General features: G+C 65.3%; 112 protein-coding genes, 3 tRNA genes and 1 pseudogene (1 of these 116 cut by a window edge). 57 read left to right on the forward strand and 59 right to left on the reverse strand.

Features of this window, described 5'->3' with window-relative positions; translation table 11 throughout:
- Positions 1–936: 936 nt before the first annotated feature.
- On the reverse strand, positions 937–1,122 hold the full coding sequence (locus AC57B5_RS28685; RefSeq protein WP_496400885.1) for a hypothetical protein: 186 nt from the start codon (positions 1,120–1,122) through the stop codon (positions 937–939).
- Positions 1,123–1,142: 20 nt separating this feature from the next.
- Positions 1,143–1,406, reverse strand: a pseudogene (locus AC57B5_RS28690) (DUF5131 family protein); the annotation flags it as partial.
- Between the two features lie 130 nt (positions 1,407–1,536).
- On the opposite strand from AC57B5_RS28690, the gene AC57B5_RS28695 reads away from it, so the two are divergent.
- The 3 genes from AC57B5_RS28695 (at position 1,537) to AC57B5_RS28705 (ending at position 4,053) form a co-directional block, all read left to right on the forward strand.
- Positions 1,537–2,013, forward strand: a complete 477-nt coding sequence (locus tag AC57B5_RS28695; protein WP_496400771.1) for a hypothetical protein — start codon at positions 1,537–1,539, stop codon at positions 2,011–2,013.
- A 608-nt stretch (positions 2,014–2,621) separates the two neighbouring features.
- Positions 2,622–3,605 carry an endonuclease/exonuclease/phosphatase family protein gene (locus AC57B5_RS28700; RefSeq protein ID WP_496400772.1) on the forward strand — a complete coding sequence of 328 codons (984 nt, stop codon included), beginning with the start codon at positions 2,622–2,624 and terminating at the stop codon, positions 3,603–3,605.
- Positions 3,606–3,618: 13 nt separating this feature from the next.
- Positions 3,619–4,053 carry a hypothetical protein gene (locus AC57B5_RS28705; RefSeq protein WP_496400773.1) on the forward strand — a complete coding sequence of 145 codons (435 nt, stop codon included), beginning with the start codon at positions 3,619–3,621 and terminating at the stop codon, positions 4,051–4,053.
- A 239-nt stretch (positions 4,054–4,292) separates the two neighbouring features.
- Here the strand turns inward: AC57B5_RS28705 and AC57B5_RS28710 are convergent, their stop codons facing one another.
- The 6 genes from AC57B5_RS28710 to AC57B5_RS28735 form a co-directional block, all read right to left on the reverse strand.
- Positions 4,293–4,622, reverse strand: coding sequence for a hypothetical protein (locus AC57B5_RS28710; RefSeq protein WP_496400774.1), 330 nt, complete (start codon positions 4,620–4,622; stop codon positions 4,293–4,295).
- 25 nt (positions 4,623–4,647) lie between these two features.
- The gene (locus AC57B5_RS28715; protein ID WP_496400775.1) at positions 4,648–4,863 is read right to left on the reverse strand and encodes a hypothetical protein; all 216 of its coding nucleotides are present in this window, start codon (positions 4,861–4,863) and stop codon (positions 4,648–4,650) included.
- Positions 4,841–4,969: a hypothetical protein gene (locus AC57B5_RS28720; RefSeq protein ID WP_255247323.1), complete on the reverse strand. Its 129-nt coding sequence runs from the start codon at positions 4,967–4,969 to the stop codon at positions 4,841–4,843. The genes AC57B5_RS28715 and AC57B5_RS28720 overlap by 23 nt, the downstream gene beginning before the upstream one ends.
- A gap of 13 nt (positions 4,970–4,982) precedes the next feature.
- Entirely contained in the window at positions 4,983–5,216 is a 234-nt protein-coding gene (locus AC57B5_RS28725) for a hypothetical protein (RefSeq protein WP_496400776.1), read from the reverse strand.
- 156 nt (positions 5,217–5,372) lie between these two features.
- Entirely contained in the window at positions 5,373–5,495 is a 123-nt protein-coding gene (locus AC57B5_RS28730; protein WP_496400777.1) for a hypothetical protein, read from the reverse strand.
- Complete coding sequence (locus AC57B5_RS28735) at positions 5,492–5,956, reverse strand: hypothetical protein (protein ID WP_496400778.1); 465 nt, start codon at positions 5,954–5,956, stop codon at positions 5,492–5,494. Before AC57B5_RS28735 ends, AC57B5_RS28730 begins: the two co-directional genes overlap by 4 nt.
- Positions 5,957–6,038: 82 nt before the next feature.
- On the opposite strand from AC57B5_RS28735, the gene AC57B5_RS28740 reads away from it, so the two are divergent.
- Both AC57B5_RS28740 and AC57B5_RS28745 read left to right on the forward strand, forming a co-directional pair.
- Positions 6,039–7,370, forward strand: coding sequence for a hypothetical protein (locus AC57B5_RS28740; RefSeq protein ID WP_496400779.1), 1,332 nt, complete (start codon positions 6,039–6,041; stop codon positions 7,368–7,370).
- A 122-nt stretch (positions 7,371–7,492) separates the two neighbouring features.
- Positions 7,493–8,455: an IS481 family transposase gene (locus AC57B5_RS28745; protein ID WP_496400780.1), complete on the forward strand. Its 963-nt coding sequence runs from the start codon at positions 7,493–7,495 to the stop codon at positions 8,453–8,455.
- A 620-nt stretch (positions 8,456–9,075) separates the two neighbouring features.
- Here AC57B5_RS28745 and AC57B5_RS28750 read toward each other — a convergent pair.
- The 4 genes from AC57B5_RS28750 to infA all read right to left on the reverse strand — a co-directional run bounded on the left by AC57B5_RS28750 (position 9,076) and on the right by infA (position 12,682).
- Complete coding sequence (locus AC57B5_RS28750) at positions 9,076–9,756, reverse strand: hypothetical protein (RefSeq protein ID WP_496400781.1); 681 nt, start codon at positions 9,754–9,756, stop codon at positions 9,076–9,078.
- 704 nt (positions 9,757–10,460) lie between these two features.
- Positions 10,461–11,679, reverse strand: a protein-coding gene (locus AC57B5_RS28755) for an IS3 family transposase (protein WP_496400782.1) whose coding sequence is annotated in 2 segments (ribosomal slippage) — positions 10,461–11,346 and positions 11,345–11,679 — 1,221 coding nt in all. Because the reading frame shifts where the segments join, the coding sequence is not laid out codon by codon here.
- 617 nt (positions 11,680–12,296) lie between these two features.
- Positions 12,297–12,373: transfer RNA gene (locus tag AC57B5_RS28760), tRNA-Pro, on the reverse strand.
- A gap of 60 nt (positions 12,374–12,433) precedes the next feature.
- A complete protein-coding gene (infA, locus tag AC57B5_RS28765) occupies positions 12,434–12,682 on the reverse strand; it encodes a translation initiation factor IF-1 (protein WP_012206460.1) in 249 nt (82 codons plus the stop codon).
- Between the two features lie 450 nt (positions 12,683–13,132).
- Here infA and asd point away from each other — a divergent pair, with 450 nt between their 5' ends.
- Positions 13,133–13,987, forward strand: coding sequence for an archaetidylserine decarboxylase (asd, locus tag AC57B5_RS28770; protein ID WP_065345055.1), 855 nt, complete (start codon positions 13,133–13,135; stop codon positions 13,985–13,987).
- 45 nt (positions 13,988–14,032) lie between these two features.
- Here asd and AC57B5_RS28775 read toward each other — a convergent pair whose 3' ends face one another.
- From AC57B5_RS28775 to AC57B5_RS28810, 8 genes are all read right to left on the reverse strand, one after another.
- Positions 14,033–14,305 carry a hypothetical protein gene (locus AC57B5_RS28775; protein ID WP_224986237.1) on the reverse strand — a complete coding sequence of 91 codons (273 nt, stop codon included), beginning with the start codon at positions 14,303–14,305 and terminating at the stop codon, positions 14,033–14,035.
- An 87-nt stretch (positions 14,306–14,392) separates the two neighbouring features.
- Positions 14,393–15,445, reverse strand: a complete 1,053-nt coding sequence (locus AC57B5_RS28780) for an NAD(P)/FAD-dependent oxidoreductase (protein WP_496400783.1) — start codon at positions 15,443–15,445, stop codon at positions 14,393–14,395.
- Between the two features lie 13 nt (positions 15,446–15,458).
- Positions 15,459–15,788, reverse strand: a complete 330-nt coding sequence (gene fdxA, locus AC57B5_RS28785; protein WP_013801644.1) for a ferredoxin FdxA — start codon at positions 15,786–15,788, stop codon at positions 15,459–15,461.
- Positions 15,789–15,952: 164 nt separating this feature from the next.
- Positions 15,953–17,344, reverse strand: coding sequence for a sulfate adenylyltransferase subunit 1 (locus tag AC57B5_RS28790; protein ID WP_012206455.1), 1,392 nt, complete (start codon positions 17,342–17,344; stop codon positions 15,953–15,955).
- The gene (cysD, locus tag AC57B5_RS28795) at positions 17,344–18,276 is read right to left on the reverse strand and encodes a sulfate adenylyltransferase subunit CysD (protein WP_013801646.1); all 933 of its coding nucleotides are present in this window, start codon (positions 18,274–18,276) and stop codon (positions 17,344–17,346) included. The genes AC57B5_RS28790 and cysD overlap by 1 nt, the downstream gene beginning before the upstream one ends.
- Before the next feature lie 41 nt (positions 18,277–18,317).
- The gene (locus tag AC57B5_RS28800) at positions 18,318–19,076 is read right to left on the reverse strand and encodes a phosphoadenylyl-sulfate reductase (RefSeq protein ID WP_013801647.1); all 759 of its coding nucleotides are present in this window, start codon (positions 19,074–19,076) and stop codon (positions 18,318–18,320) included.
- A 1-nt stretch (position 19,077) separates the two neighbouring features.
- Positions 19,078–19,461 (reverse strand): DUF934 domain-containing protein, encoded by a 384-nt coding sequence (locus AC57B5_RS28805; RefSeq protein WP_012206452.1) that lies wholly within the window; start codon positions 19,459–19,461, stop codon positions 19,078–19,080.
- A gap of 28 nt (positions 19,462–19,489) precedes the next feature.
- Positions 19,490–21,322, reverse strand: coding sequence for a nitrite/sulfite reductase (locus AC57B5_RS28810; RefSeq protein WP_013801649.1), 1,833 nt, complete (start codon positions 21,320–21,322; stop codon positions 19,490–19,492).
- Between the two features lie 264 nt (positions 21,323–21,586).
- On the opposite strand from AC57B5_RS28810, the gene AC57B5_RS28815 reads away from it, so the two are divergent.
- Positions 21,587–22,621: a hypothetical protein gene (locus tag AC57B5_RS28815; RefSeq protein WP_496400784.1), complete on the forward strand. Its 1,035-nt coding sequence runs from the start codon at positions 21,587–21,589 to the stop codon at positions 22,619–22,621.
- Here the strand turns inward: AC57B5_RS28815 and AC57B5_RS28820 are convergent.
- The 9 genes from AC57B5_RS28820 to AC57B5_RS28860 all read right to left on the reverse strand — a co-directional run bounded on the left by AC57B5_RS28820 (position 22,557) and on the right by AC57B5_RS28860 (position 32,277).
- Positions 22,557–23,390: an ABC transporter ATP-binding protein gene (locus tag AC57B5_RS28820; RefSeq protein WP_070080290.1), complete on the reverse strand. Its 834-nt coding sequence runs from the start codon at positions 23,388–23,390 to the stop codon at positions 22,557–22,559. The genes AC57B5_RS28815 and AC57B5_RS28820 overlap by 65 nt on opposite strands.
- The gene (locus AC57B5_RS28825) at positions 23,383–24,396 is read right to left on the reverse strand and encodes a FecCD family ABC transporter permease (RefSeq protein WP_496400785.1); all 1,014 of its coding nucleotides are present in this window, start codon (positions 24,394–24,396) and stop codon (positions 23,383–23,385) included. Before AC57B5_RS28825 ends, AC57B5_RS28820 begins: the two co-directional genes overlap by 8 nt.
- Positions 24,396–25,457, reverse strand: a complete 1,062-nt coding sequence (locus AC57B5_RS28830; protein ID WP_496400786.1) for an iron ABC transporter substrate-binding protein — start codon at positions 25,455–25,457, stop codon at positions 24,396–24,398. Before AC57B5_RS28830 ends, AC57B5_RS28825 begins: the two co-directional genes overlap by 1 nt.
- Positions 25,458–25,462: 5 nt before the next feature.
- Positions 25,463–26,011, reverse strand: coding sequence for a DUF2478 domain-containing protein (locus AC57B5_RS28835; protein WP_496400787.1), 549 nt, complete (start codon positions 26,009–26,011; stop codon positions 25,463–25,465).
- Positions 26,012–26,044: 33 nt separating this feature from the next.
- A complete protein-coding gene (locus AC57B5_RS28840) occupies positions 26,045–26,920 on the reverse strand; it encodes an ABC transporter substrate-binding protein (RefSeq protein ID WP_496400788.1) in 876 nt (291 codons plus the stop codon).
- Positions 26,921–26,943: 23 nt separating this feature from the next.
- Positions 26,944–29,025, reverse strand: coding sequence for a TonB-dependent receptor plug domain-containing protein (locus tag AC57B5_RS28845; protein ID WP_496400789.1), 2,082 nt, complete (start codon positions 29,023–29,025; stop codon positions 26,944–26,946).
- A 191-nt stretch (positions 29,026–29,216) separates the two neighbouring features.
- A complete protein-coding gene (mnmC, locus tag AC57B5_RS28850) occupies positions 29,217–31,148 on the reverse strand; it encodes a bifunctional tRNA (5-methylaminomethyl-2-thiouridine)(34)-methyltransferase MnmC2/FAD-dependent 5-carboxymethylaminomethyl-2-thiouridine(34) oxidoreductase MnmC1 (protein ID WP_496400790.1) in 1,932 nt (643 codons plus the stop codon).
- Positions 31,149–31,163: 15 nt separating this feature from the next.
- Complete coding sequence (locus AC57B5_RS28855; protein WP_496400791.1) at positions 31,164–31,832, reverse strand: trimeric intracellular cation channel family protein; 669 nt, start codon at positions 31,830–31,832, stop codon at positions 31,164–31,166.
- A gap of 172 nt (positions 31,833–32,004) precedes the next feature.
- On the reverse strand, positions 32,005–32,277 hold the full coding sequence (locus tag AC57B5_RS28860) for an oxidative damage protection protein (RefSeq protein WP_012206441.1): 273 nt from the start codon (positions 32,275–32,277) through the stop codon (positions 32,005–32,007).
- A 144-nt stretch (positions 32,278–32,421) separates the two neighbouring features.
- Here AC57B5_RS28860 and AC57B5_RS28865 point away from each other — a divergent pair, with 144 nt between their 5' ends.
- The 8 genes from AC57B5_RS28865 to AC57B5_RS28900 all read left to right on the forward strand — a co-directional run bounded on the left by AC57B5_RS28865 (position 32,422) and on the right by AC57B5_RS28900 (position 39,269).
- Positions 32,422–33,444 (forward strand): sulfate ABC transporter substrate-binding protein, encoded by a 1,023-nt coding sequence (locus AC57B5_RS28865; protein WP_496400792.1) that lies wholly within the window; start codon positions 32,422–32,424, stop codon positions 33,442–33,444.
- 80 nt (positions 33,445–33,524) lie between these two features.
- Positions 33,525–33,704 carry a hypothetical protein gene (locus AC57B5_RS28870; protein ID WP_496400793.1) on the forward strand — a complete coding sequence of 60 codons (180 nt, stop codon included), beginning with the start codon at positions 33,525–33,527 and terminating at the stop codon, positions 33,702–33,704.
- A 156-nt stretch (positions 33,705–33,860) separates the two neighbouring features.
- Positions 33,861–34,862, forward strand: a complete 1,002-nt coding sequence (locus tag AC57B5_RS28875; protein ID WP_016448337.1) for a sulfonate ABC transporter substrate-binding protein — start codon at positions 33,861–33,863, stop codon at positions 34,860–34,862.
- A 23-nt stretch (positions 34,863–34,885) separates the two neighbouring features.
- On the forward strand, positions 34,886–35,941 hold the full coding sequence (locus AC57B5_RS28880) for an aliphatic sulfonate ABC transporter substrate-binding protein (RefSeq protein ID WP_043820577.1): 1,056 nt from the start codon (positions 34,886–34,888) through the stop codon (positions 35,939–35,941).
- Between the two features lie 38 nt (positions 35,942–35,979).
- Positions 35,980–37,140 (forward strand): FMNH2-dependent alkanesulfonate monooxygenase, encoded by a 1,161-nt coding sequence (gene ssuD, locus AC57B5_RS28885; protein ID WP_349614537.1) that lies wholly within the window; start codon positions 35,980–35,982, stop codon positions 37,138–37,140.
- Between the two features lie 11 nt (positions 37,141–37,151).
- Positions 37,152–38,003 carry an aliphatic sulfonate ABC transporter permease SsuC gene (ssuC, locus tag AC57B5_RS28890; protein ID WP_374617451.1) on the forward strand — a complete coding sequence of 284 codons (852 nt, stop codon included), beginning with the start codon at positions 37,152–37,154 and terminating at the stop codon, positions 38,001–38,003.
- A 15-nt stretch (positions 38,004–38,018) separates the two neighbouring features.
- Positions 38,019–38,999: an ATP-binding cassette domain-containing protein gene (locus AC57B5_RS28895; protein WP_047218081.1), complete on the forward strand. Its 981-nt coding sequence runs from the start codon at positions 38,019–38,021 to the stop codon at positions 38,997–38,999.
- A 54-nt stretch (positions 39,000–39,053) separates the two neighbouring features.
- Positions 39,054–39,269, forward strand: a complete 216-nt coding sequence (locus AC57B5_RS28900) for a TOBE domain-containing protein (protein ID WP_012206434.1) — start codon at positions 39,054–39,056, stop codon at positions 39,267–39,269.
- Between the two features lie 41 nt (positions 39,270–39,310).
- Here the strand turns inward: AC57B5_RS28900 and AC57B5_RS28905 are convergent, their stop codons facing one another.
- The 4 genes from AC57B5_RS28905 to AC57B5_RS28920 are packed head-to-tail and all read right to left on the reverse strand — an operon-like array spanning position 39,311 to position 41,646.
- The gene (locus AC57B5_RS28905; RefSeq protein WP_496400794.1) at positions 39,311–39,790 is read right to left on the reverse strand and encodes a DUF2269 family protein; all 480 of its coding nucleotides are present in this window, start codon (positions 39,788–39,790) and stop codon (positions 39,311–39,313) included.
- Entirely contained in the window at positions 39,787–40,191 is a 405-nt protein-coding gene (locus tag AC57B5_RS28910; RefSeq protein WP_496400795.1) for a DoxX-like family protein, read from the reverse strand. Before AC57B5_RS28910 ends, AC57B5_RS28905 begins: the two co-directional genes overlap by 4 nt.
- On the reverse strand, positions 40,184–41,053 hold the full coding sequence (locus AC57B5_RS28915) for an NAD-dependent epimerase/dehydratase family protein (protein WP_496400796.1): 870 nt from the start codon (positions 41,051–41,053) through the stop codon (positions 40,184–40,186). The genes AC57B5_RS28910 and AC57B5_RS28915 overlap by 8 nt, the downstream gene beginning before the upstream one ends.
- Before the next feature lie 32 nt (positions 41,054–41,085).
- Positions 41,086–41,646, reverse strand: coding sequence for a GbsR/MarR family transcriptional regulator (locus tag AC57B5_RS28920; protein WP_496400797.1), 561 nt, complete (start codon positions 41,644–41,646; stop codon positions 41,086–41,088).
- A 187-nt stretch (positions 41,647–41,833) separates the two neighbouring features.
- Here AC57B5_RS28920 and AC57B5_RS28925 point away from each other — a divergent pair, with 187 nt between their 5' ends.
- Together AC57B5_RS28925 and rlmD are read left to right on the forward strand one after the other, a co-directional pair.
- Positions 41,834–42,151, forward strand: coding sequence for a hypothetical protein (locus tag AC57B5_RS28925; protein ID WP_013801667.1), 318 nt, complete (start codon positions 41,834–41,836; stop codon positions 42,149–42,151).
- A gap of 76 nt (positions 42,152–42,227) precedes the next feature.
- Positions 42,228–43,700: a 23S rRNA (uracil(1939)-C(5))-methyltransferase RlmD gene (gene rlmD, locus AC57B5_RS28930; protein ID WP_034395354.1), complete on the forward strand. Its 1,473-nt coding sequence runs from the start codon at positions 42,228–42,230 to the stop codon at positions 43,698–43,700.
- A 101-nt stretch (positions 43,701–43,801) separates the two neighbouring features.
- Here the strand turns inward: rlmD and AC57B5_RS28935 are convergent, their stop codons facing one another.
- Both AC57B5_RS28935 and AC57B5_RS28940 read right to left on the reverse strand, forming a co-directional pair.
- Positions 43,802–44,230: a hypothetical protein gene (locus AC57B5_RS28935; protein ID WP_012206427.1), complete on the reverse strand. Its 429-nt coding sequence runs from the start codon at positions 44,228–44,230 to the stop codon at positions 43,802–43,804.
- 66 nt (positions 44,231–44,296) lie between these two features.
- The gene (locus AC57B5_RS28940) at positions 44,297–44,989 is read right to left on the reverse strand and encodes a Bax inhibitor-1/YccA family protein (RefSeq protein ID WP_012206426.1); all 693 of its coding nucleotides are present in this window, start codon (positions 44,987–44,989) and stop codon (positions 44,297–44,299) included.
- Positions 44,990–45,179: 190 nt separating this feature from the next.
- On the opposite strand from AC57B5_RS28940, the gene AC57B5_RS28945 reads away from it, so the two are divergent.
- Positions 45,180–45,587: a GlcG/HbpS family heme-binding protein gene (locus tag AC57B5_RS28945; RefSeq protein ID WP_063325750.1), complete on the forward strand. Its 408-nt coding sequence runs from the start codon at positions 45,180–45,182 to the stop codon at positions 45,585–45,587.
- Between the two features lie 261 nt (positions 45,588–45,848).
- On the opposite strand, the gene hemP is transcribed toward AC57B5_RS28945, so the two are convergent.
- The 8 genes from hemP to AC57B5_RS28985 form a co-directional block, all read right to left on the reverse strand.
- The gene (hemP, locus tag AC57B5_RS28950; RefSeq protein WP_012206424.1) at positions 45,849–46,070 is read right to left on the reverse strand and encodes a hemin uptake protein HemP; all 222 of its coding nucleotides are present in this window, start codon (positions 46,068–46,070) and stop codon (positions 45,849–45,851) included.
- 200 nt (positions 46,071–46,270) lie between these two features.
- Complete coding sequence (locus AC57B5_RS28955) at positions 46,271–46,684, reverse strand: ExbD/TolR family protein (RefSeq protein WP_013801671.1); 414 nt, start codon at positions 46,682–46,684, stop codon at positions 46,271–46,273.
- 3 nt (positions 46,685–46,687) lie between these two features.
- The gene (locus AC57B5_RS28960) at positions 46,688–47,410 is read right to left on the reverse strand and encodes a MotA/TolQ/ExbB proton channel family protein (protein ID WP_012206422.1); all 723 of its coding nucleotides are present in this window, start codon (positions 47,408–47,410) and stop codon (positions 46,688–46,690) included.
- 15 nt (positions 47,411–47,425) lie between these two features.
- The gene (locus tag AC57B5_RS28965) at positions 47,426–48,127 is read right to left on the reverse strand and encodes an energy transducer TonB (protein WP_496400798.1); all 702 of its coding nucleotides are present in this window, start codon (positions 48,125–48,127) and stop codon (positions 47,426–47,428) included.
- 101 nt (positions 48,128–48,228) lie between these two features.
- Positions 48,229–48,501 (reverse strand): (2Fe-2S)-binding protein, encoded by a 273-nt coding sequence (locus AC57B5_RS28970; RefSeq protein WP_012206420.1) that lies wholly within the window; start codon positions 48,499–48,501, stop codon positions 48,229–48,231.
- Between the two features lie 106 nt (positions 48,502–48,607).
- A complete protein-coding gene (locus tag AC57B5_RS28975; RefSeq protein ID WP_063325749.1) occupies positions 48,608–49,735 on the reverse strand; it encodes an alpha-hydroxy acid oxidase in 1,128 nt (375 codons plus the stop codon).
- Between the two features lie 117 nt (positions 49,736–49,852).
- Positions 49,853–50,152 carry an SWIB/MDM2 domain-containing protein gene (locus AC57B5_RS28980; protein ID WP_012206418.1) on the reverse strand — a complete coding sequence of 100 codons (300 nt, stop codon included), beginning with the start codon at positions 50,150–50,152 and terminating at the stop codon, positions 49,853–49,855.
- A 216-nt stretch (positions 50,153–50,368) separates the two neighbouring features.
- On the reverse strand, positions 50,369–51,319 hold the full coding sequence (locus AC57B5_RS28985) for a DMT family transporter (protein ID WP_496400799.1): 951 nt from the start codon (positions 51,317–51,319) through the stop codon (positions 50,369–50,371).
- A gap of 362 nt (positions 51,320–51,681) precedes the next feature.
- Between AC57B5_RS28985 and aceA the strand changes: the two genes are divergently transcribed.
- The 10 genes from aceA (at position 51,682) to AC57B5_RS29035 (ending at position 61,502) form a co-directional block, all read left to right on the forward strand.
- On the forward strand, positions 51,682–53,013 hold the full coding sequence (gene aceA / locus AC57B5_RS28990) for an isocitrate lyase (RefSeq protein ID WP_013801675.1): 1,332 nt from the start codon (positions 51,682–51,684) through the stop codon (positions 53,011–53,013).
- A 308-nt stretch (positions 53,014–53,321) separates the two neighbouring features.
- A complete protein-coding gene (thrS, locus tag AC57B5_RS28995; protein WP_043820564.1) occupies positions 53,322–55,253 on the forward strand; it encodes a threonine--tRNA ligase in 1,932 nt (643 codons plus the stop codon).
- An 80-nt stretch (positions 55,254–55,333) separates the two neighbouring features.
- Positions 55,334–55,951 carry a translation initiation factor IF-3 gene (infC, locus tag AC57B5_RS29000; RefSeq protein WP_012206414.1) on the forward strand — a complete coding sequence of 206 codons (618 nt, stop codon included), beginning with the start codon at positions 55,334–55,336 and terminating at the stop codon, positions 55,949–55,951.
- A gap of 203 nt (positions 55,952–56,154) precedes the next feature.
- Positions 56,155–56,358 carry a 50S ribosomal protein L35 gene (gene rpmI / locus AC57B5_RS29005; protein ID WP_012206413.1) on the forward strand — a complete coding sequence of 68 codons (204 nt, stop codon included), beginning with the start codon at positions 56,155–56,157 and terminating at the stop codon, positions 56,356–56,358.
- Between the two features lie 26 nt (positions 56,359–56,384).
- Positions 56,385–56,744, forward strand: coding sequence for a 50S ribosomal protein L20 (gene rplT / locus AC57B5_RS29010; protein WP_012206412.1), 360 nt, complete (start codon positions 56,385–56,387; stop codon positions 56,742–56,744).
- Positions 56,745–56,854: 110 nt separating this feature from the next.
- Positions 56,855–57,907 (forward strand): phenylalanine--tRNA ligase subunit alpha, encoded by a 1,053-nt coding sequence (gene pheS / locus AC57B5_RS29015; protein WP_012206411.1) that lies wholly within the window; start codon positions 56,855–56,857, stop codon positions 57,905–57,907.
- A 75-nt stretch (positions 57,908–57,982) separates the two neighbouring features.
- Positions 57,983–60,430 (forward strand): phenylalanine--tRNA ligase subunit beta, encoded by a 2,448-nt coding sequence (gene pheT, locus AC57B5_RS29020; protein WP_496400800.1) that lies wholly within the window; start codon positions 57,983–57,985, stop codon positions 60,428–60,430.
- Positions 60,431–60,463: 33 nt separating this feature from the next.
- Positions 60,464–60,796: an integration host factor subunit alpha gene (locus AC57B5_RS29025; RefSeq protein WP_012206409.1), complete on the forward strand. Its 333-nt coding sequence runs from the start codon at positions 60,464–60,466 to the stop codon at positions 60,794–60,796.
- 188 nt (positions 60,797–60,984) lie between these two features.
- On the forward strand, positions 60,985–61,395 hold the full coding sequence (locus AC57B5_RS29030; RefSeq protein WP_013801679.1) for a MerR family transcriptional regulator: 411 nt from the start codon (positions 60,985–60,987) through the stop codon (positions 61,393–61,395).
- A gap of 30 nt (positions 61,396–61,425) precedes the next feature.
- Positions 61,426–61,502 (forward strand) — tRNA-Pro (locus tag AC57B5_RS29035).
- 100 nt (positions 61,503–61,602) lie between these two features.
- On the opposite strand, the gene AC57B5_RS29040 is transcribed toward AC57B5_RS29035, so the two are convergent.
- Positions 61,603–62,601: a LysR substrate-binding domain-containing protein gene (locus tag AC57B5_RS29040; protein WP_199959793.1), complete on the reverse strand. Its 999-nt coding sequence runs from the start codon at positions 62,599–62,601 to the stop codon at positions 61,603–61,605.
- Between the two features lie 53 nt (positions 62,602–62,654).
- On the opposite strand from AC57B5_RS29040, the gene ydiJ reads away from it, so the two are divergent.
- From ydiJ to AC57B5_RS29060, 4 genes are all read left to right on the forward strand, one after another.
- Complete coding sequence (gene ydiJ, locus AC57B5_RS29045; RefSeq protein WP_496400801.1) at positions 62,655–65,708, forward strand: D-2-hydroxyglutarate dehydrogenase YdiJ; 3,054 nt, start codon at positions 62,655–62,657, stop codon at positions 65,706–65,708.
- A 107-nt stretch (positions 65,709–65,815) separates the two neighbouring features.
- Positions 65,816–65,892 (forward strand) — tRNA-Pro (locus tag AC57B5_RS29050).
- Positions 65,893–66,122: 230 nt separating this feature from the next.
- Entirely contained in the window at positions 66,123–66,473 is a 351-nt protein-coding gene (locus tag AC57B5_RS29055) for a single-stranded DNA-binding protein (protein ID WP_012206405.1), read from the forward strand.
- 134 nt (positions 66,474–66,607) lie between these two features.
- On the forward strand, positions 66,608–67,426 hold the full coding sequence (locus AC57B5_RS29060; protein ID WP_012206404.1) for a MetQ/NlpA family ABC transporter substrate-binding protein: 819 nt from the start codon (positions 66,608–66,610) through the stop codon (positions 67,424–67,426).
- 187 nt (positions 67,427–67,613) lie between these two features.
- Here AC57B5_RS29060 and AC57B5_RS29065 read toward each other — a convergent pair whose 3' ends face one another.
- The 6 genes from AC57B5_RS29065 to AC57B5_RS29090 all read right to left on the reverse strand — a co-directional run bounded on the left by AC57B5_RS29065 (position 67,614) and on the right by AC57B5_RS29090 (position 73,044).
- Positions 67,614–68,339, reverse strand: a complete 726-nt coding sequence (locus AC57B5_RS29065; RefSeq protein ID WP_496400802.1) for a nitroreductase — start codon at positions 68,337–68,339, stop codon at positions 67,614–67,616.
- A gap of 4 nt (positions 68,340–68,343) precedes the next feature.
- Positions 68,344–69,543, reverse strand: a complete 1,200-nt coding sequence (locus AC57B5_RS29070; RefSeq protein ID WP_496400803.1) for a thiolase family protein — start codon at positions 69,541–69,543, stop codon at positions 68,344–68,346.
- On the reverse strand, positions 69,540–71,036 hold the full coding sequence (locus tag AC57B5_RS29075; protein WP_496400804.1) for an AMP-binding protein: 1,497 nt from the start codon (positions 71,034–71,036) through the stop codon (positions 69,540–69,542). The genes AC57B5_RS29070 and AC57B5_RS29075 overlap by 4 nt, the downstream gene beginning before the upstream one ends.
- Positions 71,029–71,622, reverse strand: a complete 594-nt coding sequence (locus AC57B5_RS29080) for a biotin transporter BioY (protein ID WP_013801685.1) — start codon at positions 71,620–71,622, stop codon at positions 71,029–71,031. Before AC57B5_RS29080 ends, AC57B5_RS29075 begins: the two co-directional genes overlap by 8 nt.
- A 70-nt stretch (positions 71,623–71,692) precedes the next feature.
- Positions 71,693–72,286 (reverse strand): energy-coupling factor transporter transmembrane component T family protein, encoded by a 594-nt coding sequence (locus AC57B5_RS29085; protein ID WP_496400805.1) that lies wholly within the window; start codon positions 72,284–72,286, stop codon positions 71,693–71,695.
- Between the two features lie 17 nt (positions 72,287–72,303).
- Positions 72,304–73,044: an energy-coupling factor ABC transporter ATP-binding protein gene (locus AC57B5_RS29090; protein ID WP_496400806.1), complete on the reverse strand. Its 741-nt coding sequence runs from the start codon at positions 73,042–73,044 to the stop codon at positions 72,304–72,306.
- Positions 73,045–73,430: 386 nt separating this feature from the next.
- Between AC57B5_RS29090 and AC57B5_RS29095 the strand changes: the two genes are divergently transcribed.
- The 4 genes from AC57B5_RS29095 (at position 73,431) to AC57B5_RS29110 (ending at position 76,555) form a co-directional block, all read left to right on the forward strand.
- On the forward strand, positions 73,431–74,312 hold the full coding sequence (locus AC57B5_RS29095) for a methionine ABC transporter ATP-binding protein (RefSeq protein ID WP_496400807.1): 882 nt from the start codon (positions 73,431–73,433) through the stop codon (positions 74,310–74,312).
- 51 nt (positions 74,313–74,363) lie between these two features.
- Positions 74,364–75,029: a methionine ABC transporter permease gene (locus AC57B5_RS29100; protein WP_012206396.1), complete on the forward strand. Its 666-nt coding sequence runs from the start codon at positions 74,364–74,366 to the stop codon at positions 75,027–75,029.
- 62 nt (positions 75,030–75,091) lie between these two features.
- Complete coding sequence (locus tag AC57B5_RS29105; protein ID WP_065345079.1) at positions 75,092–75,922, forward strand: MetQ/NlpA family ABC transporter substrate-binding protein; 831 nt, start codon at positions 75,092–75,094, stop codon at positions 75,920–75,922.
- An 84-nt stretch (positions 75,923–76,006) separates the two neighbouring features.
- Complete coding sequence (locus AC57B5_RS29110) at positions 76,007–76,555, forward strand: NADPH-dependent FMN reductase (protein ID WP_063325741.1); 549 nt, start codon at positions 76,007–76,009, stop codon at positions 76,553–76,555.
- Between the two features lie 91 nt (positions 76,556–76,646).
- On the opposite strand, the gene AC57B5_RS29115 is transcribed toward AC57B5_RS29110, so the two are convergent.
- Entirely contained in the window at positions 76,647–77,135 is a 489-nt protein-coding gene (locus AC57B5_RS29115; RefSeq protein WP_496400808.1) for a hypothetical protein, read from the reverse strand.
- 263 nt (positions 77,136–77,398) lie between these two features.
- Here AC57B5_RS29115 and AC57B5_RS29120 point away from each other — a divergent pair, with 263 nt between their 5' ends.
- Positions 77,399–78,514, forward strand: a complete 1,116-nt coding sequence (locus AC57B5_RS29120) for an NHL repeat-containing protein (protein ID WP_349614521.1) — start codon at positions 77,399–77,401, stop codon at positions 78,512–78,514.
- 90 nt (positions 78,515–78,604) lie between these two features.
- On the opposite strand, the gene AC57B5_RS29125 is transcribed toward AC57B5_RS29120, so the two are convergent.
- Positions 78,605–79,243, reverse strand: a complete 639-nt coding sequence (locus AC57B5_RS29125) for an FMN-dependent NADH-azoreductase (protein WP_012206392.1) — start codon at positions 79,241–79,243, stop codon at positions 78,605–78,607.
- Positions 79,244–79,419: 176 nt separating this feature from the next.
- On the opposite strand from AC57B5_RS29125, the gene AC57B5_RS29130 reads away from it, so the two are divergent.
- The 7 genes from AC57B5_RS29130 to AC57B5_RS29160 all read left to right on the forward strand — a co-directional run bounded on the left by AC57B5_RS29130 (position 79,420) and on the right by AC57B5_RS29160 (position 86,034).
- Entirely contained in the window at positions 79,420–80,349 is a 930-nt protein-coding gene (locus AC57B5_RS29130) for a LysR family transcriptional regulator (RefSeq protein ID WP_012206391.1), read from the forward strand.
- A gap of 115 nt (positions 80,350–80,464) precedes the next feature.
- The gene (locus tag AC57B5_RS29135; protein ID WP_013801694.1) at positions 80,465–81,124 is read left to right on the forward strand and encodes an RBBP9/YdeN family alpha/beta hydrolase; all 660 of its coding nucleotides are present in this window, start codon (positions 80,465–80,467) and stop codon (positions 81,122–81,124) included.
- 158 nt (positions 81,125–81,282) lie between these two features.
- Positions 81,283–82,284: a sulfate ABC transporter substrate-binding protein gene (locus AC57B5_RS29140; RefSeq protein ID WP_013801695.1), complete on the forward strand. Its 1,002-nt coding sequence runs from the start codon at positions 81,283–81,285 to the stop codon at positions 82,282–82,284.
- A gap of 74 nt (positions 82,285–82,358) precedes the next feature.
- The gene (gene cysT / locus AC57B5_RS29145; RefSeq protein ID WP_013801696.1) at positions 82,359–83,264 is read left to right on the forward strand and encodes a sulfate ABC transporter permease subunit CysT; all 906 of its coding nucleotides are present in this window, start codon (positions 82,359–82,361) and stop codon (positions 83,262–83,264) included.
- A gap of 1 nt (position 83,265) precedes the next feature.
- Positions 83,266–84,264, forward strand: a complete 999-nt coding sequence (gene cysW, locus AC57B5_RS29150) for a sulfate ABC transporter permease subunit CysW (protein ID WP_082848104.1) — start codon at positions 83,266–83,268, stop codon at positions 84,262–84,264.
- A 37-nt stretch (positions 84,265–84,301) separates the two neighbouring features.
- A complete protein-coding gene (locus tag AC57B5_RS29155; protein WP_013801698.1) occupies positions 84,302–85,429 on the forward strand; it encodes a sulfate/molybdate ABC transporter ATP-binding protein in 1,128 nt (375 codons plus the stop codon).
- Between the two features lie 98 nt (positions 85,430–85,527).
- On the forward strand, positions 85,528–86,034 hold the full coding sequence (locus AC57B5_RS29160) for a disulfide bond formation protein B (RefSeq protein WP_012206385.1): 507 nt from the start codon (positions 85,528–85,530) through the stop codon (positions 86,032–86,034).
- A 3-nt stretch (positions 86,035–86,037) separates the two neighbouring features.
- On the opposite strand, the gene dhaL is transcribed toward AC57B5_RS29160, so the two are convergent.
- Positions 86,038–87,834: a dihydroxyacetone kinase subunit DhaL gene (dhaL, locus tag AC57B5_RS29165; protein WP_496400809.1), complete on the reverse strand. Its 1,797-nt coding sequence runs from the start codon at positions 87,832–87,834 to the stop codon at positions 86,038–86,040.
- A gap of 293 nt (positions 87,835–88,127) precedes the next feature.
- Between dhaL and rpiB the strand changes: the two genes are divergently transcribed.
- From rpiB to AC57B5_RS29200, 7 genes are all read left to right on the forward strand, one after another.
- On the forward strand, positions 88,128–88,601 hold the full coding sequence (rpiB, locus tag AC57B5_RS29170; RefSeq protein WP_012206383.1) for a ribose 5-phosphate isomerase B: 474 nt from the start codon (positions 88,128–88,130) through the stop codon (positions 88,599–88,601).
- Positions 88,602–88,603: 2 nt separating this feature from the next.
- Positions 88,604–90,106, forward strand: coding sequence for a sugar ABC transporter ATP-binding protein (locus tag AC57B5_RS29175; RefSeq protein ID WP_496400810.1), 1,503 nt, complete (start codon positions 88,604–88,606; stop codon positions 90,104–90,106).
- A 63-nt stretch (positions 90,107–90,169) separates the two neighbouring features.
- Positions 90,170–91,225, forward strand: a complete 1,056-nt coding sequence (locus AC57B5_RS29180; RefSeq protein ID WP_126312055.1) for a substrate-binding domain-containing protein — start codon at positions 90,170–90,172, stop codon at positions 91,223–91,225.
- The gene (locus AC57B5_RS29185; protein ID WP_496400811.1) at positions 91,222–91,986 is read left to right on the forward strand and encodes a GolD/DthD family dehydrogenase; all 765 of its coding nucleotides are present in this window, start codon (positions 91,222–91,224) and stop codon (positions 91,984–91,986) included. The genes AC57B5_RS29180 and AC57B5_RS29185 overlap by 4 nt, the downstream gene beginning before the upstream one ends.
- A gap of 48 nt (positions 91,987–92,034) precedes the next feature.
- The gene (locus AC57B5_RS29190; protein WP_016448253.1) at positions 92,035–93,015 is read left to right on the forward strand and encodes an ABC transporter permease; all 981 of its coding nucleotides are present in this window, start codon (positions 92,035–92,037) and stop codon (positions 93,013–93,015) included.
- 48 nt (positions 93,016–93,063) lie between these two features.
- The gene (locus AC57B5_RS29195; protein ID WP_034395413.1) at positions 93,064–94,185 is read left to right on the forward strand and encodes an alcohol dehydrogenase catalytic domain-containing protein; all 1,122 of its coding nucleotides are present in this window, start codon (positions 93,064–93,066) and stop codon (positions 94,183–94,185) included.
- A gap of 45 nt (positions 94,186–94,230) precedes the next feature.
- On the forward strand, positions 94,231–95,187 hold the full coding sequence (locus tag AC57B5_RS29200) for a sugar-binding transcriptional regulator (RefSeq protein ID WP_012206377.1): 957 nt from the start codon (positions 94,231–94,233) through the stop codon (positions 95,185–95,187).
- Positions 95,188–95,222: 35 nt separating this feature from the next.
- On the opposite strand, the gene AC57B5_RS29205 is transcribed toward AC57B5_RS29200, so the two are convergent.
- The 3 genes from AC57B5_RS29205 to AC57B5_RS29215 form a co-directional block, all read right to left on the reverse strand.
- On the reverse strand, positions 95,223–95,870 hold the full coding sequence (locus AC57B5_RS29205) for a LysE family translocator (RefSeq protein WP_013801705.1): 648 nt from the start codon (positions 95,868–95,870) through the stop codon (positions 95,223–95,225).
- Between the two features lie 106 nt (positions 95,871–95,976).
- Entirely contained in the window at positions 95,977–96,648 is a 672-nt protein-coding gene (locus tag AC57B5_RS29210) for a glutathione S-transferase (protein WP_013801706.1), read from the reverse strand.
- A gap of 93 nt (positions 96,649–96,741) precedes the next feature.
- A complete protein-coding gene (locus tag AC57B5_RS29215; protein ID WP_012206374.1) occupies positions 96,742–97,599 on the reverse strand; it encodes a LysR family transcriptional regulator in 858 nt (285 codons plus the stop codon).
- 109 nt (positions 97,600–97,708) lie between these two features.
- Between AC57B5_RS29215 and bla the strand changes: the two genes are divergently transcribed.
- Positions 97,709–98,620 carry a class A beta-lactamase gene (gene bla, locus AC57B5_RS29220; RefSeq protein ID WP_202758692.1) on the forward strand — a complete coding sequence of 304 codons (912 nt, stop codon included), beginning with the start codon at positions 97,709–97,711 and terminating at the stop codon, positions 98,618–98,620.
- Positions 98,621–98,791: 171 nt separating this feature from the next.
- Here the strand turns inward: bla and argA are convergent, their stop codons facing one another.
- Positions 98,792–100,138, reverse strand: a complete 1,347-nt coding sequence (gene argA / locus AC57B5_RS29225; RefSeq protein WP_012206372.1) for an amino-acid N-acetyltransferase — start codon at positions 100,136–100,138, stop codon at positions 98,792–98,794.
- A 283-nt stretch (positions 100,139–100,421) separates the two neighbouring features.
- On the opposite strand from argA, the gene AC57B5_RS29230 reads away from it, so the two are divergent.
- The 4 genes from AC57B5_RS29230 to AC57B5_RS29245 are packed head-to-tail and all read left to right on the forward strand — an operon-like array spanning position 100,422 to position 105,282.
- Positions 100,422–101,873, forward strand: a complete 1,452-nt coding sequence (locus AC57B5_RS29230) for a TolC family protein (RefSeq protein ID WP_496400812.1) — start codon at positions 100,422–100,424, stop codon at positions 101,871–101,873.
- On the forward strand, positions 101,870–102,919 hold the full coding sequence (locus AC57B5_RS29235) for an HlyD family secretion protein (protein WP_496400813.1): 1,050 nt from the start codon (positions 101,870–101,872) through the stop codon (positions 102,917–102,919). The genes AC57B5_RS29230 and AC57B5_RS29235 overlap by 4 nt, the downstream gene beginning before the upstream one ends.
- A 13-nt stretch (positions 102,920–102,932) precedes the next feature.
- Positions 102,933–104,147: an ABC transporter permease gene (locus AC57B5_RS29240; protein ID WP_496400814.1), complete on the forward strand. Its 1,215-nt coding sequence runs from the start codon at positions 102,933–102,935 to the stop codon at positions 104,145–104,147.
- A gap of 1 nt (position 104,148) precedes the next feature.
- Positions 104,149–105,282, forward strand: coding sequence for an ABC transporter permease (locus AC57B5_RS29245; RefSeq protein ID WP_496400815.1), 1,134 nt, complete (start codon positions 104,149–104,151; stop codon positions 105,280–105,282).
- 12 nt (positions 105,283–105,294) lie between these two features.
- Here the strand turns inward: AC57B5_RS29245 and AC57B5_RS29250 are convergent, their stop codons facing one another.
- A complete protein-coding gene (locus tag AC57B5_RS29250) occupies positions 105,295–106,500 on the reverse strand; it encodes an MFS transporter (protein ID WP_012206367.1) in 1,206 nt (401 codons plus the stop codon).
- A 51-nt stretch (positions 106,501–106,551) separates the two neighbouring features.
- Positions 106,552–107,550 carry a LysR family transcriptional regulator gene (locus AC57B5_RS29255; protein ID WP_496400816.1) on the reverse strand — a complete coding sequence of 333 codons (999 nt, stop codon included), beginning with the start codon at positions 107,548–107,550 and terminating at the stop codon, positions 106,552–106,554.
- 76 nt (positions 107,551–107,626) lie between these two features.
- On the opposite strand from AC57B5_RS29255, the gene AC57B5_RS29260 reads away from it, so the two are divergent.
- On the forward strand, positions 107,627–107,816 hold the 5' end (the start) of the coding sequence (locus AC57B5_RS29260) for an amidohydrolase family protein (RefSeq protein WP_496400817.1). The gene runs 695 nt beyond the window's last position; the window shows 190 of its 885 coding nt (coding positions 1–190); it begins with the start codon at positions 107,627–107,629; its stop codon lies off the right edge, out of view.

Here is a 107,816-nt window from a genome sequence, read left to right on the forward strand (position 1 = left end):
GCACCGGTCGGGCTTTGAAAGAGATCCAGTTAGCCGGCGTTCAGTTGGCCGGCATCTCATTTCTTGTTGAATGTTTAATTTAAAAGAATAAGCAATTTGTCTTTGTAGACGTAAGAAGCTATAGCAGCAGCGCTAAGTATATATGGTGCGCGCAGATCGAGGCTTTCTCTATATTTAATAGTTGCCTGTATTTGGTAATATGCTTCATAAAGCAAAATCAAGATGTAGTGTCTTGATTTCCAGGCGCCTTTAAACTTGTACAAATGTATGTAGGTTGTATAGTCATTCCCGTCATACTCCTCACCATAAACATAAGAGACGGATCTCTTGAATAATCCGGTGATTTCGTAGGTCGCGTCGCGTATGCCTGGTTCTTCCCTGGGTCCAAAGGGTATTAATTTTGATAAAAGACCTACAGACTCTTCTGTCTCAGGGTCATATGAGAGTATTTTCCAATTTTGGATTAGTCTCTTTCTCCAGAAATAATTCAATCTAGAGTGATATTGCTGTGCGTAGGTATAGTATCTGAGTGTGAGGAATACTATGCTTGCTATAAATAGATGGACTAATCCAGAGCTATTTTGTATTTCTAGTTTGAAGAGAATGGTGTTTGCTTCTTTAACGCTTGCCCCCGTCAAGTTAACGGCTAGAAAAACTATGCAGACGATGGTAAGCGTTTTTCTAATGGATGCCAATCCCTCATCTTTATCGACGGATTCTCTGAATTCATTTAATTGTTTATAGAGCATAAAATTAACTGGGAAATTTAGCTTCGTCTAGAGCATGGATTTGAAATTTTATCGTAAGCGGTGCTCAATGCTATTGGCGCTTGGGTACTCTAAGCGATGGGCGTTAGCTTTCAATTGGAATTGTGAAAAATGTGTCTGGTGAAGGCGTCAGGGCTGCGCTACACGCGCTGTGCTCATGCCTCGGGAGTCAGTTGGCGGGCGTCTCGTCCCAGGTGCGGCTGTCCAGCTGGAGGCCTGCGCCCTTCTTGCCGATGCGTGCCAGTTGCTGGCCGTCAGGGAAGGCGTGCCACTCTGGGTGCCAGGTGAAGGGCGCAGCGCCCTCCAGTACCAGGGCTTGCCGGTGATGCTCCGGCCTTCCTTGGCGGGCAGCCACTCGCCCCACTGCTTGAACAGGAAGGGCGCACCGGCCGCATTGCACTCGTCGAGCAGGCTGCGTGCCCCGGCGGGATGCATGGGTCGCGCGCCTAGACCGCTGTCGCCGCCTACGATCACCCAGTCCAGGGCCGGAAGATCTGGCGCTGGCTCATGTTCTTCGTTGACGCATTGGTTGGGGGCGCACTGCGGGTAGATCTCACAGTCGCCGTTGATGTCGATGACCCTGAGGTCCACAGGCACCAGAAGTGGCTCAATGCTCAGGAAGCGCACGCGCGCCGGCACGGCCAGCAGCTTTGCGATGTCGCGTTAGGCTTCTGTCTCGGAAATTGTGGGTTCCATGCCAAAAGCCCGAAAGGTGGCTGCCAAACGGGCTCTAAGGGGTAGGATTCTCCATTCGTGGGAGGAGAGGGCGATGGATGCCGATCAATTGATTTCTGGTATCGGTTCTGCCGTGGCCTCGGCACAATCTCAAAATCATTGTTTTGTCTGGTGCATGACAAAATCAGAATGGTCTAGTTGGGTCCAAGCAATTGGTTCTGTTATTGCGCTATTTGTCGCTATATGGATAGCTCGGACTCCAATTAGGACTGAAAAGAAAGGCGCGGTGATAAATGCAAGGCATTTTGTTATCAGTCTGATAGAAGCGACTCAAGGACTCACTTGCGGTGTGCAAGGAAACAAGAAAGGGGTAATTGTTCTGACCAATGTTGCCTTAAATGAGAGTATTGCCGCCATTCGTCTGATAAGGCCAGAGGTTTTTCCGCCTGACGTAATGCATGCGTTTATTAATCTTAAGCTTATGGCAGTTCAGATATCAGTTACAGCCAAGGCTTATGAGGAACGGTCGAATGAAAAAATGCCCGTGATTTTATTCGTTTTCTTGGATTGATAGCAGTTGGTATAAATCAGCATTCGCAACTCATATTCAAAAGAGTTAACGGCGTTAGGGCAGTGACACTCGATTCAAAAGGTGTTGCTGATGGAGTTATTGCATCTTTCAAGCAAATGGATGAATTTGAAAGAGCGAACCATTTTAATGGGGGACAATCCGGTCTCCGTCATACAACAGAAGCGGAATCGTCCCCGACGGCGTCTAAGCAATGAGCATCGAGTTTCGAGTTTTGCCCACGATCCAGTTCAGCAACTTGCATGGCACAGTAAAGGTCGCGTTCGTGAAGGCTCTGTGCTTGGTATGGCCCAGGAGGTGACGTTGGCCTTCGTAGGTCAGCGACGATCAAGCTCTTGATCGGGTTATACAGTGTGCTTTGGTCTGCGCCTGTGCGGTGTGAGTTCGGCTCTGTTGGTGAAGCACAGCTATGACCAAGTTTTTTGTAAACTAGGGCAGAAAAACAACAGCATAGTGACAAGGTAGACTTGGCAAGAATTCAAACTCCTGGCACATGGTATCTGCATGAGCAAACGTAATGTGTTAAATTGTTGTTAATAGGTCGCGGTTGCAGATGTAATTTCATTTCTATATGAATAAAAATCTTGAGTATGAGTGCTGCTGAAGTAGATATTCTTTGGTGGAATATCAATAATTTCTATCATTTCGATTCTCAAAAAACGGGGGATCGTTGGCCTCAAGACAAAACTGAGTATGAGGAGAAGTGCAATCGGGTGGATGCTGCATTAAGAGCCTTCTTTGCTCTTAAAAGAAAACCGATGGTTTTGGCATTCTGTGAAATTACTAAAGTCGCTGCTCAAGATCTTCAAAATAGATTGTTGGGTGACTACGATTTAATATCTCTTGATGCAATTCCGGAAAAACCCAGCATGCAAATAGCTGTTTTTTTGTCAAAGACTTGCCGATGTAGTCTGACTGAGAAAAAGCCTATTGTGGTGGATGATATGCCAAGAAATACGCGTCCCATGGCTGTTATAGATGTTGAAAAGGATGATGCGACTGTAAGACTGATTTTTTGTCATTGGCAGGCGCGCTTCGAAGATGAGGCTCAATTGTTAAGAGGGGCGATGGCAGATTATCTCGGTAAATATTCTTACAACTATCTTAATGAGGATAAAACGAAGAATCGCAGTATTTTGATTGTTGGTGACTTAAATGAAGAGCCTTTTGAAAAGGCGATGGAATATATGAATGCTCATCGTCATAGAGCTCGTGCTGGAGAAAAGCACTGGTCAAATGACGATCGCCGAAGAGTCCATTTGTACAACTGCACATGGCGTTTATTGGGCGAGAAAAATGCATATCTACGAGGAATGCCCAATAGTTTGGGTAACTCTGCTGGCACGTTTTATTATAAACTGAAAAAGAGCTGGCACAGTTATGATCAATTGATTGTCAGTCAAGGTCTTATATCTAAAGGATTTCCTCATCTTGATGAAAATGATACGCACATAGTTAATTTGCCGGAATTTTTGCCAGATCATCTGCCTTTGAGCTTCCAAAAAAGAGGTGCGAGGTATATTGGACTGTCGGATCATCTTCCTGTTTATACAAATATTTTCTTTAAGGGCTGATATGTCTAAATACTTGGAAATTATCAATAAAATAGTTGTTGGAATCAATGAGGGATATGATACAGCGAAAGGTGATTTTATCGAAATACTTGCTGAAATTGAAGCGGGGTTGAAAACAATACTTCCGAATTTAAGCATAGACATTCACGAGATTAATGATTCGTCCGATGGAACATTTTATTCAGTGGAAGTTATTCCACTTCCTGATGATAATGTAGTTGGACGTGCTCGTCTTGGTGTGTATTTTATTAGTAGTCAAGGATACCCTATTACTACTGGTAGAATGTTAGCTAACATTAAGAATTTCGAGGCTAGTCAGGCTTTTTTAGATCGTAAAGAGTTGGATAATTATTTTCAAGACTTTCTAACTGATCCTGGTTCTAAATTGGTTCAGACGATTGCATTTGCAATAAGAAGGCGGGGGGATGGCGACGATGTGCCATTTTAAAGGGCGCACCTGCTAGCCTCTTGAGAGGAGGTGCTGTAGTTCAATCTGCAGGATATTGTTGTTTTTTTTCCTCGGTAGTCTAGAGCATTATCCTCGTCTATATCTGAAGCATCGTTTTAGGATCTGCCAAATGCCTGATCAAAGATTCGTATTGCCTATTGATTTATTACCCATGCTGTATTGAATAGCACAGTGCTCAAGTAAGGGGCTCCATCCAAGAAGATTTGACGTGTTCTCGCTCATTGCGAGAGCCCTACCTGCTGACCCTTGATCTGCAGCACACGGCGCGCGGCGTTGGAGACCTCGGGGGTGACTGAGTAGCCGAAGCCATCGGGGTCGATCAGCTCTCGGATCAGCGCGAAGGCCTCGGCCACATCCGGCGCCAGATGGTTGGCGTCGTAGGTGGTGGTTTCGAGGTTGGGCAGGTGCTGGGCCATGCGAAGCAGCTCCAGGGCGGCTGCGTCCTCGGTGTGCAGGCCGCGCCCAGGCACCGGGCGGGGCAGGTTGGTGGTCAGGGCAACACGGCCCTCGTCGTCGGCGGAAATGGCAATGATGATTTGGCGGGCCATGGTGGTCTCCTGTGAAGTGGCGGGGTCAGGACGGGGTTCCGTCAAGGTGCAGAAGGCGGTGGATCTGGCCGCGCGAGCGGTCGAACTGGACAGCCCACGCGGCGCGTTGGGTGATGAGCGGGCGACGTGCCTGCCGAGCGGCAAGGGCGTGGGCGTCGGCCAGTGCGAAGGCGTGGCGCAGCGCGTAGTGCCAGTCGCAGGCCCAGTGGTGTTCGCGGTCAGCGGTGGCAGATGACGACATAGGGCCGGTCTCCGAATTGCTCCAGCGCCCAGGCGCATGCGTCTTGCGTGCAGGCGCCGACGAATTGCTGCTGCGTGCAGCCGCATTTGATGGTGAAGGTGCGCATGTGACTCCAGTAATCAGAGGGATGGCAATTCCAGCGGGATCTGCTGGAGCTTGGTTGCGGCGGGCGCGTCAGCCGTGCTGGCCTTGCGGCTACGGCGCTTGGGTGGAGTGGCAGCAACTGCAGCGCTGGCCAGCTGCTCGCGCGCCCTGGCGAAGGTCTGGGCCACGTTGGTGTGCTCGCTGCGGCGGTAGACAAAGGCCTGATCGGTGATCGGCGTGGAGGGGCGGGTGATGCGGGCGAGTTGCATGTGGGTCTCCGGCAAGCAAACGGCCCGCTCAGTGGCGGGCCGTTGGTTGGTCAAAGAAGGTGGTGCCGCACCAGGCGTAGAGCAGCATTCCGCTGTGCCTGGCCTCGTCCAGTGCCGCATATCCTGCGTTGCTCAGCAGCGCGCATGCGCTCCAGATCAGGGGTGGCCGGCGCCTTCGCGCTCCATCACGGCGCCTTCGGCCAGGTCGCGGAAGTAGGTGGCCAGCCAGAACGGGCCAGGTGGCGTCGGCGGTGGTGTCTCTGGGTACGGCGGGCTCATTGGTGCTGCGTGGCCGCGTCGAAAAACGTGGTGCCGGGCCAGGCGTAGAGCAGCATGCCGTCTTCCCGGGTTCGTGCTGCAGACGCACTCGTTTCATCTGTCTGCTTGGTGCGCGCTCCATAGAGAGCAAGTTGGGTAACGTTGTCCGTGCCGGGGCCGCGCTTTGCGTGGCTGCGTTTGCAGAGCTGATCCAAGGCTGCGGTTTCCGCCAGATCCCGGAAATAGGCGGCGAGCCAGAAAGCTGGGTGATGTGAGCCAGGCAATTCCGGGTAGGCATGCTCAGATGCTTGGCCCTTGGCTTGCGAGGTGGGCGATGCGGTGGGATGGCATTTGCCATGGCAGATCTCCAGTGGTGGACGAAGAAAACGGCCGGTGCCGCGTGGCGGCTGCGTGGGCGAGATGGCTGGTGGTTGCGAAGCGAGAAACCCAGGCCCGGCGGAAAGGAAAGCCACATGTGCCATTCATAGCTGAGGTGCTCCAGCGAGGGCATGGCTGTATGGCGTGACAACCTGTAAACTCGGGTGTCAAAAGTTTGGAGCAGATATGAATTTGAGGACGGTTGGCAGCACCATTGCCCTGAGCATTCTTCTCACCGCTTGCGCTACTACTTATGAAGATAGGGCTATCAAGGATAAGAATTATTCTGGTGCTCTGTACTCGGTCAGTTACTACGAGGCCAAGGCCGGCAGAGACGACGTTGATAAGCTGGTGGCAAGAATCAAGGATGCCGCCGGTTCTCAGTATCAACTGCAGTTCTACGAAGACACCAAAAAATTCATTCAATATAAAGAAAAGAATCGCGCCTTCTTCAAGGACATGGTCTTGTATATGGCCAATGCTCAAAGAGGTGGATTGCTGGATGCGGCGCAAGCGGCAGATATCAACCAAATTCTTTATAAGGAATTGGCGCAGCAAGCTATCTTGAAACCCACGATTTTGAATGCTGAGCTGAAGGAGAGTTATCCAGATTTGCCGAAGTACATGGGCGCAGCGTACGAGTCTGAGTATCGGCGAGCTCTCAATGGAGAACTGCCGGATTTGGAGGCGTATGCGTCCGTTTACTCGGCCATGAAGAATAGTGACAATACAAAGGCTGCTGCGCTTTTGCCGGTTGTGCGCACAAAAATGGCTGACCTGGTCAAGTCACTGGGGCCAGGCGCGTGGCGCGACCTTGCTGGAGTTCTTGCCGTCTACTCAGCGACCCGCGACCCAGTGATAGAACAGCATGTTCTGCAGTTCGTCACGCGCGCAGACCTCTCGAAAAAGCAGCTCAAGGAAGAGGTGGCGACTGTCCTTCCCAACTTGGCCGCCAAGGCTAGGGCGGAGAAGGAGCTTCAAGTGAAGATCGTTTCCGACAGCAACGATCCGTTCATAGATGAGCTTCCCAAGGCGCTTGAAGATTTTGATGAGTGGATAACTGTTGAAGACGAGGCGAAGCGAAAGCTGACCATCGCGCGGTTGCGCATTACTGAGCGGCCTGGAAATCCTCTTGTCAGAACGCAAACGGTTAGCGATCTGGATTTTGCTACGAGACTGCTGATTCCGAAGAATGCCAGCGTTCTTTACGATACCACCACAACCAACTATGAGATCAGTTGGAGCATGAATGTCAGCGATTCTGCTGGCAAGGGATCAAAAGTCATATCTGGCAAGAAATCTGAGCAGAAAATTGAATGCTCCAACATCCGATATAAAAATGTGTTTGGCGGTGAAGGCGAAGTTGGGTTGATCCCAACCAGCATCCAAGGCGTCTGTAACAGGAAGAGCGGCATAAACTTTGATGCCATCCGCTCTGAGGCTGTCAAGGAAATTGCGGGAGAAATCGTGCAGCTGCTGCGTAATGACCAAAAGGTATCCGGTACTACGCGCAGTTAGTAGTCCTCAGTCCTATGTGATCTTTTCGTATTTCACTGCGTTATTGACAGGCCCAGCACCTTAAGATGTACGGTCCCAGGAAGTCATGGTGCATTCTTCAGCCTGGAACAGGAGAAAGCACTATGGCAATCCGCCTGCATGGCAGCGCCCGCACAACGCCGCGTATCCGCGCAGAGCTCCAGCTAGCGACCGGCTCCCATCGGTCCTTGGCCAAGCTCTACGGCATCAATCCCAAGACCGTGGCCAAGTGGCGTGCCCGCACCTCGGTGCTCGACGAGCCTATGGGTCCTCGGGACAGAGCAAGCCGGCATCTTTCTCAAGAGCAAGAACATCTGGCAATTGCGTTACGCAAGCAAGGGCATTTGTCGCTGGACGATCTCATGGGGCAACTCCTGGAGACAGCACCCAAGCTCAGCCGCAGCGCCTTGCATCGATGCCTGCAGCGTCACGGAATCAGCCGACAACCCGCAACGCACCTGCCACGAAGGCACGGAAAGTTTGAAGAAACGACGCTCGGCTTCGTGCACATCGACAGCGCCGAAATGAAGATCTCCAGTGGCAGACAGCACATGTTTGTCGCCATAGCCCGAGTCACAAAATTCACGCATGTCGCGTTCTTTGACAGGGCCACGAAAGCCAATGCAGCACAGTTCCTTCGGCAGGTGCTTGTGGTCTTCCCGTACCGCATACATACCGTTCTGACGGACAACGGCATGGCCTTTACGGGACAAGAACGCTTCAGAGGCGGCGTCACCGACACATGCATCGGTCACATCTTTGAACGCATCTGCAAGTTCAACGGTGTCGATAAAAGGCACACCAAGCCATATCACCCCTGGACGAACGGCATGGTCGAGCGCATGAACCGGACCATCAAGGAATCCACGATAAAGGCGTACGAGTACGAGGGACTGGAGCAGCTACGGGAGCATGTCCAGGCCTTCGTTCAAAGCTACAACTTCGGCAAACACTTGAAGGCGCTCAGGTGGAAGACACCATTGCGGGCGATTTGCGAGGCATGTGAAAAATATCCGAGCTGCTTTAGACTTCATCCGCACCATCTCACTGTGGGACTGAACATCTAAATGCGGGCTTGCTTAGCGCTGTGCTATGTTTTTGGTCCCCAGCCATGGCGCTCAGCTAGCAGCTGCCATTCCGGTTTCTGTGCAACTATAAGTCGCTCACAATATTGAATGACGCTCTTAACTCTATCGCTGGCTTCTTTGTACAGAGATCTGGGAGTTGATCTGCCGAATGTCTTGGGATTTGCATGCGCAGTTTGGAGTGAACTAATGACTCTTTCTAACAGAGTTTTTAGCTGTGGATCTTCCGTTTTGTTCATAAGTTTCCCAAGATTTGTGATGTGCGACGCAAGGGTGCGAGGATCCTTTAGTGCAGCGATTGTTTCTTCATAGATGGTCAATTTTTTATTCCTCTAAATTAAATTGTTGGGGAATTGTCTGTATCGAGCTATCACGCGACAGTTGAGAGTACTTCATTCGGCTGCGGTAGCACATCAACTGGGGCGCTGGCCGACGATGCCGGTCCCTTTGATCTGCTGACAGCCGTCTTGGCGGAAATCGACCGCCGCGATGCCTACGAGGTGCGGCTGCGGGCCGCGTTACTGATCTTCACGGCGCAGCTAACACCGCGCTGAAGTATGGTGGCTTGCCCGACTCGTTCACTCTGCATGGAAAAGAATACCTCACTCAAACCTTGGAGTATTGTGTGTCTGAACTGATTTTATATATTCTTCAAATTCTATTGGCCTGCAATCTATTAGGCAGTTGAGATATGTGCTCAATACCTTGATTTCATAGCTTTTATCTTCTGGACAAATAGTTTGTCTTATAACTTCTTCAACTTTATTTAAATTTTTCCTGCGCAATAAGTTGCAACCATCGTTAATTAGTTTTGCGACTTCTTTCCCGAAAGTAACTGCTTCACTGCGGCTTGGTATAATGCCCTTGTGAACAACTGAATTTCTTAGCTGGGTCAGTTTTGGTGACAAGATTTCTGGAGATGTGCGAAAGACATTGTTATATACAAATATATATCCGCCCAACTGACGCTCCGACTGCGATGTGACGTGTTTCCATGCTGAAGCAAATTGACCAGCAGGCCAATCTATAGCAATTACTTTGATGAAAAATTCATAGTATCTCTCTAAGCTTGCAGCGAATGATGAAATGGCTTCTCGATAATATCCGTCGACAATTGCGTGCGTGGCAACTTCAAATAATATTTCATGTTTTTGCTGGGCTAAAACAAGATGAAATTTATGCCCTTTATCACATAAAACTTGGTGAAGATTTTCATTGCCTATTTCTATCAATGCAGCCTCATCTTGTGGGTCGCACTGATTGCATCTGGTGATTATTTTCAATTCATATCTCCTATATGATTGCTCTGATTTATTACTGAATCCACATTTTGTTATAGCCTTATGACAGCATTGATGAACGCGGGATGCTGGTAGGCAGAATTTTTGCTGGCCCATCATGCCGGCCGGTTGCTCAACTTACGACCGTCGATTTGCTATCTTACGTTGGACTCTAGAGCTAGGCAATGAATCTAGTTGGGTTGTACCGTTGCGCACTAACATCTACCTATGGATGCAAAGTTGTTGCATTCGAAGTCAGTGGCGGTTACTATGTATTGCGTCCAATTCAAGGAGAGATCTCATGAACCTTAAGCCAGGTCCAAAACCTATCGCCAAGTCGACGGGAAAGCCAGACCAACGTCGTCGTGACAACAAGGAGACACCTGGAAACAATCCTGCGCTTAAGCCATCAGTCCCTAAGAAAAAATAGGATTTCCCCAAGTCGTAAATTGCGTTTGGAACTGCTGGCTGGCTAAATTGAAAGCTCTATGAAAGACTGAGTCCTGATGACCATATCAGACGCTTTCGCTGCCAGTGCGGAAGTGGCTATTCTTAGTTGCGTTGCTTCAGTCAAATGCGCGCATCGTCTCTTGAGAATTTTGGCCATTCCGCGCGCCACGTCAGCGTGGCCGCATGCAGTTGATGTTGCCCCCGTATTCCGCCCTACCCTATTCGCAATAAAGCGCCTGATCAGCCCCTGCAGCCTGTTACCGCCTTAACTCCCGAGGCGACCGCATTTTCAGCGGAGAATGCGGATGCATCTCGTTGAAGTGCTCGAAGGCCGCTGGCAGTTGCCCCAGTACCGTCTGCGCGTCACGCAGGTCCATGCGGGCCACGTAGTCGCGCTTGAAGGTGTTGACGAAGCTCTCGGCTATGCCGTTGCTTTGCGGGCTGCAGACGGGCGTGTTGATAGGCTTCAGGCCCAGCGCGCGTGCCAGTGCTCTCGTTTCGGCTGCGATGTAGGCGCCGCCGTTGTCACTGAGGAAGTCCAACTCCTGGCTCTGCGGGACCGCTTCGACCGAGCCGAAGCGGCGTTCGACGGCCTCGATGAGCATCTCGCGCACCGGCCCGCCTGGCAGCCCCTTGCCCTCCCACGCTCGCCAAGCCATCACCTCACGGTCGCAGCAATCTTTGGTGAAGGCGGTCGTCACGGTCTGACCTGAATCGCATTTGATTTCCAGACCATCGGAGCACCATCGAAGGTCGCTGCGCGAGACCGCAACACGGCCCTCATGCGTTCGTGCGGACTGGCGCCGGCGAGGCGCCTTGGGCAGCAGCAGAGCGGCTTGTGCCATGACGCGGTAGACGCGTTTGGCATTGACCCTCGGGGCGCCCCGTGCCGCACGCTGGCGGTTCACCAAGGCGCAGGTACATCGGTAGCCATAGCTGGGCAAGTCGGAAATTTCCTGGCGCAGTCCGGCGAGCAGCTCGGCATCGTCGCTGGGTGTGCGATGGCTGCGGCCATCGGTCCAGTCTTCACCGCGCCCAAGCAGGTCGCGCACATGCGAGCGCACCAGCCCCATCGTCCGGCAGACCGTTTTCACTGGACGTCCCCGGGCAACAAGGGCGAGCGCGCAATCGACTTTTTTCTGCGGCGTACTCCACGGCTTCCTTGAGGATTTCGTTCTCCAAGGTTTTCTTGCCGAGCACGTGCTGCAGCTTGGCGATTTCCGCGCGGGCAGCCGCCAGCTCGGATGCCGGCACGACCGCCTCGCCAGCGGAAACCGCTGTCAAAGCACCCTGGCGTTCGAGCTTGCGCCACTGGAGCAGCAGTCCAGCCGAAACGCCTTCCTGCCGAGCAACCAATGACACGCTCATGCCCGGTTCGTAGGTTCGGCGCACCAGCGCCGCCTTCTCTGCGAGAGACCAGCGCCTGCGGCGCTGGTCCTTCACGACCACCTCTACTGACTCCGTATGCCTAGTCATATGCACAGTCCTGTTCCTATCTTCAAAGATAAGCGATAGGACGGGGCCTGGGAATCAGGGGGCTATCTCAGGGACATCGTGGCCGTTCGTGCTAGCCCGGCGCGCGGGCCAGTGCTGCCTGATCCCGGTCTATGGTTGGGTGGTGCCGTATTGGGGTCCGGGCTCACGCAATGTGCGGTGGTCTTTCCGGCACGCGGACGCGAGTGGACGGGCCTCGAGACCGGCGACTGGTCCCGAACTACACGATGATCACGCAGCCTGCAGACGTCCACCCGGTGCGGTCGCTGATGCGCCAGCCTGGAAAGGAAAAGCCGGGAGTGGTGAGGATGGAGGCGGGCGACTGGGATGCCCGGCACGCCGGACCAAGCTGATATGCCGATCAAGCTGCCGCCGCTGAGCCCCCGCTACGCCGCGGGGCGGAGAAGCCGGAGGAGGAGCTGTTGCCGGATCAACTGGAGGTGTTGAAGTTCGAGGGCTGATCAGCGGCCACGGCGCCATGCCCTAAAATACAAAAAAGCCCCCTCGACACCCGTGAAGGTGCCGATGGGGCTTTGTCTTTTTGGGTCTTCTGGTTAGAAGAAAGGGGTTAGCTCTTTCGAGCTAACCCCTTGATTCATTGGTCGGAGCGGCGGGATTCGAACTCGCGACCCTCTGCTCCCAAAGCAGATGCGCTACCAGGCTGCGCTACGCTCCGACTAAAACGCTATTGTAGCGTCAAAAAAATGGGTATTTTCGCAATGGGCGAATTTTTTGCTCAACGCGAGCCAGGTCCCGGGCCGCGGTTGGCCAGGTGGCGGAAGGTGATGCGGCCCTTGGTCAGGTCGTAGGGCGACATCTCCAGCGACACCTTGTCGCCAGCCAGGATGCGGATGTGGTGCTTGCGCATCTTGCCGCCGGTGTAGGCGATCAGCTGGTGTCCGTTTTCCAGCGTCACACGAAAGCGAGAGTCAGGCAGGACTTCCGTGACGGAACCCTGCATTTCAATCAGTTCTTCTTTGGCCATGTGTTCAATCTCTCAGGTCTGGGTCGGTTGCGGCACTCACTTGTCGGAACCACGAAGGCCTTGCCTGGCCCACAGAACATGGGGTACGTGGGCCGAGGCTGAAAAAGCAGTGGATGTTCTGCGCAAGAGGCGCAGACCGAACGGAAGGCCAGGTCACAATGGTGTCGCAAAGGCAAAGCCCGGCAACAGCTAAACCTCCCAATTCTACAGCGTTGCATTCCCGCGCGTGCGCGGCCCAATGCGGCCGTCGCACGCAAAACACAGGTTGGATTTTTGCTGGAACGGTGCTGCCTTTGTCATCTGCGTTTCATCCGCGGCCTACGGAAATCGTGCGCGTGGCTTCAAGGCGGGTATGACAAGTGCTGAAAGCGGCGGGAGGAGTTGAGGGCGAGGGGTGTGGGTTGGCTAGAATCCGCCCACAACTTCTATTACTTTCATAGCAAAACCTCGATGTCTGATCGACTTGCCGTTCTCTCCCAGTATCTTTTGCCCAAGCAGGCGCTGACTGCCGTCATGGGGCGCCTGGCCCAGGCGCGTGCTGGCGACCTGACCACGGCAGTCATCCGGCGCTTCATTGCACGCTATGGCGTGGACATGTCGGAGGCGGCCGATTCCGATCCTGCGGCCTATGCCAGCTTCAACGAGTTCTTCACGCGGGCGCTCAAGCCCGGTGTGCGGCCGCTGGCTTCGGCTGACTGGGTCTGTCCGGTGGATGGCGCCATCAGCCAGATCGGCGCCATCGAGGGCGAGCAGATCTTCCAGGCCAAGGGGCACAGCTACAGCGCCACGGCGCTGGTCGGCGGCGATGCGCAGTTGGCACGGCAGTTCGACAACGGGCATTTCGCCACCATCTACCTGAGCCCGCGCGACTACCACCGCATCCACATGCCCTGTGCCGGCCGGCTGCGGCGCATGATCTATGTGCCGGGCGAACTGTTCTCGGTCAACCCGGTCACGGCGCGCGGCGTGCCGGGCCTGTTTGCGCGCAACGAGCGCGTGGTCTGCGTTTTCGATACCGACCACGGTCCCATGGTGCTGGTGCTGGTGGGCGCCACCATCGTGGGCAGCATGGGAACGGTGTGGCACGGCATCGTCAATCCGCCCCGTCCCGGACGCATCCAGGACTGGCGCTATGACGACCAGTCCATCGTCCTGGGCCAGGGCGAGGAAATGGGGCGCTTCCAGCTGGGCTCCACCGTCGTCATGCTGTTTCCCGCATCGGCAGGGCTTCGCTTCAACGAGCAGTGGACGCATGCTGCGCCCGTGCGCCTGGGCCAGAAGATGGCAGGGCGCAACGAGGCCTGAGCCTGGATGGATGATCGATGAAACCGGGCCCAGGCCCGGTTTCTTTCAAAGGATCCAGCTCAGGGCTTCAGGGCGCCGCTGTGTGGTGAACATCGAAGGCGTGATGCTCAGCCGTTCAGGCCTGACGGGGTCTTCATGGCCGACCAGGTAGACCATCAGTTCGCGGCGACGCAGTATCACGTGGCTGACCTTCTCGGCCTTGCCGTTTTGCGTGACATGCGTGCCGGGGCGAAACAGCGGCATCTGGAAGGTGAAGCTGCGCGGATCGGCCGGTGGCGCGATCGCGGTGCTGGGAGGGGCTTCGAGTGTGGCAACCATAGGCTTGATGTGCATGAGTGGACGCTGCCAACTCTATCGACACTGCCGCGCCAAACTGTAGGGCCGCCGGGGTGCGGCCGCGAGCAATCATGCCTGCGGGTGGGAAACGCCAAGGATGGCGTGCAGCCGTGCGCTGGTCGTCGTGTACTGCAGCAGCGGTTTTTCGCCCTGCAGATACTCGGCGGCGGCAAAGGCCGCCATGGTGGCTTCATGGAAGCCGCACAGGATCAGCTTGTGCTTGCCCGGGTAGCTGACGATGTCGCCAATCGCATAGATGCCTGGCGCATCGGTGGCCTGGGTTGCAGGGTTCACCAGCAGCTGCTTGCGTTCCATGGCCAGGCCCCATTCGGCGACTGGGCCCAGGCGAGGCGAGATGCCCAGGCAGACGACCAGTTGCTGCGCCGCCAGTTCGTGCTCCTGGCCTTCGCCATCCATCCACTGCACGGCGCGCAGTTGGCCTGTATCGGCATGCAGTTGCGTGATCTGGCCGATCACCACGCGGATGGCGCCGCTGTCGCGCAGCTCCTGCAAGCGCTCCAGCAGTGCGGCCGAAGCCTGGAAGGCGTCGCGGCGGTAGAGCAGGTAGGTGGCCTGGGCCCTGTCGGCGCAGGCAATGGCCGCGGCCACGGCCTCTTCGTCGCCACCATGGACGATGGCGGTCTGGCCGCGCACCATTTCCAGATCGGCAGGATGGTAGTGAAGCTGGCCTGCAGCCAGCAGCTCCACGCCGGGCACCTTCAGCGCCTTGGGCACAAAGGCGCCCACGCCAGCCGCAATGAAGACGCTGCGCGCGTGCAGTTCAAGGCCTTGCGACGTCTGCGCCAGCCAGCGGCCATCGTCCATGCGCTGCAGCTGGGAGACCTGCTGGGAAAGGTGCAGTTGCGCATCCATGGGCGCGACCTGCCGCTGCAGCAGCTGGACCAGTTCATGGCCCGTGCATACCGGAATGCCCGGAATGTCGTAGATGGGCTTGTCGCCGTACAGCTGCGCGCACTGCCCGCCCACATGGGGCAGGGCATCGACGACATGGCAGCGAATGCCTTGCAGGCCCAGCTGGAACACCTGGAACAGGCCCGCCGGGCCCGCGCCTATGACGAGGGCATCGGTCTGGATCGGTTGCGTGCCGGAGGTGTCTTGCATGGGCTGCGCGGCTTCAGCGCTCGAGTTGATCGATCTTGCCGGGCTTGCCGTTCCAGTCGTCGGCGTCGGGCAGCGAGGCCTTGCGCTTGGTGATGCTCTTCCAGCCCTTTTCCAGCGACAGCTCGGCATTGAGCTTGATGAAGGCCAGTTGGTCGGCGGGGACGTCTTCCTCGGCAAAGATGGCATTGGCCGGGCATTCGGGAATGCACACGGCGCAATCGATGCACTCGTCAGGATCGATCACGAGGAAGTTGGGGCCTTCGCGGAAGCAGTCCACGGGGCAGACATCCACACAATCTGTGTATTTGCACTTGATGCAGTTTTCGGTGACGACGTGAGTCATGGGAGTCTTTTATGGCAGTGTGAATGTCGGTATCAACCCGGGATTCTAAAATTTTTCAGGAGCCAGTCCCGCACATGGCAAGGATTCTGGCGCGGACTGCTGCGGTTTTCCGAAAGCCCACGAGCCGGCATGTGCCGGCTCGCGAAGCGGGACTGTCCAGTTGCTCAATCCAGCAGTGCAGCGCCTGCGGTGGCGTGGCTGGCCGTGTCCACAAGGATCAGCGCACCCAACTGGCGGGCCTGGGCGAAGGGCGCTGCGGGAATGCTTTCCTGCAGCAGCAGCTCCACGCGGCCGATGGCGTTGGGCTCCAACTGGGTGGCCTCTTCCTGGGCCAGCGTGTGGATGTTCAGGCGGTGCACCACGCGGCGGGCCTTGGCCTTGATCCAGCGGTGGCCGTGCAGCGCCAGGTAGGTGCGGCCGGGGACCAGCGGCTGCTCGTCCATCCAGGCCACGGTAGCGGTCAGCTCGCGCTTGCTTGGCCATGCGGGCTGCGCTTGCGGGGCGTCGAAGTCGTCATCGGCAGCGGCCGCTGCAGCCGCAGGGGCTGCGACGAGCCAGTCGCCGCGCGAGACATCGACCTCGCGGTCCAGCGTGATGCCTGCCGACAGGCCTGCGTCGATGGAGCCGGGAACGCGGGCATGGTCCAGCACCTGGGCAATCACGGCCTGCTGGCCGCTGGGCAGGATCTGCACGGCGTCGCCCACGCGTGCGCGGCCTGCGGCCACGCGGCCCCAGAACACGCGGCGGCCCTGGCTGGTATCGGCCGAGGACGAGAATTTCTCCACCCATTGCACGGGAAAGGCCAGCGCCAGGCCGGTGTCGGTCGGCGTGTTGGGCAACTGCTCCAGCAGTTGCAGCAGGCTGGGGCCGTCGTAGCCGGCCCAGCCGGGCTCGGCGTTGACCACGTTGAAGCCCTTGAGGGCCGAGACGGGCACGGTGGCTGCGGAGGCAATGCCGGCCTCGGCCGTGAAGCGCTCCAGCGCGCCGCGGATGTGGACGAAGGCCTGTTGCGGGTCTTCGACGGCGTCGAGCTTGTTGACGGCAAACACCAGCGAGTGCACGCGCAGCAGGTGGGCCAGCAGGCTGTGGCGGCGCGTCTGCGGCAGCAGGGTGAGCTGCGGGTTCTTCCAGTCGAGCTTGGTGGCATCGACCAGCACCACGGCGGCGTCGGCGCTGCTGGCGGCGGTGACCATGTTGCGCGTGTACTGCTCATGGCCCGGCGCGTCGCCGATGATGAACTTGCGGCTTTCGGTGGCGAAATAGCGGTAGGCCACGTCGATGGTGATGCCCTGCTCGCGCTCGGCCGACAGGCCGTCGGTCAGCAGCGCCAGGTCGGTCTCGCCGCTCTTGGTGACGCCGGCCAGCTGGTCCTGCAGCACGGCGCGCGTGTCCACCAGCAGGCGGCCGATCAGCGTGCTCTTGCCGTCATCGACGGAGCCGCAGGTGATGAAGCGCAAGGCCGAGGCGTTGGCGGCGGTCTGCTGTGTGGCCTGGCTGGCCTGGGTGGCCGTGGAATCCGCGACGGCTGCGTCGGCGGCAATGCTTGCGGTGGTCATCAGAAATATCCGTCCTTCTTGCGCTTTTCCATGGAGGCGTCGCTGGTCTTGTCGTCCATGCGCGTGGCGCCGCGTTCGCTGACTTCGGCGGCCAGGGTTTCGAGCACGATGTCGGCTGCCGTGGCGGCTTCGCTTTCCACGGGGCAGGTGCAGGTGATGTCGCCCACGGTGCGAAAGCGCACGTCCCGCACCACGACTTCCTCGCCGTCGCGCGGGGGTGTGAGTTCGGTCACGGGCACCAGCAGGCCGCGGCGCTCCACCACTTCGCGCTTGTGCGTGTAGTAGATGCTGGGCAGGGCGATCTGCTCGCGCTCGATGTATTGCCAGACATCGAGTTCAGTCCAGTTGCTGATGGGGAACACGCGGAAGTGCTCGCCGGGGGCCAGACGCGTGTTGAACAGCGTCCACAGCTCGGGGCGCTGGGCCTTGGGCTGCCATTGGCCGAAGCTGTCGCGGTGGCTGAAGATGCGTTCCTTGGCGCGGGCCTTTTCCTCGTCGCGCCGCGCGCCGCCGATCAGGGCGTCGAAGCGGAATTCATCGATGGCCTCCAGCAGCGTTACCGACTGGTGGACGTTGCGGCTTTCGCCCGGATGGGCCAGGCGCACGGTGCCGCGTGCCATGGAGTCCTCGACGCTGCGCACGATGAGTTCGGCGCCGAGCTCCTTGGCGCGCAAGTCGCGGAAATCGGTCACTTCCGGGAAGTTGTGGCCGGTGTCGATCATCAGCAGCGGGTAGGGGATGCGGCCCTTGCCGAAGGCCTTTTCGGCGCAGCGCAGCATGACCAGCGAGTCCTTGCCGCCCGAAAACAGCAGGGTGGGGCGCTCGAAGGCGGCGGCCACTTCGCGCAGCACGAAGATGGTTTCCTCTTCGAGGGCGTCGAGGTGGCGGTTGCTGAGATGGCTCAGCACGGAGGTGTCCACACGGGCATTCATTTCTTGGTTTCCAATCAGATCGGTGTCAAACCCTGCAGGCTTCACTTCTTGGCATGCAGGCCGCATTCCTTGGCCGCTTCATCCTCCCACCACCAGCGGCCGGCGCGGAAGTCCTCGCCAAGGCTGACGGCGCGCGTGCAGGGTGCGCAGCCGATGCTGGGATAGAACTGGTCGTGCAGCGGGTTGTAGTCCACACCATGGCTGGCGATGTAGTGCCAGACATCGCCCTGGGTCCAGTCGGTCAGCGGGTTGAACTTGGTCAGGCCCTTGGTCTCGACCTCGCTGCGGTCCACGGCGGGCACATCGGCGCGGGCATTGGACTGCTCGCGGCGCAGGCCCGTGATCCAGGCGCTCTTGCCGGCCAGCGCGCGCGCCAGCGGCTCCATCTTGCGCACGCCGCAGCAGGCCTTGCGCAGCTCGATGCTGCGGTACATGGCGTCCTGGCCGTTGTCGCGGATGAAGTGGATCACCGATTCGAGCTGCGGCCGGTAGACCTTGACGCTCAGGCCGGGCAGCGACTGGGTGCGCTCCAGCAGGGCCAGGGTCTCGGTGTGCAGCGCGCCGGTGTCCAGCACAAACACTGGGATGTCCAGGCCCAGGCGGTGGATGATGTCGGTGATCACCACATCCTCGGCGCCCAGGCTGGAGGCCTGCGTCACGGCCTCGGCGCCCAGCGCCGCAGCCTCGCGCAGCAGGGCCTCGGTGGCGGCCAGCTTGTCGGCAAAGCCGCTGCTGGCACGGCCGTTGACCTCGGTGGCCTTGGCCGATGCCTGTCGCGACAGAAAGCTTTGCGCACCCATGTCAGGCCGCCTTGACGAAGTGGGGCTCGGGATGCACGGCATCGCCCTGGTAGAAGCCGTGGAAGCGGTCGAGCTGGCGCTGGGCGTCGGCGATGTCCACGCCTTCGCGCAGCACGGCCACGTCGAAGCCGCAGCGCTGCATCTGCACCAGCTGGTCGATCAGCACGTCGCCGGTGGCGCGGATTTCGCCCTGGAAGCCCAGGCGCTTGCGCAGCAGGCGGGCCTGGCTGAAGGCGCGGCCATCGGTGAACTTGGGAAAGTTGAGGTCGATGCGCTGCACGCCGGTCAGATCCAGCGTGAAGGGATCGGCGTCATTGGCCGGCGCAATGATGGTCTGCTGGCCTTCGGCCGGGCTTTGGTGCTCTTGGGCGGCGATGATTTTCATGGGGATCTCCTGCGGCTCTCACCGGGGGTCAGGCGGCCGCTTCCTCGGTGTGCTTGGCGGGGTGGCGGGCGGCATTGCCGGCGGCCTTGAACGGGTCGATGCCCACGCGGCGCACGGTGGCGATGAAGGTCTCGAAACGGCCGCCTTCGCTTTGGCGCTGCTCGCGGTAGGTGGCCAGCAGGGCCTCGATCACGCCGGGCACTTCGGCGGCGCTGAACGAGGGGCCGATGATCTTGCCGGGCGTGGCCGGGCCGGACAGGTGGGAGCCGTCGGCGCCGCCCAGCGTGATCTGGTACCACTCCTTGCCGTCCTTGTCCACGCCCAGGATGCCGATGTGGCCGCTGTGGTGGTGGCCGCAGCTGTTGATGCAGCCGCTGATGTGCAGGTCGATCTCGCCCAGGTCCCACAGCTCGTCCAGGTCCTGGTAGCGCTCGGTGATGGCCTCGGCAATGGGCAGGGAGCGTGCATTGGCCAGCGAGCAGAAGTCGCCGCCGGGGCAGGCGATCATGTCGGTCAGCAGGCCGATGTTGGGCTTGGCCAGGCCCAGGGCCTTGGCCGCCTTGTACAGCTGGGGCAGCTGGTCGCGGCGCACCCAGGGCAGCAGCAGGTTCTGCTCGTGGGTGACGCGCATCTCGCCGGCCGAGAACTGGTCGGCCAGCGCGGCGGCGGCATCCATCTGGTCTGCCGTGGCGTCGCCGGGCGCGTAGCCCAGGCGCTTGAACGACAGCAGCACGGCGCGCAGTTGCGGGTGGCGGTGCGGGCGCACGTTGCTGATCAGCCAGCGGCCGAAGTCCTTGTCTTCCTCGGCGGCCGTACGCAGCAGGGCCAGGGTCTCGGCCTCGGCATTGGCGGGCGACAGGTCCAGCTCGGGCTCGCGGAAATTGGCGGCCACGCGGTCGTACTCGGCTTGCGTGATGGTGTGGGGACCACCCTCGACCTCGACGATCTGGCGGAATTCCTCATCGACCTGGTCGATGAAGTTCTGGCCCTCGGACTTCACGAGGATCTTGATGCGCGCCTTCCAGGCGTTGTCGCGGCGGCCGTAGCGGTTGTAGACGCGGATCACGGCTTCCAGGTAGTTCATCAGCTGGTTCCAGGGCAGGAACTCGCGCAGCACCGGGCTGATGGTGGGCGTGCGGCCCATGCCGCCGCCCACGCGCACCTTGAAGCCCAGCTCGCCAGCCTCGTTCTTGAGCAACTGCAGGCCCACGTCGTACCAGCCCAGCGCGGCGCGGTCTTCCTCGGCGCCGCTGATGGAGACCTTGAACTTGCGCGGCAGGAAGCTGAACTCGGGGTGCAGCGTGCTCCACTGGCGCAGGATTTCGGTGAAGGGGCGAGGGTCGGCGATCTCGTCGATGGCAATGCCCGCCAGCGCGTCGCTGTTGATGTTGCGGATGCAGTTGCCGCTGGTCTGGATGCCGTGCAGGTTGACGCTGGCCAGCAGGTCCATCACGTCGGCGGCCTTGGACAGCGGAATCCAGTTGTATTGGACGTTGGTGCGCGTGGTGAAGTGGCCGTAGCCGAACTTCAGGTCGGAGCCGATGCGGCGGCCGTCGTGCAGCGGGATGTCGCCCAGCCGGTCCTGGGTGGCGCGGGCCTCGGCCAGCAGGGCGGCGTCGGGCTGGTCGTACTCGCGGGCCACGCGGGCCAGCACGCGCAACTGGGCGCTGGACAGTTCGCCGTAGGGCACGGCCACGCGCAGCATGGGCGCGTAGCGCTGCACATACCAGCCGTTTTGCAGGCGCAGGGGCTTGAACTCATCCTCCGAGAGCTTGCCGGCCTGCCAGCGTTCGAGCTGGTCACGGAACTGCTCGGCGCGCAGGCGGATGAACTGTTTGTCGAATTCGGTGTATTGGTACATGGCGCTTCGGATGTGGGGTCTTCGACTGCCGCCAGTGGCGGCGGTGCAGGGGTTCATTGCGTGGCACCGAGGCACTTGCGGGAAACGCGCGCAGAACCCTGCATGGACGGAAATGTAAGCAATGGCCTTATAGAAGCAAACGATTGTTTTGTCCTGCAAGTATGTGGATATGGATATAAGTGAATGGCAGCAGGCTTTGTGGGGCTGGGCATGCCAAACGCATGAGCGGCCGATATGCTTTCCGGCCAGAGGGAGGATTTCAGAATGCGAAACCGTTGTGCCGCCATCGGGCTGGCCTTGGCATTGGCAACTGCTGCTCAGGCGCAGGCCCAGAAGCCGGCACAGCCGCCGTCTCCGTTGTCAGCAGCGCACACAGCTGACACGCCTGAACCCGACGAATCCGCACAGGAATCAGCCTGGGATGCGTATCTGCATCGCGTGGCGGCGCAGTTGGCCGGTTCCGGCAGCGGGCGCGATCTGGCCTTTGCGGCCATCCTGATCAATCTGTCGCCCCGCGACAAAAGCGCTGTCAGCCAGGCCGAGGGCTGGCGCCAGGACGCGCTGGAGCGGGCAGGGCAGGATGCGCTGGCCTATCAACTGCTGGCCTCCAAGGCCCCTGAGGACGAAGGCGAAGTGCGCTCCGAGGCTGCCCGCCGCTGGCTGGCGCTGGAGCCCAGCAATTTCTCTGCGCTGATGCAGCAGGCGCTGGGACCGCAGGAACTGCTGGTTGCAGCGCGCGAAAGCCGCTACGCGGACCTGCACATGTATGACGGCGTGCGCTGGATGCAGTCCGCTTTGCTGCGCCATCCGCCCACGGCACAGGAGCTGCAGGCGCTGGGTGGCAGTCCGAACTACCGGCTCGAGGAAGGCGCGGTGATCACTGCAATAGGTATCTGGACAGCCTTTCCCTTGACGGGCTACAAGACGCTGCTGGATACCTGCAAACCCGAAGCGATGGGCAAAACCCCGGCGCGCGAGGCCGACTGCCTGCATGTAGCCCACCTGCTGACAGAGCGCTCATCGACCGTGCTGGATGAGGGCTTTGGGCTGGCGATTCAACGCCGGCTGGCCAAAACCCCGACCGAGCGCGCCGCGGCCCAGGCCCGGCGCCGCCAGTTGGAGTGGCTGATGCAAGCGTCCGCCCCGCTCGGCATGCAGGACGGAGGAGCCCAGTTTGCCCGGCTGCTGGCCGATCCTTCCATCCACAGCGAGCAGCAATTGCTGCAGCGCTTGCTCAAGGATGCAGGCCGGCCCTTGACGCCGCCGCCGTGTTGGAAGTGGCGCCCGCCCAGACCTTAGGGATTGCCGGCAGCCGCGCCGCCACGGCCGCCTCGCTCACCCCATAGAGCGCAGCCAGCGCGGCCGGTGTCGCCACCTGCGCCGCCGCACCGCAGGCCTGCAGGCCGCCGCGGCCCAGCAGGGCGATGCGGTCGGCCACCTGCAGCGCATGCTCGGGCTGGTGGGTGGACAGCAGCACGGCCATGCCGCGTGCACGCAGCGCGGCAATCTGGTCCAGCACGCGGATCTGGTTGCCGAAGTCCAGGCTGGCCGTGGGCTCGTCCATGACCAGCAGCGCGGGCTCCTGGGCCAGGGCGCGTGCGATCAGCACCAGCTGGCGCTCGCCGCCGCTCAGCTCGGTATAGGGGCGCAGCGCCAGATGGGCGATGCCCAACTGCTCCAGGCAGCCCAGCGCCAGGGCACGGTCGGCACTTGAAGGCCGGGCCAGCGCAGGCAGGCGCGCGGCACGGCCCATGAGCACCATGTCCAGCGCTTCGAAGCCGAAGACGCCGGCCTGAGCCTGGGGCACATAGCCCACGCGCCGCGCAAACTCGGCACGCGGCCAGCTGAGCACGGGCTGGCCCTGCACGCGCACCTCTCCGGCCAGCGGCGCCAGCAGGCCCAGCACGGTGCGGAACAGCGTGGTCTTGCCGCAGCCGTTGGGGCCCAGCAGGCACAGCACCTCGCCTGCGGCAATGGCCAGGTCCAGCCCCTGGCTGACGCGCCGGCGCCCATGGCCCGTGGCCAGGGCCAGCGTCTGCAGCACGGGCGCCGTCGGCATTTCAGTCATTGCGGCCCGTGCGCGACAGCAGGTAGAGGAAGAAAGGCGCGCCGACCAGGGCCGTGAGAATGCCCAGCGGCAGCTCGATGCGCGCCGCACTGCGCGCCAGCGTGTCGGCCGCAACCACGAAGCCCGCGCCCAGCAGCGCCGAGGCCGGCAGCAGGCGCACAAAATTGGGGCCGACCAGCAGGCGCGCCACATGCGGCACCACCAGCCCCACCCAGCCGACGATGCCGGCCAGCGATACGGCGGCCGCCGTGCCCAGCGTGGCACAGGCCACCAGCAGCAGGCGCAGGCGTGCCACGGGCACGCCCAGGGCCAGTGCCTCCTCGTCGGGCAGGCCCAGCAGGTTGATGCGCCAGCGCAGCAGCATCAGGGGCAGCAGGGCGCACAGCATCACGGGTGCCGTGGCACCCAGCTCGGGCAGGGTCACGGCGCTCAGGCCGCCCATGAGCCAGAAGGTGATGGATGGCAGCTGCGTATTGGGGTCGGCCAGCGTCTTGACCAGTGCGATGCCCGCGCCCAGCAGCGCGCCCAGCGCAATGCCGGCCAGCACCAGAACCAGCACCGGGTCATGCCGGCGCACGCTGGCGCTGATGGTCACCACCACCGCCACGGCGGCCAGCCCGCCACCAAAGGCCAGGGCCTGCACGGCCGCCATGGACCAGCCCAGGAAGATGCCCAGCACCGCGCCCAGGCCGGCACCGGCCGAGACGCCCAGGATGTCGGGCGAGACCAGCGGGTTGCGGAACATGCCCTGGTAGGCCGCGCCTGCCGCCGCCAGCGTGGCGCCCACGGCCAGGCCTGCGGCGATGCGCGGCAGGCGGATGTTCCAGAGCACGGTCTCGGCGCTGGCGGACAAGGGCGAGGCTGTGCCCATTGCGCGCGCCAGCAGCGACTGCCACAGCTGCTGCGGCGCGATGGAGAACTGACCCGCCGCCAGCGCCCACAGCAGCACGGCGGCCAGCAAGGCCAGCGCGAGCAGCCACCCCATGCGGCGGCCTGTGGCAGGCATCAACGCGCGGTCTCCATCAGCCTGCCCAGCGCTGCGGGCGACAGGTCGGAGCCGTAGAACAGGCGGTAGAAGTCGCGCACCTCGCGTTCCAACGGCGGCAGTCCCTGCAGTGCCGGCGCCTGCGGGTGGAGCTTTTCCAGCAGCCAGCGCACGCCGATCAGCCGGTTGACGCCGGGCGGACCATCCAGCCAGCCGAAGGGCCAGACCGGCGCGCAGTGCACGCGGCCCGAGCGCACGGCGGCCACGCCGCGCCACAGCGGGTCCTGGCGCATGCGCTCGGCAAGGCCGGGTTCCTGCGTGACGATGACCTGCGGGTCCCAGGCCAGGATCTGCTCCATGGACACTCGCGTGAGCCCGCCACGCCCTGCATCGGCCGCCACATTGCGCCCGCCCGCATATTCGACGGCTTCCACATTGATGGAGCCCGCCAGCCCCGTCTCCAGGCCATTGGCGCTGCGTGCGAAATACACGCGCGGGCGCTCGGCCGGTGCCAGGCCCTGGGTGGCACGCTGCGCCAGCGCCGCCACGGCATCGGCATGGCGGGCCAGCGTCTCGCCACGCGCAGCCTCGCCCAGCAGGGCGCCAACCTCGCGCAACTGGCGTGCGTGGTCGGCCAGCGAGCCCTGGATCAGCACGCAGGGCAGGCCGGTCTGGCGCGCCAGCCGCTCGGTGGCCGAGATATAGGTGGCATCGGCCGTGCCGGCGTCCAGCACCAGGTCGGGCTGCAGCTTCAGCAGCGATTCCAGCGGCATGGTGCTGCCGCGCCCGGACAGGCGGCCCAGGTGCGGCAGCGCCTGCAGCGTGGGCCCCAGATAGGCGCGCGAGACATCGTCCAGCTGCTGGGGCCAGCCCAGCAGCTTGTGCGGTGCCAGCGTGGCCACCAGCACGCCTGCGGGCGGTCCGGCCGCGAATACGCGGCGCAGCTTGGCGGGGTCCGGCATCTGTCCCATGCGGGCGGCAATCGTGGTTGCCTGGGCATGGCCGGGAACAAGAGCCGATGAGGCCAGTGCCGCCATGGCCTGGCCCAGCCAGCGGCGGCGGGTGAACAGAAGATCGGTCATGAAAATCAGGGGATGGGGCTGGCGCAGCCACGGCGCTCAAGCTGTGCCTGGCACCATTGCTCGATCTGCACCTCATCGGCTGCCAGCTCGGCATGCAGGCTGCCGGTATACCTGCGCCAGTCTTCAAGATGGCGGGCCGCGACGGCCGTGAGCACGGGCGTGCCGGCCCCGACAAAGGCCGCGAATTCTGCGGCAAAGCCTTGGCCCGAGGCCTCGACGATGCCGAAGCGGTTGATCACCACCAGATCCACGCCATCGTCCAGCGCCTGGCGCAGCACGGCGCTGGCCTGGGCCAGGGCCTGGGGGTTGAGACTGCAGGCGCGCGAGGCACAGCCCAGGTCCTGGGACAGCTCGAATTGGCGGTCACTGCGCAGGTCGAACAGCTGCATGCGCTTGTTGCCGTTGGCATAGCGGTCCTGGCGATGCACCAGGCCGCCCACGCGCCAGCCCGCGCCTTGCAGGCGGCGTGCCACGCGTTCGAGCAGCAGCTCCATTGCATGCTCGTCGTCTGGATGGACCAGGGCGGCCAGGGGCAGGGTGGCAGGTGAGTTCATGGCATGCGGTGCTTGTGGAATCCAGGCAGGTTTTTACTCCTGGCCGCCGCCGGTGTCGTTGACCAGGGGCATGCTGTCGCGCCCGAAGATCCAGGGACCTCCGGCTGCCACATTGGCCAGCGCCAGTTCCTGCTGGCCCGGTGCGGACAGCAGATGCTCGGCCAGCCGTTGCGCGCTGCGGCGCTGGCCAGCGTCGGCCGGATGGCGCGGCCCGGGCGTGAGCAGCACATAGGGCCGGCGCATCAGCGGGTCGCCGTGCAGCAGCAGCTCGATGCCGGGCGCGCCCATCTTGCCGAAATGCAGCGGGATATGGCCGACCACGGCATAGGCCTGGAGCTCGGCCGCCAACTGCAGCACGGCCTGGGGGCGCGGCCCGGTGTCGGCGCGCAGCCAGCGGACGTCCGGCCGTATGCCGGCGCGGCGCCACAGCCGCTGGACCACGGTATAGCTGCCGGGGTCGCGCAGCGCGATGAAGGGCGAGCCGCTGGCAACGATGCGGCGCATGGCCTCGACGCCATCGGCCGCGCCGCGCACCCCGGCCGGATCATGCGCTGGGCCGGCGAACACATGCTCGTTCCAGCCCCAGACCCGCGCGGCCGATGCCAGGCCGGCAGCCTCCAGCGACATGGCTTCATCGCTGGCGTGGATGAGCAGCAACTGGGCGCGGCCCTGGGCCATGGCGGGGATCACGCCCTCCTTGGGCGCGGCAACGGCGGTGCGCACGGACAGGCCCAGGCTGCGGTCCGCCATGTCGGCCAGGCGCGGCCAGACGCCGCACAGCGACAGGCCACCAACCACGGCCACGTCGACGCTGACAGCTTCTGCCGGCAGGCTGGCGCAGCCGCTCAGGGCGGCCAGCGCGGGCAGGGCGCCCATCAGGCGGCGGCGATCGGGGCAGAGCGGTTCCATGGATTCAGGGGGCAGTCCGTGCTTCAGAAGCGATAGCCCAGGTTGACATACCAGCTGCGGCCCGGCATGGGCAGGCCGTCATCGAACTGGTACCACTTGTCGCCGATATTGGCCACGCCAAAGTCCACGGTGATGTCGCTGCGCGGCTTGTAGCGTGCGCGCAGGTTGGCAATGCCGTAGCCGGGCAGTTTGAGCGTCTGCAACTGGCCGCTGCCCGACAGCGGCACGTAGCGGCCCTTCTCGGTCTCGACCTCGGCATTGAATTCCCACTGCGCCAGCGGACGCCACTGGACACCGGCCAGCAGGCGGTGGCGCGGCGTGTTGGTCAGCGTGATGCTGGAGTCGCTGGTGTTGCGGCGGTTCAGGTAGGTGTAGCCGGCGTTCATGCTCCACTGTGCCGACAGCTGCTGGGTCAGGGACAGCTCCATGCCGATGTTGCGCGTGCGCCCCACGTTCTGCGCCTGGTTGCAGGTGGTGCCGCCGCATTCGGCCGAGGCCACGACCACGGTCTGGATCTGGTTGCGCACGCGGCTGTAGAACAGCGCGGCCTGGCCCTGGCCGCCCTGCCAGGGCGAGCCGCTGACGCCCAGCTCCAGGTGGTTGGCCGTCTCGGGCTGCAGGTCGGGGTTGGCCAGGGCCGTGCCCATGCGTGCCGAGTAGCGGTCCTTGATGGTGGGAAAGCGCGTCTTGTGCGAGGCGATGAAATACGCCTCGCTGCCACCGCCCAGCGCATAGCCGAGCTTGGCCACGCCATTGGTGGCGCTGGCGGAGCCCGTGGGCCACTGGTAGACCTCGCGCGCATCGCGCTGGTCGTGGCTGAGCGCCAGGTTCAGGCTCCAGCGTTCGGCCAGGGAGATCGTGTCCTCGACCACCAGCGAGCGCGTTACGTCGCGGTAGTGCTTGCTGGGGTCCTTGGCCGAGGCGGCATCGGTGTGCTCGTCGATCTTGTAGTGCGCGCCCAGGCGCAGCGCATGGCCCTTGAAACTGTAGTTGGCCCACTCGACGCTGGCGCCTTGGCTCACGTCCTTGTAGCTGCTGGTGGGGTCATGGCGCGTGTAGCTCGCGTCCGTGTACATGTCCAGGCCGTTTTGGTAGGTGTCGTGGTAGATGCGTGTCTTGAGCAGGTTGTCGGCATTGATGCGCGTGGTGCTCAGAAAGTACACGCTGTCCTTGTCCCAATAGGGCCAGCGCCAGTAGCGGATGACGTTCTTGCCCGTGGCGCTGCCGGTATACACGGGGTTGCCCTTCTCGCCTTCCTGGCGCACATAGCCCAGCGCGTATTCGTCCGTGGCATTGGGCGTGAGGCCCAGCTTGAACGACAGCCGCTTGTCCGTGCGGTAGGCGTTGTCGCGGTAGTTGCCCGTGTCGGTGGGCTGCTTCTTGAAGTCCTTGAAGCCCTTGGGCAGCGGAAAACTGTCCGCGTCCAGGTAGGAGGCGCCAAGCTGGTAGTACCAGGTGCCCAGGTTGCCGCCCAGGTTCACGGCGGCCTTGCGTTCGCCGCCTGCGCCTGCGCCGATGCGTGCATCGCCCTCGAACGATTTGACCGGCTTGCGCGTGACCAGGTTGATGGCGCCGCCCAGCGTATTGGGGCCATACATCAGCGATGCGCCAGCCTTGGCCACGCGGATCTCGGACAGGTCGAAGGTGGTGAAGCGGCCGAAGTCCACATAGCCGTCATAGGGCACGTACAGCGGCACGCCGTCCACGAACACCGGCACCTGGCGCGGATCGAAGCCGCGCAGGTAAATCATTTCCTCGTTGCGATTGTTGCGCGACAGCGTGGCGCCCGGCAGCAGGCGCACGGCGTCGGCCACGGTGTCGGCATTGCGCTGGCGCATCTCGGCGGCGTCCAGTCGCTGTTCATCGCCGGATATGGCCTGTGCTTCATCACGCGCACCGTGCACATCGACCGTGCCCAACTGGAAGGTCTGCGAAGCCGGTGCTGCAGGCGCGCCCGATTGGGCCTCGACCTGGGCTTGCGCCTGCGTGCTGGCGGCCAGGCCTGCGAGCAGCAGGGCTTGTGTCAGTGCGGAGCGAAGGCGGAACGAGGTTGAGCAGAGGGCGGGTGAGGATGCGGGGGCGCAGGAGCGGGGCTGGCGGGTCACTGTTTCAGGTTCTTGTGTGGTTGAACGCGGGGAGCGGCTGGTTGTTTCCTTTTGAAAACAGGTTCCGGATTCTAGCGATATGCACTAGAAAACATAACGAGTGACAAAAAACCGTCTGCGGGAAGACTCGGGTTTTCTTTCAGGCCGTTGTGTGAATGCCCGGTCGTTCAGCGGCCGGGCGGTACAACGGCTCAGCGCCTGCGGCCCAGGCGCTCGCTGGCCAGGGCAGCCGCCAGCCTGGCATCCAGGGGCAGCGGTTCGTCGTGCAGGCGTGCTGCCAGCAGCTCGCCGCACAGCAGCGACAGGGTGAGCCCGCGCGAGCCCATGGCCGTCAGCGCCCACAGGCCGGGAGCCTGATCGGACACCGGTCCGACCACGGGCAGCCGGTCTGGCGAGGCCACGCGCACGGCGCCCCAGGTGGCGCGCGGTGGCGCGTCGAAGAAGCCTTGTAGGCCCTGGTAGGCACGTGGCAGCAGCTGCGCCAGCTTGGCGCCATTGGCTGCATGGGCGGCGGCCTGGTCTTCGGGACTTGGCGGCAGCGCGGTCTGGTCGCGCTCGAAGGTCGATCCCATGACCCAGCCTGGCCCGGCTGCGTCGCCGGGCAGCGGCATGGCAGGCACCAGGTTGCCATGGCCGTTGACGGGAAAGGGCGGCATGGCCTGCGCGCTGGCCGGGGTGTGCACATCCCAGCTGACCTGGCCGCGAATGGGCTGCAGCGGCCAGGCGGCCTGGGCGCCCAGGCTGTGCTCCAGCAGCGTATTCGTTGCGGGGCCCAGTGCGAGAACGACCAGTTCAGCCTCGGCCAGCAGATTGCCCTGTTCATCCAGGGCCTGCCAGACGGGCGCGCCACCTGCTGTATCGGTGCATGCAAGACGCGCCACGCAGGCACGGCCCTGCCAGCGCACGCCCGGCAGCGCCAGCTGCGCCTGCACCAGCCGCGCCGGGCGTACCCAGCCGGCCTGCACATGCCAGCAGGCCGGGGCGTCGGCGGGCAGGCCGGCCGCCGAGAGTTGATCGGCGCTGGCGGGCCGACTCCAGTGGTCGCCCGGGCCGGGGGATTGCCAGTCGCGCGGCAGCCGCGGGGCGGCTTCCACGCCGTGCTCCAGCACGCCGGTATCGCACCAGTCCGTGCCCGGTTGCAGCAGGCCCTGGCCGGAGAGCATTTGCAGCTGCGCCAGGGTCAGGCGTGCGCCGTCGCGGCTCAGGCGGGACAGCAGGCTGTCATCGGGCGAGACATGGGGGCAGAACAGGCCCGCGGGCAGGGCGGAGGCGCCCGCTGCAGGCGCCTCGGCAGCATCCAGCACGGTGACCTGCCAGCCACGGCGCGACAGGCTGGCGGCGGCGGCCGCACCGGCGATGCCTGCACCCAGCACCATGCAGCGCCGTGGGGTGATGGCTTCCTGCGGCTGTGCACGCGGCCCACGCGGTTGCCAGGCCGGGTCGAAGACGGCATGAAGGTTGTGGCGCTTGGGGCGCACGCCATCCACCTTGCGGACCTGAAAGCCGTGCTGGGCCAGGCCATCGCGCACCGTGCGCGCCACGCACCAGGTGGACAGCTGCGTGCCGCGTCGGCAATGGCGCGCCAGCGCGCGCAGGGTGTCGGCGCTCCAGAGGTCGGGGTTGAGTTCCGGCGTGAAGCCGTCCAGGTAGATGCTGTCGGCCGTGAGCTGCTGGCGCCGCAGCATGGCCTGGGCATCACCGATGTACAGCGTCAGCAGCACGCGGCCCTGCTCGAAGGCGAGGCGGTGCACGCCGGGCAGCAGGCCCTGGAACCGGGTGGCCAGCTCCTCGGCCAGCAGGCGCAATCCTGGCTCGCGCGGCATGGCCTGGCGCATGGCGTCGGCACTGACGGGAAAGGCCTCGGCCGAGACGAAATGCAGCAGCCTCGGGCGCCGGGGATCGGCCTTCCAGGCTTCCCAGGCCACGAGGAAATTCAGCCCGAACCCGAAGCCGGTCTCCAGGATGCGCCATTGCGGCGCATCGGCCCAGGCCGCCGGCAGGCCGCAGCCGCCCAGAAAGACGTGGCGGGCCTGGTCCAGGCCGCCGAGTTCGCTGTGGTAGCGGTCGCCGAAGCGCGGGCTGTAGGGCGTGCCATCGGGCAGCCATTCAATGGGTTCGGACATGGGCAAGGGGCAGAACTACTCCTCCCAGCGCTGCTGGTAGGAGAACACGGGCAGGCGCCACTTGAAGCGAATGGCGGCCAGGCGCAGCGTGAGTCCGCCCGCAAAGCAGACGACGGTGCTGAGGTTGGAGCCCACTTCCAGCGAGCGAAGGCCCAGGAACAGCAGGCACACGGCCAGCGACACGCTGGCGTACAGCTCGCGCCGGAAGACGACCGGCACCTGGTTGCACAGCACGTCGCGCAGAATGCCGCCGCTGATGCCGGTCAACATGCCCGACATCACCACCACCACGGGCGGGTAGCCCAGCTCCAGCGCCACGTTGCAGCCGATCAGCGAGAAGGCGATCAGCCCCATGGCGTCCAGCAGCAGAAAGACCTGCTTGAGATGGTGCATGTGGCGCGCCACGACGATGGTCAGCAGTCCGGCCGAGATGACCAGGTAGACATATTCAGGGTGCTGCGTCCAGCCGATGGGGTAGTGGCCCAGCACCATGTCGCGGATGGTGCCGCCGCCCAGCGCGGTGACGAAGGCGATCACGGCCACGCCGAAGATGTCCATGTTGCGCCGGCCCGCCGCCAGCGCGCCCGACATGGCTTCGGCCGTGATGGCCACGAGGTAGATCACCAGCATGACGGTGAACTGCGATGCCTGGAACGATTCCAGCAGGGAGACGGATGGAAGCACGGAAAACCTCGGATGAAGACCGGCCCGCGCCGCAGGGTGTGCGGCCACTGCGCCGTCCAGCGCAAGAAGGCGGGCATTGTAGGCGGTCTCTGGGCGGCGGCCGTTTGCGGCACCGCAAATGAAACCGCCCCCGGCGCGGTGCGACGGGGGCGGTGAAAGGGCGCGAAGCGGCTCAGGCCGTAGGAGGCACGTAGCCGGCCGCCGCATCGGCGCCGCCGCCGAAGAAGTGGTTTTCCATCTGGCGGGCCAGGTACTGGCGGGCGCGTGCGTCGGCCAGGTTCAGGCGGTTTTCGTTGACCAGCATCGTCTGGTGCTTGAGCCAGTCGGCCCAGGCCTGCTTGCTCACGCCTTCAAAAATGCGCTTGCCCAGCTCGCCGGGGTAGGGCGGGAAGTCCAGGCCTTCAGCGTCAACGCCAAGCTTGATGCAGTGAACGGTACGTGCCATGGGGAATTGAGTCCTTGTCTTGTGGAGATTCAGATGTTTTGGGAATAACAAACTGAAATCTTATTGGTTTGAGTTTTAAGAGTTGGCTTTGAGAATGCTTTCCACGGCACCAGACCGTCGTCTCCACTCTCTACCGACACTCCAATGAAAATTCGCCGCCACTTTATCAAGTTTCCTGTCGCCGTCGGCCTGATCGCGGGCTTGACCCTGTCGGCTCTGCCGGCGTTGGCCCAGTCGGTGCAACTGCTCAATGTCTCCTACGATCCGACGCGCGAGCTGTACGTGGAATACAACCAGGCCTTCGCCAAGCACTGGAAGGCCAAGAGCGGGCAGGACGTAAGCGTCAAGCAGTCGCATGGCGGCTCGGGCAAGCAGGCGCGTTCCATCATCGACGGCATCGACGCCGACGTGGCCACGCTGGCGCTGGCCGGCGACATCGACGCCCTGGTCAAGAACGGCAACCTGCTCAAGGCCGACTGGCAAAAGCGCCTGCCGCACAACTCGGCCCCCTACAGCTCCACCATCGTCTTCCTGGTGAAGAAGGGCAATCCCAAGAACCTCAAGGACTGGGACGACCTGGTCAAGCCCGGCGTGCAGGTGATCACGCCCAACCCCAAGACCAGCGGCGGTGCGCGCTGGAACTACCTGGCCGCCTGGGAATTCGCCAAGCGCAAGTACGGCGGCGACGCACAGGCCAAGGACTTCATCGGCAAGCTGTTCAAGAACGTGCCCGTGCTGGACACCGGCGCGCGCGGCGCCACCATCACCTTCGTGCAGCGCGGCGTGGGCGATGTGCTGCTGGCCTGGGAGAACGAGGCCTTTCTGGCACTCAAGGAGTTCGGTCCCGAGAAGTTCCAGATCGTCGTGCCTTCGCTGTCCATCCTGGCCGAGCCTTCGGTGGCCGTGGTCGACAAGGTCGTGGACAAGAAGGGCACACGCGCCGTGGCCGAGGAGTACCTGAAGTACCTGTACTCCGAGGAAGGCCAGCGCATCGCCGGCCGCAACTACTACCGTCCCACGGATGCCAAGGTCAAGGCCGAGTTTGCGGACAAGTTCCCCAAGCTGGAGCTGGTCACCATCGACCAGGCCTTTGGCGGCTGGGCCAAGGCCGACAAGGACCACTTTGCCGACGGCGGCAGCTTCGACCAGATCTACACCAAGAAGTGAGTGCGGCGCGCCGGCCCGGCCGGCGCCCACCCACTGATTCACCCGCTTTCCCAGACCCCTGCCAACCCCCACGATCCGCCATGTCCATCTTCCTGACCTCCCGCCACTTTTTGCAGGCCGCGCGCCGCACGGCGCAGGCAGGCGTGCGGATGCACAAGGCAGGAGTGGCAGGCAAGGCAGGTGTGGCAGGCGTGGTGGCATCCAGCTCTTTTCTTCGCTTCGAGACCGTGGCCTTCGCCAGCCGGCGATGTAGCACCTGACGACTCCGTGCGGTGCGCCTGCAGGCCCGGCCCTGCAGGCGGCTGCCCCTTGCTCCGCCTTCCCTTTTTTGTTTTCTGGCTGCATGCCGCGCGCATGCATGGGCAGCGCTTTGCCTGCGCCACGCGCCACGCACCACTCTTCCAAGGATGTCCGTCATGGTCTCGTTTGATTCTTTCCCCCGACACACAGCCAACTGGCGCCGACGCCAACTGCTGGGCGCGGGCCTTGCCGCAGCAGTCGCCACGGTGGGCGGCCCGGCCCTGGCCCAGGACAAGGCGGGCGACCGCGTGCTGCGCGTGGGCCACCAAAAGGGCTGGCTGTCCATCCTGAAGAGCCGGGGCACGCTGGAAAAGCGGCTGGCGCCGCTGGGCGTGTCGGTGCGCTGGATCGAGTTCAACGCCGGCCCCGTGCAGTTGGAGGCGCTGAACGTGGGCTCCATCGACTTCGGCGATGTGGGCGAGGCCCCGCCCATCTTTGCGCAGGCCGCAGGCGCACCTTTGGTCTATGCGGGCGCCACCGTGCCGCGCCCCGGGCTGGAGGCGGTGATCGTGCCCAAGGACTCGCCCATCCGCAGCGTGCAGGACCTCAAGGGCAAGCGCGTGGCCTACAACAAGGGCTCGAACGTGCAGTACTTCCTGGTCAAGCTGCTGGAAAAGCACGGCCTGAAGTACGGCGATGTGCAGTCCGTCTTCCTGGCGCCGGCCGATGCGCGTGCCGCCTTCGAGCGCGGCTCCGTCGATGCGTGGCTGATCTGGGACCCCTTCCTGGCTGCCGCGCAAAAGACGCTGGACGCCCGCCTGCTGGCCGATGCCACGGGCGTGGTCAACAACCGCGCCTACTACTTCACCTCGCGCGATTTCGCCACGCGCAATGCCGATGTGCTGCGCATTGCCATCGAAGAGGTCGATGGGATTGACCGCTGGGCCTCGAAGAACCAGACGGCCGCTGCCGCCGAGCTGTCCAGCATCCTGGGGCTGGACAAGTCCATCACCGAGCTGTACCTGAGCCGCGCACGCTTCGGCACCTCGTCCGTGACGCGCGAGATCCTGGCCGAGCAGCAGCAGATCGCCGACACCTTCTTCGAGCTCAAGCTCATCCCCCGCAAGCTCAACCTGCTGCATGCCGCGCCCGTGGACCTGATCGCGTCGCGCCCCTGAGCCCACTGCAAGGAGTCCGCACCATGAATGCCATCCCCAAGAAGCCCCGCCTGGACCGCGTGCGCCGCCAGGCCCTGCAACTGCTGGGCACCACCGCCTTCAGCTGGAGCCTGGCCGGCCAGTACGCACGCGCCGAGACGCCGGCCGCCGTGGCCGGGCCGGAGCAGTTGCGCATCGGCTACCAGAAGTCGGCCGTCAACCTGGTCATCCTCAAGCAGCAGGGCGTGCTGGAAAAGCGCTTTGCGGGCACCAAGGTCAGCTGGCTGGAGTTTCCGGCCGGCCCCCAGCTGCTGGAGGCCCTGGCCGCAGGCAGCCTGGATTTCGGCCTGACCGGCGATTCGCCCCCGGTCTTTGCCCAGGCCGCGGGCCGCGACCTGCTGTACGTGGGCGCTGAGCCGCCCAAGCCCGAGAGCTCGGCCATCCTCGTGCCGTCGGACTCGCCGCTGCGCGCCCTGGCCGACCTCAAGGGCCGGCGCGTGGCGCTGCAAAAAGGCTCCAGCGCCCATTACCTGCTGGTGCGCGCGCTGGACAAGGCGGGCCTGGCCTGGAACGAGATCCAGCCCGTGTACCTGGCCCCGGCCGATGCGCGCGCCGCCTTCGAGCGCAAGAGCGTGGACGCCTGGGCCATCTGGGACCCGTTCTACGCGGCCACCGAGCTGGCGATTCGCCCGCGCGTGCTGGCCAATGGCGAAGGCCTGTCGGGCAACGCCTCGTTCTACCTGGCCTCTCGCGGACTGGTGGAGCGCCATCCGCAGGTGCTGCGCGCGCTGTTCGACGAGCTCACGCGCGCCGATCGCCTGGCCCAGAGCGCACGCCAGGAGGCCGTGGCCCTGGTGGCCGGCTTCAGCGGCCTGGATGCGGCGGTGGTCAGCCGCTTCATTGCGCGCCGGCCCAGCTCTCCCGTGGGCCTGCTGGCTGCGCAGACCGTGGTGGACCAGCAGCGCGTGGCCGATGCATTTTTTCGGCTGGGCCTGATTCCGCGCCAGGTACAGGTGGCCGACATCGTCTGGCGGCCCTCGGCGGCCGAGTACGCGCGGCTGGCCGAGCCTGCGGCGGCGCGGCCTTCTTCCGCCCTTTGATTTCCTTCCTCGATTCCGTCCCCTGACTGGAGCAGCGCATGCAGGTTTTCTGGTTCATTCCCACCCACGGCGACAGCCGCTACCTCGGCACGGCCGAGGGCGCCCGCCCGCTCAGCCACGACTATGTCAAGCAGGTCGCCATCGCGGCCGACAGCCTGGGCTACGAGGGCGTGCTGATTCCCACGGGCCGCTCCTGCGAGGACCCCTGGGTCGTCGCCTCCAGCCTGATTCCGGTCACCAAGCGCCTGAAGTTCCTGGTCGCCGTGCGGCCCGGCCTGCACCAGCCCAGCCTGGCGGCGCGCATGGCGGCCTCGTTCGACCGCCTGTCGGGCGGGCGGCTGCTGATCAACCTGGTCACGGGCGGCGACCGTGCCGAGCTGGAGGGCGACGGCGTCTTCCTCGACCATGCCGAGCGCTACGAGCAATCGGCCGAGTTCATCCGCATCTGGCGCGAGATCCTTGAGCGCAGCCATGAGGGCGGCACGCTCGACTACGAAGGTGAACACCTCTCGGTCAAGGGCGCCAAGCTGTTGTTCCCGCCGCTGCAAAAGCCGTATCCGCCCGTGTACTTCGGCGGTTCGTCCGAAGCCGCGCACGACCTGGCCGCCGAGCAGGTCGATGCCTACCTGACCTGGGGCGAGCCCCCGGCCGAGGTGGCCAAAAAGATTGCCGATGTGCGCGAGAAGGCGGCGCGCCATGGCCGCAGCGTGAAGTTCGGCATCCGCCTGCACGTCATCGTGCGCGAGACCGAGGACGAGGCCTGGGCCGATGCCGATCGCCTGATCAGCCGTCTCAAGGACGAGACCGTGGTCCAGGCCCAGGCCGCCTTCGCGCGCATGGACTCGGAAGGCCAGCGCCGCATGGCCGCCCTGCATGCCGGCGGCAGCCGCCGCACGCGGGCCGAGCTGGAGATCAGCCCCAACCTCTGGGCCGGCGTGGGCCTGGTGCGCGGCGGCGCGGGCACGGCCCTGGTGGGCGATGCGCAGACCGTGGCCGACCGCATCAAGGAGTACGCGGACCTGGGCATAGACACCTTCGTGCTGTCCGGCTATCCGCACCTGGAGGAGGCCTACCGCTTTGCCGAGCTGGTCTTCCCGCTGCTGCCGCTGTCCGTGCGCGACAGGCTGGCTGGCGGCGTGGGCGGGCCGCTGGGCGAGACCGTTGCCAACCTGTACTCGCCGCGCGCGTCGCAAAGCTGAGGGAGTCACGCATGTCCGATGCACGTACCGTTACTGCGCTGCCGGCCTCCTCGGCCTCCCCGGCCGGCGATTCCTGGTCGCCGCTGCTGCGCTTTGCGGCCGGCGTGGGCCGCCGCCTGGTGCCCTGGCTGGTGCCGCTGGCGCTGATCGCCGTCTGGCAGGCCGCCTCGGCCTTCGGCTGGCTGTCCACGCGGGTGCTGCCCGCTCCGCTGGATGTGCTGCGCGCCGCGCAGGCGCTGGCCGAGTCGGGAGAGCTGCTCAAGCATGTGCAGGTGAGCGCGGGCCGCGCGCTGGGGGGCCTGGCCATCGGCGGCGGGCTGGGGCTGGCGCTGGGCCTGCTCACGGGCTCGCTGCGCTGGGCGGAGACGCTGCTGGACTCCACCATCCAGATGGTGCGCAACATTCCCGCGCTGGCGCTGATTCCGCTGGTCATCCTGTGGTTCGGCATCGACGAGAGCGCCAAACTGTTCCTGATCAGCGTCTCGGTGTTCTTTCCCATCTACCTGAACACCTTCCACGGCATACGCAATGTGGACCCCGCGCTGATCGAGATGGGGCGCAGCTACGGCCTCACGCGCTGGCAGCTGTATCGCGAGGTCATCCTGCCGGGCGCGCTGTCCTCCATCCTCGTCGGCCTGCGTTTTTCGCTGGGCCTGATGTGGGTGATCCTGATCGTGGCCGAGACCATCTCGGCGCAGTCGGGCATCGGCTACCTGACCATGAACGCCCGCGAGTTCCTGCAGACCGACGTGGTGCTGGTCGGCATCCTGCTGTACGCCCTTCTGGGCAAGCTGGCCGACTGGTTTGCGCGTGCGCTGGAGCACTGGTGGCTGCGCTGGCATCCGGGCTACCAGCCCAAGTGACACAAGGAGCACGACATGAGCCGATGGAACCGCATGAAGACCACGCTGGCACAGGCCGTGGAGCTGAACACCACCGCGCCGGCGATGGCCTGGGAGGCCTCGTTCGACGCCGATGGCCTGGACGTCAGCGACCGCCTGGCCCAGAACGATGATGCGCCGCAGTCCGCATCCCCCCAATCCGCACCACGCCGTGGCGTGCGCCTGCAGGCCGGCGGGCTGACCAAGCGCTACGGCCAGCGCGAGGTGCTGCACGAAGTGCAGCTGCAGGTGGAGCCTGGCGAATTCGTCGCCATCGTGGGCCGCAGCGGCTGCGGCAAGAGCACCTTGCTGCGCCTGGTCGCCGGGCTGGAGCAGGCCACGGCCGGCACCCTGCTGCTGGACGGCGAGCCCGCCCGCGCCGTGCAGGGCGCGCAGGGCGGCACGCGCATCATGTTCCAGGACGCGCGCCTGCTGCCCTGGCGGCGCGTGCTGGCCAATGTGACGCTGGGCCTGCCCGCCTCGGCCCAGGAACGTGGCCGCGAAGTGCTGGCCCAGGTCGGCCTGGCCGACCGCGAGGGCGAATGGCCGGCGCGCCTGTCCGGCGGCCAGCGCCAGCGCGTGGCCCTGGCGCGTGCCCTGGTGCACCGCCCGCAACTGCTGCTGCTGGACGAGCCGCTGGGCGCGCTCGATGCGCTCACCCGCATAGAGATGCACCGCCTGATCGAAGGCCTGTGGCAGCGCCACGGCTTCACGGCCCTGCTGGTCACGCATGACGTGCAGGAGGCCGTGGCCCTGGCCGACCGTGTGGTGCTGATCGAGGACGGCCGCATTGCGCTGGATGAACGCATCGCCCTGCCACGGCCGCGCGTGCACGGCAGCGTGGCGCTGGCGGCCATTGAACAACGCATTCTCGACCGCGTGCTGCAAAAGCCCGCCGCCGAGCCCGACTCCAACCCGCTGACCGACACCACGGCCTGGCCTGGCGTGCCGGCCCATGGCCTGCGCTGGGCCGTCTGACTTTTCGTTTTCCCCAACCTTCCTTTGATTCCTTTTCATCCCCAGGAGAAAAACATGTCCATTCAAGCCATCAACGTGCGCAACCAGTTCAAGGGCCAGGTGCGCGAAATCATCCGTGGTGACGTTGTCTCCGAAGTCGATGTGCAAACGCCCTGGGGCGTGGTCACTTCGGTGATCACCACGCGCTCGGTGGACGAGCTGGGCCTGGTCGTGGGCTCCGACGTGGTGGCCCTGGTCAAGTCCACCGAAGTGTCCATTGCCAAGCTCTGAGGCCAAGCCCTGAGGCCAGGCACTGAAGGCACTGCCGATGCTCAACCGCCCCAGAGCATCGGCTTGTTGACCATGAGGTAGTAGGTCACGGCCATGGCAATGAAGGCCGGGTAGCCCAGCGCCTCCCAGCGCCGGGCATAGACGGCATACAGCGCGGGCAGGGCGGCCTGCGCTGTGTGCGCGCCGCGCGCCATGGCGGCCATACGCACCTGCAGCCAGACCACGGGCAGCCAGCAGGCGCCGGCCAGCAGGTACAGGCCCAGCGACAGTGCCAGCCATGGCGTGGTCAACGGCCAGCCTGCCATGTGGGCCAGGGCAATGCCGCTCACAGGCTGTATGACCACGCAGGGCGTGGTGAACCACCAGTCCGCACGCACCACCAGGCGGCTGACCACGGCCTGCGCAGCGACGCTGCCGCTGCGGTTGGCGAAGAACATGTAGAAGGCCGAGCCCAGGCCGGTGCCGACCAGCAGCACGCTGGACGCGATATGCAGCGTCTTGAGCAACAGGTAGAGATTCATGCGGACTCCTTGGACGTGACGGGCGCCGACATCAGGTGCAGCAGCATGGCTGCGATCGGCAGGTTCTTGAGCAGCGGCCCCAGCGGGTGCAGCCACAGCGTGGGCTGCAGCACCGTGGCCAGCACGGTCATGGCAGCCATCAGCAGCAAGGCCGCCAGATAGCTCTTGCGGCCGGGCAGCAGCCACAGCGCCAGGCCCACGGTCAGGTCGGCGAGCAGGCCGCTCCAGACCAGGAATGTCTGCCAGCGCGCATCGTGGATGCCGGCATCGGCCAGCACCTGCACGCTCAGGCCGCGGTGCTCGATGGCGCTGACCAGGGCCGTGCCCAGCCAGACGGCGATCAGGCTGAGGTGCATGGCGCGCTGTGAAGGGGGAACCTGGCGCAGGCGGTGTTCACCCATGGCGCAGCGTGGCCAGCAACTGGGCGGGCGCAATGCCGGGCCGGCCCAGCAGGCCTTGCAATCCCGCCGGATCGGTGACGTTGTCGCTGGCCAGCATGGCCAGTGTCTCGCTGCACCAGGGTGAGGCGCTGACCCAGTCGCCAGCGCGTGCGCTGGCGCGGGTGAGCCAGCCGGGCAGGGTGCCCACGCGGGCCGGAGCGCGGCCCATTTGCGCGCGCAGGCTGGCAATCAGCGCGGCCAGCGGCAAGGGCAGGGGGCCGCCGATCTCGATCATGCCCACGGGCTCGGGGCGCGTCACCAGGCCGGCCACGACCTCGGCCAGGTCGCGCACGGCCACCGGCTGCACGCGGGCCTGCAGCACGGGGCGCGGCAGCAGCAGCGCCGGCAGACGCGCCATGGACAGGAACATCTCGCTGCTGGCGCCGCCGGCGCCGAACACCACGCTGGGGCGCACCACGCAGCCTTGCAGATGTCCGGCTGCCGTGAGTGCCAGCAGGTGCTCGTCAGCAGTGCGCTTGGTGGTGGCGTAGCGCGTGGCACTGCCTTCTATGCCCAGGGCAGAGATCTGTACCACGCGCCGCACGCCGGCCGCCGCGCAGGCATCGAACAGGGCGATGGGGGCCTGGGCGTGCATGGCATCGATAGGCCGGGAGGCGCTGTCGCGCAGCACGCCCACGGCATTGACCACGGCGTCCACGCCCGCCAGGTGCGGCAGCCAGGCGTCGGGCGTGGTGGCCTTGGCGTAGTCGAGCGCAGGCAGGGAATGGCGGCTGCGCGCCACGGGATCATGGCCGGCCAAGGCCAGCAGGTTGACGATATGGCGGCCGATGAAGCCGTTGCCGCCGCAGACCAGAATGCGCATGGTGATCTCCAGTTTCTCTTGTGACGGAAATTTCAGGCTCGGCGTCCGCGCTTGACGCGGGTCTCAGCGGCCTCGGAGCGCACGAAGCGCTGCACGCTGGCGCCCAGGCGCAGCAGCTTGTCCAGCGTGGAGGGCGACAGGCGCAGCATTTCATCGGTCCAGATGCCCAGCGATTCCATGAGGCGCAGCGTCTCGTGCACGCGGTCCTGGGTGTCGGGGGATTCGGCGTCGAAGCCAGGCTCGGCGATCAGTTCGCGCAGCATCTCGGAGGTCGGGTCGAATTCGCGCTGCTTGCGCTCCCGCACGATGGTGCGCAGCAGCTCCCAGACATCGGACGAGGTCTCGAAGTAGTCGCGGCGGTCGCCAGGCCTGCGGCTGGTGCGGATCAGCTCCCAGCCTTGCAGTTCCTTGAGGCTGTTGCTCACGTTGGAGCGAGCGGCGCCCAGCGTGTCGGCAATCTCTTCCGCGTTGAGCGGGCGGCCATGGAAGAACAGCAGGGCGTGGATCTGGGCGACCGTGCGGTTCACCCCCCAGGAGCTGCCCATGTCGCCCCAATGGTGGATGAAACGGTGTGCGATGGGACTCAGTTGCATGGCCTCAGTGTCTGCAGGCCTGAAATTTCTGTCAATAGAGAAATTTGAGAAAGCTGAAAAATCAAAACCGGCTGCAGCGCGGAGGCGGCACCTGGCGGGGCGCGGCATGTGCTGCTCCATAATGCTGGGCAGCCTGGCCTGCCACCCAGTACATACACAGGCGGGCCGTCGTTTTGAGGGGAACACCATGACTGCTGTGCAAAACCTGCGTGCCATCACCGTGCTGGCCGCCTGCGCGCTGGCGCAGGCCGCGTCTGCCGCCTGCTATTCCGTCTACACGCCCGAGCAGGAACTGATCTACCGCTCCAACCGCCCGCCGGTGGACCTGACCTTGCCGCTGCACCAGACCGTGGACAAGATCGAGCGCGGTGCCACCATGGTGTTCACGCTGGACGAATTCAACTGCATCACCGAAATCAACCTGCTGGCCGAACGCGAGCAACTGGCCCGGGCGCGCCAGGAGCGACAGCGGGACCTGGGCCGCAGCAGCACTCCGCGGTCCTGAGAGGCAAAAGCGAGTTGGGGGCTTTTTTGGGGAGCCGCCAACAGGGCAAGGGGAGAGCCTGAGACAATCGTGCCCCATGAGTGAACCCCGCGACAACAAGATCCCCGACAACCTGCCCGAAGCCGACATCGACGCCCCTGCACTGCCCGAAGGCTGGCTGCAGGTGCTGTCCATGGATATGGACGCCCAGGGCGTGGCCCGCAAGAGCGATGGCAAGGTGGTATTCATCGACGGCGCCCTGCCTACCGAACTGGTCAGCGCCAACACCCATCGCAAGAAAAACAACTGGGAAGCCGCCAGCCTGACGGCCATCCACCGCGAATCTTCCCAGCGCGTGCGCCCCGGCTGCCCGAATTTCGGTCTGCACGCCGGTGCCTGCGGCGGCTGCAAGATGCAGCATCTGCACGTGGGCGCCCAGGTGGCCATCAAGCAGCGCGTGCTGGAAGACAATCTCTGGCATCTGGCCAAGGTCAAGCCCGAGACGCTGCTGCGCCCCATCGAAGGTCCGTCCTGGGCCTACCGTTTCCGCTCGCGCCTGTCGGTGCGCTATGTGGCCAAGAAGGGCAAGGTGCTGGTGGGCTTTCACGAGCGCAAGAGCCGCTACATCGCCGACATGGAGACCTGCAAGATCCTGCCGCCCCATGTGGACGCCATGCTGCTGCCCATGCGCGCGCTGATCGCCTCCATGGATGCACGCGAAACCTGCCCGCAGATCGAGGTTGCCTGCGGCGACTCCGTCACGGCCCTGGTGCTGCGCCATCTGGAGCCGCTGTCCGAGGACGACCAGGCCCGGCTGCGGGCCTTCGCAGTCGAGCACAACGTGCAGTGGTGGCTTCAGCCCAAGGGCCCGGACACCGTGCACCTCATGGAGCAGGGAGGCGCCCAGCTTGACTATGGCCTGCCCGATTTCGGCATCACCATGCCGTTCAAGCCCACGGACTTCACCCAGGTCAATCCGCACATCAACCGCGTGCTGGTCACGCGTGCGCTGCGCCTGCTGGATGTCAAGAAGGACGAGCGCGTGATCGACTGGTTCTGCGGTCTGGGCAACTTCACCCTTCCCCTGGCCACGCAGGCGCGCGAGGTGCTGGGCATCGAGGGCAGCGATACCCTGGTCAAGCGCTCCCATGAAAACTACGCGGCCAACAACGCACAGCGCGCAGAGGGCGACAAGCTCGCGCCCACGCGCTTTGTGGCGCGCAACCTGTTCGAGATGACGCCCGAGATGCTGTTCGCCGACGGCGTGGCCGGCAAGTGGCTGGTGGATCCGCCGCGTGAAGGCGCGTTTGCGCTGTCCAAGGCCCTGGCCGACATCCACCAGGCGCGAATCGGTGCCGAAGGCGCCGAGCCACTGCCGGCAGGGCATGAGGCCTGGCGCTTTCCCGAGCGCATCGTCTATGTCAGCTGCAATCCCGCAACGCTGGCGCGCGATGCCGGCCTTCTGGTGCATCTGGCCGGCTATCGCTGTGTATCGGCAGGCGTGGTCAACATGTTCCCGCACACGGCCCACGTGGAGAGCATGGCGGTGTTCGAGCGCTGCGCAGACTGACGGCCTGGCTGCCCGCGCCATGAAAAAAGCCGTGGAGCCCTCGGGCGGCCACGGCTTTTTGACGGGCGGATCCAGATCTCAAATCCGGATCTCAAAAGGGGTCAGCTGCGATTGCGGCCTGAGGTCGGCTCGGCAGGCGCCTCGTCCTTGTCGCTGCGGCGGCGGTCGCTCTGGCCCAGGACCGAAGGCGTGCCCTCCATCTTGTTGGCGCGCATGTATTCGTCCATATCCTTCCAGCCTGCAAACACCAGGGCCTTGGACGATTTGGGGTTGAGCGTGTAGCAATCCTCCAGCCCGCGCAGGGCATGGCGGCACGCCCCGCCGATGGCCTTGGCCTCGGCCTCTTTGGCGACGGTGCGGGGGTCCGGTCCCAGGCCCGGAATATCATCCAGCTTGCAGCCGGCGAGCAGCGTGGGCAGCAGCAGGATGGCGAAGGTGCGGGGAAGATTAGGCATGGTCATCTTGAGGAGATTATCGGCAGGCCCTGGAAGAAGTTGAGTCCGCTTTGCACAAATGATGATCCCGGACATGCAAAAGGCCTCCCGAAGGAGGCCTTTTGTGTGCAGCAGGGAAGGCGAAGCCTTCCGCGCGCGGCATCAGTCGCGTTCGCCGCCCATGATGCCCAGCAGGGCCAGCAGGCTCTGGAACACGTTGAACAGGTCCAGGTACAGAGCCAGCGTGGCGCTGATGTAGTTGGTCTCGCCGCCGTCCATGATCTGCTTGAGGTCATAGAGCATGTAGGCGCTGAAAATGCCGATGGCCGCCACCGAGATCGCCATCATGCCGGCCGTGGAGCCGATGAAGACGTTGATGATGGAGCCCACGAACAGCACCAGCACGCCGACGAACAGGAACTTGCCCATGCCCGACAGGTCGCGCTTGATCACCGTGGCCAGCGAGGCCATGACCAGGAACACGCCGGCCGTGCCTGCAAAGGCGGTCATGATCAGCTCGGAGCCGTTCTTGAAGCCCAGGATCATGCCGATCATGCGCGACAGCATCAGGCCCATGAAGAACGTGAAACCCAGAAGCACGGGAATGCCGGCTGCCGAGTGCTTTGTCTTCTCGATGGCGAACATGAAGCCGAAGGCGCCGCCCAGGAAGACGATGAGCCCCAACCCGCCGCTCAGCGAGCGCGTGATGCCCGTGGCCACGCCCAGCCAAGCGCCCAGCACGGTGGGGAGAAGACTCAGGGCCAGCAGCCAGTAGGTGTTGCGCAATACGCGATTGCGCTCTTGCTGCGAGACACCGTAGCCCGCAGAGCCCAGTGTGGTGACTTGATCATTCATGTGGCCAGTCCTCCGAAGGAGTGTTGTTGCGACTTGCCCATTCTAGGTGGCGGCTTGCGCGCGACTTGCAATACCCCGAGCCGCCGCCATGGTTTGGTTTCGAATGTTTTGTTCTGCGCATGCATTGTCAGTCCTCATACGATTGCTATGCTTATAGGACATTTGTGATGGAATGGATAATTGGAATCTTATGAAGACCAAGCATGAACTCGAACTGGCCGACGTGAAGGCCATTGCCGCCGCCGCAGAAGCCGAGGCGCTGAAGAACAAGTGGGCCGTGACCATTGCCATCGTCGATGACGGCGGCCACCTGCTGTGGCTGCAGCGCCTGGATGGCGCCGCCGCCGTGTCGGCCCACATCGCTCCGTCCAAGGCCCGCTCGGCGGCCCTGGGCCGCCGCGATACCAAGGGCTATGAAGACATGATCAACAACGGCCGCACGGCCTTCCTGAGCGCGCCCACGCTGGACGGCCTGCTCGAAGGTGGCGTGGCCATCATGAAGGACGGCCAATGCCTGGGCGCTGTGGGCGTCAGCGGCGTCAAGGCCAGTGAGGATGCGCAGGTTGCCAGCGCCGGCATTGCTGCTCTGGGCCTGTAATAGCCCCTGGTGCACCCATGCTGCATGAATCGGTCCCTGGGGACTGATCCATGCAACCAAGAAAAAGCCCCTGTGCCGATGGACAGGGGCTTTTTCTTTGGTCAATCTGCGCTGCAGCGCGGGGAAAAAATGCTTGGCTACGCAAAATCCGGAGATTTTGTTGGCTGGCTAATCGACCTCTGAGACTGGAAGTCCCAAGGTCGCCCCACGATGAAACGAAGAAGCCGCCGGTCGGGCATCCGACGACGGCCGGAATCTTGCTTATTTGGTCAGGATGAGCTTGCCCAGCTTGGTGGCCTGCAGGCGGTAGGGCGTGCCGTTGTGCACGATGGTCACAGCCTTTTGTCCATTGAGCAGCAAGGTGCTGTCGAGTCCGCTGGCGGCCCCGGTCAGGGCTGCAGATGCTGCGGCCTGCAGCGCTGCAAAGGCCTGGGCGTTGGAGTTGCCGGACAGATGCGAGGTGGCGGCGGAAGTGGCAGACATGCAGGGAATTCCTCAAAAATTGGAAAGTTTTGTGAATGATAACAATTCTCAATTGAAAATCAAGTGAGACTTACTCGCATTGTGGTTTCTGGGACCAGTCCTATCCCTGCGACTCGATGCACTGCCAACGCAAAGAGAATGAAAAACGGCCCCGAAGGGCCGTTGTCGTTGATCGCCAGGCAAGGAATGCCTGCCACGGCCTACTTGGCCGGGTCCGTCACGAAGCCGATCTTGCGCACGCCTGCACGCTGTGCGGCGGCCATGGCCTGGGCCACGCGCTCGTAGCGCACTTCCTTGTCACCCTGGATATGCAGGTCAGGTTGCGGCTCCTTGGCCGCCTCGGCCTTGAGGTTCTCCTCGAACTGCGTATCGCTGACGGCAACGCCATTCCAGTGGTACTGGCCATCGGCGGACACGGCCAGGCGCACGGTGGCGGGCTTGACGTCCTCGGGCTGGTTGGTGGCGCGGGGCAGGTCCACGTTCACCGAATGCTTCATCACCGGCACGGTGATGATGAAGATGATCAGGAGCACCAGCATGACGTCGACCAGCGGCGTCATGTTGATCTCGTTCATCACCTCTTCGCCGTCATCGTCCATTGTTCCGAATGCCATGGCTTACGCGCCTTTCTTCAGCGGCAGCACGTTGCCGGCTTCCTTGCCGTCGATGGACACGCGGGCGCCGGTCACGAAGTAGGCGTGCATGTCGTGGGCAAAGCTGTTGAGGGCGTTGAGAATGGACTTGTTGCCACGCACCACGGCGTTGTAGCCGAGCACGGCGGGAATCGCCACGGCCAGGCCCAGGGCGGTCATGATCAGCGCTTCACCGATGGGGCCCGCGACCTTGTCGATCGAGGACTGGCCGGACAGGCCGATGGCGACCAGCGCGTGGTAGATGCCCCAGACGGTGCCGAACAGGCCGATGAAGGGTGCGGTCGAGCCCACGGAAGCCAGAATGGCCAGGCCCGATTGCAGGCGGGCGGTGAACTCGCTGATGCCGTTGCGCATGCAGCGGGTCACCCAGTCGCTGATGTCCAGCGTGTCATGCAGGTGGGCGCTGGTCTTGCGGTGGTGGGCGGTGGCTTCGCGGCCTTCGAGCACCAGGTAGCGGAAGGGGTTGGAGCGGTCATCGCCCAGCTTTTCCAGGCCGCTGGCCAGGTCGGGGCTGTGCCAGAAGTCCTGGGCGTTGCGCGCCAGCTTCTTGAACTTCACGATGTCCAGGGCCTTGATGATCATCACGAGCCAAGAGGCCACCGACATGGCCAGCAGGATGATGGCGACGGCACGGGTGACGAAGTCTCCCTGCGTCCAGACGTGGGCAATGCCGAATTGGGAATCCATGGATACTCCTGAGAATCAATTGAGGGTGAATTTGACCGGGACGGTGACCCACATGGGGGTTGGCGTGCCGTTGCTCTTGCCGGGGACGAATTTCCAGTTCTTGACGCCGTCCACGGCCTGCTGGTCCAGACGGTCGTAGCCGCTGGATTTGCTGACCTCGATCTTTTGAGGCAGGCCTTGCGCGTCCACGAAGATGCGCAGCGTGACCGTTCCCTGTTCCCCCATGCGCCTGCTGATGGCGGGGTAGCTGGGGGCCGGGTTGTTGAGGTAGGCCGCGTTGTTGGACGGCAATTCGATCTTGGGCGGAGCCGGTGGCGCCGGGGGAGCGGGAGGCGCTGGCGGCGCAGGAGGGGCTGGCGGTGCCGGCGGTGCTTCCACCACGGGCTTGGGCTCGTCGTCCAGCGTGCCGCGCGGCGCCGCAGGTGCAGGCTTGGGGTCGGCAATGGCCTTGGGCAGCGGCGGTGCCTTCTTCACGACCGGCTGGGGTTTGGGAGGTGGTGGCGGAGGAGGAGGCTTGGGTGCCTCGGGCTCGGGAGCGGGTGGCGAAATGAATTCCGCAATCACCTGGGCTGGCACGATGACCTCTTCGGGTGCGCGCTGGAGCAGGCCATGCTGCATCGCCCAAAGGGTTGCTGCATGCAAGACCACGACCGAACCCGCGATGGCCACGTTACGGCCAAGGCCCCCGGGGGGGCCAAAACGATCAGACTGGGACATAGAGACAGAAGGAGCGGTCAGCGTATGGGAGCCGGGTGCTGTCGCTCGGAAGACGGAGTATCAGCTGCGCAGAATCCACCAGGTGCATGTAACGACGAGGATCAGGCTGCCGACAAGTGCTGAGAGGAGGACCATGCTTTGCTCTCCAGAATGTTGTTGGCAAGCTGGACGGTCTGGGCCGCGACCTCGTTGTGGATGGCCGCCACGGGCTGGCTGGCGCAGCATTGCGCCACCACATCCCGGGCGCAGCTTTCGCAGCGACCGCACTGCATGGCGATACCCAATTCGAATTGGATCTCGTCAAAGCTCATGCCCGCATGAGCGTGGCGTGCGATCTCACGGTCGGAAACCCGGCGGCATACACAGACGATCATGGCTACAGGCAGTAGTGGCTGGCTATTGATAGGATGAAAAATTATAAATGAGAATTCATCGCATTTGCAATTCTTGGTTGTCTGTAGGGCTGTATGGCGCTCGGCTTTACTCGGTATCCAGTAGTTCCACAGTGGCCTGGGCAAGGGTGGCACACCCTGTCAGCGCCATGGCGATCTCCAGTTCATCGCGCAGCAACCTGAGCACATGGGCCACGCCGGCGGCGCCCGCATTGGCCAGCCCCCAGAGTACGGGGCGGCCTATCAGAACCGCCGTCGCCCCGAGGGCGATCGCCTTGAGCACGTCTGTGCCGCGCCGTATGCCCCCGTCGGCCAGCAAGGGAAGCTCGTGGCCCGCGCCGCGCACGGCCCTGGCCACGCGGGCAAGGGCTGTTGCCGTTGCCGGTGCGGTGTCCAGCGTGCGCCCTCCATGGTTGGAGACGATGATGCCCGCTACTCCCAATCTCGCGGCCTGCAGCGCATCGGCCGGGTGGAGCACGCCCTTGAGCAGCAGCGGCAGCCGTGTCTGCTGCTGCAGCCAGGCGACGTCATCCCAGGTAGGGGCATGGTGCAGCAGGCCGTCGAACAGGGGGCTCTGGCCTGGTGCGAGTTGCATGGCTGCAAGTGGCGCCATCCCCTGCAGATTGACGGCAGACACTCCCGGCGGAAGACAAAAGCGCGCGCGGCGTTCACGGTCACGCACACCGCTGGTGGGTGCGTCCACCGTCAGCACCAGCGCTTCGTAGCCTGCGGCCTCTGCGCGCTTGATCAGTTGCGTGGTGAAGCCACGGTCATGCTGCAGATAGAGTTGGAACCACAAAGGGCCATGGCCCGGCGTGAGCCGTGCTGCCTGTGCCACTGCCTCCAGCGGCAGGCTGGCCTGTGTGCTGAGCACCATGCCCGCGCCCAGCGCAGCAGCGGCATAGGCCGTTGCAAGCTCTGCGTCCTCATGGGCCATGCGCTGGAAGGCCATGGGGGCCACCAGCAGCGGGCAGGCCAGATCCCTGCCCAGCAACTGCAGCCGGGTGTGACCGCCTGCAAGGGGGCGGAGCACGCGCGGCCACAGTGTGAGCGCGTCCCAGGCGCTGCGGTTTGCCGCAAGACTGCGCTCATCGGCCGCGCCGCCCGAGAAATAGGCCCAGGCGTTGTCGTCCATCCGCTGCCGCGCATGCGCCTCGTGGTCGGCCAGATTGATGATGCCGTCGGGAACGGCTTGCAGCGCGGGCACTTGACTCATGGCATTGGAATGTTGTCGGTGTGCAGCATCTCCGGCAAGAAGAGGAGATGGCATCCCGGAAAAAAGAAAAGCCGGCCCAGGGGCCGGCTTTCATCCGTCGTGGCGCAGGCCCGAGGATTACTTGACGTGCTTGCCGATCAGGCCAGCCATCTCGAACATCGAGACTTGGGGCTTGCCGAACACTTCCTTGAGCTTCGCGTCGGCGTTGATCATGCGCTTGTTGGCAGCGTCTTGCAGCTTGTTGGCCTTGATGTAGACCCACAGCTTGCTGATGATCTCGGTGCGGGGCAGGGGAGTGGAACCCACCACGGCAGCCAGAGCGGGGCTGGGGGTGAGGGGTTTCATGAAGGCGGCGTTGGGAGTGCGCTTCTTTGCGGGAGCTGCCGGAGCAGCCGTTGCCTTCTTTGCAGTTGCCATGTTGCTTGTTCCTAGTATGGAGTGGATTCTTTACCAGCGAAAAACCGTCGCTATCCACTGGCAGGCTGATGCTAATGGGAAAAAAACGCTCTTCCAAGCTTACCCGTCAAATTTTTGCCTCGATTTGTTGCTGTGGCGCTGTTTTTTGAGGAGTTTTTGCATTCTGGCTCGCTTTCGAGGGCCGCACTGGCAGGTTGGCCGTCGGCGCCAGCGTTTTCAGAGGGGGCTGGCACCGCTCGCGGAAAGGTGTTGTGCAAGGCGTTTTCTGCCCGGCCAGGTGGCCACGAGAATGCCCAGCAGGGCGATCGCAAAGGCCAGCGCCTGCATGGATGTAACCCGTTCGCCCAGCACGCACATGCCGACCACGGCAGCGCTGATCGGCAGCAGTACCGTAAAGGTGCCGGCCTGGGAGGCTGGCACGTTGCGCAAGCCTGTCATCCACAACCACACGGTCCACACGCAGGCGGCAAGGGCGTAGAACAGCAACAGACCCCAGATGCTCCATGCCACGCTGCCGAAGTCGAAGCGCCACGCCAGATACAGCCCGAAAGGCGTAGACAGCGCAAATCCCCAGAGATTGACGATGGATGTGATGCGCTTGGGCCCCAGGGACGTGGTCAGGCGCTTGCCGATGACGGCGTAGAACGCCTCGCAAAGCACGGCACCGACCAGCAGCATCTGCCCCAGCCACGCCTGCGGTGAGGCTGATGCTGCCGAGGCGGCGCCAGCGTCCGGGCGGGACAGTGCATACAGGCCGATGCCCGCCACGGCCAGCGCGATGGCCAGCCAGGTGCGCGCAGCCACGCGCTCGCGCAGAAACAGCCAGCTCATCAAGGCCACGGCAGCAGGGATGGCAGCCATGGTCACGCCGGCCGTGACGGCGCTTGTCAGGCTCACGCCAGTCACCATGCAGATGGTGAAGAGAAAGTTGCCGAACAGCGACTCAAGAAACAGCAGGCCCTGCGTGCGCCGAGACAGGGGTGCCTCGTCCGCCGGCTTGCGCAGCCAGCGCAGCATGGCGATGGCCCCGATGCCAAAGCGCAGCCATGCCAGCAGCAGCACCGGAAAAATGGCCGCCAGAGGCTTGGAGAGGGCGACATAGCTGCCGACCAGGGACATGCTCAGCGCCAGGCAGGCATAGGCAGATCTGCGATGGGAGGTGTTCACGGCAAGTGCAGGTTTGAGAGGCGGGAGCGCCACCTGAACGCGCGATGGTACCTGTGAGCGCGCCCGGTGTGCGTGACATGTGCCTGTCGCGGACGCTTGCCATGCTGTGGTGACTTTTCATGGCATGGAATCCATGTTTTGCATTGTGAAATATTGAAATGCTGCATTGCGCCAATTTTTCTCAATACGAGAAATGTGATTTCATATTGAAAAATATGAAAATAACTCATTGATTTATATGATGAAAAATTTAGTCTTGTATAAGACACAAGATGTTGATGAGGTCTTCTATAAGACTTAAATTTGATCCCAAGGCCGACGCAAGAAAGCCGCTTGTTTCAACCACCTCCCAGGAGAGCAACATGCCCCAATCCCTGACCCAGCAACTGAGCCGTGAACAGCAGATTTCCGCCCTTGAGAAAGACTGGGCGCAGAACCCCCGTTGGAAGGGCGTCAAGCGCGGCTACAGCGCCGCCGACGTGGTGCGTCTGCGCGGCAGCCTGCAGCCCGAATACACACTGGCCCAGCGTGGCGCGGAACTGCTCTGGGACAGGATCAACGGCGGTGCCAAGAAGGGCTACGTGAATGCCTTTGGCGCCATCTCCGCAGGCCAGGCCATGCAACAGGCCAAGGCTGGCCTGGAAGCGGTGTACCTGTCGGGCTGGCAGGTGGCTGCCGATGGCAACACCAGCGAAACCATGTACCCCGACCAGTCGCTGTACGCCTATGACTCGGTGCCCACCATGGTGCGCCGCATCAACAACACCTTCAAGCGTGCCGACGAAATCCAGTGGGGCCGTGGCATCAACCCCGGCGACAAGGAATTCATCGACTACTTCCTGCCTATCGTCGCCGATGCGGAAGCCGGTTTTGGCGGCGTGCTCAACGCGTTCGAACTGATGAAGAACATGATTGCCGCTGGCGCAGCCGGCGTGCACTTCGAGGACCAACTGGCTGCCGTGAAGAAGTGCGGCCACATGGGTGGCAAGGTTCTGGTGCCCACCCAGGAAGCCGTCGAGAAGCTGATCTCCGCCCGCTTTGCCGCTGACGTGATGGGCGTGCCTACTATCGTGCTGGCCCGCACCGATGCTGAAGCCGCCAACCTGATCACCTCCGATCACGACGCCAACGACAAGCCGTTCCTGACCGGCGAGCGCACACAGGAAGGTTTCTACCGTGTCCGCAATGGCATGGAGCAGTCCATCAGCCGCGGTGTGGCCTATGCGCCCTATGCCGACCTGGTGTGGTGCGAAACCGGCGTGCCCGACATCGGCTTTGCCCGCGAGTTCGCCCAGGCCGTGCATGCCGCCTGCCCAGGCAAGCTGCTGAGCTACAACTGCTCGCCTTCGTTCAATTGGAAGAAGAACCTCAACGACAGCCAGATCGCGTCCTTCCAGGAAGACCTGTCTGCTCTGGGCTACAAGTTCCAGTTCATCACGCTGGCCGGCATTCACATCAACTGGTTCAACACGTTCAAGTTTGCCCACGCCTACGCCAACGGCGAAGGCATGAAGCACTACGTGAACATGGTGCAGGAGCCCGAATTCGCAGCCCGCGAACAAGGCTACACCTTCGTGTCGCACCAGCAGGAAGTGGGTGCAGGCTACTTCGACGACGTGACCACGGTGATCCAGGGCGGCTCGTCCAGCGTCAAGGCACTGACCGGCTCCACGGAAGAGGAGCAATTCCACTGAAGCGCGGCTTCGGTGAGTGCAACTTCAGGTAGATAGGGGTGAGAAAGCGTCCGGGGCCTTGTGCTTCGGGCGCTTTTTCTTTGCTGGGGTTAAAATGGCGGAAGTTTTCAATTGACAACAACTGACAAGGGCGAGAAAGGCATCATGGTTATGACACCGCGAACTACATCGGAGATGTACACCGGCCGCTAGCGGCTGGCGGTTCGCGCCTGCACGAGATTCACTCGACCCCAAGAAAGCGCGGACCTGGCTCCGCGCTTTTTGCTTTTGGGGGATGCGCGCCCCCTGAGAAATATTTTAGGAATCCCATGATCCACATTACGCTTCCCGATGGTTCGCAACGTGAGTACCCCGGCCCGGTCACCGTGGCCGAAGTGGCCGCATCCATAGGCACGGGCCTTGCTAAGGCTGCACTGGCTGGCAAGGTTGGCACGGGCGACGACGCCAAGGTGGTGGACACCAGCTTCGTCATCGACAAGGACATGCCCTTGTCCATCGTGACGGCCAAGGACCCCGATGGCCTGGAGGTGATCCGCCATTCCACGGCCCACTTGCTGGCCTATGCGGTCAAGGAGCTGTTCCCGGAGGCCCAGGTCACCATCGGTCCCGTGATCGAGAACGGCTTCTACTACGACTTCTCGTACAAGCGCCCCTTCACGCCCGAGGACCTGGTCGCCATCGAAAAGCGCATGGCCGAACTGGCCGCCAAGGACGAGCCCGTGGTGCGCCGCGTGCTGCCGCGCGACGAGGCCGTTGCGTACTTCAAGGGCATCGGCGAGAACTACAAGGCCGAGATCATCGCCAGCATTCCCTCCAATGAGGATGTGAGTCTGTACCGCGAAGGCAGCTTCGAGGATCTGTGCCGCGGCCCGCACGTGCCCAGCACCGGCAAGCTCAAGTTCTTCAAGCTGATGAAGGTGGCTGGCGCCTACTGGCGTGGCGACCATCGCAACGAGATGCTGCAGCGCGTGTACGGCACGGCCTGGGCATCGAAGGACGACCTGCAGCAGTACCTGCACATGCTGGAGGAGGCTGAAAAGCGCGACCACCGCAAGCTGGGCCGCGAACTGGATCTGTTCCACATCGACGAGCATTCGCCGGGCACCGTGTTCTGGCACCCGAAGGGCTGGTCCCTGTGGCAAGAGGTCGAGCAGTACATGCGCCGCGTGTACCGCGACAACGGTTACCAGGAAGTCAAGGGTCCGCAGATCCTGGACAAGACCCTGTGGGAGAAGACGGGTCACTGGGACAAGTACCGCGAGAACATGTTCACGACCGAGTCGGAAAAGCGCGATTACGCGCTCAAGCCGATGAACTGCCCCGGCCACATCCTGATCTTCAAGCAGGGCATCAAGAGCTACCGCGACCTGCCGCTGCGCTACGGCGAATTCGGCCAGTGCCACCGCAACGAGCCCACGGGCGGCCTGCACGGCATCATGCGCGTGCGGGGCTTCACGCAGGATGACGGCCACGTCTTCTGTACCGAAGACCAGATCCAGCCCGAGGTGCTGGCCTTCACCACGCTGCTGCAAAAGGTCTACGCGGACTTCGGCTTCAGCGACATCATCTACAAGGTCGCCACGCGCCCCGAGGCGCGCATCGGCTCCGATGAAAGCTGGGACAAGGCAGAAGCTGCGCTGATCAACAGCCTGGAGGCTTCGGGCTGCGAGTACGTGATCTCGCCCGGCGATGGCGCGTTCTACGGCCCCAAGATCGAGTACACGCTCAAGGACGCCATCGGCCGCCAGTGGCAGTGCGGAACCATCCAGGTGGATTTCTCCATGCCCGAGCGCCTGGATGCGGAGTACGTGGGCGAGGACGGCGACCGCCATCGCCCCGTGATGCTGCACCGTGCCATCGTCGGCAGCCTGGAGCGTTTCATCGGCATTCTCATCGAGCAGCACGCTGGCGCCATGCCGACCTGGCTGGCTCCCGTGCAGGCCGCCGTGCTCAATATCACCGACGCGCAGGCGGACTATGTGCGGGAAGTCGCACAAAAGCTGCAAAAAGCATTTCCGAATCAAGGCCTTAGGGTGGCGACAGATCTGCGCAACGAAAAGATTACGTATAAAATACGGGAGCATTCGTTGCAAAAGCTGCCTTACATCCTTGTTGCTGGCGACAAGGAGAAGGCCGCTGGTGCAGTGGCAGTGCGCGCACGGGGCAACAAGGACCTCGGTGTGATGTCGGTCGATGCGTTCATTGAACTCGTGGCCAAGGACATCGCGGCGAAGGCCTGATGGAGCATCTCCAAAGGCGGTAGCCGCTTGCGTGTACTGCACACAAGCGGCTACGCTGTTGTAGCAACTTAAATCCAAGGGTGAGAACCATAGCTACTGAATTTCGTGATCGGCGCCACCGTGAAGAGCGCAAGCATCGTCTCAACCGTGAAATCATGGCGCCTGAAGTGCGTCTGTCCGGCCCGGAGAACGAGCCGCTGGGCATCGTGCCTCTGCAGGAAGCGCTGCGCATGGCGGGCGAGCTGGACGTGGACCTGGTGGAAATTGCCGCCACTGCCACTCCACCTGTCTGCCGGTTGATGGACTATGGCAAGTTCAAGTACCTTGAACAGAAGAAGGCTGCCGAAGCCAAGGCCAAGCAGACCGTCATCGAAATCAAGGAAGTGAAATTCCGCCCTGGTACCGACGACGGCGACTACAACATCAAGCTGCGCAACATCCGCCGTTTCCTGGCCGATGGTGACAAGTGCAAGATCACGCTGCGGTTCCGCGGCCGTGAAATCACGCACCAGCAGATTGGTCTGGACCTGCTGAACCGTCTGCGTGACGATCTGGCGGATTCCATCCAGGTGGAGCAGTTCCCCAAGCTGGAAGGCCGCCAGATGGTGATGATGATCGCCCCTGCGCGCAAGAAGCCCACAGCTGGCGGCAAGCCGGCAGAAGTTTCTGCTGCACCTGCGGTGGCTGATAAGGCATAATCGCGGTTTCGCCCTTCGTTGAGGGGCGACAGAATTTGCAGGCCGTGCGCGAGTTGATTGCGCGGGGCGTGCGATGCAAGGGACATGGTTTCCATGTCCCTTGTTCTTGCCGGCCTCCGGGCTGGCACAGAAGTGTCTCGGGGCCAGCAAGTGCGCGCAGTGTTGCGAGCCGCCTCACGAGCACAAACAACAGGAGCATTCAAATGCCCAAAATGAAGACCAAGAGCAGCGCGAAGAAGCGTTTTCGCGTTCGTCCCGGTGGCACCGTCAAGCGCGGTCAAGCCTTCAAGCGTCACATCTTGACCAAGAAGACCACCAAGAACAAGCGTCACCTGCGTGGTGCAGTGTCTGTGCATGAGACCAACATGGGCTCTATCGCACAAATGCTGCCGATGGCTGGCCTGTAATTCACTGACGAACAAGGAGAAAACACATGCCTCGCGTCAAACGTGGTGTAACGGCCCGCGCCCGTCACAAAAAAGTTCTGGCCCTTTCCAAGGGTTTCCGCGGCCGCCGCGGCAATGTCTTCCGCATCGCCAAGCAGGCGGTGATGAAGGCTGGGCAATATGCCTACCGTGACCGCCGTGCCAAGAAGCGCGTGTTCCGCCGTCTGTGGATCGCCCGTATCAACGCCGCTGCACGTGAACTGGGCCTGACATACAGCCAGTTCGCCAACGGCCTGAAGAAGGCAGCCATCGAGATCGACCGCAAGATGCTGGCCGATATCGCGGTGCACGACAAGGCTGCGTTTAGCAGCATCGTTGATCAAGTCAAGGCCAAGCTGGCTGCTTGAGATAACGGTCTGCGGCCATCCTCGTGATGGTCTGCAGCGCAAACAGCAAGGGCTAGGGCTTGAAAAGGCTGCTAGCCCTTGTTTCTTTTCACAGTCGATAAAGAGTCGATATGAACGAGTTGGATTCTCTGGTCGAGAGCGCGCAGCAGCTGTTCGCGCAGGCACAAACCCCCGCTGATCTGGAAAACGCCAAGGCGCAGTTTCTGGGCAAGTCGGGCAAGGTGACCGAGCTCATGAAGGGCATGGCGCAGCTTTCCGTCGAAGAGAAGAAGTCGCGCGGAGCCGCCATCAACGTGGCCAAGCAAGGCATCGAGGCCGCGCTGACCGCGCGCCGCAAGGCCCTGGCCGATGCCGAACTGCAGGCCCACCTGAAGGCCGAGGTGCTGGATGTGACCTTGCCGGGCCGCCGCCGTGGCCAGGGTGGCCTGCACCCCGTGTCGCTGACGCTGGAGCGCATCGAGGGCATCTTCGGCTCCATGGGCTTCGATGTGGCCGAGGGCCCCGAGATCGAGTCCGACTGGTTCAACTTCACGGCGCTGAACACGCCGGAAGACCATCCCGCCCGTTCCATGCACGACACCTTCTACGTGGAAGGCGGCACGGAACAGGCCCCCAATCTGCTGCGCACGCACACCAGCCCGATGCAGGTGCGCCACGCTGTGCAGCACGTCAAGAAATACCGTGAGCGGCTGGACGCCGGCCAGGGCATGCCCGAGATCCGCGTGATCGCGCCGGGCCGCACCTACCGCGTGGACAGCGATGCCACGCACTCGCCCATGTTCCACCAGTGCGAAGGCCTGTGGATTGGCGAGAACGTCAGCTTCAAGGACCTGAAGGTGGTCTTCACCGACTTCTGCAAGACCTTCTTCGAGAGCGACGACCTGGTGCTGCGCTTTCGCCCCAGCTTCTTCCCCTTCACCGAGCCTAGCGCCGAGATCGACATCCAGTTCCAAAGCGGCCCGCTGGCCGGCCGCTGGCTGGAAGTGGCCGGCTCCGGCCAGGTGCACCCCAACGTGGTGCGCAACATGGGGCTGGACCCCGAAAAGTACATCGGCTTTGCCTTTGGCATGGGGCCTGACCGCCTGACCATGCTGCGCTATGGCGTCAACGATCTGCGACTGTTTTTTGACGGCGATATCCGCTTCCTGTCGCAATTCCGTTGATCCGGCTGCAAGCCTTCGCCAAAGAGTCCGCCAGCGCCACGGCGCGCGGACTGAACCAACGCCAAAGAGTCTGATATGCAATTTCCCGAATCCTGGCTGCGCGAGTTCTGCAATCCGCCGCTGACCACCCAAGAACTGGCCGACACCCTGACCATGGCCGGCCTGGAGGTGGAGGAGCTGGAGCCCGTGGCGCCGCCGTTCACCAAGATCGTCGTCGGTGAGATCAAGGCTGCCGAGCAGCATCCCAATGCCGATCGCCTGCGCGTGTGCCAGGTCGATGTGGGCGGACCCGAGCTGCTGACCATCGTCTGCGGCGCGCCCAATGCGCGCGTGGGCATCCGCGTGCCCTGCGCCACGGTGGGCGCCGAGCTGCCGCCCGGTGAAGATGGCAAGCCTTTCCTGATCAAGATCGGCAAGCTGCGCGGTGTGGAGAGCTTCGGCATGCTGTGCTCGGCACGCGAGCTCAAGCTGTCCGAGGACCATGGCGGCCTGATGGAGCTGCCGCTGGACGCGCCCCTGGGCCAGAACATCCGCGAATACCTGAACCTGGATGACACGCTGCTCACGCTCAAGCTCACGCCCAATCTGGCGCATTGCCTGAGCGTCTACGGCGTGGCGCGCGAAGTGGCTGCGCTGACCGGCGCGCCTCTCAAGCCCCAGTCGTTCACGCCTGCCGCCGTGGGCGTGCAGGACAAGCTGGCCGTGAAGATCGAGGCGCCCGACCTGTGCGGCCGCTTCTCGGGCCGCGTGGTGCGCAATGTCAACACCCAGGCGAAGACGCCGCAGTGGATGGTCGATCGCCTGGCGCGCTGCGGCCAGCGCAGCGTGGCGCCGCTGGTGGACATCTCCAACTATGTGATGTTCGAGCTGGGCCGTCCTTCGCACATCTTCGACCTGGACAAGATCCACGGCGGCCTGCAGGTGCGCTGGGGCAAGGAAGGCGAGCAGCTCAAGCTGCTCAACGGCAACACCGTCACCGTGGATGGACAGGTGGGCGTGATCGCCGATGACCGCGAAGTCGAGTCGCTGGCCGGCATCATGGGCGGCGACGCCACGGCCGTGTCCGACGACACGCGTCACATCTACATCGAGGCCGCATTCTGGTGGCCCAAGTCGATTGCCGGCCGTTCGCGCCGCTACAACTTCTCCACCGATGCGGGCCACCGCTTCGAGCGGGGTGTCGATCCTGAACTGACGGTCGAGCACATCGAGCGCATCACCGAGCTGGTGCTGCAGATCTGCGGCACGCCCGAGACCTTCTGCGGCCCCATCGACGACCAGCAGGCCAACATGCCCCAGCCCAAGCCCGTCACGCTGCGCGTGGCGCGTGCGGCCAAGGTCATCGGCATGCCGCTCACGCAGCAGCAGTGCCACGATGCGCTGGCCGGCCTGGGCCTGCCGGTGGAGCAGGGCGATGGCGTGCTCACCGTCACGCCGCCCAGCTTCCGCTTCGACATCAACATCGAGGAAGACCTGATCGAGGAAGTGGCGCGCATGGTGGGTTACGAGAACCTGCCCACGACCAAGCCGCTGGCGCCCATTGCGCCCAAGCTGCGCGCCGAAAACCGCCGCAGCCAGTTCGCCGTGCGCCGCGCGCTGGCCGATCTGGGCTACCAGGAAACCATCAACTTCAGCTTTGTGGAAGCCGCGTGGGAGAAGGATCTGGCCGGCAACGCCAATCCCATCCAGCTGCTCAACCCCATCGCAAGCCAGCTCAGCGTGATGCGCTCCAGCCTCATCGGCTCGCTCATGCAGGTGCTCAAGTTCAATGCCGACCGCAAGGCCGAGCGCGTGCGCGTGTTCGAGCTGGGCCGTGTCTTCCTCAAGGATGACAGCGTTGTTGACAGCGACACCACGGTCAAGGGCTTCTACCAGCCCATGCGCGTGGCGGGCCTGGCCTGGGGTGCTGGAGAGCAGCTGCAATGGGGCCGCGCCGAAGCCAAGGTGGACTTCTACGACGTCAAGGGCGATGTCGAGGCGCTGCTGGCGCCGCGCAAGCCCGTGTTCGAGCCGGCAGAGCATCCGGCCATGCACCCGGGCCGCTGCGCGCGCGTGCTGCTCGATGGCCAGTCCATCGGCTTCATCGGCGAGCTGCATCCCCAGTGGCGCCAGCAATGGGATCTGGCCCAGGCGCCTGTGCTGTTCGAGCTGGAGCTCGATGCCGTGCAGGCGCGCGAGGTGCCGGTGTTCAAGCCCGTGGCCAAGCACCAGGCCGTGGAGCGCGACATTGCCGTGGTCGTGAACGAAAAGGCCACGCATGCCCAGCTGATGCAGGCGGTGGAAGCTGCCCAGACCGGCGGCCTGCTGCGCTCCGCCGTGCTGTTCGATGTGTTCCGCCCCAAGGCGCTCAAGGCCGGCGAGACAGCGGCACCGGGCGCGCTGGCGCAGGACGAAAAGAGCCTGGCCGTGCGCCTGACGCTGGGCAATGACGACAGCTCGCTGACCGATGTGCAGATCGAACAGGCCGTGCAGGCCGTGCTCGAGCAGCTGCAGCAACGCCTGGGCGCGCGCCTGCGCGCCTGATGGAAGGCCCATGCCGTGAAAGGAGATCCCGTGATGGAACTGACGGTGGAAAGTCTTGATTCGCCCGCGCTGACCAAGGCGCAGCTGGCGGACCTGCTGTTCGACGAGATCGGCCTGAACAAGCGCGAATCCAAGGAAATGGTGGATGCGTTCTTCGAGCTGATCTCGCAAAGCCTGGTGACGGGCGAGGATGTGAAGCTGTCGGGCTTCGGCAACTTCCAGATCCGCACCAAGGCGCCGCGTCCGGGGCGCAACCCGCGCACGGGCGAGGCCATTCCGATCGAGGCGCGCCGCGTCGTGACCTTCCATGCGAGCAGCAAGCTCAAGGAGCAGATCCAGGAAGGCACGACGGGCTCCGCGTCCTGAAGGGTCGTCCCCGGGGCCCGGCTTGCCGTGGCCCAGCTGTCGTCAGCCTGTCTGCCTTGCGGTGGATGGGCTGTTTTTACGACAGGGTGCTGGCCTGCAAGCGAGCTGTGCAGTAGGCTCGGCCTTCTTCCCGGATCGGCGTCCGCGCACCAGCGGCATTGCACATCCTGACCTCATCCACATTTGCCATGGCTTCACTTCTGCCCCAGATTCCCGCCAAGCGCTACTTCACCATCGGTGAGGTCGCGGATCTGTGCGACGTCAAGCCGCATGTGCTGCGCTACTGGGAGCAGGAGTTCACGCAGCTGCGTCCCATGAAGCGGCGCGGCAACCGCCGCTACTACCAGCACCACGAAGTGCTGATGATCCGGCGCATCCGTGAGCTGCTGTACGAACAGGGCTTCACCATCAACGGCGCCCGCAACCGCCTGCGCGAAGCCTCGGGGTCTGCCGTGGTTCCCGCGCTGCAGGCCGGTGTCGTGGTGTCTGCGCCGGCTGCCGCGCCGCTGCTCGGTGGCGATGCCGCGGCCAGCGTTCCGCTGGAGCCGGAGGCCGTGCGCGAGGAGCTTTTGCAGATTCGTGCGCTGCTTTCTATTTGAGAGCAAAAAGCTGTATATAATTGAATTCTTCGGCGTGTAGCGCAGCCTGGTAGCGCACTTGCATGGGGTGCAAGGGGTCGCGAGTTCGAATCCCGCCACGCCGACCATAAATGAATACGGACCACAGCTTCTGGCTGTGGTCCGTTTTTCTTTGTGCCATTGCCAACCGCTACCAACCGCTGAAGGGGAGCGGCCGTTGCGCAGAGATCAACCCTCAGCGCAGGTTGCAAGCAGCCATTGCCGGAAGGCTGCCAGCGCCGGCAGTGTCGCGTTCCTCTCGGGATAGACCAGGTAGTAGCTGCGCTGGCTGGGGATGGCGTCTCCCACCACGTGCAGCTCACCGCGCGCTATCTCCTCTTCCACCAGCACCCGTGGCACCAGGCCCACGCCCATGCCCGCCAGCACGGCCTGTATCAGGTGCGAGGTCAGCTCGAAGCTCGGCCCTATTCGCATCTGCCGGTGATCGAGCCGATAGTGCGTGAACCACTCGCTCCAGGCCTGCCGGTTGCTGGCCACCGTGAGCAGCACCTGCTGGCCCGCCCAATCCGGCGAGGCTGCTGCCTGCCCGGCCTGCTGCAGCGCCTGCGGGCTGGCCACCGCCACCAGAAACTCGTGGTACAGGCGATGCGCGGTCAGTCCAGGCCAGTCTCCCGTGCCCACGGTGATGGCTGCGTCTATCTCTGCGCTATCGAAATCGATATCGCCGATGCGCGAGTGGATGTGCATCGTCACCCCGGGCTGCGCCTGGTAGAAGCCATGTAGGTGCGGCAGCAGCCATTTGGAGCCGAAGGTGGGCAGGGTGGCCAGATTGAGGGTGCCACCGCCGGACTGGCGTGACATGGCCTGCAGGGTGGCGCTGCGTATGCGGCCCAGCGCGGCGCCCAGGTCGATGAAGTAGCGGCGCCCCACGTCGGTCAGGCGCACCGTGCGGCCCTCGCGGCGGAACAGGCTGATGCCCAGCTGCGCCTCCAGCGTCTGCACCTGCCGGCTGATGGCGCTCTGGCTGAGCGACAGCTCCTCGGCCGCACGCGCATAGCTTTCGTGGCGCGCGGCCGCCTCGAAGACCAGCAGCAGGGACATGGAGGGCGTCAGGCGTCGGTAATTCATGAGTTTTATGCAGTGTTTGCGGCAGCAATTTTCGTTTGTTCCAGAGGAAGAGTGTAGAGATACTTGCGGCCATGGTCGGCCTGAAATCGTGTATTGCATGCATGGGTTTCCTGGGCTGATCGCCTGCAACAAATCTCCCCACCTTGCCCTCCATGTCGATTGCCCCATTGCCCCACGCCAGCGCCCCCGTGCCTGCCCAATACCTTGAGTTTCTTGAAGCGCTGAAGGCCGCCGGCTTCGAGGGCGACGTGGACACGGACCATGCCAGCCGCACCGTGCTGGCCACGGACAACTCCATCTACCAGCGCATGCCGCAGGCGGCCATCTACCCGCGTCACGCCGAGGATGTGGCCAGGGCGGCGCAGGTGCTGGCGCGGCCTGAGTTCCGCGATGTGGTGCTGACACCACGCGGCGGCGGCACGGGCACGAACGGCCAGTCGCTCACGCATGGCGTGACCATGGACTTGTCGCGGCACATGAACGGCATCCTCGAAATCAATGCCGAGCAGCGCTGGGTGCGCGTGCAGGCAGGCGTGGTCAAGGACCAGCTCAACGCTGCGCTCAAGCCATACGGACTGTTCTTTGCCCCCGAGCTGTCCACCTCCAACCGCGCCACCATCGGCGGCATGATCAACACCGATGCCAGCGGGCAGGGCAGCTGCACCTATGGCAAGACGCGCGACCACGTGCTGGCGCTGGACTTCGTGCTGCTCGGCGGCGAGCGCCTGCACAGCGCGCCGCTGGATGCCGAGGCGCTGGAACGCATGTGCGCCGATTCGGGCCGCATCGGCAAGGTGCACCGCACGGCGCGGCGCATCAGCGAGGATCAGGCGGAGTTGATCGAGGCCAGATTTCCCAAGCTCAACCGCTGCCTCACCGGCTATGACCTGGCCCATCTGCGCGAAGGTGACGGGCGCTTCAACCTCAACAGCGTGCTGTGCGGCGCCGAAGGCTCGCTGGGCTTCGTGGTGGAGGCGCGGCTCAACGTGCTGCCCATTCCCCGCTATTCGGTGCTGGTCAACGTGCGCTATGCGGGCTTCATGGATGCGCTGCGCGATGCGCGCGCGCTGATGGCGCACCGGCCGCTGTCCATTGAGACGGTGGATTCCAAGGTGCTGTTGCTGGCCATGAAGGACTTCGTCTGGAGCAGCGTGGCCGAGTACTTTCCGCAGGGCGGCCAGCGCCCTACGCTGGGCATCAACCTGGTGGAATTCAGTGGCGACGATCCGCAGGAGGTCGATGGCCGCGTGCAGGCCTTCCTCGCGCACCTGGGCGCCGACGCCTCGGTGGAGCGGCTGGGCCACACGCTGGCGGCAGGCAATGCAGCGGTGCACCGCGTCTATGCAATGCGCAAGCGCGCCGTGGGCCTGCTGGGCAACGTGGCTGGCGAGGCGCGGCCCCAGCCCTTTGTCGAAGACACGGCCGTGCCGCCCGAGAACCTGCCCGAGTTCATTGCCGAGTTCCGCGCGCTGCTGGACAGCCACGGCCTGCAGTACGGCATGTTCGGCCACGTCGATGCCGGCGTGCTGCATGTGCGCCCCATCCTGGACATGAAGAACCCCGTGGACGCCGCCCTGGTGCGCCCCATCTCCGACGCGGTGGCCGAACTCACGCAGCGCCATGGCGGCCTGCTGTGGGGCGAGCACGGCAAGGGCCTGCGCTCCGAATATGTGCCGGCCTTCTTCGGCGAGCTGTATCCCTCGCTGCAGCAGCTCAAGGCCGCCTTCGACCCGCACAACCAGCTCAACCCCGGCAAGATCGCCACGCCGCCGGCCAGCAAGACCTTGCTGCTCAAGGTGGACGGCGTCACCACTCGCGGCGAGCTGGACCGGCAGATCGACGAGCGCGTATGGCAAAGCTATGGCGCGGCCATGCACTGCAACGGCAATGGCGCCTGCTACAACTTCGATCCGGACGATGCCATGTGCCCGTCCTGGAAGGCCACGCGCCAGCGCGTGCATTCGCCCAAGGGCCGGGCCTCGCTGATGCGCGAATGGCTGCGCCTGCAGGGGCAGGCCGGCGTGAACGTGCTGGAGGTCGCGCAGCAGCCCCAGCCCTTCCTGTCCAGCCTGGCCGCGCGCTGGCGCAACAGCCGCGCGGCGCGCCGCGGCGAGGCCGATTTCTCTCACGAGGTCTATGACGCCATGGCCGGCTGCCTGGCCTGCAAGTCCTGCGCGGGGCAGTGTCCCGTCAAGGTCAACGTGCCCGAATTCCGCTCGCGCTTTCTGGAGCTCTACCACCGCCGCTACCTGCGGCCCGTGCGTGACTACCTGATCGGCTCGCTGGAGTTCACCATGCCGTGGCTGGCGCGCATGCCCGCGCTCTACAACGGGGTGATGGGCTCGCCATGGATGCGCAATGTGCTCAGCCGTCGCATCGGCATGGTCGATGGCCCGCTGCTGAGCCGGCTGGACCTGGCAGCCACCTTGCGGCAATGGAAGGTGCGCGCGGCCGATGCCCAGGCGCTGGCTGCGCTCACGCCCGAGCAGCGCGCGCGCAGCGTGGTCATCGTGCAGGACAGCTTTACCCGCTACTTCGAGACCGGCCAGCTGCAGGTGCTGATCGAGCTGGCGGCGCGCCTGGGATTCCAGGTCTGGCTGGCGCCGCTGCTGCCCAATGGCAAGCCGCTGCATGTGCAGGGATTCATGGGCGCCTTTGCCAAGGCGGCCATCCGCAATGCCGCGCAGCTGGCGCAACTGGCGCAGTCCGGGGTTGCGCTGGTGGGGCTGGACCCGGCCATGACGCTGGCCTATCGGCAGGAATACCTCAAGGTGCCGGGCATGGGCGAGGTGCCGAAGGTCGCGCTGCCCCAGGAATGGCTGCTGCAGGTGCTGCCCGAGGCAGTGACCAGCGTGGCCAGCGTGGCCTACCGGCTGCTGCCGCACTGCACTGAAAAGACCAATGCGCCCGACAGCGGCAAGCAGTGGACGCAGCTTTTCGAGCGACGGGGGCTGCGCCTGAGCGTGGAGGCCACGGGCTGCTGCGGCATGTCGGGCACCTACGGGCATGAGGCGCGCAACCTCGAAACCTCCAAGACCATCTATGCCCAGTCATGGGAGAAACAGATCGAGAGCAAGCAGAACCTGGGCGAGCCGCTGGCCACCGGCTATTCCTGCCGCAGCCAGGTCAAGCGACTGTCTGCACGCCAGTTGCGCCATCCGTTGGAGGCCTTGCTGGACCACGTGCGCGCTACGCATCAGGGGTGAGAAGATGCGGGGGCTGATCGTCGCCATTTCAGGAATTTGCAGACATTTTTGAAAAATCTCTGCGTTTTCCCTGAAGGCCTGTTTTTAGTCCCTATAATTCAATGCTTCGGCGTGTAGCGCAGCCTGGTAGCGCACTTGCATGGGGTGCAAGGGGTCGCGAGTTCGAATCCCGCCACGCCGACCAAAACGCAAAGCTCCTGACGGAAACGTCAGGAGCTTTTTGCTTTGTATGTTCGTTTTTTTGTGCGTTCGATTTTGCGCGCGATGGCGCCTTGCCGCGAAGAGCAAGGGCATGTGCAAGTGCAGCTTCGCCAGGCAGGTCCATCACGGAGGGCGAGGGCAGCCAGCGCATGAAAAGTCCATGCACCGCGAAGATGCGCGTCCCGGTCTGGGCACGTAAAACCTGCACCTACAATGGCGTCTTTTGTAACTGACGATTTCTTCCTGGTCTCGCACATGATGGATGGACTGATTACCGGCAGACTCACCGGTACGCCCGAACACCGCAGCGACCGCAATCGGCGCCCCTTCATGGTGGCCCGCGTGCGTTCCGAGGCATCCGATGGCACCTCCATCCCGGTCAACGTGGTTGCATTCGATGCCCAGGCCTGCGAGGTGCTGCGCAATCTGATCGAAGGCGATGCCGTGGCGCTGCGTGGCAGCTTCACGCCCAAGGTCTGGATAGACCGCCAGGAACAACCCCACCCTGTGCTGGACGTCGTGGCCCACCAGGTGATGGCAACGCCCGAGTTCCAGGACCGCTGACGTCCGCGCTGCGGCGCCGGTTGTGAGCTACTGAAAAAACTGTCTAGCCGCAGTGTGCCGGTACGGCCGCCGCGCGCTGTGTTGGCGCTACAGTGTGCGCCTGTGTTTTTGACAGGTTACAAGGAACCGCATCCATGCCCACCAAGCGCCATTTCCTCCGCCGCACGCTCACGGCCGCCGCGATTGCCAGCACCGCCGCCATGACCCTGCTGGCCATGCCCGCGCAGGCGCAGGACAAGCCCATCAAGGTCGGCGTCACGGCCGGCCCGCACGCCCAGATCATGGAACAGGTCAAGAAGGTCGCCGAGAAGAACGGCCTGAAGATCCAGATCGTGGAATTCGGCGACTACGTGCAGCCCAATGCCGCGCTGTCTGCCGGTGACCTGGACGCCAACAGCTACCAGCACCGCCCCTACCTCGACGCCCAGGTGCGCGACCGCGGCTACAAGATCGGCTGGGTGGCCGACACGGTGAATTTCCCCATCGGCATCTATTCCAAGAAGATCAAGCAGCTGGCCGACCTGCCCCAGGGCGCCAAGTTCGGCATCCCCAACGACCCCACCAACGGTGGCCGCGTGCTGCTGCTGCTGCAGGCCCAGGGCCTGATCAAGCTCAAGGAAAGCGCGGGCCTGAAGGCCACGCCGCTGGACGTGGTCTCCAACCCCAAGAAGCTGCGCTTCGTGGAGCTGGACGCAGCCCAGCTGCCACGCTCGCTGGATGACCTGGACGCCTCGGCCATCAACACCAACTTCGCGATCTCGGCGGGCCTGAACCCCAAGACCGATGCCATTGCGCAGGAAAACGCCAAGAACCCCTATGTGAACATCCTGGTCGCGCGCGATGCCGACAAGGGCAAGCCCTGGGTGGCGCAGCTGATCAAGGCCTACCACTCCGATGAAGTGCGCCAGTTCATCGATGTGCAGTTCAAGGGGTCGGTGATTCCTGCGTTCTGAAGAACGCACCCCCTGAGGCGCTGACGCGCCTTCCCCCTCTCTACCCGCTTCGCGGGGGAGGGGGACGACACCCTCGGTGCGGGGCGGCCCTTCCTCGGTGTCCCCGGGTTGGGCCTTGGCGGTGCCATCGCCATGACCCGTACTAGTGGGCGCGAGCTCGCAAAGCTGCCGATTTCGGCAGCTTTTTTTATTCTCCCAGCACTCTGAAGTATTCGGTCAGCGGTGCGCGGGTGGTCTGGGTTCGGTTGACGGGGGCGGCCTCGTCGGGCCAGCCCAGGGCCAGGCCGCAGACGATGTGCTCGCCGGGCGCAAGGTCGAGCACGCGGCGCACGGTGTCGGGGTAGGAGGCCAGGGCGCCGATGGCGCAGCTGCCCAGGCCCTGGGCGGCTGCGGCCATTTGCAGGCCGTATAGGGTCATGCCCAGGTCCATGTAGCCGCCTGCGCCGAAGCGGGCGTCGATGCTCACGACCAGGGCCACGGGCGCATCGAAGAAGCGGTAGTTGCGGCCGAATTGGGCGTCGCGCCCTGCGCGGTCCTCGCGGGCCACGCCCAGGGCGCTGTACAGGGCCTGGGCCGACGCCACCTGGCGCTTGCGCAGCGCCATGGGCATGGGGCGGGGGAAGTAGCCGTAGTCCTCGCGCTCAGGTGCTCCGCCTTGCCAGTCGGCCAGCAGCGCCTGTGTGAGTGCGCTGCGCAGGCTGCCGCGCACCTGAATGAACTGGCCGGGCTGCAGGTTGCCGCCGCTGGGCGCCCGGCGGGCCGATTGCAGCAGCTGGTGCAGCAGCGCATCCGGCACGGGATCGGGCCGGTAGGCGCGCACGGAGCGGCGCTCTTGCACCAGGGCCTCATGCGCATCGCCAAAGGGAAGGGTGTCGAACGGTGGTTTGGGGGACATGGAAAATGCGGAGTCCATGGATTCAAAGTGCCTGCACCAGGCAGGCCGCGCCTATGCCGCCAGCCCCTGCAATGGCGGCCAGGCCCAGGGCCGGCCTGTGGGCTGCTGGCGTGCGGTGCAGGTCTGAGAGCATGCGCACCAGCGCAACCGCGCCCGATGCGCCAATGGGATGGCCGCGCGCCAGGCCACCGCCGCCGGTGTTGAGTTGCTGCAGTGGCAGGCCCAGGCTTTCTGCAAAGGCCAGGGCCTGCACGGCGAAGGCATCGTGCAGCTCCACAGCCTGGAGCTCTGCCGCAGTCAGGCGAGGCAGCTGCAGCGCTGCGGCTCCACGCTCCAGCACCTGCTGGGCCGCCAGTGCGGCGGCGACCAGCGGTGTTTCGGGCGCATGGCCCAGCGAGGCACTGGCCACCCAGCGGGCGCGTGGCTGCAGGCCCAGGCGTGCGCAGGCCTGCGGCGTGGCCAGCAGCACCAGGGCTGCGCCATCGGCCTTGGGCGAGATGGTGGGCGTGCTCAGCGCATGGCGCTGGCGTGCATGGGCGTCAACGGCGCCACCCGCTTCGGCCTCCACGGGCATGCGCGCAACGCGGGCCGGGTTCAAGGCGCGTGGATAGGCGTCATGGTCCAGCCCCGCCATGGGAACGATCTCTTGGGCCAGCCGGTCGCGGTGCGCGAGCGCCAGCGCGTGGCTGTGGATGGCATGGGCCTCCTGAACGGCGCGGGTGATGCCATGGGCCAGTGCATGGTCGGCGGCGGATTGCAGCAGGTCCGGGTCGCGTGCGGGATCGGGGGCGAACGCGGGGCGGTCATAGGTGACGGGCAACTCGCCTGCATGGCGCGGGCGTGTCTGGCGGATGGGGGCACGGCTCCAGGCCTCGGCACCCCCGGCCACCACGATATCGGCCTGGCCCGACAGCAGCAGGCCCGCAGCCAGGGCCACGCTGTCCAGGCCAGAGCAGCATTGAGTGTCCACGCTGTGGGCCGCGCAGCGCTCCGGCAGGCCCGCAGCCAGGGCCAGCATGCGGGCCGGGTTGCCGCCTGCGCCCAGGGCGTTGCCTAAGACCACGGCATCCACGGCCCGGGCAGGCAGGCCGGCCCGGGCCAGCAGGGCCTGGAGCACGGGCGCGCCCAGTTCGTGCGCCGCAAGCTCGCGCAGCGCACCGCCCACGGGGGCGACGGGGCTGCGCGCCCAGGCCAGGATGACGGGGGCGTCTTGCGGGTTCATGGCAGGGGCAGCAGCGCGGGTTCGCCGGGCAGTGCCTGGCCAGCATCCGTGGCCGCCAGCATGCGCGCCAGACGGCCGTGGTCGGTCTTGCCGCTGGCGGTCTGCGGCCAGTCGGTGCAGCTCCACCATTGGCGCGGCAGCTTGTAGCTTTCCAGCCGCTCGCGCAGCCAGGCCGCCAGCGCCTGTGCGGAGCCTGCGGGCGCGGCGCCGTGCCATTGCACGACGGCGTGCACCTGCATGCCGCGCAGGGCGTCGGGCAGGCCTTGGATGGAGACCTGGGCCACGCCCGGGTGCGCGGCCAGCAGGGTCTCGACTTCCTCGGGGAACAGGTTCTTGCCTTGGGTGACGAGCATGCGGCTCTGGCGTCCGGCCAGGCACAGCTGGCCGCCGGCATCGATATGGCCCATGTCGCGCACGGACAGCCATTCGCCATCGCGCAGCGCGGCCGTGCCATCGCGCGCCTCGCCCACATAGTCCATGAACAGCATGGGGCTGCGCATGTAGATCAGGCCGTCCTCGCCCGGCTGCAGGGGCTGGTCGCCGGGCTGCTGCGTGGCGGGGCGGATCTGCAACTGCACATTGCTGAAAGGCCGGCCCACGGCCTGGGGCGGGGCCTGTTCGTCGGCCTCCATCCAGGCGATGAAGCTGGCCTCCGAGGCGCCGTAGAACTCGATGATGCGTGCGCGCGGAAACAGCGCGCGCAGGGCGGGGGTCTGGGCGCGCATCCAGCGCGCGCCGCTGATCATGATCAGTTCCACCTCGGGGATGGGCGCCAGCGCGCGGTGTGCGGCCCATTGCAGCATCAGCAGCAATTGGCTGGGCACGGCGACCAGGCAGGGGGCTTCGCCGCGCGCCAGCGAGGCCAGGCAGCGCGCTGCCGAGAACCGCTCCTGCACCACGGCGCCTTCGCCGCACCACAGGCCCTGCATTACGCCGAACAGGAACAGCGAATGCGAGATGCGCCCGGGCGCCATGGTGCGCTGCGCGGCCACGGCGCCGAAGTCCTCGAGGCAGACGCGAAAGCTCTCTGTCCACGAACGGTGGTGGCGCATGAAGCCCTTGGGCAGCCCGGTGCTGCCCGAGGTGAAGCCGGTGTAGAAGGCGCCGGTGGCCGTGGCCTCGGCCAGAGCGCTGGGCGCCGTGGGAAGCCAGCCTTCGATGCGCTGGCGCACGGCCTCGGGCCAATCAGGGTCGGCCACGGCGGCGCAGCGGCCGCCGTGCAGGATGGCGAGGAATTCGACGATGGCATCCACGGTGCTGGCGCTGCCGCCCGTGTCCAGCAGCAGCATCTCTGGCGCCTGGCCGGCCACCAGCGCGGCCGAGCGCTGCAGCACGGCGGCATGCAGCGCGGCAAAGCTCCATTGGCCCGCCTCGCTTTGCAGCGCCATCGCATCGGGGCGCTGCCGGGCCCAATGCTCCAGCGGGCCATGGACCAGGGTCCACGGGTGCTGCAGCGGCGCGGCCAGCGGGTGGGGCGCGAGTGGCTCAACCATGCTGGCGGCCTCCGAACGGCCAGTCCGGCATGCCGCGCGCCACCGTGTGCACCACCAGGGCGCACAGCACGCACTTGATCAGATCGCCGGGCACGAACAGCAAGGTGGCCATGAAGGCCTGCGACAGGCTGAGCTTGGCCATCAGCATGAGGCCCAGCACGCCAAAGGCATGCAGGGCCACCAGCCCGCCCAGCGCCGAGGCTGCAAAGGCGCTGAACGCCGCGCGCCGGGGCGAGCCCTGGGGCAGGGCACGCATGACCAGGCCGGCAATGCAGGCCGCCAGCGGGTAGCCCAGCAGGTAGCCGGCCGAGGGCGCCATGAAGACGGCAATGCCGCCGCGCCCGCCCGACAGCAGGGGCAGGCCCACGGCCACGGCCGCGAGGAACAGCAGCATGGACTGCATGCCGCGCCAGGGGCCGAGCATCACGCCGGCCAGCATCACGCCCAGCGACTGGATGGTGATGGGCACGCCCAGCGGCAGGTCGATCTTGGGAATCAGGCCCATGACCGCCATCAGCGCCGCAAACAGCGAGACCTGGGCCATGGAGCGCGCGGAGGCGCGTGAGACGGTGGAGGGGGCGGTCATGGACGGTTCTCGGAAGGTTCTCGCAAGGCTCTTGCGTATGGATCGGTCGGGAAATGGGGCAGGGCAGGCCTCAGCGGCCCAGGCGCGCCCACAGCGCGTCGGACACGCGGCGCGTGGCCTGCAGCATGTGGATGGTCAGCGGCGCAATCAGGCGCAGGCCGCCGGCGCGGCCCGTGCGCAGTCGGTGGGCATCGTCCATGCGCTTCCACTGCACGAAGAAATGCTCGGTGAAACGCAGCATCAATGCCAGCTGCAGGGCCACCTGTTCGGGGGAGATGCCGATGCGCTCCAGCGGCGCCAGCAGCCGCTCCAGCACATCGACCAGATCGCTGGGGCGTGTGCTCACGGTCAGCGCCATGCCCAGCGTGGAGGCGCAGACCAGGCGCAGCGCGCTGGCGGCGGCCAGGGCGTAGTGCTGCATCCACACATGGATGGCAGCGACCAGCAGGGCGGCCACGGTGACCGACAGCATGAGCCGCCGAGCGCCCTCGGTGGCACGGCCCAGCGACAGCCACAGCAGGCCGCAGGCGGCGCCGGCCAGGGCCAGCAGCCACGGTGAATCGATGAGGAACAGGCCCGTTCCCAGCAGCGCCATGAGCAGCAGCTTGCGGCCCGCGCTCCAGGCATGGAGCCAACTGGTGTATTCGCTGTAGAGGCTTCCCATGGCGGCCGGCTCCTGCGTCAGTCCTGCGCTTGCAGCCGGCGTGCCACGTCGGCTTCATAGGCTGCGCAGACCTCATGGCCGGGGCCGTCTGCGCGCACTTTGCCGCGCTCCAGCCAGAGCACGCGGCCAAAGCTGCGCACGTGGTCCAGCACATGGGTGGAGACCAGCACCTGCTGCTCGGCAGCCGCGATGTCCCGGGCCAGCCGCGCCTGGCCCGGCAGGTCCAGGCTGGCGAAGGGCTCGTCCAGCAGCAGCACGCGCGGCGCGGCAATGAGCAGGGCCAGCCAGCACACCTGCTGGCGCTGGCCCTGGCTGAGTCCGGCCACGGCGCGCGGTGCCCAGTCGGCCAGGCCGCGGCTGGCCAGCAGGGCGCGGGCGCGCTCCGTGGCCTCGCGCCGCGAGATGCCCGAAGGGCGCAGACCCAGGGCCAGCTCTTCCTCCACGGTGGGGAAGATGATCTGGTCGTCGGGGTTCTGGAACATCAGCCCGACCTGGCCCGGCCGCTGTGCACGGGCCTCGTGCAGTTCGGTGCCGTCCAGCAGCACGCGCCCGGCCTCGGGCGCATCCAGGCCGCACAGCAGGCGGAACAGGCTGGTCTTGCCGGCGCCGTTGTCGCCGATGAGGCCCACGCGCGGCTCGTCCAGCCGCAGGTCGAGGCCGTCAAAGACTGTTGTGATGCCGCGCCGCAGGCGCACGGCTTCCACGCACAGGCTGGCGGTGCTGGCATGGCGGTCGGCAGTTCGGGAGGATTCGGGCATGGCAAAGGAAAGCGGGCACTTACCTGTAATGCACGCAACCGCAAGGGATCTTGCCGTTGTACAGGCCTGTCGGGGGCGGATTCTAGCAATGCCGTCCAGGCCGTACATCAAGGCTTGAAAGACGGCAATCGATATAAGCACCGTATTTTTTATTCTTTTGTTTGAACAACGTTTTGCAACACACTCGTTAGAACACTAATGACGGCAGATCCTGGGGATTCGCCTGTGCTTGGCGACGACGCAAGACAACGCATGCCCATCGGCTTGCAACTGCGTCCAACTCCTCAGCACAGGGCCCGGAAATTGCGCGCCATTGCCTGGAGATGGCGGTGCAAAGGCTGCCGTTGCCGATCCCAGGACCGTTTTCACTGCCGAACCGAGACTCCATGACCGTCCAGACCGCCCATTTGGCCCCGGAAAACGCGCTGATCCGCCTGCGCGACCTGCAAAAGAAATTTGTAACAGCCGATGGCAAGCACTTCGATGCCGTGCGTTCGGTATCACTGGACATTGGCCAGGGCACGGTCTTCGGCCTGATCGGCAAGAGTGGTGCGGGCAAGTCCACGCTGCTGCGCCTGATCAACCTGCTCGAGCGTCCCGACAGCGGCGAGGTGGTGGTGGCAGGCCAGCGCCTGACTGACCTGGGCCGCCGCGCGTTGCGCGAGGCGCGCCAGAACATCGGCATGATCTTTCAGCAGTTCAACCTGCTGCAGAACGCCACCGTGTTCGAGAACGTGGCCTTTCCGCTGCGCATCCACGGTGACCATTCGCGTGCCCAGATCGAGCAGCGCGTGCGCGAGTGCCTGGACATCGTCGGCCTGACCGACAAGGCGGCCAGCCATCCTGCCCAGCTGTCGGGCGGCCAGAAGCAGCGCGTGGCGATTGCGCGCGCCCTGGCGCCGCGCCCGCAGGTGCTGCTGTGCGACGAGCCCACCTCGGCGCTGGACAGCGAGACCACGCGCTCCATCCTGGCCACGCTGGCCGACATCAACAGCCGCCTGGGCGTGACCATCGTCATCGTCACGCACGAGCTGGCCGTGGTCGATGCGCTGTGCAGCGAGGTGGCCATCATCGAGCAGGGCCAGGTGGCCGAACGCTTCACGCTGCCCGCGCTGCCGCAGGGCCGTGCCTACGAGGCGCCGCAGCGCGCCACGCTGCTGGGCAGCGAACTCGAGGCCCTGCGCGTGGAGCGCGCCGACAAGGCCCTGCGCGAGCGCGGCGCCACCCGCCCCGTGGTGCTGCGCGCCGTGGGTGGCTCCGAGCACTGATGGGGTCTTCGCCCCTTCCCGTTTTCCCCTTCTTTTCGATTCCGCATTCCCATGTCTGAAAACATCGTCGAAATCCTGCCCGAGCTGTGGCTGGCCATGGGCCAGACCCTTTTGATGCTGGGCATCGGCCTGTCGGCCGCCGTGCTCATTGGCGGCCCGTTGGGCGTGCTGCTGTTCCTGCTGGGCCCCGGCCAGTCGCTGGACAACCGCCCGGCCTTCGCCGTGCTGAACTGGACGGTCAACACCGTGCGGTCCTTCCCCTTCATCATCTTGCTGGTCGCGCTGGTGCCCTTCACGCGCTGGCTGGCCGGCACCTCCATCGGCCCGCTGGCTGCGGCCGTGCCGCTGTCCGTGGCGGCCATTCCCTACCTGGCACGCCTGGTGGACCAGTGCCTGCGCGATGTGCCGCGCGGCGTGATCGAGGCCGCGCACGCCATGGGCGCATCGGAGCTGCAGATCGTCTGGCGCGTGCTCATCGTCGAGGCGCGTTCGGGCCTGGTGCTGGCGCTGACCGTGCTGGCCGTGAGCTTTCTGTCGTACTCGGCCATTGCCGGCGTAGTGGGCGGCGGCGGCATTGGCGATCTGGCCATCCGCTACGGCTACTACCGCTTCCAGACCGATGTGATGGTGCTCACCGTGACCATCCTCGTGGCCATGGTCCAGGTCATCCAGTTCGTGGGCAACACGGCGGCCCGCCGCCTGGACAAGCGCGGCTGAGCGCGCTGTCCAGACCCGCTTTCTTCTTTCTTCCCGCTCTTTCCCAAAAAAAGGATTCCGACATGACCGCATCCCTTTCCTTCGTGCGCCGCCATCTGCTGGCCTCGGCCGCCGCCCTTGCCGCTGCCAGCGTGCTGGCGCTGCCCGCCTACGCCCAGGCCGACAAGAAGCAGCTGGTGATCGGCGGCACGGCAGGCTCCAACATCGACCAGCTCAAGCAGGGCATCGTGCCGCTGCTGCAAAAGAAGGGCTACCAGGTCAAGCTGGTGGAGTTCAACGACTACGTGCAGCCCAACCTGGCGCTGGCCCAGGGCTCGCTGGACGCCAACTTCTTCCAGCACCGCGTCTACCTGCAGAAGTTCGCGGCCGACCAGAAGCTGGATCTGGTGGAGCTGGTGCAAGGCCCCATCGCCCCCCTGGGCGTGTATTCCAAGACCCGCAAGACCCTGGCCGAAGCCAAGGAAGGCGACCGCGTGACCCTGCCCAACGACCCGAGCAACCTGGCGCGTGCGCTGGTGCTGCTGGAGCAGGCCGGGCTGATCAAGGCCAAGCCCGGCATCGACCCGCTGCGCGTGTCCGAAAAGGACCTGGCCGAGAATCCGCGCAAGCTCAAGTTCATCCCGCTGGAAGCCGCACAGCTGCCGCGTTCGCTGGGTGACACCGAGTACGCCATCATCAACGGCAACTTCGCCATCTCCTCGGGCCTGAAGCTGACCGAGGCCGTCTCGCTGGAAAAGACCCCCGACCACTACCTGAACGTGGTGGCCATCAAGAAGAAGGACCAGGGCACGGCATGGGCCAAGGACCTGGCCGAGGTCTACCGCTCCGCCGAATTCAAGGCCGTGGTGGACAGCAAGTTCCAGGGCTACGCCAAGCCCTCCTTCCTACAGTGAGCCCGCTGAAGGCGGCCACATAATGGCTGCTTGCGGGAGGTGCGCCTCCCGCCTGTTTTTCGCCACTTCCTCCAGGAGCAATGCATGAGCCAGATCAAGGTCGCTGTCATCGTGGGCAGCCTGCGCAAGGATTCCTTCAACCGCAAATTCGCCGACGCCATTGCGCGCCTGGCGCCCGAAGGCCTGGTCTTCGAGCAGGTCGCCATCGACAGCCTGCCCCTGTACAACCAGGACCATGACGGCAATGAGGTGGACGTGGTCAAGCAGTTCCGCGCCCAGATCCAGTCGGCCCAGGCCGTGCTGTTCCTGACGCCCGAGTACAACCGCTCGATTCCCGGTGTGCTCAAGAATGCGCTGGACCAGGGCTCGCGCCCCTACGGCAAGAGCGTCTGGGCCGGCAAACCCGCTGCCGTGGCCGGCGTCTCCGTGGGTGCCATCGGCACGGCGCTGGCGCAGCAGCACCTGCGCAATGTGCTGGCCTACCTGGACATGCCGACGCTGGCCCAGCCCGAAATCTTCATCCAGGCCAAGGACGGCCTGTTTGCCGAAGACGGCTCCATCGGCGCCGGCAGCCGCGACTTCGTGAACGGCTTTGTGCAGAAGTTCGCTGCCTGGGCGCGCAAGCACCAGTGAGCGGTGCGGCAAGGCCGCTCAAGACACAAAAAAGCCCGGCAATGCCGGGCTTTTGCGTTGCGGCTCCTGTGAGCGCAGATGTCAGGAAGCGTCAGGAAGCGGGAGAAGGGTTGGCAATCGCCGCAGCAGGGCGTGCGGCGGACGATGCCTTCTCGCGCGCCTGGGCCTGGTCGATGGCGTCGATGATCACCACGCCCGTCGACTTGACGCCGGGCGCCGAAAAGCCGGCACCGGGCGTCACGCCGGGATGGGCCAGCAGCTTGCGCGTCATTTCCTGGTTCAGCTGCTGCTGGCTGGGCTTGGCGGGGGTGGGCGTGGCGGCGGCCTGCTCGGGCTCCTCGGGCGCAGGTGCCTCGTCGGTGTTGCGCACATAGCTGCGGTACACGCGCGAATTGAGCTGCTCCTGGTCCTGCTCGCGCTGGTACTGCATGAACTGGTAGACGCCGATGCCCAGCACGGTAATGGCCAGCAGGGACACGGCAATCACCGTGATCACCAGGTTTTCATCGGACGGCGGGCGGACATGGACATGGACAGGGCCGCGGGGCCGGGCATGGGGACGGTGGCTTGTGGCTGGCATGGATGGAAGGCAGTGAATGCAATAAGGCTGCCTGGATATCGGCAGGTCCGCCGTCCTTCTGAAATACAGACGGTTCGTGTCGGACAAGGCCGCGAATATGGCGGTGATGGTTCAGCCTACCAGCTTCGTGTGTCGTGCAAGGCCAGGCAGGCATTGGATTTTTCAAAGAAGCGGAAACAGCGGATACCTGTTTTGTTTGGTAACGCCCACTAGACTGCTGGCGTGACGTTCATGACGGCATTCATCCATAAGGGCGAGACAAGATGCAAAAAAAGGGCTGGAGAAATCTGTGCAGAGGCGGCGCGCTGAGCGTGGCATTGGTGACCGTTTTGGCGGCGTGCGGCGGTGGGGGAGGCGATGGCAATGGCTCAGTTGTCGAGCCGCAGCCGGCGCCTGTGCAGATGTCGCTGCTGGCGGGTTCGCTGGCAAGCAAGCCCGACGCACTGGCTCAGGACCACTGTGGTCAGGTCAACGGCGTGGGCGCGCAGGCGCGGTTTTCGAGAATCACCGATCTCGCTCTTTCGCCGCTTGGCGACATTTATGTGTCGGAAGATGTTTATCCGCCTGTGTCACCGCAGCCGCCTTGCCCCACGCCCGAGCGCTCTCGCATTCGCCGGATTGCGGGGGAAGGTGTGGTGTCCACCTTCTCCACAGGGGGTGACCGCGACTGGGGCGAGCCCCGCAACTATCTGTATCCGCGCGCTATTGCAGCAGGTGGCAGTGGCGAGGTCTTTGTTGCGGATGGCCTGACCTGTGCAGAGTGCGCTGTCTTCAGTGGAGGCATGCCCCGCAATGGCATGGGCGTCTGGGTGCAGCAGGCATCGGGCGCAGTGCGGGCGCTGGCCGGTGGTGGGCCCAATTCAAGTGGCCCTAAGGATGGCGTTGGCGCTGCAGCGATTTTTTCCGGCCCCCATGCCATGCGACGTACGCCCGATGGCCGGCTGTTCGTGCTGGATTGGAACAGGCTGCGTCAGGTCACGGCCGATGGTGAGGTCACCACGTTGCCAGGCGAAGGTTTCAACGCGCTCGCCGTCGCCGGCAATGGGCAACTGCTGGTGGCCCGTGGTGGAGAAATCCTCAACTACACGACAGGCCAAACGCTGGCTAGGCTGGATGACAACGTGACTTCCATGGCCCTGGACAGCAGGAATGGCATCTACGTTGTGACCAGCAACCGCAGCACCCTGGTCCAAAAGCTTTCGGATAGCGGGCAGCTCAGCATCGTGGCAGGGCGTGTGGACAGCGCACCCCTGGCATACGAGCTGGGGCCGCTGCCTGGCAAGCTGCTGCACGTCAAAGCCATTGCTTTCGACCGCCAGGACCGCTTGTTGATCGCCGGCGCGTACGCCGTCGTTCGCACCAGTCCGCTGGTGCGCTGATTGCGACGGCGGCTGCCAGGCTCGGCAGCCAGCAAAAAGCGCAGGCGCCCCGGTCAGGGCACCTGCGCTTTTTTATGCGCAAGACCGGGTTCAGGCGGCGATGGCCGCTTCCTGATTGGCGGCAGCCGCTGCGCGCACGATGTCGCTGCGGGCCGATTCCAGGGCCTTGGCCTTGGACTCATCGCCCATGGCCACGCCTTCTGCGCGCACGATGCTCACATCGGTGATGCCCAGGAAGCCGAACACCGTCTTCAGATAGCTTTCCTGGTGCTCCAGGGCCTGGCCCATTTCGCTGGTGGAGTACACACCGCCGCGCGTGGAGGCCACGATGACCTTCTTGCCCTTGGCCAGGCCTTCGGGGCCGGCTGCGGTGTAGCGGAAGGTGCGGCCGCCCTGGGCGATGCGGTCGATCCAGGCCTTGAGCTGGCTGGAGATGGTGAAGTTGTAGAACGGAGCGCCGACCACGACCACATCGGCCGCCAGGAACTGGCTCACCAGGGCTTCGGAGATGGCGTTCTGTGCGCGCTCGGCTTCCGTCGTTGCGGCCTGGCCGGTGCGAAAGCCCATGGACACTGCGTTCAGGTGGTCGGGGGCGTTCACGGCCAGATCCAGGTATTCGACCTTGGCGCCGGGGTTGGCGGCGACCAGGGCAGCCACGGTCTGGGCGGTCAGCTGGCGGGACACCGAAGCGGCGCCGGTGATGGAAGAGTCGATGTGCAGCACTTGCATGGAAAAGCTCCTGAGATGTCGGTTGGGATCGCGGTTGGGATCGGCCACTCGGGAAAGCTTGTAGGGCCGACGATGGGATCAATTGTGAATTTGGACAGAGTCTTTGATAAGCCGCCGAAATTGCGATAGATTGTCCTGAATTTGCAGTCAATGAGCACAGGGGAGGGATGCGCGACATGATGGATCTCAACGACATGCTGTACTTCGCCGAGGTGGTGGAGCGCGGCGGCTTTGCCTCTGCCGGGCGGGCGCTGGGCATACCCAAGTCGCGGCTGTCGCGGCGCGTGGCCGAGCTGGAGGCCCGGCTGGGCGTGCGCCTGCTGCAGCGCACCACGCGCAAGCTTTCGCTGACCCAGGTGGGCGAGGCCTATCTGCGCCATTGCCAGGCCATGCGCGATGCGGCCCTGGCCGCCGCCGACACCGTGGCCGAGGTGCAGACCGAGCCGCGCGGCACCATCCGCGTGAGCTGCCCCGTGACCCTGGCCCAGACCGTGCTGGGCGAGCTCATGCCCCAGTTCCTGCAGCGCTGCCCGCTGGTGCATGTGGAGATGCAGGTGACCAACCGGCCCGTGAACCTGGTGGAGGAGGGCATCGACGTGGCACTGCGCGTGCGCCCCAGCCTGGAGGACAGCGGCTCCATGGTCGTCAAGCGGCTGGATGTGGCGCGCCAGATCCTCGTGGCCAGCCCGGAGCTGCTGGAGCGCCAGGGCACGCCGCGTGCACTGGCCGACCTGCAGCACCTGGACAGCATGTCCATGTCGGCGGTGGATGGCCAGTCCAGCCTGCTGCTGGTCGGCCCCGAAGGCCGCGAGCAACGCCTGCAGCTGCAGCCGCGCTACGTGGTGGATGACCTGCTGACGCTGAAATTCGCGGCGCTGGCCGGCAGCGGCATGTGCTGGCTGCCTGACTACATGTGCCACGAGGAACTGGCCGAGGGCCGGCTCGTCCATCTGCTGCCGGGCTGGGAGCCGCCCCAGGGCATCGTGCACGCGGTCTTTCCCTCGCGGCGCGGCCTGGCGCCGGCCGTGCGGCATTTCCTGGACTTCCTCGGCGAGACCGTGCCGGGGCGCAACAGCCACGCCACGCGCGAGCCGGCGGCACGCTAGGGTTGGGTTGCACCTCTCCACGCCATAAGAAAACAACAAAACGTTCGTTGGGATAGTTGGCGGTGTTCTCCACAATCGGGGCCCATGTCCAGCAATGGACAGTCCAGGAGAACCCATGAATCCCCACCGCATCATCATCGTGCCCGGCTGGCGCAACTCCGGTCCTGACCACTGGCAAAGCCTGTGGGCGCAGCAGCTGCCGCATGCCGAGCGCGTGGAGCAGGACGACTGGCTGGTGCCCCACCGCGACCCCTGGGTGGCCGCGCTGGAGCAACTGGTGCTGTCCCGGCCCGAGCCGGTGGTGCTGGCCGCCCACAGCCTGGGCTGCATCACGGCAGCGCACCTGGGCCCCGAGGCCAGTGCGCGCGTGCGCGGTGCGCTGCTGGTGGCGCCGGCCGATCCCGAGCGCCGTGCCCAGCTGGCCGACTTTGCGCCCGTGCCCTATGCGCCGCTGCCGTACCGCAGCGTGCTGGTGGCCAGCAGCAACGACCCCTACTGTCCGATCCGCCGGGCCGGCGCCTATGCGCGGGCCTGGGGAAGCGAGTTCGTGCGGCTGCAGAACGCGGGGCACATCAATGTCGAATCAGGCTTTGGCGACTGGCCCCTGGGCCTGGCGCTGCTGCAGTCGCTGATGCAGGGCGACAGCTGGCAGCCGGCCCAGCCCCGGCCTGCCGTGCGTTCGCCGCGCTCGCCGCGTCCGCCACGAGTGGCGGCTGCGCATGCCTCCGTCTCTGCGGGTACTGGCGCTGGCGCGCCATGGGCCGCCGGCCTGTGATGGGCCGGCGGGTGGCCGCAGGCAGGGCAGTTTCTTTATATGGTGACAGGCCATTAACAAACAAAAATATATTCTTTTGAGTTTTAAGTCAGCGTTCGCACAATGTGACTGTCTGTGAATACACCGCAGAGATGTCCACTAATAAAAGGCAGCGAACCATGCATTCTTTGAAGCTCAAGACTTTGTTGGCCACCCTGGCGCTGGCCGCCGCGGGAACGGTATCGGCGCAGAACCAGCTGCTCAACGTTTCCTACGACGTGGCGCGCGAGTTCTACAAGGACTACAACGCCGCCTTCGTCGCCCACTACAAGAAGACCAAGGGCGTGGACATCAAGGTGGACCAGTCGCACGGTGGCTCCAGCGCCCAGGCGCGCGCCGTCAACGACGGCCTGGCCGCCGATGTGGTGACCTTCAACACCACCACCGACGTGCAGTTCCTGGCCGACAGCGGCGTGGTCGCCAAGGACTGGGCCAAGAAATTCCCCAATGACGCCTCGCCCACCACCTCGACCATGCTGTTCCTGGTGCGCAACGGCAATCCCAAGAACATCAAGGACTGGAGCGACCTGATCCGTCCCGACGTGAAGGTCGTGGTGGTCAATCCCAAGACCGGCGGCAATGGCCGCTACGCCTACCTGGCGGCCTGGGGTTCGGTGCGCGAGAAGGGCGGCACCGACGCGCAGGCGGCCGAGTTCGTGCAGCAGCTCTACAAGAACGTGCCCGTGCTGGGCAAGGGCGGCCGCGACGCGACCAGCATCTTCCTGCAGCGCAACATCGGCGACGTGCTGATCACCTTCGAGTCCGAAGTGGTCTCCGTGGACCGCGAATTCGGCAAGGGCAAGGTCGATGCCGTCCATCCCTCGGTGTCCATCGTGGCCGAGAACCCCGTGGCCGTGGTCGAGCGCACCGTGGCCAAGAAGGGCACGGGCCAGCTGGCGCACGACTACCTGGCCTGGCTGTACTCCGACGAGGCCCAGGAAATCGCCGCACAGCACGCGCTGCGCCCCCGCTCCGAGGCCGTGCTCAAGAAGCATGCCGATGTGTTCAAGCCCATCAAGCAGTTCACCGTGGCCAAGTATTTCGGCTCGCTGTCCGAAGCCCAGAAGGTGCACTTCAACGACGGCGGACAGTTCGACAAGATCTACGTCCCCGGCAAGTAAGCACGCAAGCAGGCATGAAGGCGGCGCAGTCCGCCTGAGGCCCCCTCCCCACACTGGCTGATTTGGAATCCAACATGGTGTCTGCCGTTCCGACCAGCCCAAGGCCTGGCGCCGACGCTCCTGTGCCCGCACCGTCCGGTGCGGCGCGCAAAGGGCGCGGCGCCAAGCGCGTTTTGCCCGGCTTCGGGCTGACCTTGGGCTATACGCTGTTTTATCTGAGCCTGATCGTGCTGATCCCGTTGTCGGCACTGCTGTTCAAGACCTTCTCGCTCACCTGGCCCCAGTTCTGGGAGGCCGTGGCCTCGCCGCGCGTGCTGGCCTCGTACCGGCTGACGTTTGGCGCCTCGTTTGCGGCGGCCTGCGTGAACCTGGTGTTCGGCCTGCTGATCGCCTGGGTGCTGGTGCGCTACAAGTTCCCGGGCAAGAAGATCGTCGATGCCCTGGTGGACCTGCCCTTTGCCCTGCCCACGGCCGTGGCCGGCATTTCGCTGACCGCCTTGCTGGCCGGCAACGGCTGGGTGGGCCAGTACCTGGAGCCCTACGGCATCCAGCTGGCCTTCAACCCGAACGGCGTGGTCATTGCGCTGATCTTCATCGGCCTGCCCTTTGTCGTGCGCACGGTGCAGCCGGTGCTGGAAGACTCCGAGAAGGAGCTGGAAGAGGCGGCCACCAGCCTGGGCGCCTCGCGCTGGCAGATCTTCTACAAGGTGATCCTGCCGGCCATCACGCCCGCGCTGCTCACGGGCTTTGCCATGGCCTTTGCACGCGCCATCGGCGAGTACGGATCGGTCATTTTCATCGCGGGCAACATGCCCATGATTTCTGAAATCACACCGCTGATCATCATTGGCAAGCTGGAGCAATACGACTACGCAGGCGCCACGGCCGTGGCCGTGGTGATGCTGCTGTTCTCCTTCGTGATGCTGCTGGTCATCAACGCGCTGCAGGCATGGCAGCGCAAGCATTCGGGAGGGGCTTGAGATGGCGTTGTCTCCACAGGAAGCTCTGCTTCTCAAGATCATTGGCGCGGTGCTGGTCGCCGTGCTGGTGCTGTACAGGCTCACGGCGCCCCCGAAGGGCCGGCGCGAAAAGCTCACCACCACCGAGCCTCGCGCCGTGCGCTGGATTCTCACGGGCATTGCGCTGATCTTCATCGGCCTGTTCCTCGTGCTGCCACTGGCGGCCGTGTTCACCGAGGCGCTGCGCAAGGGCTGGGACGCCTATGTCGCCGGCCTGCAGGAGCCCGATGCCTGGTCGGCCATCAAGCTGACCCTGATCACGGCGCTGATCGCCGTGCCGGTGAACCTGGTGTTCGGCGTGGCGGCGGCCTGGTGCATTGCCAAGTTCGAGTTCCGGGGCAAGGCCTTTCTGATCACGCTGATCGACCTGCCGTTCTCGATCTCGCCCGTGGTGGCGGGCCTGATGTACGTGCTGGTGTTCGGCGCCAACGGCTGGTTCGGCCCCTGGCTGGCCGAGCATGACATCAAGATCATCTTCGCCGTGCCCGGCATCGTGCTGGCCACCATCTTCGTGACCTTCCCCTTCATCGCCCGCGAGCTGATCCCGCTGATGCAGGCGCAGGGCAGCGACGAGGAGCAGGCCGCCATCGTGCTGGGTGCCACGGGCTGGCAGACCTTCTGGAAGGTCACCGTGCCCAACATCAAGTGGGGCCTGCTGTACGGCGTGATCCTGTGCAATGCGCGTGCCATGGGCGAGTTCGGAGCGGTGTCGGTGGTCTCGGGCCACATCCGCGGCCAGACCAACACCATTCCGCTGCATGTGGAGATCCTCTACAACGAGTACCAGTCCGTTGCCGCCTTCGCTGCCGCCTCGCTGCTGGCCCTGCTGGCGCTGGTGACCCTGGTCATCAAGTCGGTGGCCGAGTGGCGTGCCGAGCAGCAGGCCAAGGCCGCTGCCGACCTGCCTCCCGAGCGCCCCACGGCGGCATCCCAGGCATCCCAGGTGCCGCAGGTGTCCTGAACCCCGGCCCCGACCAGACAAAAGCAAGAGCAAGACCATGAGCATTGAAATACGCAACGTCAGCAAGCAGTTCGGCGATTTCCAGGCCCTGCGCGATGTGAGCCTGGACATCCAGTCCGGCGAACTCATCGCACTGCTCGGCCCCTCAGGCTGCGGCAAGACCACGCTGCTGCGCATCATCGCGGGCCTGGAGACGCCCGACGTGGGCAGCATCCACTTCAGCGGCGAAGACACCACCGATGTCCATGTGCGCGAGCGCAACGTGGGCTTCGTGTTCCAGCACTACGCGCTGTTCCGCCACATGACCGTGTTCGAGAACGTGGCCTTCGGCCTGCGCGTGAAGCCGCGCAGCCAGCGCCCCAGCGAGGCCCAGATCCGCGAGAAGGTGATGAGCCTGCTCAAGCTGGTGCAGCTGGACTGGATTGCCGAACGCTTCCCGTCCCAACTGTCGGGCGGCCAGCGCCAGCGCATTGCCCTGGCCCGCGCCCTGGCGGTGGAGCCCAAGGTGCTGCTGCTCGACGAGCCCTTCGGCGCGCTGGATGCCAAGGTGCGCAAGGAGCTGCGCCGCTGGCTGCGCCGCCTGCATGACGAGCTGCACGTGACTTCCATCTTCGTGACCCACGACCAGGAGGAGGCACTGGAAGTGGCCGACCGCGTGGTCGTCATCAACCAGGGCCGCATCGAGCAGGAGGGCACGCCCCAGCAGGTCTGGGACAACCCGGCCACGCCCTTCGTCTACGGCTTCCTGGGCGATGTCAACCTGTTCAAGGGCCGCGCCAGCGATGGCCGTGTCTACCTGGACGACGGCACCCAGCTGGACAGCCACGACGCCAAGGGCGCCAGCGACAGCAAGGCCTTCGCCTATGTGCGCCCGCACGATCTGGAGGTGGAGCGCTACTCGCCCGGCCAGAACCTGGACGTCCAGGGACGGCCCACGGGCATCGTCGTGCAGCTGGCCCGCGCCATCGTCGTGGGGCCCATTGCGCGCCTGGAACTTATTCCATCGGAGAGCACCGAAAGCACGGACAATGCCGAAGAGGGTGGCCTGATCGAGGCGCAGATTCCTGCGCAGCAGTTCAGGGACATGGCGCTGCGCGAGGGGGAAACCCTGGTGGTGACACCGCGCCGCGCCAAGGTGTTCTTGGACGAGGCGGCTGGCATCTGACGGCGCGGCAACGGCTTCCTGCACCCGCTGAACAGGGCTGCAGCGCCGGGCCGGCGCCGCAGCCCTGATTTCATTCAACCGGGTGACGAAAGACAAGAATGCTTCAATGGTTTGACAACGCTCCGCGCCGCATCCTGGCGCTCATCAGCCTGGCCTGCGTGGCCATGCTGGCCTTCGGCATGTATCTGCAGCATGTGGTCGGGCTGGAGCCCTGCCCGATGTGCATCGTGCAGCGCTATGCATTGATCGGCGTGGCCCTCTTCACGGGCCTGGGCAGTGTGCGCGGCGGCCGTGGCTGGCTGATCAGCTGGGGCGTGCTGGCGCTGGTGGCTGCAGGCTTTGGCGCCTTCGTCGCCGCGCGCCAGAGCTGGCTGCAGTGGTATCCGCCCGAGTTCGCCACCTGCGGGCGCGACTTCTACGGAATGATCGAGAACTACTCCATCAGCCGTGCCGTGCCCATGATCTTCCGTGGCTCGGGCGACTGCGCCGCCGTGGACTGGAGCTTCCTGGGCGGCTCCATCGCCAACTGGTCCTTCATCTGCTTCGCCATCATGAGCGTGGCCGTCTTGGTGCTGCTGGTGCGCGGCGCTGCCCGCAGGCGCTGAGCCCTAGGCTGAGGCTTGCGCCAGTCGCCGCTGCAGCGACTGCGCCAGGGTGCTCAGAATCAGCCAGCAGGACGTGGCGCCCGCGTCCAGCACGCCAATGGAGCGCGGCCCCAGCCGGGCCGAGCGCCCGATGCGGGCCTGCAAGTGGCGCGTGGATTCCTTGCCCGCTTCGGCCGCGGCCTCCATGGCCTGCAGCGCCTCGCGGAAACCGGCGTCGGCCTGCAGCGATTGCCGGTAGGCCTGCAGGGCCGGGGCCAGCGTGTCGATGAGGGTCTTGTCGCCCACCTGGGCCTTGCCCATCTCCTGCACATCGGCGACGGCCCGCGCCAGCGCCTGGCCGAACAGGGCTGCATCCATCTCCTGCTCCGGCCCAAGAACATCGGCGAAGCCTTGGAAGAAGCTGCCGTACAGCGGGCCCATGGAGCCGCCGATATCGTCCATCAAGGCCTGGGACAGCTGCTGCAGCGCCGCAGGCAGCTGCGCTGCCTGGCTGGCCTCCATGGCATCAAGCCGTGCGCCGCAGCCGGAAAAGCCCTTGGCCATGTTGATGCCGTGATCGCCATCGCCGATCAGGCCGTCGATCTCGCTCAGGAACTCCCGGTGGCTGACGATGGCCGTGATCAGTTCACGCACGATGCTGCCCGCGCCATCGAGCGCGATGGCCGGCCCTTGGCTGGTGCGCCTTGCGGCTTGGGGGCGGGCGGTTTGTGCCTGTTCCTGGGCCTGTGCCTGCGTTCGTGCCGGAGCAGAGGGCGGCGTTGGAATGGCCTCCTGCGGCTGGAGCGGTAGCCCGCCGGTCAGGGTCAGCGCGACCGACTGGCAGGGTGCCTTGAGGCATGCCAGCAGCTCGTCGTCCAGCTGCATCAGCGTGAGCGTAATGCCCATCATCTCCAGCGACGTGAAGAGATTGCCCACCAGCCGGAAGGCTACCTGAATGCCGCGTTCTTGCAGGCGCCGGGCGACTTCGCCATAGAGGATGTACTGCTCCATCAGCGGCGTGGCGCCCAGGCCGGACAGCAGCACGGCCACGCGGTCGCCCGGGGCGAAGGGCAGGTCGGGCAGCAGGGTGTCCAGCATGCGCTCGGCCATATCGGCCGCCGTGGCCGTGCGGTGCACGGACATGCCGGGCTCGCCATGGTGGCCTATGCCGACCTCCATGCTGCCGCGCTCGATATGGAAATTGGCCTTGCCCACGGCGGGAATGGTGCATGCCGACAGGCCGATGCCGATGCTGCGCGTGCGGGCCATGGCGTGCCGGGCGAGGGCGATGACTTCGTCGAGGCTGGCGCCCATGGCCGCCCGGGCGCCCGCCACCTTCCACATCAGGATCTCGCCGGCCACGCCGCGGCGGCTGGCCTCGTCGCCCCGCGCGGCTGAAGGCACGTCGTCGTTGGCCACCACGGTCCTGACCGCCATGCCTTCGGCCGCGGCCATCTGCACGGCCATGGCAACGTTCATGTTGTCGCCCGCGTAGTTGCCATACAGGCAGGCCACGCCGGCGCCGCCATCGGCCGCGCGCATGGCGTCGTAGAAGCTTCTGGCCGTGGGGGACGAGAAGACCTCGCCCACGGCGGCAGCGTCGCACAGGCCTGCGCCCACATAGCCCAGAAAGGCCGGCTCGTGCCCCGACCCGCCGCCTGTCACGATGCCCACCTTGCCCCTGCGTGGCGCGCCATGCAGGCGCACGACGCGGGGGTTGCCTGCGTCGATGCGCAGGGTGTCGCCATGGGCGGCGATCCATCCCTGGAGCATGTCCTCCACCACCCGGTCGGGGTCGTTGATCACGCGGTTGGTCGTCATGCCTTTGTCTCCTCCAAGTGCAGTCGCGGCGGGTGTGCCGAAGGCTGTTCATATGATCATTGAATGGTCATTTTTATTTGTTGAAATTGGCATGTCAATGCCTTTTGGCTATTCAATAGCCAAGGGAAAACGATAGGATTTGATGGATTTTGTAGAAAATTCAACAGGTTACGTCTTCATATTGCTGATGCACATAGCTTTCGTTGTTTGACAATTGCTTTTCGATTGAGAAGACTCTCGAAAAACATTGATCAAATGATCATGTGATGGTCTTTTGTAATGAAGGGGATGCCATGAAGCTGGCCATCGGCTGCGACGAAGCCGCCTGCGACCTCAAGAACGCCGTGAAGCAGCATCTGCTGGCCCAGGGCCACGAAGTGGCCGACTTCGGCACGCACGACGGCGAGCCGGTGCTCTACCCCGACATCGGCATCGCGGTGGCGCAGGCCATCGTCCAGGGCCGCCATGAGCGCGGCGTTCTCCTGTGCGGCACGGGCATAGGCATGGCCATTGCCGCCAACAAGGTGGCGGGCATCCGCGCCGCGCAGGCCCATGACACCTATTCGGCCGAGCGCGCCAGCCGCAGCAACGACGCGCAGATCATCACGCTGGGCTCGCGCGTGATCGGGGTGGAACTGGCCAAGGCCATCGTGGACCGCTTCCTCGCATCGCGCTTCGATGGCGGCAGCTCGGCCCTGAAGGTGGATGCCATCACCGGCTTCGAACGCTCGCAGGCCGCCGCGGCCGGGCGCGGGCAGGGCGCGTGACCATGGACACCGGCACCAGCACCGGCACCGCACTGCTGCAGGCTCGCGGGGTGGCCAAGAGCTTCGGCGGCGTGCCTGCGCTGCGCAACGGCTGCCTTGAGCTGCAGGCCGGCAGCGTGCACGCGCTGTGCGGCGGCAATGGCGCAGGCAAATCCACCTTCCTGAACATCGTGATGGGCCTGTTGCGGCGCGATGCCGGCGAGATACTGCTCAAGGGCCGGCCGGTGGATTTCGCCACGCCGCACGAGGCGCTGGCGCACCGCCTGTCCATCATCACGCAGGAGCTGTCGCCCATCCCGGGCATGAGCGTGGCCGAGAACATCTTCCTGGGCCGCGAGCCCCGGCGCGCCGGCGTGGTGGTCCGCCATGCCGCGCTGCTGGAGCAGGCGGATGCGCTGCTCAGGCAGCTGGGCTTCGATATCGATCCGCGTGCGCAGATGGGCCGCCTGAGCCTGGCGCAGACCCAGCTGGTGGAGATTGCCAAGGCCCTGAGCCGGCAAAGCGAGCTGATCATCATGGACGAGCCCACCTCGGCCATCGGCGAAAGCGAGACCGCCATCCTCTTCGACGCGATACGCCGCGTGACCGCGCAGGGCGCCGGCATCCTCTACGTGTCGCACCGCCTGACGGAGATCTTCACCATTGCCGACAGCTACACGGTGTTCCGCGATGGCGGCTTCGTGCAGACCGGCGCGCTGGCCGATATCGACCGGCGGCAGCTGGTGAAGCTCATCGTGGGCCGGGAGGTCCGCGCTGCCGCCAGCGAGCGCAGGGCTGCGGCGCCGGGCGAGCCGCTGCTGTCGGTGCAGGGGCTCACGCGCCGGGGCGAGTTCGAGGACATCAGCCTGGACGTTGCCCGCGGCGAGGTGCTGGGCATCTACGGACTGATGGGATCGGGCCGCAGCGAATTCCTCAACTGCCTGTACGGCCTCACGCGCGCCGACCAGGGGCAGGCGAGCCTGGGCGGACGGCCCCTGCCGCGCGGTAATCCGACGGCGTCGATCAAGGCGGGCCTGGCCCTGGTGACCGAGGACCGCAAGGCCACGGGGCTGGTGATGAGCTCCTCGGTGCGCTTCAACGCCAGCTTGCCCGCACTGCCGGGCCTGCAGCGCGCCGGGGTGGTGGATGGCGCGGCAGAGCGCGTGCTGGTGGGCGGCCTGCTGCAGCGCCTGCGCGTGAAGCTGGCCAGCCCGGCCATGCCGGTCTCGGGCCTGAGCGGCGGCAACCAGCAGAAGGTGGTGCTGGCCCGCTGCATGGCCACCAACCCCGTCTGCCTGCTGTGCGACGAGCCCACGCGCGGCATCGACGAAGGCGCCAAGCGCGAGGTGTACGCCTTCCTGGCCTCGCTGGCCGCGCAGGGCCATGCCGTGGTGGTGTTGTCCTCCGAGGCGCCGGAGCTGCTGGAGCTGAGCGACCGCATCGCCATCTTCCGCAAAGGCCGGCTTGACCGCGTGGTGGCCGGCCACGGCATCACGCAGGAGGCGCTGATGCACCTCGCGTCCTGAGCCCGGGCGATGCCCGTGCTGCGTTTTTCCCCTTGCCTTTCACAACACACAGGAGACATGACCATGCCGTTTTTCCGCTTCACCACCGTGCTTGCAGCCGCGCTTGCCGGTGGGCTGTTCCTGGCCGCAGCGCAGGTCCGGGCCCAGGCTCCGGCCCCGCTGTCGGCACCAGCACCAGTGCCAGCACCGGCCAAGCCCTACCGCATAGGCGCGGCCGTCTATGGGCTCAAGGGCGAGTTCATGCAGATGTGGACCAAGGAGCTGAAGGCGCATCCGGCCGTGAAGGACGGCACGGTGCAGATCACCGTGTTCGACGGCAACTACGACGCGCTGACGCAGAGCAACCAGTTCGACACCATGATCACGCAGAAGTACGACGGCATCCTCTTCGTGCCCATTGACCTGAAGGCGGGCGCGGCGCCCGTGCAGAAGGCGGTGAAGGCCGGCATTCCCGTGGTGGGCTCCAACACGCGCGTGCAGGGCGATGTGCTGACTTCCTACGTGGGCAATGACGATGTGGTGGCCGGCCGCATGCAGGCCGAGGCGCTGATGAAGGCCATCGGCGGCAAGGGCAATATCGTCGTCATCGAGGGGCCCATAGGCCAGTCGGCACAGATTGAGCGGGCGCGCGGCAATGACGAGGTGCTGGCCCGCCACAAGGACGTGAAGGTGCTGGCGCGCAAGACCGCCAACTGGTCGCGCGCCGAGTCCATGGGGCTGATGGAGAACTGGCTGACCGCATTCCCGGGCCAGATCCAGGGCGTGATCGCCCAGAACGACGACGAGGCCCTGGGCGCGGTGCAGGCCATCAAGACCAAGGGCATCGATATCAAGACCATCCCGGTGGTGGGTGTGGACGGTGTGGCCGCCGCCATCACGGCCGTCAAGCGCGGCGAGATGACCACCAATTTCCAGGATGCCCAGGCCCAGGCGCAGGGCGCGCTGGATGTGCTGCTGCGCCAGCTTGTCGGCCCGTCCTACCGGCCGCGCTCGGTGGTATGGAGCGAGTATGCCCAGGCCATGCCCTGGGGCGATGGCACGGCCAAATCCTACGAGGTGCCCTGGACCGCCATCGTGCCCGCCAATGCCGACGCCTTCTTGCAGAAGGTGCGCAAATGAGCGCCGCCGGCCTGGAGCGGGACTTCGACGGCCGCACGGCCCTGGTCACCGGCGGCGCGGGCGGCATCGGCCTGGCGATTGCCCGGCAGCTCGCCGAAGGCGGTGCGCGTGTCGTCCTGGTGGACCTGGAGCGGCAGGCGCTGGACGTGGCCGCTGCCAGCCTGGCGGAGCCCCGGCGCCATCTGGCGCTGGCGGTGGATGTGGCCAGGCCGGCGGGCGTGGAGCAGGCGGTGGCCACGGTGCTGGAGGCCACGGGCCGCATCGACATCCTGGTCAACAGCGCCGGCGTGGCGCTGCTGGAGCCGGCCGGCGAAATCAGCGAGGCGGCCTGGGAGCGCACGCTGGCCGTCAACCTCACGGCGCCGCTGCTGCTGGCCCAGGCAGTGGCCCCGGCCATGCGCCGCCAGCGCCACGGACGCATCATCAACCTGGCCTCGCAGGCCAGCGTGGTCGCGCTCAGGCGCCATGCCGCCTATTGCGCCAGCAAGGCGGGCCTGGTGGGACTGACGCGCGTGCTGGCGCTGGAGTGGGCGTCCGACGGCATCACCGTCAACGCCATCTCGCCGACGGTGGTGGATACGCCGCTGGGCCGCCAGGCCTGGGCCGGTGAAGCGGGGGAGGCGATGCGCGCGCTCATTCCCACGGGCCGCTTCGCGCAGCCCGAGGAGGTGGCGCGGCTGGCCGTGTTCCTGGCCGGTACGCACGCCGGCATGCTGACGGGCGAGAACATCGTCATCGACGGGGGCTACTCCATCCAGTGAGCGGCCAGCCGGCCCCACGCCTTTCTTCCATCAACGCGGGAGTCCTCCATGACGAATCTTCAAGCCGCATCTTCGCCGCCGCTCTTGGGGCGGCGCGCGCTGGACCTGCGTAGCCTGCGCGAGCGCTACGGCGTGGTCATCGCGCTGGTTGCACTGTGCGCGGCGCTGGCGCTGGCCAACCCCCATTTCATGACCTGGGGCAACTGGGCCGACATCCTGCGCCAGACCTCCATCAACGGCATTCTGGCCATCGGCATGACGTGCGTGGTGCTGACGGCGGGCATCGACCTGTCGGTGGGCGCCATCCTGGCGCTGGCCGGCATGGTCGGCGCCTGGCTGGCGGCCGATGGCCAGGGGCTGGCGGTGAGCGTGGGCGCCGGGCTGGGCGTGGGCATGCTGCTGGGCGGCGTCAACGGCCTGCTGGTGGCCTGGTTCGCGGTGCCGCCCTTCGTGGCCACGCTGGGCATGCTCAGTGCGGCGCGCGGCCTGACCTACATCTACAACGACGGCATGCCGGTGTCCGAGCTGCCCGACGGCTTTCTTGCCATCGGCGCCGGCCAGCTGGGACCCGTGCCCATGCCCATCGTGATCTTTGCCGTTGCCGTCGCGGTGTTCGCCTTCGTGCTGCGCTACACCGTGTATGGCCGCTACATCTACGCCGTGGGCGGCAACCTGCGCAGCGCCAAGACCAGCGGCATCAACACCCGCGCCATCGTGCTGCTGGTCTATGTGGTCAGCGGCCTGCTCGCGGGGCTGGCCGGCATTTTGCTGGCGTCGCGCACCACGGCGGCGCTGCCGCAGGCCGGCGTGTCCTACGAGCTGGACGCCATTGCGGCCGTGGTGATCGGCGGCACCAGCCTGTCGGGCGGCACGGGCAGCCTGGGCGGCACGGTCGTCGGCGCCCTGCTCATCGGCGTGATCAACAACGGGCTGAACCTGCTGGGAGTTTCCTCGTACTACCAGCAGCTGATCAAGGGCGTGATCATCGTCGGCGCCGTGCTGCTCGACAGTTCGCGCCGCAGGGCATGAAGCGCTGCGCCCACGTCCTGTCCACCATCTGCAACCCGGGAGAGTTCCATGCAAAACACCCTGCCTGACGCCGCCGATACGAACATGCTGGCCGTGGTCTGCCACGGCCCCAGGGACTACCGGCTCGAACGCGTCGCGCGTCCGCAGGCCGGGCCGCGCGAGCTGGTCATCCGCGTGGCTTCCTGCGGCATTTGCGCGGGCGACTGCAAATGCTGGGCTGGCGCGCCGCGCTTCTGGGGAGATCCGGAAAAAGGCCGCCCCGCCTATGTGCGCCCGCCGGTGATCGCGGGCCACGAGTTCTGGGGCCATGTGGTGGAGGTGGGCGAGGGTGCCCAGGAGCACCACGGCGTGCAGCTGGGTGACCGGGTGATCGCCGAGCAGATCGTGCCATGCCATGCCTGCCGCTATTGCAGGACCGGCTTTCGCTGGATGTGCGAGGTGCACGATGTCTACGGCTTCCAGGGCCAGGTGGCCGATGGCGGCATGGCGGAGTACATGCGCCTGTCTGCCCGCGCCGTGGTGCACCGGATTCCCGAGAGTGTGGACTTCGAGGATGCGGCCATCACCGAGCCGCTGTCCTGCGCCATCCATGCCGTCAACCGCGGCGACATCCAGCTCGATGATGTGGTGGTCATCGCCGGCGCGGGCACGCTGGGCCTGCTCATGGCCCAGGTGGCGCGCCTGAAGACGCCGCGCAGGCTGGTGGTCATGGACCTGTCAGACCAGCGCCTGGCGCTGGCGCGCCGCTGCGGCGCCGACGTGACCATCAACCCCGCGCGCGAGGATGCCCGCGCCATCGTGCACGCACTGACCGACGGCTATGGCTGCGATGTGTACATAGAGACCACGGGCGCGCCCTCGGGCGTGACGCAGGGGCTGGACCTGGTGCGCAAGCTCGGCCGCTTCGTGGAGTTCAGCGTCTTCGGGCGCGAGACCACGGTGGACTGGTCCATCATCGGCGAGGAAAAGGAGCTGGACCTGCGCGGCGCCCACCTGAGCGCCCATTGCTACCCCATTGCCATCGACCTGCTGGCGCGCGGGCTGGTCACCTCCGAGGGCATCGTTACCCACCGCTATGCGCTGTCGGACTGGGAGAGCGCCATCCGGGTGGCCGATTCCATGGACTCGGTCAAGGTCCTGCTGCTGCCCCACGCTGGCGAGGCCCGGTGAGCGGCGCTACACTGCGCGCCTTTCCCGGCACCCTTGGAGGCACCCTTGACTGAAAGCGACCTGACGCGACTGGCGACCCTGTACTACGTCGATGGATGCACGCAGGACCAACTGTCCAAGGAGTTCGGCATCTCGCGCGCCACCGTCGGGCGGCTGTTGCGCCGCGCGCAGGAAGAGGGCATTGTCGAGATCCGCGTGCGGCCGCATTCGCTGGTGTCCGCCGACCTGGAGCGGCAGCTGACCGAGCGCTTTCATATCAAGCGCGCCCTGATCGCGGTGGACCACAAGGATGCCGACCGGCAGCGCGAACTGCTGGCAGGCCTGGTGGCCAGCGAGCTGGAGCGCATCCTGGTCGATGGCTCCATCGTGGCCGTGGGCATGGGGCGCAACGTGTCCTCGGTCTCCGAGCACGCCCTGTCCGCCACACGGCGGGAATGCCACTTCGTCAGCGCCATCGGCGGCTCCTACCGTGGCGGGGAGGCGATGAACGCCGACCACATCGCGCGCCGCCTGGCCGCGCGCTTTGGCGGCAAGTCCGAATCGCTCTATGCGCCGGCCCTGGTGGGCGATCCGCAACTGCGCAAGGCGCTGCTGGACAACGACACCGTCAGGCACACCCTGGACAAGGCGCGCCGCGCCGACATCGCCCTCATCGGCGTGGGCGATGTCAGCGTGGACAGCAACATGGCCCGCATGGGCTGGTTTTCCGCGCAGGAGATCTCGGACGCCCGCCGCGCGGGCACGGTGGGCGACATGATGGGCTATGACTTCATCGACATCCACGGCCAGCCGGCCGCCACCCCCATGCAGGACCGCGTCATCGGCCTGAGCCGCGAGGACCTGCTGCGCATACCCAACGTCATCGCCGTGGCGGCCGAATCCAGCAAGGTCACGGCCATCCTGGGCGCGCTGCGCACCGGCGCCATCGACACGCTGGCCACCACCACGGCCAACGCGGCGGCCGTGCTGCAGCTGGACGATGTCATGGGGACGACGCGCTGACGCAGTGGGGGAGGGGCGGCTCTTGGGCGGCGCGCCTAGTTCGACGCGCGGCGGTAGAAGGCCAGCGAGCCTGCCAGCGCCAGCAGCATGCCGCCGCACAGGCGGTCCAGCCACATCACGGCCCGCCCGCGCAGCAGCCGCGCGGCGCGTGATCCTGCGAAGGCATAGGCCAGCATCACCAGGAAATCGATGAGCGCGAACACCAGCGCAATGGCGATGTACTGCGGCGCCTGGGCGGCCGCCGGGTCGATGAACTGCGGCAGCAGGGCCGAGCAGAACAGGTAGCCCTTGGGATTGGTCACGGCGACCAGGAACGATTTGAACAGCACGGTGCGGGCGCTGTAGCCGTCGGCGCCGGCCTCTGCCTTGCCGTCACCCTGGGGTGCCGACAGCGATCCGCCCTGGCTGCGCAGCATGCGCAGGCCCAGCCAGGCCAGGTAGGCCGCTCCCGCCCACTTGACCACCGAGAACCAGAACTCCGAGGCCGCCAGCAGCGCGCCCAGGCCCAGCGCGACCGCGCCGACCAGCACGAAGTCCGACAGCACGGCGCCCAGCATGCCCGGCAGGGCGCGGCGCACGCCGTGGCGCGAGCCATTGGCCAGGGCCAGCAGCACGGTGGGACCGGGGGTGATGATCGCGATCAGCGCGACCAGGGAGAAGACGAGCAGGGTGGCGAGGGTCATGTCGGCGAAGGCTCATGCGGTTGGCAACAGCCTGCCACTGTGCCAGCTTTGCCTGCCTTGCGCAGCCCCTGCCGACCCGGGGCAAGGCGCACGGGGCGGGCAGGCGTCAGTCGCTGCCCACGCCGCCGGCGGCAAAGACCGGGCCGCGCGTGCCGGGCACCCAGCCCGGGTAGGTTTCCATCACCTCGGCGAACAGGGCCGAATCGATCCAGCGCTGCAGCCAGGCCTGCAGGTGCGGCCAGGGCTGCTCGTTCCATTGCGACTCGTCGATGCGCGCGTACTGGCGCACGAAGGGGCGCAGGGCCATGTCGGCCAGGCTGGGGTTCTGGCCGAACAGGTAGCCGGTGGCCTCCAGCTGGTCGTCCAGCTCGGCCAGCCAGGTCAGGGCATCGGCCTGGGCGTGGTTGACCTCTTCGGCCGTGTAGCGCTCGGGGTACTTGCAGCGGTCCAGGGCGTGCTTGAAAAAGCCGTCGTTGCGCTCGATCAGCGCCAGCATGTCCGGCAGCGAGCCGCTGGTCGGTGCCAGCCAGCCGTCCGGGTCATTGGCGCGCAGCGCGTGCAGCATGACATCCAGGCTCTGCTCGATCACGCGGCCGTCCTCCAGCACCAGCACGGGCACCGTGCCCTTGGGCGAGGCATCGAGCAGCGCCTGCGGCTTGTTGCGCAGGTTGATTTCGCGCAGCTCGCAGGCCAGGCCGGCATGGGCCAGCGCCAGGCGGGCGCGGATGGCGTAGGGGCAGCGGCGAAACGAGTAGAGAACCGGCAGGGTCTGGGTCATGGAGCGGGAACGGGGCTAGGGGCCAAAAGCGGCAGATGATAGCGCCGGGGCCAAAGTCAGGCGGCCTGCGGGTCTTGCCGCGGGCGTCCGTGGCTATTGCAGCTGCGCCAGCAGCCATTGCCTGAAGGTCTTGAGCGCCGCGCTGGGTGCGCGCGAGCGCAGATGGGTCAGCCAGTAGGCGCCCGTGTCCACCTCCTGCTCGAAGGGGCGCACCAGCCGGCCCTGCTGCAGCAGGTGCTGGAACATGCGCGCCGGCAGCAGGGCCACGCCCGCGCCCTGGGCCGCCGCCTCGGCCAGCGTCAGCGAGGAGTCGAACATGGCCCCGCGCGCCAGCGGCGCGCTCTGGTCCAGCGTGGCAAACCAGCTCTCCCATTCCTGCAGGCGGTACGAGCGCAGCAGCGTCTGCCCGGCCAGGTCGGCCGGCTGGCGCAGGCGCTGGGCCAGGGCCGGGGTGCACATGGGCGTCAGCGGCGCGCGCAGCAGCAGCTCGGCGCGCGTGCCCTGCCAGGCGCCGTCACCGAAGCGCACGGCCGCATCCAGCCCTTCACCGGCCAGGTCCACGCGGTTGTTGTGCGTGAGCAGTCGCAGGTCGATGTAGGGGTGCTGCTGCTGGAACTGCCCCAGCCTGGGAATCAGCCAGCCGATGGCGAAGGTGCCGACCACGCCCACGGTGAGGACCTCGCGCGGGCGCGGCTCGGCCACCTGCTGCAGCGAATGCTCTATGCGCGCAAAGCTCTCGGCCACGGCAGGCCACAGCGCATGGCCCTCATCGGTCAGCGCCAGGCCGCGCGGCAGGCGCCGGAACAGCGGCTTGCCCAGGCGCTCCTCCAGGTTGCGGATGTGCTGGCTGACGGCGGCCTGGGTCACGCACAGCTCGTCGGCCGCCCGCGTCAGGTTGAGATGGCGCGCGGCCGCATCGAACATGCGCAGGGCATTGAGGGGCAGTTGCATGGTGAGCCAATAGTTTTTCTAAGGGATGCTGCCAATTATTCACGCTGGTCGCAGCTTGGGCGCGGCGCTATCGTTGCGGTTGTCGATCTGCAACTGAAAAGGAAAAACAATGCAAAGACGCGATTTTCTGATGACGGGCGGCGCGGCCGCCTGGATGGCGGCCGGGCTGGCCGGCTGCGCCCTGCCATCAAAAAAACAGGGGGCTGCCGACCAGGCCTTCAGGACCGAGCTGGCGCGCATCGAGAAAAGTGTGGGCGGCCGGCTCGGCGTGGCCGTGCTGGAGGCGGAGTCGGGCGCCAGCGTGGACCACCGCGGCGACGAGCGCTTTGTCATGTGCAGCACCTTCAAGCTGCTGCTGGCCGCCCAGGTGCTGGACCGCGTGCAGCAGGGCGATGAGCGCCTGTCGCGCCGCGTGCACTACGCCAGCTCCCGGCTGGTTCCCTACTCGCCGGCCAGCGGCCCGCGTGCCGGTGATGGCGGCGGCATGACCATTTCCGAGCTGTGCGAGGCCGCCGTGGTGCTCAGCGACAACACGGCCGCGAACCTGCTGCTGGACGCCAGCGGCGGCCCGCAGGCGCTGACGCAGTGGCTGCGCGCCAGCGGCGACGAGACCACGCGCCTGGACCGCATGGAGCCCGAGCTCAACGAAGGCCTGCCCGGCGACGAGCGCGACACCACCACGCCGCTGGCCATGGTGCAAAGCATGCAGCGCCTGCTGCTGGGATCGGTGCTGGACGGCCATGGCCGCGCCCTGCTGCAACAGTGGCTGGTGGCCAGCCGCACGGGCGACAAGCGCCTGCGCGCAGGCATGCCGGCCGGCTGGCGTGTGGGTGGGAAGACGGGCACCGGCGATCGCGGCACGGCCAACGATGCCGTCATCGCCTGGCGCACGCCGCAAAGCGCACCGCTGCTGGTGACGGGCTACCTCACTGAATGCCCGGCCGACGCGCCACAGCGCGATGCGGCGCTGGCAGCGGCCGGCAAGGCGGCCGCACGCTGGCAGGCAGCAGTGCAAGGCTGAGTTGCGCCACCATGTCGCTTGATTTGGGCGATTTCAGAAAATTGGCGCGGCCTGAAGACGAGAGACACCGAGGAAGGGCCTGGGCCGGCCGCGCCGCCCCCGCACCGAGGGTGTCGCCGGCCGCCCGTATGCCCCCTTCGTGAGGGGGAAGGCGCACAGCGCCTCAGGGGGTTACAACTTCTTGACCAGGACCTGACTTTTGCGGTCCCAGTTGTACTTGGCCTTGCGAGCCTCGGGCAGCCAGTCGGGGTCCACGGGCTGGAAGCCGCGCTTGATGAACCAGTGCATGGTGCGCGTGGTCAGCACGAACAGGCTGTCCAGGCCCTGGGCCTTGGCGCGCTGCTCTATGCGCTTTAGCAGCTTCTCGCCATCGCCCGTGCCCTGGCTCTTGGGCGAGACGGTGACGGCCGCCATCTCGGCCGTCCTGGCGCTGGGATAGGGGTAGAGCGCGGCGCAGCCGAAGATCACGCCATCGTGTTCGATGATGGTGTAGTGGGCGATGTCGCGCTCGATCTCGGTGCGGCTGCGCTTGACCAGGGTGCCGTCCTTCTCGAAGGGCTCGATCAGCTGGATGATGCCGGCCACGTCGTCGGGCGTGGCCTCGCGCAGCTCTTCCAGCTTCTCGTCGATGATCATGGTGCCGATGCCGTCGTGCACATAGATCTCCAGCAGCAGCGCGCCGTCGATGGCGAACGGCAGGATGTGGCTGCGCTCCACGCCGTGCTCGCAGGCATGCACGCAGTGCTGCAGGTAAAAGCCCGTGTCCGTGGGCTGCTCGGGCGTGGGCAACTCGGCCAGCATGCGGCGGGCCGTGGCCAGCGGCAGCTCGGTGTCGATGGGGTTGGTCTCGTCGGCCGGGCCCGTGGGGTCCATGCGGATGCCCGGCACCTCGGTCATGAAGATCAGCTTGTCGGCCTTCAGCTCGATGGCCACGCGCGTGGCCACCTCTTCCATGCTCAGGTTGAAGGCCTCGCCGGTGGGCGAGAAGCCGAAGGGCGACATCAGCACCATGGCATCCATGTCCAGGGCGCTGCGGATGCCGCTCACATCGACCTTGCGCACCAGGCCCGAATGCTTGAAATCCACGCCGTCCACGATGCCCACGGGCCGCGCCGTGAGGAAGTTGCCCGAGATCACCCGCACCCGCGCGCCGGCCATGGGCGTATTGGGCAGGCCCTGGCTGAAGGCGGCCTCGATCTCGTAGCGCAGCTGGCCAGCGGCTTCCTGGGCACAGTCCAGCGCCACGGAGTCGGTGATGCGCACGCCGCGCGAGTACTGGGCCTCATGGCCCTTGGCGGCAAGCTGTTCGTTGACCTGGGGACGGAAGCCATGGACCAGCACGATCTTCACGCCCATGGCCTGGATCATGGCCAGGTCCTGGACGATGGAGCTGAGCTTGCCCGATGCGATGGCCTCGCCCGTCAGTCCCACCACAAAGGTCTGGTGTCGGAACTTGTGGATATAGGGAGCCACGGACCGGAACCAGGGGACGAAGGTGAAGTTGAAGACGGTGGACATGGTGGTCAGTCGGGGCATCGGGCCGATGCCGGGCAGAAAAAAAAGGCCTGCGGACAGGTCCGCCAGGACATGCTCGCGCAGGCAGGCGCCAGTGTAGCGGCATGGCGCGGCACCTGCGCACAGAAATGGGATGGAACGCCAGGCAAATCGAACCTGCTGCACAGTGCCGGGGGCACAAGGCACAGGACCTTGTCCGACGGGGGCCCGCCTGCAAGCCCGTGTAAGCTTCGCCACCATCGGTGAACCACGCAAGGCGCCCCCATTCATGCCATTGAGCGCTTCCATGTTTTTTCCGTTGCTTGCGCGGCCCGCGCGCCTTGTGCCGTGGCTGGCGGCGCTGGGCATGGTCGCAGGGGCAGCCCAGGCTGCAGGGGAGGCTCCGGCCTCCCAGGCTGCCGCCACGATGAGCTTCGTGCAGGCCCGTCAGGCGCTGCTGCAGGGCTCCGACCAACTGGCCGCCTCGGCCAAGGCCGTGGAAAGCGCGCGCCTCAGACGCCAGGGTACGCAGGGGCTGGGCGGGCCTTCCGTGGCCATCACGGGCCTGGGCTACCGCTATTCGGCAAATGCCGACATCGATCTCGATCCTGCGCGGCGCACCCTGGACGGCGTCCTCGGCCAGCTGCCGCCCTCGGTGGGGCCGGCCATTCCCTCGCTGCCGCAACTGCCCACCTCCTATGCCTTGCAGCGCAAGAGCACGAACGCCTCGGCCAGCCTGTCCCTGGTCTGGCCGCTGTACCTGGGCGGCCTGTCCGATGCGGTGCGCAGTGGCCTGGACGCTGCCACCGACGAAGCCCTGGCCGATGCCGCCAGCAGCAGCCACGCCCTGCATTCGCTGCTGGTGCAGCGCTACTTCGGCGCCCAGCTGGCCGAGCGGGCCGCACGGCTGCGCGAGCGTGCGCTTGAAGGCGTGCGCGTGCATGACACGGCGGCGCAAAGCATGCTCAAGGCGGGCGTGATCTCCCGGCTGGAGCGCCTGCAGGCCCGTGCCGCGCTGGCCGACGCCGAGCAGCAGGCGCGCAAATCGCGCGACGACGCAGACCTGGCCGCAGCGGCGCTGGCGCGCACGGTCAAGGCGCAGCGGCAGGTGCTGCCCAGCACGCCGCTGTTCGTCAGCAGCCGGCCCTTGCCGCCGCTGGACGGCTTCGTCACCGCGGCCCAGTCGCACCATCCGGGTCTGGACAAGGTGCAGGCCAAGAAGCGCCAGGCCGAGTCCCTGCACGATGCCCAGGAGGCGCTGCGCCGGCCGCAGCTGCTGGCCTTCGGTTCGCGCGAGGTCAACACCAGCGGCAAGCCCAACTGGGTGGCTGGCGTGGCTGTGCGCTGGACGCTGTGGGACAGCATCGACCGCGATGCGCTGGCCGCCTCCTCGCAGCGCAAGATCGAGCAGGCCGAGCTGACCGAAGCCCAGGCGCTCAGCGACATCGCGCTGCTGGTCGAGAAGAACTGGCTGGGCGTGGAGCAGGCGCGCCGCCAGTACCAGGCCCAGCAGGCCCAGGAGGATCTTGCGCGCGAGCTGCTGCGGCTGCGCGAGGCCGGCCTGCGGGAAGGCACCAGCACCACGCTGGACCTGATCGACGCCAGCCTCAATCTCGCCAAGGTCCAGACCCAGCGTGCCGAACTGGCCAACCAGTATGTGCAGGCCCTGGCCGCACTGCTGGAGAGCACGGGCCAGAGCGAGGAATTCGACCGATTCATGGCCCAGGCCGACATACAGATCCCACCCGACGCACCATGAGCACAGCCACGCCCGACCATCCCCGCAGCGCCCCCGAAGCACCCGGCCCCGCGCCCGTGCCGCCGGGGCGCAGGCGCCCCTGGCTGGCCCTGGCCATCGTGCTGGCCGTGCTGCTGCTCGTGGCCTGGGGCTTTTGGCGTGCGGCGCAGCCCGCCCCCCTGTATTTCCAGGGCCAGATGGAAGCGCGCGAGACCGACATCGCGCCCAAGGTCACGGCGCGCATCGCCAAGGTGCGCGTCACCGAAGGCCAGAAGATCCAGCCCGGCTATCTGCTGGTGGAGATGGACAGCCCCGAGGTGCGCGCCAAGCTGGCCCAGGCCGAGGCCGCGCGCGATGCCGCCCAGGCCCAGGCCGACAAGGCGCAGGCCGGCGCACGCCCGCAGGAAGTGCAGATGGCGCGCCTGAACTGGCAGCGCGCCCAGACGGCCGCCGACCTGGCCCAGACCTCGCTGCGCCGCGTGCAAAGCCTCTTCGACCAGGGACTGGTTGCGGCCCAGAAGCGCGATGAAGCCGATGCCAACTGGCGCGCCTCGCGCGACCAGGCGCTGGCCGCGCGCGCGCAGTATGAAATGGCGGCATCGGGCGCGCGCCAGGAGGATCGCAGCGCCGCCCAGGCCCAGGCCCGCCAGGTGCAGGGCGTGGTCGCCGAGGTGGAGGCCGCGCGTGCCGAGACCGAGCTGCGCAGCCCCGTGGGCGGCGAGGTGGTCCAGGTGCTGGCCCGCCAGGGCGAGCTGTCCCCGCAGGGCGTGGCCGTGGTCACCGTGGTGGACCTGGCCGACCAGTGGGTGGTGCTCAATGTGCGCGAGGACCAGCTTGCACGCTTTGCCCAGGGCAGCCGCTTCACCGGCCGCCTGCCGGGCCTGGACAACCGCGAGGCCGGCTTCGAGGTCTACTACCTGGGGGTGCTGCCTGACTTCGCCACCTGGCGCACCACGCGTGCGGGCCAGGGCTTCGATGCGCGCACCTTCGAGGTCCGCGCGCGGCCGCAGCAGCCCATTGCAGGCGCGCGGCCCGGCATGAGCGTGGTTGTGGAAGGCGGCCGTTGAGCGGCCGGCGTCAGTGAGCGCGAACCCGCCCACGGCCTTTGCCGCCAGCCTGCGGCGCGAATGGCGGCTGCTGCGCGGGCGGCCCTGGGACCTGGCCATGGTCAGCTGGGTGCCGCTGCTGGCGCTGCTGCTCATGGTCTGGATCTTCTCGGCAGGCCTGGTCCAGCGCCTGCCGGTCGCCGTCTGGGACCAGGACCACAGCGCCCTGTCGCGCCAGCTGGTGCGCATGCTGGATGCCACGCCGGGCCTGGCCGTGCAGTCGCAGGTGCTCAATGCCTCGGAGGCGCAATGGGCGCTGCAGTCCATGAATGCCTACGCCGTGGTGCAGATCCCGCCAGACTTTGCGCGCGACATCAAGCGGGGCCAGGGGGCCGACGTGGTGCTCATGCACAACGCCCAGCTGGCCACGCACTCCAGCCTGATCCAGCGTGACCTGCGCCAGGTGGTGGGAACGCTGTCGGCCGGCGTGGAAATGCAGGCCCGTGCCAAGCGCGGCGACCCTGCCCAGGCGCTGCGCGTGCGCATGGAGCCCATACGCACCAACCTGGTGTCGCTGTTCAACATCTCCACCAATTACGAGCAGTTCCTGGCGGCGGCGCTGATTCCCGCGCTGCTGCACATCCTGGGCATGACGGCCGGCGCCTGGTCCGTGGGGCGCGAGCTGCGCGACCGCACGCTGGGCCAGTGGATGGCCGAGGCTGCGGGCCCGGGAAAGCCCGGCTGGAGCGCCATTGCGGGCGCCTTGGCGGGCAAGCTGGCGCTGTCCTGGGCCAGCCTGGGCCTGGGCGGTACGCTGGCCATGCTGTGGCTCACGGCCGGACGGGGCTGGAATCCGGGGCAGGGCGCTGCCAGCCTGGCCTGGGTGGCGCTGGCCCTGCTGCTGCTGATCGCCGTGAGCCTGGCGGCGGGGGCGCTGCTGGCGGCGCTCACGCTGTCGCTGCGCACGGCGCTGTCGGGCGCGGGCCTGCTGTCGGCGCCGGCCTTTGCGTTCAGCGGCGTGGGCTTTCCACTGCTGGCCATGCCGGATTCGGCACGTGCCTGGGCCCTGTCCATGCCCTATACCCACTATGCGCGGCTGCAGATAGAGCAGCTGCAGATGGGCGCGCCCATCGTGCAGAGCCTGCCCGTGGTGGCCGGGCTATTGCTGGCCGCGCTGGTGTTGCTGCTGCTGGCCACGGCAGGCCTGGCGCGCGGCCTTTCCCGCCCCGACAAATGGGGAGGGCGCTGAGATGGCCAGGGGCTTTGCGCAAGACTTCATCAGCGCCCTGCGTGCCGTGTTCGGCGACGTGGGCGTGCTCATGCTGCTGGTGGGCGCGCCCGTGCTCTACGGCTTCTTCTATCCCTGGTTCTATGGGCAGGAGGTCGTGCAGCGCGTGCCCGTGGCTGTGGTGCAGCACGACGGCAGCGGCCTGGCACGCCAGATGCTGCGCTTTGCCCAGGCCAGCCCGCGCATCGAGGTGACCCTGGTCACGGGCGACGAGGCCCAGGCGCAGCAAGCCCTGCTGGATGGCCGCGTCATGGGCTACGCGCTGCTGCCGCGCGACCTCAAGCGCCGCGTGGTGCGCAGCGAAGAGGCCGTGGTCCCCGTCTATGCCAACGGTGCCTACCCGCTGGCCGCCAAGCAGGTGCAGTACGGCTTTGCCGAGGCCTTCGGCACGGTCTCGGCAGGCGTGGAGCTGCGGCGCCTGACGGCCGGCGGACAGAGCGCACTGCAGGCCCAGGCCAGCCGCTCGCCTGTCAACCTGCAGATGCAGGCCCTGTTCAATCCGACGGAAGGCTACGGCAGCTTCGTCGTCGCCGCCGTGGCCATCATCATCCTGCAGCAGACACTGCTCATGGGCGGCGCGCTGCTGGTGGGAACCTGGCGCGAGCAGGGATTGGACAGGGCGCCGGCACGCACCTGGCTGGCGCGGCTGCTGGCGCTGTGCACGCTGGGCTGGCTCTCGGGCCTGTACTACTTCGGCTGGATCTTCGTCTGGCACGACTATCCGCGCGGCGGCAATCCCTGGGGTGCGCTGGCGCTGCTGGCCGTCTTCGTCCCGGCCGTGGCGGGAGCGGCGGCGCTGCTGGGCTGGTGGCTGGCCAACCGCGAGCGTGCCATGCAGGTGGTGCTGTTCACCTCCATCCCGCTGGCCTTCGTCGGCGGCTTCAGCTGGCCGGCCGAGGCCCTGCCGCAACTGCTGCAGGCGCTGCGCTGGCTGTCGCCCAGCACGGCCGCCATCCAGGCCTCGCTGCGCCTGAATCAGGCAGGCGCGCCGCTGGAGGCGGCGCTATGGCATCTGTCCGTGCTGCTGGCCCTGGCGCTGCTGGGCTGGGTGGCCGTGCTCTGGCTGGGCAGCCGCCGCGTGAACCCTGGCGATTGACCGGTCGGGGCTTCAGGCCGGCGCGCCCGCGCCGCGACCCCGTCCCTGCACGGCCAGCATCAGCAGCACCACGCCCACGATGGGCAGCAGCCAGGTGTTGATGCCGTCCCAGCCGGCCGTGTGCAGCAGCTGGCCCGAGCCGAACGAGGCCACGGCCACGGTGCCGAAGACCAGGAAGTCATTGAGGGCCTGCACCTTGGCGCGCTCGGCAGGGCGGTAGCACTCGGTCACCATGGCCGTGGCGCCGATGAAGCCGAAGTTCCAGCCCACGCCCAGCAGCACCAGGGAGCCCCAGAAGTGCAGCAGCTCCAGCCCCATCAACGCCATCAGGGCCGAGGCGGCGATCATCACCAGCCCCAGCGCCGTGATGCGGCGCTTTCCAAAGCGCGCGATCAGCCGGCCCGTGAAGAAGCTGGGCGCGAACATGGCCAGCACATGCCACTGGATGCCCAGCGCCGCCTCGCCCACCGTGTGGCCGCAGCCCACCATGGCCATGGGAGCGGCCGTCATCAGAAAGGCCATGAGACCGTAGCTGACCACGCCGGCCGAGGCCGCGACGATGAACTGGGGCGTGCGCGCAATCTCGGCCAACGGCCGGGCCTCGCCCGCCACGGCGCGGGCCTGGGGCGGCGGCAGCTTCAGGCCCAGCAGCAGCGGCAGGGCCAGCAGGGCGAGCACGGCCTGGCTGTAGAAGCTGCCTGCGAACGGCGTCATGGGCAGGGCGTCGCGCGTCCAGATCACCACCTGCGGGCCGATGATGGCCGCGATCAGCCCGCCGATCATCACGCGCGAGATGGCGCGCGCCTGCTCGGCGGGGTCGGTCATGGCGTCGGTGGCGGCAAAGCGGTAGCTCTGCACGCAGGCCGCGTAAAAGCCCGCCAGCGCCGTGCCGATGCAGAAGGTCACGAAGTCCGATTGCGCAATGCCCTGGGCCGCGATCACGCCCGAGACCACGCCCAGGATGGCGCCCAGCACATAGGCCGTGCGCCGCCCCATGCGCTGCATCAGCCAGGCCGCGGGCAGCGTGGACAGCGCCAGGCCCAGCTGGTAGATGCTGACCGGCAGCGTGGTGGCCGTGGGATTGGTGGACAGCTGCTGGCCGACCAGGCCGCCCAGCGAAATGATGATGGGCGGCGACGCGCCCCCCAGCGATTGCGCGGCCACGAGCAGGCCGAGGTTGCGGCGCTGCAGCGCTGGAGTGTGTTGTTCTGGTGTCATGGCTTGTGCGGCGGAAAGACCGCATCTTCACCGAAAAGCATGAGGGCTGGGTTAAGCGTTGTTCCGTGTGCCTGACCTGTCCAGGCGCTGCTGGAGCAGGGATTTGCTGTACGCCTCCTGGAAGATCTGGTGGATCAGCTCCCTGAACCATTTGTGCCCCGCGTCATGGTCGTTGCGCGGATGCCAGACGGCGTCGATGGACAGGGCCAGCTCGGGCAGGGGCATGGGGCGCGCCACGCAGTTGGAGCCGGACAGCACGCTGTGCATCCAGTGCGCGGGCATGGCGGCCACCAGGTCGGTGGATTCGATGACGGGCACCATGCCCAGCCAGGTGGGCACCTGGAACATCACGCGCCGCGCCAGCCCGCGTTCGGCCAGGAGTTCGTCCACGATGCTGCTGCCCACGCCCGTGACCTTCAGGTGGCCTTGCTCCAGGTATTTCTCCAGCGTGAGCGGGGAGGCGGCGGCCGGATGGTCCTTGCGCATCAGCACCATCCACTGGTCGTCCAGCAGGCGGCGTGACGCCGACAGCACCGAGCGCCCGCGCGAGACGGACAGCCGTATCTCCACGCCTTCGTACTCGACGCGGTCCGAGGGCTGGCGGCCGTCGAAGGACTGCACCGACAGGCTGATGCCCGGCGCCACTGCACGCAGATGGATGCACAGCTGCGGGAGCAGCAGCACACCCACGTAGTCGGACAGGCGCAGGTGGAAATTGCGCCGCGCCGTGGCCGGATCGAAGCCCTTGCTGACCTCGATGGCGCTTTCGATCTCGCTGAAGGCCTTGCGGAAGCTGCGCGCCAGGCGCACGGCCTCGGGCGTGGGCGACATGCCTTCGGCCGTGCGCAGCAGCAGCGGGTCGTTGAACTGGGTGCGCAGCCGGCGCAGCGCATGGCTGACGGCCGAGGAGGTGATGCCCAGCCGCGCGGCGGCCTTGCCCACGCTGCGTTCTTCCACCAGGGCCTCGAAGATCACCAGCAGGTTGAGGTCGATGCTGCGCAGGTTGACCGGAGCCCGAGGCGCGCCGTCTGCATGTTGAATGATGTTCATTTTGATGATGACAAAGATGAGCTTGACTGAATTTTACGTGCGTCACGACAATGCACCAGCTTTGAAATGAATGCCCATGAATTCACCCAGTTTCAACCGCTGTGCCGGTGATTGCGACGCAGTCGAAAATCCAGCGGAACAATATCTGTTTCCGGAAAATTCCTGCGATACCCATTTCCATGTATTTGGTCGTTCCGAAGATTTTCCGTTGATTGCGGAACGCGCCTATACACCGGCTGTCGCGTCCATGGACGATTATTGGAAGG

It is taken from the genome of Delftia sp. BGA-UO-ETr-SB1 (genome assembly GCF_059567865.1).

Excerpts from the sequence above, each read along its gene's own strand:
- AC57B5_RS29255 (WP_496400816.1), bottom strand. The coding sequence starts at position 107,550 with ATGAACATCATTCAACATGCAGACGGCGCGCCTCGGGCTCCGGTCAAC.
- AC57B5_RS29195 (WP_034395413.1), top strand. The coding sequence starts at position 93,064 with ATGCAAAACACCCTGCCTGACGCCGCCGATACGAACATGCTGGCCGTG.
- infA (WP_012206460.1), bottom strand. The coding sequence starts at position 12,682 with ATGGCCAAAGAAGAACTGATTGAAATGCAGGGTTCCGTCACGGAAGTC.
- AC57B5_RS28730 (WP_496400777.1), bottom strand. The coding sequence starts at position 5,495 with ATGAGCCCGCCGTACCCAGAGACACCACCGCCGACGCCACCTGGCCCG.
- AC57B5_RS29040 (WP_199959793.1), bottom strand. The coding sequence starts at position 62,601 with ATGCAATACACGATTTCAGGCCGACCATGGCCGCAAGTATCTCTACAC.
- AC57B5_RS29245 (WP_496400815.1), top strand. The coding sequence starts at position 104,149 with ATGGCCAGGGGCTTTGCGCAAGACTTCATCAGCGCCCTGCGTGCCGTG.
- fdxA (WP_013801644.1), bottom strand. The coding sequence starts at position 15,788 with ATGACTCACGTCGTCACCGAAAACTGCATCAAGTGCAAATACACAGAT.
- AC57B5_RS28830 (WP_496400786.1), bottom strand. The coding sequence starts at position 25,457 with ATGACCGATCTTCTGTTCACCCGCCGCCGCTGGCTGGGCCAGGCCATG.
- AC57B5_RS28720 (WP_255247323.1), bottom strand. The coding sequence starts at position 4,969 with ATGCGCACCTTCACCATCAAATGCGGCTGCACGCAGCAGCAATTCGTC.
- ydiJ (WP_496400801.1), top strand. The coding sequence starts at position 62,655 with ATGTCGATTGCCCCATTGCCCCACGCCAGCGCCCCCGTGCCTGCCCAA.
- AC57B5_RS29130 (WP_012206391.1), top strand. The coding sequence starts at position 79,420 with ATGATGGATCTCAACGACATGCTGTACTTCGCCGAGGTGGTGGAGCGC.
- AC57B5_RS29250 (WP_012206367.1), bottom strand. The coding sequence starts at position 106,500 with ATGACACCAGAACAACACACTCCAGCGCTGCAGCGCCGCAACCTCGGC.
- AC57B5_RS28710 (WP_496400774.1), bottom strand. The coding sequence starts at position 4,622 with ATGGCCCGCCAAATCATCATTGCCATTTCCGCCGACGACGAGGGCCGT.
- AC57B5_RS29120 (WP_349614521.1), top strand. The coding sequence starts at position 77,399 with ATGCAAAAAAAGGGCTGGAGAAATCTGTGCAGAGGCGGCGCGCTGAGC.
- AC57B5_RS29235 (WP_496400813.1), top strand. The coding sequence starts at position 101,870 with ATGAGCACAGCCACGCCCGACCATCCCCGCAGCGCCCCCGAAGCACCC.
- thrS (WP_043820564.1), top strand. The coding sequence starts at position 53,322 with ATGATCCACATTACGCTTCCCGATGGTTCGCAACGTGAGTACCCCGGC.
- rplT (WP_012206412.1), top strand. The coding sequence starts at position 56,385 with ATGCCTCGCGTCAAACGTGGTGTAACGGCCCGCGCCCGTCACAAAAAA.
- AC57B5_RS29080 (WP_013801685.1), bottom strand. The coding sequence starts at position 71,622 with ATGACCGCCCCCTCCACCGTCTCACGCGCCTCCGCGCGCTCCATGGCC.
- AC57B5_RS29115 (WP_496400808.1), bottom strand. The coding sequence starts at position 77,135 with ATGCCAGCCACAAGCCACCGTCCCCATGCCCGGCCCCGCGGCCCTGTC.
- AC57B5_RS28735 (WP_496400778.1), bottom strand. The coding sequence starts at position 5,956 with ATGGCACATGTGGCTTTCCTTTCCGCCGGGCCTGGGTTTCTCGCTTCG.
- AC57B5_RS29070 (WP_496400803.1), bottom strand. The coding sequence starts at position 69,543 with ATGAACCCGCAAGACGCCCCCGTCATCCTGGCCTGGGCGCGCAGCCCC.
- AC57B5_RS28815 (WP_496400784.1), top strand. The coding sequence starts at position 21,587 with ATGCGAAACCGTTGTGCCGCCATCGGGCTGGCCTTGGCATTGGCAACT.
- AC57B5_RS29185 (WP_496400811.1), top strand. The coding sequence starts at position 91,222 with ATGAGCGCCGCCGGCCTGGAGCGGGACTTCGACGGCCGCACGGCCCTG.
- AC57B5_RS28700 (WP_496400772.1), top strand. The coding sequence starts at position 2,622 with ATGAGTGCTGCTGAAGTAGATATTCTTTGGTGGAATATCAATAATTTC.
- AC57B5_RS28925 (WP_013801667.1), top strand. The coding sequence starts at position 41,834 with ATGACTGCTGTGCAAAACCTGCGTGCCATCACCGTGCTGGCCGCCTGC.
- argA (WP_012206372.1), bottom strand. The coding sequence starts at position 100,138 with ATGTCCACCGTCTTCAACTTCACCTTCGTCCCCTGGTTCCGGTCCGTG.
- AC57B5_RS29155 (WP_013801698.1), top strand. The coding sequence starts at position 84,302 with ATGAGCATTGAAATACGCAACGTCAGCAAGCAGTTCGGCGATTTCCAG.
- AC57B5_RS28825 (WP_496400785.1), bottom strand. The coding sequence starts at position 24,396 with ATGCCTGCCACAGGCCGCCGCATGGGGTGGCTGCTCGCGCTGGCCTTG.
- AC57B5_RS29095 (WP_496400807.1), top strand. The coding sequence starts at position 73,431 with ATGACCGTCCAGACCGCCCATTTGGCCCCGGAAAACGCGCTGATCCGC.
- mnmC (WP_496400790.1), bottom strand. The coding sequence starts at position 31,148 with ATGTCCGAACCCATTGAATGGCTGCCCGATGGCACGCCCTACAGCCCG.
- AC57B5_RS29140 (WP_013801695.1), top strand. The coding sequence starts at position 81,283 with ATGCATTCTTTGAAGCTCAAGACTTTGTTGGCCACCCTGGCGCTGGCC.
- AC57B5_RS29215 (WP_012206374.1), bottom strand. The coding sequence starts at position 97,599 with ATGCAACTGCCCCTCAATGCCCTGCGCATGTTCGATGCGGCCGCGCGC.
- rpmI (WP_012206413.1), top strand. The coding sequence starts at position 56,155 with ATGCCCAAAATGAAGACCAAGAGCAGCGCGAAGAAGCGTTTTCGCGTT.
- AC57B5_RS29105 (WP_065345079.1), top strand. The coding sequence starts at position 75,092 with ATGACCGCATCCCTTTCCTTCGTGCGCCGCCATCTGCTGGCCTCGGCC.
- AC57B5_RS28740 (WP_496400779.1), top strand. The coding sequence starts at position 6,039 with ATGAATTTGAGGACGGTTGGCAGCACCATTGCCCTGAGCATTCTTCTC.
- AC57B5_RS28835 (WP_496400787.1), bottom strand. The coding sequence starts at position 26,011 with ATGAACTCACCTGCCACCCTGCCCCTGGCCGCCCTGGTCCATCCAGAC.
- AC57B5_RS29110 (WP_063325741.1), top strand. The coding sequence starts at position 76,007 with ATGAGCCAGATCAAGGTCGCTGTCATCGTGGGCAGCCTGCGCAAGGAT.
- AC57B5_RS28980 (WP_012206418.1), bottom strand. The coding sequence starts at position 50,152 with ATGGCAACTGCAAAGAAGGCAACGGCTGCTCCGGCAGCTCCCGCAAAG.
- AC57B5_RS28935 (WP_012206427.1), bottom strand. The coding sequence starts at position 44,230 with ATGTCCGGGATCATCATTTGTGCAAAGCGGACTCAACTTCTTCCAGGG.
- AC57B5_RS29135 (WP_013801694.1), top strand. The coding sequence starts at position 80,465 with ATGAATCCCCACCGCATCATCATCGTGCCCGGCTGGCGCAACTCCGGT.
- AC57B5_RS28905 (WP_496400794.1), bottom strand. The coding sequence starts at position 39,790 with ATGAATCTCTACCTGTTGCTCAAGACGCTGCATATCGCGTCCAGCGTG.
- AC57B5_RS28945 (WP_063325750.1), top strand. The coding sequence starts at position 45,180 with ATGAAGACCAAGCATGAACTCGAACTGGCCGACGTGAAGGCCATTGCC.
- AC57B5_RS28800 (WP_013801647.1), bottom strand. The coding sequence starts at position 19,076 with ATGGGTGCGCAAAGCTTTCTGTCGCGACAGGCATCGGCCAAGGCCACC.
- AC57B5_RS28870 (WP_496400793.1), top strand. The coding sequence starts at position 33,525 with ATGTCCATCTTCCTGACCTCCCGCCACTTTTTGCAGGCCGCGCGCCGC.
- aceA (WP_013801675.1), top strand. The coding sequence starts at position 51,682 with ATGCCCCAATCCCTGACCCAGCAACTGAGCCGTGAACAGCAGATTTCC.
- AC57B5_RS29175 (WP_496400810.1), top strand. The coding sequence starts at position 88,604 with ATGGACACCGGCACCAGCACCGGCACCGCACTGCTGCAGGCTCGCGGG.
- AC57B5_RS29085 (WP_496400805.1), bottom strand. The coding sequence starts at position 72,286 with ATGGGAAGCCTCTACAGCGAATACACCAGTTGGCTCCATGCCTGGAGC.
- bla (WP_202758692.1), top strand. The coding sequence starts at position 97,709 with ATGCAAAGACGCGATTTTCTGATGACGGGCGGCGCGGCCGCCTGGATG.
- AC57B5_RS28960 (WP_012206422.1), bottom strand. The coding sequence starts at position 47,410 with ATGGATTCCCAATTCGGCATTGCCCACGTCTGGACGCAGGGAGACTTC.
- AC57B5_RS29125 (WP_012206392.1), bottom strand. The coding sequence starts at position 79,243 with ATGCAAGTGCTGCACATCGACTCTTCCATCACCGGCGCCGCTTCGGTG.
- AC57B5_RS29075 (WP_496400804.1), bottom strand. The coding sequence starts at position 71,036 with ATGGTTGAGCCACTCGCGCCCCACCCGCTGGCCGCGCCGCTGCAGCAC.
- AC57B5_RS28970 (WP_012206420.1), bottom strand. The coding sequence starts at position 48,501 with ATGATCGTCTGTGTATGCCGCCGGGTTTCCGACCGTGAGATCGCACGC.
- AC57B5_RS28910 (WP_496400795.1), bottom strand. The coding sequence starts at position 40,191 with ATGGGTGAACACCGCCTGCGCCAGGTTCCCCCTTCACAGCGCGCCATG.
- cysD (WP_013801646.1), bottom strand. The coding sequence starts at position 18,276 with ATGAATGCCCGTGTGGACACCTCCGTGCTGAGCCATCTCAGCAACCGC.
- rpiB (WP_012206383.1), top strand. The coding sequence starts at position 88,128 with ATGAAGCTGGCCATCGGCTGCGACGAAGCCGCCTGCGACCTCAAGAAC.
- AC57B5_RS28780 (WP_496400783.1), bottom strand. The coding sequence starts at position 15,445 with ATGCAAGACACCTCCGGCACGCAACCGATCCAGACCGATGCCCTCGTC.
- AC57B5_RS29230 (WP_496400812.1), top strand. The coding sequence starts at position 100,422 with ATGTTTTTTCCGTTGCTTGCGCGGCCCGCGCGCCTTGTGCCGTGGCTG.
- AC57B5_RS29160 (WP_012206385.1), top strand. The coding sequence starts at position 85,528 with ATGCTTCAATGGTTTGACAACGCTCCGCGCCGCATCCTGGCGCTCATC.
- hemP (WP_012206424.1), bottom strand. The coding sequence starts at position 46,070 with ATGTCTGCCACTTCCGCCGCCACCTCGCATCTGTCCGGCAACTCCAAC.
- pheT (WP_496400800.1), top strand. The coding sequence starts at position 57,983 with ATGCAATTTCCCGAATCCTGGCTGCGCGAGTTCTGCAATCCGCCGCTG.
- AC57B5_RS28840 (WP_496400788.1), bottom strand. The coding sequence starts at position 26,920 with ATGGAACCGCTCTGCCCCGATCGCCGCCGCCTGATGGGCGCCCTGCCC.
- AC57B5_RS29205 (WP_013801705.1), bottom strand. The coding sequence starts at position 95,870 with ATGACCCTCGCCACCCTGCTCGTCTTCTCCCTGGTCGCGCTGATCGCG.
- AC57B5_RS28880 (WP_043820577.1), top strand. The coding sequence starts at position 34,886 with ATGAATGCCATCCCCAAGAAGCCCCGCCTGGACCGCGTGCGCCGCCAG.
- AC57B5_RS28745 (WP_496400780.1), top strand. The coding sequence starts at position 7,493 with ATGGCAATCCGCCTGCATGGCAGCGCCCGCACAACGCCGCGTATCCGC.
- AC57B5_RS28725 (WP_496400776.1), bottom strand. The coding sequence starts at position 5,216 with ATGCAACTCGCCCGCATCACCCGCCCCTCCACGCCGATCACCGATCAG.
- AC57B5_RS29065 (WP_496400802.1), bottom strand. The coding sequence starts at position 68,339 with ATGGACTCCGCATTTTCCATGTCCCCCAAACCACCGTTCGACACCCTT.
- ssuD (WP_349614537.1), top strand. The coding sequence starts at position 35,980 with ATGCAGGTTTTCTGGTTCATTCCCACCCACGGCGACAGCCGCTACCTC.
- AC57B5_RS29030 (WP_013801679.1), top strand. The coding sequence starts at position 60,985 with ATGGCTTCACTTCTGCCCCAGATTCCCGCCAAGCGCTACTTCACCATC.
- AC57B5_RS29210 (WP_013801706.1), bottom strand. The coding sequence starts at position 96,648 with ATGACCCAGACCCTGCCGGTTCTCTACTCGTTTCGCCGCTGCCCCTAC.
- AC57B5_RS29190 (WP_016448253.1), top strand. The coding sequence starts at position 92,035 with ATGACGAATCTTCAAGCCGCATCTTCGCCGCCGCTCTTGGGGCGGCGC.
- AC57B5_RS29180 (WP_126312055.1), top strand. The coding sequence starts at position 90,170 with ATGCCGTTTTTCCGCTTCACCACCGTGCTTGCAGCCGCGCTTGCCGGT.
- cysW (WP_082848104.1), top strand. The coding sequence starts at position 83,266 with ATGGCGTTGTCTCCACAGGAAGCTCTGCTTCTCAAGATCATTGGCGCG.
- AC57B5_RS28965 (WP_496400798.1), bottom strand. The coding sequence starts at position 48,127 with ATGTCCCAGTCTGATCGTTTTGGCCCCCCCGGGGGCCTTGGCCGTAAC.
- AC57B5_RS28955 (WP_013801671.1), bottom strand. The coding sequence starts at position 46,684 with ATGGCATTCGGAACAATGGACGATGACGGCGAAGAGGTGATGAACGAG.
- AC57B5_RS29055 (WP_012206405.1), top strand. The coding sequence starts at position 66,123 with ATGGCGTCTTTTGTAACTGACGATTTCTTCCTGGTCTCGCACATGATG.
- AC57B5_RS28790 (WP_012206455.1), bottom strand. The coding sequence starts at position 17,344 with ATGACCACCGCAAGCATTGCCGCCGACGCAGCCGTCGCGGATTCCACG.
- AC57B5_RS28895 (WP_047218081.1), top strand. The coding sequence starts at position 38,019 with ATGAGCCGATGGAACCGCATGAAGACCACGCTGGCACAGGCCGTGGAG.
- AC57B5_RS28940 (WP_012206426.1), bottom strand. The coding sequence starts at position 44,989 with ATGAATGATCAAGTCACCACACTGGGCTCTGCGGGCTACGGTGTCTCG.
- AC57B5_RS28695 (WP_496400771.1), top strand. The coding sequence starts at position 1,537 with ATGGATGCCGATCAATTGATTTCTGGTATCGGTTCTGCCGTGGCCTCG.
- AC57B5_RS28865 (WP_496400792.1), top strand. The coding sequence starts at position 32,422 with ATGAAAATTCGCCGCCACTTTATCAAGTTTCCTGTCGCCGTCGGCCTG.
- asd (WP_065345055.1), top strand. The coding sequence starts at position 13,133 with ATGTCTGATCGACTTGCCGTTCTCTCCCAGTATCTTTTGCCCAAGCAG.
- AC57B5_RS28775 (WP_224986237.1), bottom strand. The coding sequence starts at position 14,305 with ATGGTTGCCACACTCGAAGCCCCTCCCAGCACCGCGATCGCGCCACCG.
- AC57B5_RS28810 (WP_013801649.1), bottom strand. The coding sequence starts at position 21,322 with ATGTACCAATACACCGAATTCGACAAACAGTTCATCCGCCTGCGCGCC.
- AC57B5_RS28900 (WP_012206434.1), top strand. The coding sequence starts at position 39,054 with ATGTCCATTCAAGCCATCAACGTGCGCAACCAGTTCAAGGGCCAGGTG.
- AC57B5_RS29100 (WP_012206396.1), top strand. The coding sequence starts at position 74,364 with ATGTCTGAAAACATCGTCGAAATCCTGCCCGAGCTGTGGCTGGCCATG.
- dhaL (WP_496400809.1), bottom strand. The coding sequence starts at position 87,834 with ATGACGACCAACCGCGTGATCAACGACCCCGACCGGGTGGTGGAGGAC.
- AC57B5_RS28820 (WP_070080290.1), bottom strand. The coding sequence starts at position 23,390 with ATGACTGAAATGCCGACGGCGCCCGTGCTGCAGACGCTGGCCCTGGCC.
- pheS (WP_012206411.1), top strand. The coding sequence starts at position 56,855 with ATGAACGAGTTGGATTCTCTGGTCGAGAGCGCGCAGCAGCTGTTCGCG.
- AC57B5_RS28920 (WP_496400797.1), bottom strand. The coding sequence starts at position 41,646 with ATGCAACTGAGTCCCATCGCACACCGTTTCATCCACCATTGGGGCGAC.
- AC57B5_RS28975 (WP_063325749.1), bottom strand. The coding sequence starts at position 49,735 with ATGAGTCAAGTGCCCGCGCTGCAAGCCGTTCCCGACGGCATCATCAAT.
- AC57B5_RS28915 (WP_496400796.1), bottom strand. The coding sequence starts at position 41,053 with ATGCGCATTCTGGTCTGCGGCGGCAACGGCTTCATCGGCCGCCATATC.
- AC57B5_RS28860 (WP_012206441.1), bottom strand. The coding sequence starts at position 32,277 with ATGGCACGTACCGTTCACTGCATCAAGCTTGGCGTTGACGCTGAAGGC.
- AC57B5_RS29025 (WP_012206409.1), top strand. The coding sequence starts at position 60,464 with ATGGAACTGACGGTGGAAAGTCTTGATTCGCCCGCGCTGACCAAGGCG.
- AC57B5_RS28805 (WP_012206452.1), bottom strand. The coding sequence starts at position 19,461 with ATGAAAATCATCGCCGCCCAAGAGCACCAAAGCCCGGCCGAAGGCCAG.
- AC57B5_RS29060 (WP_012206404.1), top strand. The coding sequence starts at position 66,608 with ATGCCCACCAAGCGCCATTTCCTCCGCCGCACGCTCACGGCCGCCGCG.
- AC57B5_RS28715 (WP_496400775.1), bottom strand. The coding sequence starts at position 4,863 with ATGTCGTCATCTGCCACCGCTGACCGCGAACACCACTGGGCCTGCGAC.
- cysT (WP_013801696.1), top strand. The coding sequence starts at position 82,359 with ATGGTGTCTGCCGTTCCGACCAGCCCAAGGCCTGGCGCCGACGCTCCT.
- rlmD (WP_034395354.1), top strand. The coding sequence starts at position 42,228 with ATGAGTGAACCCCGCGACAACAAGATCCCCGACAACCTGCCCGAAGCC.
- AC57B5_RS28875 (WP_016448337.1), top strand. The coding sequence starts at position 33,861 with ATGGTCTCGTTTGATTCTTTCCCCCGACACACAGCCAACTGGCGCCGA.
- ssuC (WP_374617451.1), top strand. The coding sequence starts at position 37,152 with ATGTCCGATGCACGTACCGTTACTGCGCTGCCGGCCTCCTCGGCCTCC.
- AC57B5_RS29090 (WP_496400806.1), bottom strand. The coding sequence starts at position 73,044 with ATGCCCGAATCCTCCCGAACTGCCGACCGCCATGCCAGCACCGCCAGC.